This window comes from Paenibacillus sp. fava2 (genome assembly GCF_058313675.1).
Genome location: NZ_CM177755.1, coordinates 5,960,514 through 6,075,856, shown reverse-complemented (window position 1 = coordinate 6,075,856; position 115,343 = coordinate 5,960,514). Strand labels below are relative to the sequence as shown.

At 53.3% G+C, this 115,343-nt stretch carries 104 protein-coding genes and 1 riboswitch (2 of these 105 cut by a window edge); of the genes, 79 read left to right on the top strand and 25 right to left on the bottom strand.

The genetic code is table 11. The features are described 5' to 3' along the window. Both uvrC and AC4G46_RS26665 read left to right on the top strand, forming a co-directional pair. Positions 1 to 906, top strand: the final stretch of a protein-coding gene (gene uvrC, locus AC4G46_RS26670; RefSeq protein ID WP_491125366.1) for an excinuclease ABC subunit UvrC. Its footprint begins 1,131 nt before the window's first position; 906 of the gene's 2,037 nt are visible here — the last part of the coding sequence; its start codon lies beyond the left edge, outside the window; the stop codon is at positions 904 to 906. 42 nt (positions 907 to 948) lie between these two features. Next, complete coding sequence (locus tag AC4G46_RS26665; protein ID WP_491125365.1) at positions 949 to 1,560, top strand: hypothetical protein; 612 nt, start codon at positions 949 to 951, stop codon at positions 1,558 to 1,560. Between the two features lie 354 nt (positions 1,561 to 1,914). Here AC4G46_RS26665 and AC4G46_RS26660 read toward each other — a convergent pair whose 3' ends face one another. From AC4G46_RS26660 to AC4G46_RS26645, 4 genes are all read right to left on the bottom strand, one after another. Beyond that, a complete protein-coding gene (locus tag AC4G46_RS26660; protein WP_491125364.1) occupies positions 1,915 to 3,642 on the bottom strand; it encodes a CPBP family intramembrane glutamic endopeptidase in 1,728 nt (575 codons plus the stop codon). 138 nt (positions 3,643 to 3,780) lie between these two features. Further along, positions 3,781 to 5,346, bottom strand: a complete 1,566-nt coding sequence (locus AC4G46_RS26655; protein ID WP_491125363.1) for a hypothetical protein — start codon at positions 5,344 to 5,346, stop codon at positions 3,781 to 3,783. Next, a complete protein-coding gene (locus AC4G46_RS26650) occupies positions 5,343 to 6,074 on the bottom strand; it encodes an ABC transporter ATP-binding protein (RefSeq protein ID WP_491125362.1) in 732 nt (243 codons plus the stop codon). The genes AC4G46_RS26655 and AC4G46_RS26650 overlap by 4 nt, the downstream gene beginning before the upstream one ends. Beyond that, positions 6,061 to 6,456 carry a GntR family transcriptional regulator gene (locus AC4G46_RS26645; protein ID WP_491125361.1) on the bottom strand — a complete coding sequence of 132 codons (396 nt, stop codon included), beginning with the start codon at positions 6,454 to 6,456 and terminating at the stop codon, positions 6,061 to 6,063. Before AC4G46_RS26645 ends, AC4G46_RS26650 begins: the two co-directional genes overlap by 14 nt. Before the next feature lie 220 nt (positions 6,457 to 6,676). Between AC4G46_RS26645 and AC4G46_RS26640 the strand changes: the two genes are divergently transcribed. Both AC4G46_RS26640 and AC4G46_RS26635 read left to right on the top strand, forming a co-directional pair. Then, positions 6,677 to 8,044: a TrkH family potassium uptake protein gene (locus AC4G46_RS26640; protein ID WP_491125360.1), complete on the top strand. Its 1,368-nt coding sequence runs from the start codon at positions 6,677 to 6,679 to the stop codon at positions 8,042 to 8,044. Between the two features lie 12 nt (positions 8,045 to 8,056). After that, the gene (locus tag AC4G46_RS26635; RefSeq protein WP_068726465.1) at positions 8,057 to 8,728 is read left to right on the top strand and encodes a potassium channel family protein; all 672 of its coding nucleotides are present in this window, start codon (positions 8,057 to 8,059) and stop codon (positions 8,726 to 8,728) included. A 122-nt stretch (positions 8,729 to 8,850) separates the two neighbouring features. Here AC4G46_RS26635 and AC4G46_RS26630 read toward each other — a convergent pair whose 3' ends face one another. Further along, positions 8,851 to 9,228, bottom strand: a complete 378-nt coding sequence (locus AC4G46_RS26630; protein ID WP_491125359.1) for a hypothetical protein — start codon at positions 9,226 to 9,228, stop codon at positions 8,851 to 8,853. Positions 9,229 to 9,539: 311 nt separating this feature from the next. On the opposite strand from AC4G46_RS26630, the gene AC4G46_RS26625 reads away from it, so the two are divergent. The 5 genes from AC4G46_RS26625 to AC4G46_RS26605 all read left to right on the top strand — a co-directional run bounded on the left by AC4G46_RS26625 (position 9,540) and on the right by AC4G46_RS26605 (position 16,780). Then, positions 9,540 to 10,640, top strand: a complete 1,101-nt coding sequence (locus AC4G46_RS26625; RefSeq protein WP_491125358.1) for a rhamnogalacturonan acetylesterase — start codon at positions 9,540 to 9,542, stop codon at positions 10,638 to 10,640. A gap of 45 nt (positions 10,641 to 10,685) precedes the next feature. Further along, entirely contained in the window at positions 10,686 to 12,953 is a 2,268-nt protein-coding gene (locus tag AC4G46_RS26620; RefSeq protein ID WP_491125357.1) for a helix-turn-helix domain-containing protein, read from the top strand. A gap of 249 nt (positions 12,954 to 13,202) precedes the next feature. Further along, complete coding sequence (locus AC4G46_RS26615) at positions 13,203 to 14,159, top strand: ABC transporter permease (protein ID WP_491125356.1); 957 nt, start codon at positions 13,203 to 13,205, stop codon at positions 14,157 to 14,159. Positions 14,160 to 14,173: 14 nt separating this feature from the next. After that, positions 14,174 to 15,073 carry a carbohydrate ABC transporter permease gene (locus AC4G46_RS26610; RefSeq protein ID WP_491125355.1) on the top strand — a complete coding sequence of 300 codons (900 nt, stop codon included), beginning with the start codon at positions 14,174 to 14,176 and terminating at the stop codon, positions 15,071 to 15,073. Positions 15,074 to 15,130: 57 nt separating this feature from the next. Continuing rightward, the gene (locus tag AC4G46_RS26605; RefSeq protein WP_491125354.1) at positions 15,131 to 16,780 is read left to right on the top strand and encodes a type 2 periplasmic-binding domain-containing protein; all 1,650 of its coding nucleotides are present in this window, start codon (positions 15,131 to 15,133) and stop codon (positions 16,778 to 16,780) included. A gap of 97 nt (positions 16,781 to 16,877) precedes the next feature. On the opposite strand, the gene AC4G46_RS26600 is transcribed toward AC4G46_RS26605, so the two are convergent. Then, positions 16,878 to 17,777 carry a LysR family transcriptional regulator gene (locus AC4G46_RS26600; protein ID WP_491125353.1) on the bottom strand — a complete coding sequence of 300 codons (900 nt, stop codon included), beginning with the start codon at positions 17,775 to 17,777 and terminating at the stop codon, positions 16,878 to 16,880. Positions 17,778 to 18,211: 434 nt separating this feature from the next. Between AC4G46_RS26600 and AC4G46_RS26595 the strand changes: the two genes are divergently transcribed. The 8 genes from AC4G46_RS26595 (at position 18,212) to AC4G46_RS26560 (ending at position 26,251) form a co-directional block, all read left to right on the top strand. After that, positions 18,212 to 18,877, top strand: coding sequence for a succinate dehydrogenase cytochrome b558 subunit (locus AC4G46_RS26595; RefSeq protein WP_491125352.1), 666 nt, complete (start codon positions 18,212 to 18,214; stop codon positions 18,875 to 18,877). 81 nt (positions 18,878 to 18,958) lie between these two features. Further along, entirely contained in the window at positions 18,959 to 20,701 is a 1,743-nt protein-coding gene (gene sdhA, locus AC4G46_RS26590; protein WP_491125351.1) for a succinate dehydrogenase flavoprotein subunit, read from the top strand. A 175-nt stretch (positions 20,702 to 20,876) separates the two neighbouring features. After that, on the top strand, positions 20,877 to 21,641 hold the full coding sequence (sdhB, locus tag AC4G46_RS26585; RefSeq protein WP_491125350.1) for a succinate dehydrogenase iron-sulfur subunit: 765 nt from the start codon (positions 20,877 to 20,879) through the stop codon (positions 21,639 to 21,641). 359 nt (positions 21,642 to 22,000) lie between these two features. Continuing rightward, positions 22,001 to 22,849 carry a DUF3891 family protein gene (locus AC4G46_RS26580; protein ID WP_491125349.1) on the top strand — a complete coding sequence of 283 codons (849 nt, stop codon included), beginning with the start codon at positions 22,001 to 22,003 and terminating at the stop codon, positions 22,847 to 22,849. A gap of 125 nt (positions 22,850 to 22,974) precedes the next feature. Then, a complete protein-coding gene (locus tag AC4G46_RS26575) occupies positions 22,975 to 23,709 on the top strand; it encodes an ion channel (RefSeq protein WP_491125348.1) in 735 nt (244 codons plus the stop codon). A gap of 20 nt (positions 23,710 to 23,729) precedes the next feature. After that, positions 23,730 to 24,665 carry a metallophosphoesterase gene (locus AC4G46_RS26570; RefSeq protein ID WP_491125347.1) on the top strand — a complete coding sequence of 312 codons (936 nt, stop codon included), beginning with the start codon at positions 23,730 to 23,732 and terminating at the stop codon, positions 24,663 to 24,665. Between the two features lie 62 nt (positions 24,666 to 24,727). Next, on the top strand, positions 24,728 to 25,276 hold the full coding sequence (locus AC4G46_RS26565; RefSeq protein WP_491125346.1) for a GNAT family N-acetyltransferase: 549 nt from the start codon (positions 24,728 to 24,730) through the stop codon (positions 25,274 to 25,276). Positions 25,277 to 25,504: 228 nt separating this feature from the next. Beyond that, complete coding sequence (locus AC4G46_RS26560; protein WP_491125345.1) at positions 25,505 to 26,251, top strand: NADPH-dependent oxidoreductase; 747 nt, start codon at positions 25,505 to 25,507, stop codon at positions 26,249 to 26,251. A gap of 54 nt (positions 26,252 to 26,305) precedes the next feature. Here AC4G46_RS26560 and AC4G46_RS26555 read toward each other — a convergent pair whose 3' ends face one another. Both AC4G46_RS26555 and AC4G46_RS26550 read right to left on the bottom strand, forming a co-directional pair. After that, on the bottom strand, positions 26,306 to 27,118 hold the full coding sequence (locus AC4G46_RS26555) for a histidinol-phosphatase (RefSeq protein ID WP_491125344.1): 813 nt from the start codon (positions 27,116 to 27,118) through the stop codon (positions 26,306 to 26,308). Between the two features lie 58 nt (positions 27,119 to 27,176). After that, positions 27,177 to 28,079 (bottom strand): LysR family transcriptional regulator, encoded by a 903-nt coding sequence (locus AC4G46_RS26550; RefSeq protein ID WP_068726435.1) that lies wholly within the window; start codon positions 28,077 to 28,079, stop codon positions 27,177 to 27,179. 338 nt (positions 28,080 to 28,417) lie between these two features. Here AC4G46_RS26550 and AC4G46_RS26545 point away from each other — a divergent pair, with 338 nt between their 5' ends. From AC4G46_RS26545 to AC4G46_RS26525, 5 genes are all read left to right on the top strand, one after another. Further along, a complete protein-coding gene (locus tag AC4G46_RS26545) occupies positions 28,418 to 28,873 on the top strand; it encodes a chemotaxis protein CheX (RefSeq protein ID WP_068726433.1) in 456 nt (151 codons plus the stop codon). A 27-nt stretch (positions 28,874 to 28,900) separates the two neighbouring features. Further along, a complete protein-coding gene (locus AC4G46_RS26540) occupies positions 28,901 to 29,680 on the top strand; it encodes an SDR family NAD(P)-dependent oxidoreductase (RefSeq protein ID WP_491125343.1) in 780 nt (259 codons plus the stop codon). Between the two features lie 93 nt (positions 29,681 to 29,773). Continuing rightward, entirely contained in the window at positions 29,774 to 31,261 is a 1,488-nt protein-coding gene (locus AC4G46_RS26535; RefSeq protein ID WP_491125342.1) for a DEAD/DEAH box helicase, read from the top strand. Further along, entirely contained in the window at positions 31,258 to 32,004 is a 747-nt protein-coding gene (locus tag AC4G46_RS26530; RefSeq protein WP_491125341.1) for an ABC transporter ATP-binding protein, read from the top strand. The genes AC4G46_RS26535 and AC4G46_RS26530 overlap by 4 nt, the downstream gene beginning before the upstream one ends. Position 32,005: 1 nt before the next feature. Beyond that, positions 32,006 to 33,226 carry an ABC transporter permease gene (locus AC4G46_RS26525; protein ID WP_491125340.1) on the top strand — a complete coding sequence of 407 codons (1,221 nt, stop codon included), beginning with the start codon at positions 32,006 to 32,008 and terminating at the stop codon, positions 33,224 to 33,226. An 87-nt stretch (positions 33,227 to 33,313) separates the two neighbouring features. Here AC4G46_RS26525 and AC4G46_RS26520 read toward each other — a convergent pair whose 3' ends face one another. From AC4G46_RS26520 to AC4G46_RS26510, 3 genes are all read right to left on the bottom strand, one after another. Beyond that, positions 33,314 to 33,424, bottom strand: coding sequence for a hypothetical protein (locus AC4G46_RS26520; RefSeq protein ID WP_020429695.1), 111 nt, complete (start codon positions 33,422 to 33,424; stop codon positions 33,314 to 33,316). A gap of 220 nt (positions 33,425 to 33,644) precedes the next feature. Beyond that, complete coding sequence (locus AC4G46_RS26515; RefSeq protein WP_491125339.1) at positions 33,645 to 34,952, bottom strand: aminotransferase class I/II-fold pyridoxal phosphate-dependent enzyme; 1,308 nt, start codon at positions 34,950 to 34,952, stop codon at positions 33,645 to 33,647. Between the two features lie 124 nt (positions 34,953 to 35,076). After that, positions 35,077 to 35,691, bottom strand: coding sequence for a pyridoxamine 5'-phosphate oxidase family protein (locus AC4G46_RS26510; protein WP_491125338.1), 615 nt, complete (start codon positions 35,689 to 35,691; stop codon positions 35,077 to 35,079). Between the two features lie 149 nt (positions 35,692 to 35,840). Here AC4G46_RS26510 and AC4G46_RS26505 point away from each other — a divergent pair, with 149 nt between their 5' ends. Next, the gene (locus AC4G46_RS26505; RefSeq protein ID WP_491125337.1) at positions 35,841 to 37,688 is read left to right on the top strand and encodes an aminotransferase-like domain-containing protein; all 1,848 of its coding nucleotides are present in this window, start codon (positions 35,841 to 35,843) and stop codon (positions 37,686 to 37,688) included. A 493-nt stretch (positions 37,689 to 38,181) separates the two neighbouring features. Here the strand turns inward: AC4G46_RS26505 and AC4G46_RS26500 are convergent, their stop codons facing one another. Further along, entirely contained in the window at positions 38,182 to 39,042 is an 861-nt protein-coding gene (locus AC4G46_RS26500; RefSeq protein WP_491128983.1) for an IS3 family transposase, read from the bottom strand. Positions 39,043 to 39,053: 11 nt separating this feature from the next. Further along, positions 39,054 to 39,371, bottom strand: a complete 318-nt coding sequence (locus AC4G46_RS26495) for a transposase (RefSeq protein ID WP_060818741.1) — start codon at positions 39,369 to 39,371, stop codon at positions 39,054 to 39,056. Between the two features lie 462 nt (positions 39,372 to 39,833). Between AC4G46_RS26495 and AC4G46_RS26490 the strand changes: the two genes are divergently transcribed. Continuing rightward, a complete protein-coding gene (locus tag AC4G46_RS26490; RefSeq protein WP_491125336.1) occupies positions 39,834 to 40,619 on the top strand; it encodes a helix-turn-helix domain-containing protein in 786 nt (261 codons plus the stop codon). A gap of 509 nt (positions 40,620 to 41,128) precedes the next feature. After that, positions 41,129 to 41,878 carry a 2,3-diphosphoglycerate-dependent phosphoglycerate mutase gene (gpmA, locus tag AC4G46_RS26485; RefSeq protein ID WP_491125335.1) on the top strand — a complete coding sequence of 250 codons (750 nt, stop codon included), beginning with the start codon at positions 41,129 to 41,131 and terminating at the stop codon, positions 41,876 to 41,878. A gap of 86 nt (positions 41,879 to 41,964) precedes the next feature. Here the strand turns inward: gpmA and asd are convergent, their stop codons facing one another. Together asd and AC4G46_RS26475 are read right to left on the bottom strand one after the other, a co-directional pair. Then, on the bottom strand, positions 41,965 to 42,753 hold the full coding sequence (asd, locus tag AC4G46_RS26480) for an archaetidylserine decarboxylase (protein ID WP_491125334.1): 789 nt from the start codon (positions 42,751 to 42,753) through the stop codon (positions 41,965 to 41,967). A 90-nt stretch (positions 42,754 to 42,843) separates the two neighbouring features. Next, entirely contained in the window at positions 42,844 to 43,941 is a 1,098-nt protein-coding gene (locus AC4G46_RS26475; protein WP_491125333.1) for a YheC/YheD family endospore coat-associated protein, read from the bottom strand. Between the two features lie 366 nt (positions 43,942 to 44,307). Here AC4G46_RS26475 and AC4G46_RS26470 point away from each other — a divergent pair, with 366 nt between their 5' ends. The 7 genes from AC4G46_RS26470 to AC4G46_RS26440 all read left to right on the top strand — a co-directional run bounded on the left by AC4G46_RS26470 (position 44,308) and on the right by AC4G46_RS26440 (position 56,637). Next, the gene (locus AC4G46_RS26470; protein ID WP_491125332.1) at positions 44,308 to 49,863 is read left to right on the top strand and encodes a WIAG-tail domain; all 5,556 of its coding nucleotides are present in this window, start codon (positions 44,308 to 44,310) and stop codon (positions 49,861 to 49,863) included. 692 nt (positions 49,864 to 50,555) lie between these two features. Further along, a complete protein-coding gene (locus AC4G46_RS26465) occupies positions 50,556 to 51,410 on the top strand; it encodes a glycosyltransferase family 2 protein (RefSeq protein ID WP_491125331.1) in 855 nt (284 codons plus the stop codon). Further along, a complete protein-coding gene (locus tag AC4G46_RS26460; protein WP_491125330.1) occupies positions 51,407 to 52,507 on the top strand; it encodes a glycosyltransferase family 2 protein in 1,101 nt (366 codons plus the stop codon). The genes AC4G46_RS26465 and AC4G46_RS26460 overlap by 4 nt, the downstream gene beginning before the upstream one ends. Beyond that, complete coding sequence (locus AC4G46_RS26455; RefSeq protein WP_491125329.1) at positions 52,504 to 53,241, top strand: glycosyltransferase family 2 protein; 738 nt, start codon at positions 52,504 to 52,506, stop codon at positions 53,239 to 53,241. Before AC4G46_RS26460 ends, AC4G46_RS26455 begins: the two co-directional genes overlap by 4 nt. A gap of 47 nt (positions 53,242 to 53,288) precedes the next feature. Continuing rightward, on the top strand, positions 53,289 to 54,020 hold the full coding sequence (locus AC4G46_RS26450) for a sugar phosphate nucleotidyltransferase (RefSeq protein ID WP_491125328.1): 732 nt from the start codon (positions 53,289 to 53,291) through the stop codon (positions 54,018 to 54,020). A gap of 208 nt (positions 54,021 to 54,228) precedes the next feature. Continuing rightward, positions 54,229 to 55,080, top strand: coding sequence for a DNA polymerase III subunit gamma/tau (locus tag AC4G46_RS26445; RefSeq protein ID WP_491125327.1), 852 nt, complete (start codon positions 54,229 to 54,231; stop codon positions 55,078 to 55,080). A 33-nt stretch (positions 55,081 to 55,113) separates the two neighbouring features. After that, positions 55,114 to 56,637, top strand: a complete 1,524-nt coding sequence (locus AC4G46_RS26440; protein ID WP_491125326.1) for a hypothetical protein — start codon at positions 55,114 to 55,116, stop codon at positions 56,635 to 56,637. A 6-nt stretch (positions 56,638 to 56,643) separates the two neighbouring features. Here AC4G46_RS26440 and AC4G46_RS26435 read toward each other — a convergent pair whose 3' ends face one another. Beyond that, positions 56,644 to 57,195, bottom strand: a complete 552-nt coding sequence (locus AC4G46_RS26435; protein ID WP_491125325.1) for a GNAT family N-acetyltransferase — start codon at positions 57,193 to 57,195, stop codon at positions 56,644 to 56,646. Positions 57,196 to 57,410: 215 nt separating this feature from the next. On the opposite strand from AC4G46_RS26435, the gene AC4G46_RS26430 reads away from it, so the two are divergent. From AC4G46_RS26430 to AC4G46_RS26275, 32 genes are all read left to right on the top strand, one after another. Then, positions 57,411 to 57,698 (top strand): nucleoside-diphosphate sugar epimerase, encoded by a 288-nt coding sequence (locus tag AC4G46_RS26430; RefSeq protein WP_491125324.1) that lies wholly within the window; start codon positions 57,411 to 57,413, stop codon positions 57,696 to 57,698. Between the two features lie 24 nt (positions 57,699 to 57,722). Continuing rightward, a complete protein-coding gene (locus tag AC4G46_RS26425) occupies positions 57,723 to 58,064 on the top strand; it encodes an alpha-helical endospore appendage domain-containing protein (protein ID WP_491125323.1) in 342 nt (113 codons plus the stop codon). Further along, positions 58,061 to 58,363 carry a hypothetical protein gene (locus AC4G46_RS26420; protein WP_244157795.1) on the top strand — a complete coding sequence of 101 codons (303 nt, stop codon included), beginning with the start codon at positions 58,061 to 58,063 and terminating at the stop codon, positions 58,361 to 58,363. Before AC4G46_RS26425 ends, AC4G46_RS26420 begins: the two co-directional genes overlap by 4 nt. A 4-nt stretch (positions 58,364 to 58,367) precedes the next feature. Continuing rightward, entirely contained in the window at positions 58,368 to 58,757 is a 390-nt protein-coding gene (locus AC4G46_RS26415) for a hypothetical protein (RefSeq protein WP_039876756.1), read from the top strand. Positions 58,758 to 58,915: 158 nt separating this feature from the next. Further along, positions 58,916 to 59,440, top strand: a complete 525-nt coding sequence (locus AC4G46_RS26410) for a GNAT family N-acetyltransferase (protein WP_491125322.1) — start codon at positions 58,916 to 58,918, stop codon at positions 59,438 to 59,440. Between the two features lie 163 nt (positions 59,441 to 59,603). Beyond that, positions 59,604 to 59,702: riboswitch (purine riboswitch) on the top strand. Between the two features lie 78 nt (positions 59,703 to 59,780). Then, entirely contained in the window at positions 59,781 to 61,118 is a 1,338-nt protein-coding gene (locus tag AC4G46_RS26405) for a 5'-deoxyadenosine deaminase (protein WP_491125321.1), read from the top strand. 131 nt (positions 61,119 to 61,249) lie between these two features. After that, a complete protein-coding gene (locus AC4G46_RS26400) occupies positions 61,250 to 61,660 on the top strand; it encodes an epimerase (RefSeq protein WP_491125320.1) in 411 nt (136 codons plus the stop codon). A 145-nt stretch (positions 61,661 to 61,805) separates the two neighbouring features. Beyond that, positions 61,806 to 62,201, top strand: a complete 396-nt coding sequence (locus AC4G46_RS26395; protein ID WP_491125319.1) for a hypothetical protein — start codon at positions 61,806 to 61,808, stop codon at positions 62,199 to 62,201. A gap of 168 nt (positions 62,202 to 62,369) precedes the next feature. Then, positions 62,370 to 62,846, top strand: coding sequence for a hypothetical protein (locus AC4G46_RS26390; protein ID WP_491125318.1), 477 nt, complete (start codon positions 62,370 to 62,372; stop codon positions 62,844 to 62,846). Positions 62,847 to 62,854: 8 nt separating this feature from the next. Further along, entirely contained in the window at positions 62,855 to 63,367 is a 513-nt protein-coding gene (locus tag AC4G46_RS26385) for a hypothetical protein (protein WP_491125317.1), read from the top strand. 247 nt (positions 63,368 to 63,614) lie between these two features. Continuing rightward, on the top strand, positions 63,615 to 65,036 hold the full coding sequence (locus tag AC4G46_RS26380; protein ID WP_491125316.1) for a hypothetical protein: 1,422 nt from the start codon (positions 63,615 to 63,617) through the stop codon (positions 65,034 to 65,036). Positions 65,037 to 65,457: 421 nt separating this feature from the next. Continuing rightward, positions 65,458 to 65,922, top strand: coding sequence for a hypothetical protein (locus tag AC4G46_RS26375; RefSeq protein ID WP_491125315.1), 465 nt, complete (start codon positions 65,458 to 65,460; stop codon positions 65,920 to 65,922). Between the two features lie 4 nt (positions 65,923 to 65,926). After that, complete coding sequence (locus AC4G46_RS26370) at positions 65,927 to 66,277, top strand: hypothetical protein (RefSeq protein WP_491125314.1); 351 nt, start codon at positions 65,927 to 65,929, stop codon at positions 66,275 to 66,277. A gap of 135 nt (positions 66,278 to 66,412) precedes the next feature. After that, the gene (locus AC4G46_RS26365) at positions 66,413 to 66,793 is read left to right on the top strand and encodes a GntR family transcriptional regulator (RefSeq protein ID WP_068722010.1); all 381 of its coding nucleotides are present in this window, start codon (positions 66,413 to 66,415) and stop codon (positions 66,791 to 66,793) included. Next, the gene (locus AC4G46_RS26360) at positions 66,790 to 67,659 is read left to right on the top strand and encodes an ABC transporter ATP-binding protein (protein ID WP_491125313.1); all 870 of its coding nucleotides are present in this window, start codon (positions 66,790 to 66,792) and stop codon (positions 67,657 to 67,659) included. The genes AC4G46_RS26365 and AC4G46_RS26360 overlap by 4 nt, the downstream gene beginning before the upstream one ends. Further along, the gene (locus AC4G46_RS26355; RefSeq protein WP_491125312.1) at positions 67,652 to 68,290 is read left to right on the top strand and encodes an ABC-2 transporter permease; all 639 of its coding nucleotides are present in this window, start codon (positions 67,652 to 67,654) and stop codon (positions 68,288 to 68,290) included. Before AC4G46_RS26360 ends, AC4G46_RS26355 begins: the two co-directional genes overlap by 8 nt. A gap of 427 nt (positions 68,291 to 68,717) precedes the next feature. Next, positions 68,718 to 69,386 carry an RNA polymerase sigma factor gene (locus AC4G46_RS26350; protein WP_491125311.1) on the top strand — a complete coding sequence of 223 codons (669 nt, stop codon included), beginning with the start codon at positions 68,718 to 68,720 and terminating at the stop codon, positions 69,384 to 69,386. Next, positions 69,383 to 70,585: a hypothetical protein gene (locus tag AC4G46_RS26345; RefSeq protein ID WP_491125310.1), complete on the top strand. Its 1,203-nt coding sequence runs from the start codon at positions 69,383 to 69,385 to the stop codon at positions 70,583 to 70,585. The genes AC4G46_RS26350 and AC4G46_RS26345 overlap by 4 nt, the downstream gene beginning before the upstream one ends. A 198-nt stretch (positions 70,586 to 70,783) precedes the next feature. Then, positions 70,784 to 72,691, top strand: coding sequence for an LTA synthase family protein (locus AC4G46_RS26340; protein ID WP_491125309.1), 1,908 nt, complete (start codon positions 70,784 to 70,786; stop codon positions 72,689 to 72,691). Between the two features lie 8 nt (positions 72,692 to 72,699). After that, positions 72,700 to 74,136, top strand: a complete 1,437-nt coding sequence (wsfD, locus tag AC4G46_RS26335) for a glycan biosynthesis hexose transferase WsfD (RefSeq protein WP_491125308.1) — start codon at positions 72,700 to 72,702, stop codon at positions 74,134 to 74,136. Between the two features lie 89 nt (positions 74,137 to 74,225). Further along, positions 74,226 to 74,399, top strand: coding sequence for an aspartyl-phosphate phosphatase Spo0E family protein (locus AC4G46_RS26330; protein ID WP_082707708.1), 174 nt, complete (start codon positions 74,226 to 74,228; stop codon positions 74,397 to 74,399). A gap of 717 nt (positions 74,400 to 75,116) precedes the next feature. Then, positions 75,117 to 76,205, top strand: coding sequence for a CgeB family protein (locus tag AC4G46_RS26325; RefSeq protein WP_491125307.1), 1,089 nt, complete (start codon positions 75,117 to 75,119; stop codon positions 76,203 to 76,205). A 29-nt stretch (positions 76,206 to 76,234) separates the two neighbouring features. Further along, on the top strand, positions 76,235 to 77,368 hold the full coding sequence (locus tag AC4G46_RS26320; protein WP_491125306.1) for a CgeB family protein: 1,134 nt from the start codon (positions 76,235 to 76,237) through the stop codon (positions 77,366 to 77,368). A 210-nt stretch (positions 77,369 to 77,578) separates the two neighbouring features. Next, positions 77,579 to 79,054 carry a glycosyltransferase family 4 protein gene (locus tag AC4G46_RS26315; protein ID WP_491125305.1) on the top strand — a complete coding sequence of 492 codons (1,476 nt, stop codon included), beginning with the start codon at positions 77,579 to 77,581 and terminating at the stop codon, positions 79,052 to 79,054. A gap of 130 nt (positions 79,055 to 79,184) precedes the next feature. Beyond that, positions 79,185 to 80,276 carry a non-hydrolyzing UDP-N-acetylglucosamine 2-epimerase gene (gene wecB, locus AC4G46_RS26310; protein WP_491125304.1) on the top strand — a complete coding sequence of 364 codons (1,092 nt, stop codon included), beginning with the start codon at positions 79,185 to 79,187 and terminating at the stop codon, positions 80,274 to 80,276. After that, positions 80,269 to 81,255: a polysaccharide biosynthesis protein gene (locus AC4G46_RS26305; protein WP_491125303.1), complete on the top strand. Its 987-nt coding sequence runs from the start codon at positions 80,269 to 80,271 to the stop codon at positions 81,253 to 81,255. The genes wecB and AC4G46_RS26305 overlap by 8 nt, the downstream gene beginning before the upstream one ends. Then, positions 81,252 to 82,091: a dTDP-4-dehydrorhamnose reductase family protein gene (locus AC4G46_RS26300; RefSeq protein ID WP_491125302.1), complete on the top strand. Its 840-nt coding sequence runs from the start codon at positions 81,252 to 81,254 to the stop codon at positions 82,089 to 82,091. Before AC4G46_RS26305 ends, AC4G46_RS26300 begins: the two co-directional genes overlap by 4 nt. Beyond that, positions 82,088 to 83,050: an NAD-dependent epimerase/dehydratase family protein gene (locus AC4G46_RS26295; RefSeq protein ID WP_491125301.1), complete on the top strand. Its 963-nt coding sequence runs from the start codon at positions 82,088 to 82,090 to the stop codon at positions 83,048 to 83,050. The genes AC4G46_RS26300 and AC4G46_RS26295 overlap by 4 nt, the downstream gene beginning before the upstream one ends. Then, positions 83,047 to 83,766, top strand: coding sequence for a glycosyltransferase (locus tag AC4G46_RS26290; RefSeq protein WP_491125300.1), 720 nt, complete (start codon positions 83,047 to 83,049; stop codon positions 83,764 to 83,766). Before AC4G46_RS26295 ends, AC4G46_RS26290 begins: the two co-directional genes overlap by 4 nt. A 42-nt stretch (positions 83,767 to 83,808) precedes the next feature. Next, positions 83,809 to 84,384, top strand: coding sequence for a class I SAM-dependent methyltransferase (locus tag AC4G46_RS26285; protein WP_491125299.1), 576 nt, complete (start codon positions 83,809 to 83,811; stop codon positions 84,382 to 84,384). 26 nt (positions 84,385 to 84,410) lie between these two features. Further along, on the top strand, positions 84,411 to 85,133 hold the full coding sequence (locus AC4G46_RS26280; RefSeq protein WP_491125298.1) for a glycosyltransferase family 2 protein: 723 nt from the start codon (positions 84,411 to 84,413) through the stop codon (positions 85,131 to 85,133). Then, positions 85,130 to 86,167, top strand: a complete 1,038-nt coding sequence (locus AC4G46_RS26275; protein WP_491125297.1) for a glycosyltransferase family 4 protein — start codon at positions 85,130 to 85,132, stop codon at positions 86,165 to 86,167. Before AC4G46_RS26280 ends, AC4G46_RS26275 begins: the two co-directional genes overlap by 4 nt. Positions 86,168 to 86,232: 65 nt before the next feature. Here the strand turns inward: AC4G46_RS26275 and AC4G46_RS26270 are convergent, their stop codons facing one another. Next, complete coding sequence (locus tag AC4G46_RS26270; protein WP_491125296.1) at positions 86,233 to 87,303, bottom strand: glycosyltransferase family 4 protein; 1,071 nt, start codon at positions 87,301 to 87,303, stop codon at positions 86,233 to 86,235. A gap of 185 nt (positions 87,304 to 87,488) precedes the next feature. Between AC4G46_RS26270 and AC4G46_RS26265 the strand changes: the two genes are divergently transcribed. Next, complete coding sequence (locus AC4G46_RS26265; protein WP_491125295.1) at positions 87,489 to 88,457, top strand: YhcN/YlaJ family sporulation lipoprotein; 969 nt, start codon at positions 87,489 to 87,491, stop codon at positions 88,455 to 88,457. Positions 88,458 to 89,611: 1,154 nt separating this feature from the next. Here the strand turns inward: AC4G46_RS26265 and nagA are convergent. Genes nagA through AC4G46_RS26250 form a run of 3 tightly spaced genes read right to left on the bottom strand, consistent with a single transcriptional unit; the run spans position 89,612 to position 92,405 of the window. Continuing rightward, complete coding sequence (gene nagA, locus AC4G46_RS26260; RefSeq protein ID WP_491125294.1) at positions 89,612 to 90,811, bottom strand: N-acetylglucosamine-6-phosphate deacetylase; 1,200 nt, start codon at positions 90,809 to 90,811, stop codon at positions 89,612 to 89,614. Continuing rightward, complete coding sequence (nagB, locus tag AC4G46_RS26255; RefSeq protein WP_491125293.1) at positions 90,796 to 91,527, bottom strand: glucosamine-6-phosphate deaminase; 732 nt, start codon at positions 91,525 to 91,527, stop codon at positions 90,796 to 90,798. Before nagB ends, nagA begins: the two co-directional genes overlap by 16 nt. Then, on the bottom strand, positions 91,527 to 92,405 hold the full coding sequence (locus AC4G46_RS26250; RefSeq protein WP_491125292.1) for a MurR/RpiR family transcriptional regulator: 879 nt from the start codon (positions 92,403 to 92,405) through the stop codon (positions 91,527 to 91,529). Before AC4G46_RS26250 ends, nagB begins: the two co-directional genes overlap by 1 nt. Before the next feature lie 514 nt (positions 92,406 to 92,919). Between AC4G46_RS26250 and AC4G46_RS26245 the strand changes: the two genes are divergently transcribed. After that, a complete protein-coding gene (locus tag AC4G46_RS26245; protein WP_491125291.1) occupies positions 92,920 to 94,110 on the top strand; it encodes an IS256 family transposase in 1,191 nt (396 codons plus the stop codon). Positions 94,111 to 94,419: 309 nt separating this feature from the next. Here the strand turns inward: AC4G46_RS26245 and AC4G46_RS26240 are convergent, their stop codons facing one another. The 3 genes from AC4G46_RS26240 to efeO form a co-directional block, all read right to left on the bottom strand. Next, a complete protein-coding gene (locus AC4G46_RS26240; RefSeq protein ID WP_491125290.1) occupies positions 94,420 to 96,222 on the bottom strand; it encodes an FTR1 family iron permease in 1,803 nt (600 codons plus the stop codon). 235 nt (positions 96,223 to 96,457) lie between these two features. Beyond that, on the bottom strand, positions 96,458 to 97,762 hold the full coding sequence (gene efeB, locus AC4G46_RS26235; protein ID WP_491128982.1) for an iron uptake transporter deferrochelatase/peroxidase subunit: 1,305 nt from the start codon (positions 97,760 to 97,762) through the stop codon (positions 96,458 to 96,460). Positions 97,763 to 97,779: 17 nt separating this feature from the next. Continuing rightward, entirely contained in the window at positions 97,780 to 98,682 is a 903-nt protein-coding gene (efeO, locus tag AC4G46_RS26230) for an iron uptake system protein EfeO (protein WP_491125289.1), read from the bottom strand. A gap of 489 nt (positions 98,683 to 99,171) precedes the next feature. Here efeO and AC4G46_RS26225 point away from each other — a divergent pair, with 489 nt between their 5' ends. Beyond that, entirely contained in the window at positions 99,172 to 99,357 is a 186-nt protein-coding gene (locus AC4G46_RS26225; protein WP_491125288.1) for a hypothetical protein, read from the top strand. A 103-nt stretch (positions 99,358 to 99,460) separates the two neighbouring features. On the opposite strand, the gene AC4G46_RS26220 is transcribed toward AC4G46_RS26225, so the two are convergent. Both AC4G46_RS26220 and AC4G46_RS26215 read right to left on the bottom strand, forming a co-directional pair. Next, positions 99,461 to 99,679, bottom strand: coding sequence for a helix-turn-helix domain-containing protein (locus tag AC4G46_RS26220; RefSeq protein ID WP_277472802.1), 219 nt, complete (start codon positions 99,677 to 99,679; stop codon positions 99,461 to 99,463). A 10-nt stretch (positions 99,680 to 99,689) separates the two neighbouring features. Further along, a complete protein-coding gene (locus tag AC4G46_RS26215; protein ID WP_491125287.1) occupies positions 99,690 to 100,172 on the bottom strand; it encodes a DUF2975 domain-containing protein in 483 nt (160 codons plus the stop codon). Positions 100,173 to 100,476: 304 nt separating this feature from the next. On the opposite strand from AC4G46_RS26215, the gene AC4G46_RS26210 reads away from it, so the two are divergent. The 12 genes from AC4G46_RS26210 to AC4G46_RS26155 form a co-directional block, all read left to right on the top strand. Next, complete coding sequence (locus tag AC4G46_RS26210) at positions 100,477 to 100,701, top strand: helix-turn-helix domain-containing protein (RefSeq protein ID WP_039876697.1); 225 nt, start codon at positions 100,477 to 100,479, stop codon at positions 100,699 to 100,701. 172 nt (positions 100,702 to 100,873) lie between these two features. Then, positions 100,874 to 102,127, top strand: a complete 1,254-nt coding sequence (locus AC4G46_RS26205; RefSeq protein ID WP_491125286.1) for a copper amine oxidase N-terminal domain-containing protein — start codon at positions 100,874 to 100,876, stop codon at positions 102,125 to 102,127. Between the two features lie 138 nt (positions 102,128 to 102,265). Beyond that, positions 102,266 to 103,027, top strand: a complete 762-nt coding sequence (locus AC4G46_RS26200; RefSeq protein ID WP_221803079.1) for a SagB/ThcOx family dehydrogenase — start codon at positions 102,266 to 102,268, stop codon at positions 103,025 to 103,027. 305 nt (positions 103,028 to 103,332) lie between these two features. Next, positions 103,333 to 104,310 carry a LacI family DNA-binding transcriptional regulator gene (locus AC4G46_RS26195; protein ID WP_491125285.1) on the top strand — a complete coding sequence of 326 codons (978 nt, stop codon included), beginning with the start codon at positions 103,333 to 103,335 and terminating at the stop codon, positions 104,308 to 104,310. Positions 104,311 to 105,186: 876 nt separating this feature from the next. Further along, a complete protein-coding gene (locus AC4G46_RS26190) occupies positions 105,187 to 106,911 on the top strand; it encodes a cellulase family glycosylhydrolase (protein ID WP_491125284.1) in 1,725 nt (574 codons plus the stop codon). A gap of 344 nt (positions 106,912 to 107,255) precedes the next feature. After that, the gene (locus AC4G46_RS26185) at positions 107,256 to 108,260 is read left to right on the top strand and encodes an ABC transporter substrate-binding protein (RefSeq protein ID WP_491125283.1); all 1,005 of its coding nucleotides are present in this window, start codon (positions 107,256 to 107,258) and stop codon (positions 108,258 to 108,260) included. Further along, on the top strand, positions 108,241 to 109,023 hold the full coding sequence (locus tag AC4G46_RS26180; RefSeq protein WP_491125282.1) for an ABC transporter ATP-binding protein: 783 nt from the start codon (positions 108,241 to 108,243) through the stop codon (positions 109,021 to 109,023). Before AC4G46_RS26185 ends, AC4G46_RS26180 begins: the two co-directional genes overlap by 20 nt. Continuing rightward, the gene (locus tag AC4G46_RS26175) at positions 109,023 to 109,769 is read left to right on the top strand and encodes an ABC transporter permease (protein ID WP_039876672.1); all 747 of its coding nucleotides are present in this window, start codon (positions 109,023 to 109,025) and stop codon (positions 109,767 to 109,769) included. Before AC4G46_RS26180 ends, AC4G46_RS26175 begins: the two co-directional genes overlap by 1 nt. 96 nt (positions 109,770 to 109,865) lie before the next feature. After that, entirely contained in the window at positions 109,866 to 110,300 is a 435-nt protein-coding gene (locus AC4G46_RS26170; protein ID WP_491125281.1) for a hypothetical protein, read from the top strand. A 439-nt stretch (positions 110,301 to 110,739) separates the two neighbouring features. Beyond that, on the top strand, positions 110,740 to 113,115 hold the full coding sequence (locus AC4G46_RS26165) for a YcdB/YcdC domain-containing protein (protein WP_491125280.1): 2,376 nt from the start codon (positions 110,740 to 110,742) through the stop codon (positions 113,113 to 113,115). 262 nt (positions 113,116 to 113,377) lie between these two features. After that, the gene (locus tag AC4G46_RS26160; protein WP_491125279.1) at positions 113,378 to 115,045 is read left to right on the top strand and encodes an extracellular solute-binding protein; all 1,668 of its coding nucleotides are present in this window, start codon (positions 113,378 to 113,380) and stop codon (positions 115,043 to 115,045) included. Between the two features lie 167 nt (positions 115,046 to 115,212). Continuing rightward, a protein-coding gene (locus AC4G46_RS26155; protein ID WP_491125278.1) for an ABC transporter permease crosses the window boundary here: on the top strand, positions 115,213 to 115,343 show its start. The gene runs 775 nt beyond the window's last position; only the first 131 of its 906 coding nucleotides appear in the window; it begins with the start codon at positions 115,213 to 115,215; the stop codon falls past the right edge of the window.

Here is a 115,343-nt window from a genome sequence, read left to right as displayed (position 1 = left end):
GTCGGCCTGGTTGACCCGGCCGGCGGGGCGGCTGCCCTGCAGGAATGGCTGGGCCTGAAGGTGCTGGTGCCGCAGCGCGGGCTGAAGAAGCAGATGGTCGGCATGGCCTGCCAGAACAGCCGGGTCGCGCTGGATGAGAAATTCCGGCTGATCGAGCGGGACGAGGAACGGACCTCCGGGGCGTCATTCAGCCTGGGCCAGAGCCTGGGACTGGAATCGCTGAACCGGATCGAAGCGTTCGATAACTCGAACATCCAGGGTACCAATCCGGTCTCGGCGATGGTCGTGTTCATTGACGGCAAGCCTGCGCGCAAGGAATACCGCAAGTACAAGGTCCGCACCGTACAGGGACCGGATGACTACGAAACGATGCGCGAGGTTATCCGCCGGCGGTATGAGCGGGTGCTGAAGGAAGACCTGCCGCAGCCGGACCTGATCGTGGTCGACGGCGGCAAAGGGCAGATTTCCTCGGCGATTGATATTCTGCAGAATGAGCTGGGGCTGTACATTCCGGTCTGCGGTCTGGTCAAGGATGATAAGCATAAGACGGCGCAGCTCCTGATCGGCGACTCCGCCGAGCCGGTTCCGCTGGCGCGGGACAGCCAGGAATTCTACCTGCTGCAGCGCATCCAGGATGAGGTTCACCGCTTCGCGATTACCTTCCACCGCGAGCAGCGCGGCAAATCGATGGTGACCTCGAAGCTGGATTCGATCCCGGGCATCGGAGAGAAGCGCCGGAAAGCGCTGCTGAAGCATTTCGGCTCGCTGAAGAAGATCAAGGAGGCCTCCGTCGAGGACTTCCGCGTACTCTCCATAGGCGAGAAGCTGGCCGGGCAGATCCTGGCTGCGCTTAATGATGAGGAACCGGCCGTGGAGGCTGTTTCGCTCGGTGAGGATGAGCAATAATATGTATTTATTGGGCTGGCCCTATGGGGCCGGCCTTTTTTTATGCTGCGGCTGGCGGAAGAGCTGAGCGGCTATAGGAGTGGCAAAAATGCCCTTGATTTCGCTCCAAGTGGTGAAATGGGCGAAATGAAAGGCAAAAATGCCCTTGATTTCGCTCCAAGTGGTGAAATGGGCGAAATGAAAGGCAAAAATGCCCTTGATTTCGCTCCAAGTGGTGAAATGGGCGAAATGAAAGGCAAAAATGCCCTTGATTTCAGCCCGGAGGGTGAAATGGGCGAAATGAGAGGCAAAAATGCCCTTAATTTCGCTCCAAGTGGTGAAACGAGCGAAATGAAAGGCAAAAATGCCTTTGATTTCGCTCCAAGTGGTGAAATGGGCGAAATGAAAGGCAAAAATGCCCTTGATTTCAGCCCGGAGGGTGAAACGGGCGAAATGAAGGGCAAAAATGCCCTTAATTTCGCTCCAAGTGGTGAAACGAGCGAAATGAAAGGCAAAAATGCCTTTGATTTCGCTCCAAGTGGTGAAATGGGCGAAATGAAAGGCAAAAATGCCCTTGATTTCAGCCCGGAGGGTGAAACGGGAAAGGAAGGGCAAAAATGCAGAAGCCGGCCTGAGTGGCAAACTTACAGGAAAATAAAGGGTATTGTAAATTGAGCGGAAATATTTATATATACAAACAATAATCAAATCAGGAGGTTACTTATGGACTACATATTGCTGCTTCCAAACTTTTTGATGGAGGTATTTACGATAGTGGTAGCGCTGGTGATTTATGACCGGTTTTTCAAGAGCAGATAAACGGAGGCCCCGCAAGCCAAGAGTATCCCGCAAGCCAAGAGTATCCCGCAAGCTAAGAGTATCCCGCAAGCCAAGAGTATCTCGCAAGCCAAGAGTATCCCGCAAACAAAGAGTATCTCGCAAGCTAAGAGTATCCCGCAAGCCAAGTGTACCCCGCAAAAAAAAGATGCTCCCGGCTGCTATATCAGCAGCCTCAGGAGCCCCTTTTTATTAACGGAAATCTAGCCCTGCGGGCTGGAGCGGCTCGTCTGGGCCTTGCGGGTCCTTGCGGCCGTTCCGGTCCGGCGGATTGAACCGGTAGACGATATAGCCGACAATGAGCGGCAGGAGGATGGTGACAGTACCAGCGGCTACATTTACACTCTCCCGCATGAAGATCAGGGTCATGCCGATCAGGATGCTGTCAAATACGACGTGGGCGAACATGACGGCGATAAAGCCGTATCGCAGGAAAATATAGCTGAACAGCAGCCCGATGACGGTCAGCTCAATCGGCCTTGAGATAACCGGATAGATCGGGTACAGGGTATGCCCGAAAGCCCAGATCAGTGTGGTGATCAGGGAGGCGACCAATGTGTTTTTGACGAGCTTTTTGAGCATCCGGATGCCGAACAGGCGGTAGACCGCTTCCTCGGACAAGCCGGCAAGCCAGGCAACAATTGGCATCAGCAGGGCGTACCTCATATTATAAGGTGACTGGCTGGCGTCTGTTGTGGACCAGTTATCCAGGGTGAACGTCAAAATAATAAACATAATGGTCTGCACACCAAGCAGGATAAGGGCCCAAACATAACCGGCGGACATGCTGTCCAGCACATATTTGCCGTACCCCGGCTCTTTGGCGCGCGGCCACGGGTTCAGCCCTTCCTCCTTGCGCCACAGCCCGTTGCCCCCGACGAGGGAGAAATAGAGCAGCGACGACATCAGCAGGCTGTAAAGGGCATAGATAATAAACATAATTACAGAGGTTATTCGGGCCTCAGCGGTGTCGGAAACCGGCTCAGGCAGCATATTATAGGTGCTGATCATCATAATGGTAAAATGGATCGAGCTTAAAGTGATGCCGCGTACAAAAGAAGTGTGACTGCGCCGCAGAATGCTGAAGATCAGCGCCAGCAGGCCGAGCGCCAGCGTCGGCAGGGCATAGCCGAACAGGGTCAGCTTCGTAGCCAGCGATTTCTGGTCCTCCACGTAGGAGTCATGCCAGGACGGGGCGGAGAATCCGGCGCGGAAATAAGACAGCTCCCCGTCCAGAAAATGAAACTGGTAGCGCAGAGCAGCTTCTCCTACATTGACGGAGCTGTCGGAATAGACAAGACCGTAGCCATCGGAATCTGCTTCAATCTGCAGCTTGGCGGGGTTTGCTCCCCATAACTGCAGCCAGGGTCTGGCGAGGGTTTCCTTTTGCTGCAGGCTGAGTCCGCCGTTCACGCTGCTGTCCAGATAGACGCCTTTCGAATTCCCGGGTGACGGAGGATCGCCATAGTCCCTTCCGTCACTTGCATGGGCATATCCGCCCAGGGCAAAGGCGGTAACCTCGCCTGTATACATATTGAGGTCAACGGCAAGAACGGGATCGGCTTCACCGTCAGTATAAAGAACCGCATGATAGACGTCGAACGGATACCGCTGATCCAGTTTATTGTCACTGTAGCTCTGCAAGAGCTTTTCCTGCGACATATAGCCGTAAAAGGAGGAGTCGGTCTGGTAGCTTACTGTCCAGTGATCCTGGTCTGTCTCCGGATGGCCGAGCTGCTGTGCTGCGAATGCGGCCGCTTTGTCGCGGGCTTCAGTCTTGCTGATCGTGGATGCCGATCCCCCGCTGTAAAGCTGGGGTATAACCTGGAACATAAGGAAAACGATAAGACCGATTATACCGGCGAAAATAAGTCTTTTGGTAAGGGGCCGCTGCTGTAAAGGCTGGCCGACGGAATTCATGAAACGCCTCCTTGCATGGATTCATTTGTAGTATGCATATTCTGTTTCATTATACGGGACAGGCCTGGCAGTTACAAAAAATACCTGTTAGAAGATGCCGGCTTATCTAACTTTACTTTTACGTAAACGAGCCCGGGCTTATGCCTGCTTTTTCCCGGCAGGCCGGCTGAGGCTGAGGTGATAATATCTGGCGCCTGCCGGAATACAGCAAAATGCTGCAGGCAATCCGATCAGGGCGATCCAGCCAAGCAGACTCCAGTCGGGCAGAATCCCGGTGTGCAGCTCAGCAGGCAGAAAAATGAATTTATTCAGGAAAACACCGCCCATAAGCCCTAATAAAGATACCGGGAACATCAGAATACCCAGCACCGGTGCTTTCAAAGTATAGTATTCCAGCTGCAGCAGACACAGTATGACAGTTAACGCCAATACATAAAACAGGAAGAAATATAACAGCCAGATCAAGGTTTGAGACCAGTCCTGCAGCCCGGTATTGCCGGCAATCAGGGCGGCGACGCTGCCGGCAACGGCCGAGAGCAGCAGGATACCCATAATCCGCATCGCAGTAGTCCATACCACAGCCGCACGGCTTAGCAGCAGAGCCAGCCGGCTCTGCGGAAAGCTCAGCAGCCAAGGTAATTGTTTGCGTTCGCTGCTGCTGCGCAGGAGAACCCAGACGCTGCTGAAGGTAATCACCAGCCCAAACAGTGATCTCATGAGAGACAGAACTACGGATTCCACGTTTGAGGCAATGCCGAAGTAAACAAGAGCTGCTACCATGGGCGGAACAGCGAACTTCAGGCTGAGTACAGCCGGATGCTTCTCTGTCCGGCGTGTCCGGCCGGCATAGAGCCGGTACAGCATCATGAATGCGGAGGTACCCTTCTGCAGGCCGGCATTCCGGCTAATCCGGAGCGTCCCCGATCTGAAACGGCGTGAAGCTCCGGAAGGACTGGAAGCACGGACTTCCTGCCCTTCCGCTCCCAGGCCCCTGGCGGCAACCAGCAGCATCAGCAGGTGGCCAAGCGGCCAGCCGGCAGCGGCTGCTGCAAGTGAAGCATACAGCATAAAACCGGGTGAGCCGGGGCCTGCTGCCTGCACACCGGAGTACCCGGTGCCATAAATGCCGTCAGCTATAAACGGTGACATCCATAATGCAGTGTACGGAATGAAGAGCAGGAGCGCTAATTTGGCCGGCTGCAGAAACAGGCTGATTGCGAGTCCGAATATCACGGCAAGCGGCAGAAAAATCAGAATGAACAGCGTATATGCCGCAACCAAATAGAGAAGTTCAGGCATGGATAACGGCGGATACCAGCCGCTGCGGACAGAATAGAGATATAGCATAACGGCGGCCAGGAGAACCGCAAGCGTCAGCTGAAGGCTATGTCCGAGCAGACTGATCATTTTGGCATACAGCAGCTTCAATCTGGAATGGGGAAAGGAGAGCATCCAGTCGCGGGAGCCGGCATTCATAAAGCTTACCATACTGATTGCCGAAAGGGCTGTCACGGCTGACCATACCAGCAAAGCGGCGTAGATGAAGGGGGTTCGTTCCGATGATCTGGAGCCGGGAAGGTAGATGCCAATTAACACCGTGCCGATGACCAGAATCAGGGCTGTCAGCAGCCTGTAATGTTTACCAAGTCTTGAAAGGTTATAACGGCTGTACTCCAGCCGGACCAGCGTCTTCATCGCGCTCATGCGAACACTTCCCTGTAATGAGATTCGACCGATTTGCCGGAGCGGCGCAGCCTATCTACCTCTTCGATGCTGCGGATCGTTCCTTCGCCGATCAGAATCAGCCGGTCGAACAGCAGCTCCATTTCCCGGATGTCGTGAGTGGCAATCAGAAAGGTGCGCCGGCCGTCGGCAAGCTCGCCGACTACAGCGGAAGCAATCCGTTCGCGGGAGAGGAGATCAACACCGGTGAACGGTTCGTCGAGGATAATCAGGGGTGCTTGGCGGGACAGGCAGGTCAGCAGCTGCAGCCTTGCCTCCTCGCCGCGTGACAGGGAAGAGATGGCCGGCTCCAGAGAAACATTGAGCTCTGCCTGCAGCTCCAGCGCCTTGACCGGGTCCCAGTCCGGGTAGATTCCGGCGGCAAAATCCAGCCATTCCCTGACGCTCAGCCAGCCGGGCAGATTGCTGCGGTCCGGCAGGAGTGACAGCTTGCCGAGCTGTTCTATACCCGCCGGCTGGCCAAAAATCCGTACCGAGCCGGTGTCCGGGGCGGCCAGTCCGGCGATAATCCGCAGCAGGGAGGATTTGCCGGCCCCGTTAGGGCCAAGCAGGCCGGTCAGGCTGCCCTGGGGAATATCGAAGCTGATGCCATGGAGAATGCTCTTCTTTTTTCGCGTAAGCCCGAGTCCCCGGCACTCTACCGCCGCCGGCCCTGCAGGCGCCTCCATACTATAATCATAGACTGTCATGTGAATCCTCCTTATCAAATTCCAGCAATTGTGCGGCTGTGAGGCCGAGCTTTTCGGCAGCCGCCTTAAATTCCTTGATTGCCTTGCGCATAATATCTTTACGTGCCTCGCCAATCACAGCTGCATCCCTGGTGACAAAGGTTCCCTGCCCGCGGTAGGTAACAATCAGGCCCATGCGCTCCAGCTCCTGATAGGTTCTGGCTGCGGTGGTAGGGTTGACGCCCCTGCCTGCTGCAAGCTCTCTTACGGAGGGCAGCCGCGAGCCGGGCGGTATATGTCCGCTGACAATTCTTCCTTGTATAGCCCAGGCAAACTGTTCGTAGATTGGCAGTGAGGGGTTGATCTGAAACGGTTCCGGCAAAAGCTCAAAGGACTGATCCATGGAATACCCCTTCCTTCCCTGACTGATTCCTGAGGTCATGTGTATGGAGGATAACCATACACTTTGTAATTGGAGTGTACCACTACACACCATACAATTTCAAGCGGAATTAATCACATTGAAAAATCAGGCTTTGTGATGTTGGACAATAACGTTTATAATTTGTATGTTTATCGGATCGCAAATCCATTATTATTGCTGTCATGAAGCAAGTGAAAGGATGAGCCGTTTGGCCCCGCCGTTTCCGGAATTACCTAAATTTAAATTTTTTAAGCTGTCACCGCCCCAGATTCTGGTGGGTGGCTTTGCCTCAGTCATCCTGATTGGAACACTGCTCCTGATGCTGCCCTTTGCCAGTGCATCCGGCCATTCCCTGAGATTTATAGATGCGCTGTTTACGGCAACCTCGGCAACCTGCGTAACCGGGCTGGTTGTAGTGGATACGGGCACCCATTTCAGCGTCTTCGGCCAGATTGTTATTCTGCTGCTGATACAGATCGGCGGCCTCGGCTTTATGACGATGGCTACTCTGTTCGCGCTGCTGCTCAGGCGCAAAATCTCGCTGCGCGACCGGCTGATTCTCCAGGAGGCGATGAACCAGAGCTCGATGGAGGGGATTGTTCGGCTGATCCGCAGAGTGCTTGTCTATTCACTGGTTATTGAGACAGGCGGTGCGGTTCTGCTCACGCTCCGCTGGGCGGCGGACATGCCGCTGGGCCGTGCGTTGTATTACGGTGTGTTTCATGCCGTTTCCATGTTCAATAATGCCGGATTCGATCTGTTTGGGGATTACCGCAGCCTGACCGCTTATGCCGGTGATTCTGTAGTGAATCTGGTTGTCATGCTGCTGATTGTGTCAGGCGGTATCGGGTTCATAGTGATGGCCGATCTGATTCAATACCGCAAAAGCCGCCGGCTGCAGCTGCACAGCAAGGTCGTTCTGTCGATGACAGGGGCGCTGATCCTTATCGGTGCAGTAGTAATTTTTGTGTTCGAGTTCACCAATACCCGTACACTCGGTCCTCTTAACTTCGGCGGCAAAATCTGGGCCTCATTCTTTCAGGCGGTAACACCGCGCACAGCCGGGCCCAATACGGTAGACATCGCCGGCATGCGTCAGGCCACACAGTTTTTTATCATTATCCTGATGTTTATCGGCGCCTCCCCGGGCTCCACCGGCGGGGGAATCAAGACGACCACCTTTACGCTGATGATCGGGGCGGTTGTCTCCATGCTGCGCGGACGGGAGGATATTGTGCTGTTCCGTTACCGGCTGGCCCAGGAGCGGGTGTTTAAGGCGTTGACGATTACGCTGCTAGCCCTGCTGCTGATTGTCACTGTGTCGATGGTCCTCTCAACTACAGAAGGGCGCCCGTTCCTGATGATTCTGTTCGAGACCACATCGGCGTTCGCGACCGTCGGGCTGACGATGGGGCTGACGCCGGAGCTGTCTGATGCCGGGAAAATTCTGCTCTGCCTGACGATGTTTGCCGGAAGGCTTGGTCTTTTGACACTGGCCTATGCACTCGGTCCGAAACAGGGTAAACCATTGTATAAGTACCCGGAAGGTAAAATGATCATTGGATAAGGGGTTAAAGTGATGTTAAAAGCACAGCAGTTTGTTGTGATCGGCCTCGGCCGTTTCGGCTCCAGTCTGGCGCTTGAGCTGATGGCTATGGGCTATGAGGTGCTCGGAATCGACCATCTGGAAGATCGTGTGGAGGAAATGAACGGGCAGCTGACCCATGCGGTCATGGCGGATGCGACGGATGAAGGCATCATGCGTTCTTTGGGTGTTCGCAATTTCGACTGCGGGATTGTTGCCATCGGGGACAATATGGAGCGGAGTATTTTGACGGCGATTCTGCTGAAGGAATTGGGCGTAAAGCAAGTGGTTGCGAAGGCGATTACGATCCTCCACGGGCGTGCGCTATCCAAGCTCGGCGTGGACCGGGTTATTTTTCCGGAGAGGGATATGGGCATCCGTGTAGCGCATCAGCTGGTTACTCCCCATCTGCTGGATTACATCGAGATTTCCAAGGACTACAAGATCGTCGAGCTGACCGTTCCCTCCTGTATGGACGGAAAAAGCCTCTCTGAGCTGAACACCCGTGCCAAATACGGCTGCAGCATTATCGCCCTCAACCGCAAAGACGGAATTATCGTTGCCCCTACGGCCCATGATTATGTAAGCCAGGGAGATATTATGGTTGTCATCGGCTCCAACGAGAGCATCGAGGAGTTTGAAGATGGGGCGGTTAACGCGGATTAAAAGAAGAATAGAACAATAACAAGGTTATTGAATACTGTAAGCCCGGACTCCCGTCCTGGCTTTTTCATTTTACCGGCCAATTATTAACGGCTTCGAATACCGACGAATAGGCAGATTTGATATTAGCTGTAAGCAACATCCTCAAGAATAAACGGCACATAGGATTTCTCCGACTCGATAAAAAAGAACGGAATACCCGCGCTCTGATACACCTCCGTATACCGGGCATCCGCAGCTTCAGATAAATGCTCCTTCATAATGAATACAGCGTCATATTCGGCTGACAGTGACCGGCTGTTATCGTATATCTCATCCAAGGTAACAGCAGAGAACACTACCTGCCGTTCTCTGACGGACGGGGCTTCTCCTATGACGGCTACATTCAAGGCCTTGCCTGCATAAAGAGGGGTGTCTACGGAATCGGACGTGGTGTCCAGAACCAGGGTACAGCCTGCCAGCATAAGTGCAGCCATAAGCATCAGGGGATATATAAATTTCACGTTACAAGCTCCTTTCTGCTAGTCAATTGTTATTAAATAATAGAGGACTTCTACCGGCATAAAAAATAAAAATGTCACAAATGGATAATATTAATTGTTTCTAGAAGATGTCCGTTTCCAACATTTGAATGATTTTATAATTGGTATTTATTTGTTTTCAAAAAATTATTTCGAGAAATTTCACTGAAGATATATATTAACTGATTCTTGTAATGTTAAAATAACTGTAAGCTTGCCAATGTTTAACGGTTTCCACAATATAACTTGTAAGCGTTTAAAATTTCATCTAAATTAAAGTAGGGGGAAGTAACATGAGCTTGCGTTTTGATTTTGGACCTGCCGGAGCAGCAGAAGGATATACCAAAGTGTCCGCTGCAGACAGCTACGATGCCGGAAAAGGGTATGGCTTTACAGATGTGTCACAAGTAACGGAGCATGTCCGGGGGGAAGAGCCGCTTGCCGGAGATTTTGTTATACCTTTTAATACGGCGTTTGTGGCGGACGTGGAAGACGGGAACTATATTGTCTCTATTCTTACAGGGGATGAGGCGGCGCCGTCCTGCACGACATTGAAGACTAACGGTGAAAGGCTGATTCTTAACAATTACCGCACAGTCACCGGTCAGGTCTCCCGTGAGCTGTTCGGTGTTAACGTGCGCGGAGGCCAGCTGAAGCTGAGATTCGGCGGGGTTGCCCCAAGGATCAACGCACTGGAAATCACGAAGACAAGTGAGCAGATTACGGTATATCTGGCCGGTGATTCAACAGTGACGGATGTCGGCGATGAAAAAGGCTTTCCATTCTCCGGCTGGGGGCAGATGCTCCAATACTTTTTCAAGCATGATGTTGCGGTTGCCAATCATGCTGTGGGAGGCCGCAGCTCCAAAAGCTTTATCGGGGAAAACCGGCTTCAGCCGATTCTGGATGAGATTAAGGAAGGCGATTATTTGTTCATCCAGTTCGGGCATAACGACCAGAAATGGGATGAGGCCCGCCATACTGATCCGCTCACAACCTATCCGGAGCACCTGCGCCAGTATATCGAAGGTGCGCGGGCCAGGCAGGCGATCCCTGTGCTGGTCACTTCTGTGCACCGCCGGTATTTCGATGCTGCAGGCAAGCTGACGGACACACACGGAGCCTATCTGGAAGCCGTAAGAAAGCTGGCTGAGGAGGCAGAGGTTCCGCTGATTGACCTGGCCGAGAAGAGCAGACGCCTGTTTGAAGAGGCTGGACCGGAAGCAACCAAGTCGATTTTTCTGTGGGGAGCGCCCGGAGAATGGATGAATCATCCCGGCGGTACCGTTGACAATACACATTTTCAGGAGCGCGGCAGCCTGCGCATAGCTGAACTGGTGGTTCAGGGAATAAGGGAGCTTGGACTGCAAAAGCTCATTATGTTCCTCAGATAGCTGCTGTGGTTATCTGCAGGGATTAGAGATTAAGGGGGGCACACTATGAAAAAAATACCGATGATGCTGCAGCTAGCGTTAATTCTGTTCTGTATCATGGCCATTCCGACGGCCATCCTTACCTGGTACAGCGGGTCGCAGATTATTGAAAACTCAGAGGCAGCCATCGGGGAATCAACGCTTGCCGGACTTAATGCCAACCGCAAGCTGAATGAGAATGCACTGGCCAGTATGGCACAGGACACGTCTCGTCTCGCGGCAACAAGTGTTTTTGACGGGATACGCAGCTTCGAGACGTACGACGAGATTAATTCCAGCTTTAATAATTACAGCCTGGGCAAGACTGTAACGAACGAACTGCTCAATCTGAACCGCCGGGTAGACGGTGTATCCTCTTCCTACTTTTATCTGGAGGGTTCCGATTATGTAGTCTCTACGGACAAGAGTGTGACCAAGCTTGAACGCTATGAGGCGATGGACTGGGCGAAGGAGGCCCTTGAGGATCAGAGGGGAATAAGCGGTGTATGGGTTCCCCGCAAGCTGGAGTCGGGCGAGAATGTCGTTTCCTATGTGTATCCGCTTAACCGGCTGTCCTCCAACACACACGGAATGATTGTAGTCAATATGAAGGAAAGCCAGATCGGCAAATACCTGAATGCCACAGAGGTCGGTAACAGCAGCAATCTGCTTCTGGATGCAGACGGCAAGGTGATCTCCTTCAATGATAAATCTCTGCTGCTGTCAGACGGCTTTGAGCTGCCGTATCTCCGGGAATTGCTGGATCAGAATATTAGCGAAGGCTACACGTTCCGGGAGCTGGACGGCAAGCGGATGGTCTATGCCTGGAGCCGCTCAGATGTATCCGGATGGTGGAATGTCAGCTGGAGCTCCCTGGACGAGATGATGGCTGACTCCCGGGATATGCAGGGGAATATTATTCTGCTTACCGGCGCCATTATTTTGCTTGGAACCTTACTGGCTATCTTTTTTGCCACCTGGCTGTCCAGACCCCTCCGGCAGCTGGTGCGGACCATACGCTCCAAGAGCGATTTGAACGTGGCAGGCAAAAATGAGCTGGCCTTCCTGGACATGGCCTTCAAGCGGATGCAGGAGGAGGAGGAGAGCCTGTTCCAGCTGCTGCAGGAGCGGGAGCAGGATACCCGCAGCCTTGCGGTTCACCGTCTGCTGCGCGGAGAAATTCCGCCGCGGATTACCGAGGTGTTCCCTGAAGCCTATTACCGGGTAGCCGTAGTCTCGATCGACCGGTACAGGGTTTATGTCGGCAATACCAATGTGGAGACCCGCAGCTACCACCGTTACCTGCTTAATACCAAGTTCGAGAGCCTGTTTCCTGAGGGGATTCTGGCAAGCTCTGTTTATCATAATGACGGCTGTATTGTCATTGTGCTGAATTTTGCGCCTGACGTGGATGAGACGGGCAGAGAGCAGCTGCATCAAGTGCTGCAAATGATCCGGGATGAAGCGCTTGCACTACTGGAGCATACCGTTACAATCGGAGTAAGCGATGTGGCGGATGCGCCGGAAGTAGTGGCCGAGCGGCTGTTTGAAGCAATGGAGCTGATCAAGCAGCGGATGATCAACGGGGCCGGAAGCATTATGTACTGGGAGGATGAAGAGGAGCACAGCCGCAAATATATCGACTTTGACTGCAGCGAGCGGCGGATTCTCAATTTCCTGGATGCCGGCAACCTGGAAGGGATTTTTAAGGAGCTGCAGAATATCCGCAGCCAGATCAGTGCGGAAGAGAATATTTCGTATGATAATATTATGTTCATCTATCACCAGCTGATGGGTGCCACGATCAAGCATCTGCGTGAGAATCATATCGGTACCGGAAGAATGATTGTGGGGAAGGGCAATATCTACAGTATTCTGGCTGCTATGGATACGCTGGATGAGCTGGAGGAATACCTGCATGAAATGTTCCGGGAAATTGTCCAGAGCCTCGATCACAGTCCCGGCGAAACCAATCACGGGGAGCGGATCGTTCAGTATTTGAAGGAGCATTACCGTGAAGAAATTGTATTCGAGGATATGGCAAAAGAAATCGGGATCAGCTACTCCTATATGCGCAAAATTGTGTATGAGCAGACCGGCAAAAGCATGATCGACTTCCTGAACCAGCTCCGCATCGAGAAGGCCAAGGAGCTGCTGCTGGATACCGACCTGACCATTAAACAGATTGCCGCAGAGGTAGGATACTATAATCTGCAGAGCTTTAACCGCTTTTTCCGCAAATATGAAGGTATGCCGCCGAGCAGCTACAAGTCGGCCAAGAGCAAGGGCTCCTAAGAGCCCTCTCGGGGCCGGCAGCCGGCGGTTTTTATTTGTTTACCTGTTAATGAAAGCGTTTTATTTTTGGGAATGCCTATCATATTTGATTATGAACAAGCTGTAAAAGCCGATAATACCGCGCTCTAATCAATTTTGATGGGGATCATCAATACTCATGATTTTCAAAATCTGATAATCGGGATACATTGGATTCACGCCGGATCACACAGCCGGCCACAAGATAAAAATGGTGCAGGGGGTGAGACTTTGAAAGCTGCAAGCGCTTCACAAACCAATCAGGCCCTTTTATTAAGAAAAAAATACGGGCCGCTCTATTACTTGCGCCGTGACTGGCAGCTGTATCTGCTCGTATTATTTCCGCTAGCTTTTGTAATCGTTTTCAAATACATGCCGATGACCGGGCTTGTAATCGCTTTTAAAGACTACAAAATTGCCAGAGGCTTCTGGGGGAGTGAATGGGTAGGCTTCGAAATCTTCCAGCAGATCTTCTCCAAGCCTGATTTCACAAGAGCTGTCCGCAATACGCTACTGCTCAATGTGCTTGACCTTATCTTCAGCTTCACGATGCCGATCATTCTGGCGCTGATGCTGAATGAAGTGAAGAGCGTCAAGTTCAAACGCGTCAACCAGACGCTGCTGTATCTGCCGCACTTTCTGTCCTGGGTCATTATCGGGGCGATCGCCTACCAGCTGCTTAGCGAAGGAAACGGTGCCGTCAATAATCTCATTGAACTGATGGGCGGAACAAGAATCCCGTTCCTTCAGGAGGATACGAACTGGCTGATCAGCTATCTGGCCATCGGCGTATGGCACAGTATGGGCTGGGGCACGATCATCTATCTGGCTGCAATCAGCGGGATTAATCCCGAAATGTATGAAGCGGCAACCGTCGATGGAGCAGGACGCTGGAGAAAGGTCTGGAATATCACCCTTCCTTCGATCCGGGCAACCATCGTAACGCTGCTGATCATGAGTCTGGGGAAGGTCATGGACGGCTCATTTGAGCGGATCTGGTCCATCCAGAATAAAGCGACCACTGAGTTCACGACCACCATACCGGTGCTGGTATACCGCTGGGGGATTGAATCCGGTAACTTTAGCCGGGCAACAGCAATCGGGCTGTTCCAGTCCGTAATCGGCATTATCCTGGTAATATCGGCTGACCGGATAGCCAAGAAGCTTGGCGAGGACGGAATCCTATAGAAAGGAGAGGAACCATGAAAGCATCAACCGTAAATCCTGCCGCACCCGGCAAGGGGCGCATAGATATTTATGATCTGCTGATCAAATTCGGCCTGATTGTTGCTTCGCTGATATGCCTCCTGCCGTTTGTGCATGTGGTTTCCAAATCCCTCAGCGCAGACTCATTCGTCATTGCCAATAAGGTGTTCCTATGGCCGAGGGGCTTCACTCTCGGAGCGTACGCTAAAATTTTTGCCGATGCCAGTATTCTCCGGTCCTTGTACATCTCAGTAATTGTAACCGTACTATTCACCATTCTGGGGATGTTCCTGACAATCTGTGCAGCTTATCCGCTGTCCAGAGCCCAGTTTAAAGGCCGCAGGGTGATTACCTTCATCTTCCTGTTCACAATGTATTTCAGCGGGGGCATTATCCCGGATTATATGAACATCAACAATCTGGGTCTGATGGATACAATCTGGTCGCTGGTTCTGCCGCTCTCCTTCAGTGTCTTTAACCTGCTGATCATGAAGACCTCTCTTTCGAGCAGTATTCCTGTCAGCCTGGAAGAATCTGCGCGGATTGACGGCGCCGGACACTTCCGGATTCTCTGGAATATAGTGATTCCGCTCTCCAAGCCGATTATCGCGACGCTGTCCCTTTTCTTCGCGGTTGGACGCTGGAATGCCTATCAGGATGCGTTGTTCTATATCAAGCATGCGACCGATCTGCGGCCGCTGCAGCTCAAGCTGTACTATCTGGTCATTCAGGCCAGTGAAAGCTTCCAGCTGGAAGCAACCACGGTAACACTCAGTAATCCTGAGGTTCTGAAGGCATCAGTCGTTGTGTTTGCTACTTTGCCTATTCTGTGTGTATATCCCTTCGTCCAGAAATACTTTGTACAGGGTGTTATGCTCGGAGCAGTCAAAGAGTAATTATATGTTCCACAGCAGTACTACTTCAATACGAAAACTATAATTGGGGGAATTGCGATGAACAAAAAAGGGTACGTATCATTATTGATGGCCTCGGTCATGACGGCCGGCATGCTGGCCGGATGCTCCGGCAACAACAATAAACAGAATGCCGCGGCCACTAACAGCCCTGCAGAGACAGCGGCAGCTACAAACGCTGCTGCCGAAGGGAAATACCCGGATTATTCACAAGGCTTCAAAGACAAGGTTACCCTTGATATCCCTGTCTATGAGCGTGCATTTGAAGGCTGGAATGTAACAGACAACTACTACACCCGCTGGGTTCAAAAGGAATTCGGCGACAAGTACAACATCGACGTTAACTTCATTCCGATTACCCGCAAGAGCGAAGTTATCGACTTTGAACAGCTGCTGGCGTCGCACAAAGCTCCGGATATCATTTTCCACTACGATATGCCGCAAGCGCTTACTTACTACGGTGAAGATGTTATGCAGCCGCTGGACTGGGCCGAAATTGAAAATTATGCACCAACGTACTGGTCCAGCATGGGTGAGACCATCAAGCAGTATGGTATTGTTGACGACAAGAACATTTTCTTCTACGCAGCGCGTCCTGAAGCTGACAACTTCACTACTATCATCCGTAAGGACTGGGTAGAGAAGGTGGGGATGAAGGTTGAGGATCTGACATCCCTTGAGAAGTACAATGAAATGCTCGTGAAATGGAAAGAAGCCGGACTCGGTGTGACCGGCGGCAGCTTGACTGCCAACAGCTTCAACTATAACTATGCATTCCGTGACTGGCCGATTGATGCCAACTACCGTGCACTGTATTCCGACCTGAGCGTTGCCGACTTCACTACTGCTGATACTGAGCGCTGGCTGCGCAACCTGAACTATCAGTACAATAACGGCCTCATCGATAAAGAATTCTATCTGCGCACCGACGAGCAGAAGATTAAATCGGAATTTGTTTCCGGCAAAACAGGTACCTTTGGCCTTTATCTGACCAATAATACGGATGTTATTTCCGCAACACTGGCCAATGATCCTAACGCTGAATTCGCTGTTGTGCCTCCATTCGCAGGTGTTCCTGAAGGCCGTCAGCCGCAAGGCCGCGCATACTGGCCGTTCGGCTTCATCATGGGGATCAACTATGAAACCAGTGACGAAGAGCGCGCTGCAGTGTGGATGTACCTGGAATGGCTGAGCCAGCCGGAGAACCTGTTCAAGTTCCAGAACGGTGTTGAAGGCGAAAACTATACGCTTGATGCTGAAGGCATTGCTGTTAAGAATCCGGATTTCAAAGGTGAATCTGTACTGTCCCAGAACAACAACAAAGACTACTGGGGTCTTGTAACAGAAATCGCCCAATACCCAGAGCCTGAAAAGACACTCAAAGCGAACCTGCGCAACTGGGCACCTGCCGGCTATGAATATCTGGCTGATGATCTGGTGAAATACTATAACGAAGTAGCTGAATTCCGTACACCGGATGCTATGTTCACTACTGTACTTGAGAAAGTTAACGAATACAAAGCAGACCTTAATACCCTCTTCCAGGAGCTGTATGTGAAGATTGTACTGGCACCGGAAGCTGACTTTGACGCCAACTATGAAGCAGCGAAGAAGACTTACCTGGATGCAGGCTATCAGGAAATCCTCGACGAGAAGCAAAAAGCAATTGATGCAGGCCAGTTCCGTTAATCCGGGAGTACCCCTGTATAATTAAACAGCGCCACAGTTAAACCGTCCCCGGCGGGCCGATCCATAGTGATATGGAAGGCTGCCGGGGATTTGTATTTTATTCGCGGCCTGCGAGGAAGACTTCCTCCGTAACCTGTACCAGGCAGCGGGCAGCCGTGCTCAGTCCGCCGCTGCTCGGATAGATCAGGCAGGTGGTGCGCTGGGTCTGCTCCAGCTCCTTGATGTGCAGGGAGACCAGCCCGCCTCCGTTCAGCAGCTCCGGACGCAGGTATGATTTCGGCAGCAGTGCGGCGGCCTTGATTGTCGGCAGGAGCCGGACGATCGCCTCGAAGGAGTCGATCTCCATCCGCACGTCGGGATCGGTGCCGCAGCGCTGGAACAGCTCATCGGTCATGCGGCGGTACCAGGTGCCCTTGGAGAACAGGATCATCGGCAGACGGTTGAGATCCTCCATCGTCAGCTTCGCATTCAGGGTCAGCGGATGCTGCTCGGAGACGACGAGACGGAGCTGGTCCTCAAACAGCGGAATACAGCGCAGGCCCGGCTCCTGAATGGAGGAGGCGACGATACCGACATCGCTCCGGCCTTCGCTGACCGAGGAGACAATCTCATGCGTCCGTCCGGTAACCAGCTTCAGCTCGGCAGCCGGATATTTCTCCATGTAGGCGTTCACAAGCGGCGGCAGCGTCGTCTGCAGGGTGGTAAGGCTGGCCCCCAGGGTAACGAGCTGCGGCTCGCCTTCCTTGAATTTGGACAGCGCTTCAAGGAACTTGGAACGCTGCTGACGCTGTTCAAGCGCATAAGTATAAGTAAGGCGTCCGACCTCAGTCAGCTCCAGCCGTTTGCCGAACCGGTTGAACAGGGTAACGCCAAGGCGTTCCTCCAGCTTGGAGATTTTACGGGAAAGGGCAGGCTGGGACAGATTGAGCTGGCGCGAGGCCCGGTTGAGGCTGGAATGCTCTACAACCGCGGCAAAAATGTCCAAATCATCGAACATAAGGGGGTCTCCTTTGACCAATCTAGGGTAATGCTGATACTGTACGCTCATTGTCTATGGATGAAAGTGATAATACTCATAGCATAGCCGCCATTAAAAGCTTGTCCTGTATAGTAAAAAGCCAGTATAGCCGGGAAATCCCTGCTCTAAATGAGAATTATTATCATATTAAAAATATTCTTATGCAAATATAGTATAACGATTAATAATTAGATTGCAATTCCCTTATAAGACAAAAAAGAGTAACATAAAAAGTGACACAAGATATTCACATATTGTGAATGAAAGAGCAAAGTCCGGGAAAACAATGGATAGCGGTGAAAATAGATGTCTGGTGAGCTGACGAGGCCTTTCTTCCCCTGTTTCAACTGTACTCCCGGCGGTGTATGCTCATTAATGAAAACGCTGTTTTAATCGGAAAGGGGACACTTTGCATGAGAGGATTTTATTCCAGAAAGATTCATTCCTTGCTCGGCGTTATCCCGCTCGGATTCTTCTTCATCGAACACATGATGACGAATTTCGCAGCAGTAGAGGGTGGCGCTTCTGGCTTCACCGACAGTGTGCTATGGCTGAACAGCCTGCCGCTTGTCTTCTTCCTGGAATTGTTCGGGATATGGCTTCCGCTGCTGTATCACGGTGTTTACGGGCTGTATATCGCATACCAGTCCAAGCCGAACCTGAGCCGCTTCAACCTGGAAAGAAACTGGCGCTATACCCTGCAGCGGATCAGCGGCGTCATTACCTTTGTCTTCATTGTCTGGCATATGTTCGAGACGCGTTTTCAGGTTGCCGTTGGCAATGTTGAACATGAGGAGCTCGGCGGCGTCATGCATGAAATTGCGACCCAGCCGCTGATGCTGGCGATTTATGTGATCGCTATCATTGCAGCCTGCTTCCACTTCTCCAACGGCCTGTGGTCCTTCCTCATCAGCTGGGGAATTACCGTCGGCCCGCGCTCGCAAAGAGTGTCCTCTATACTCTGTCTCGGTCTTTTTGTCATCGTAACCTTTATGTTCCTGATCTCGCTGTTCACCTTCCGTGACAGTGAATTCCAGACCGCGGCCAGTGCCGCACAGCATCTCCGTACACTGCTTTAAGCGGGGGAGGTCTGTTACAAGAGACGGTTTTGTATGAACCTATATTAAATGTATCCCTACAAAACTTTAGGAGGAACTCTCATGGCATCAGCCGATATCATTATCGTGGGCGGCGGGCTGGCTGGCCTGATGGCTACCATCAAGGCAGCGGAAGCCGGCGCACATGTTCATCTATTCTCTCTCGTTCCGGTCAAAAGATCGCATTCGGTCTGCGCACAAGGCGGCATCAACGGAGCCGTCAATACAAAGGGCGAGGGCGACTCGCCCTGGGAGCATTTTGACGATACCGTCTACGGCGGGGACTTCCTGGCGAATCAGCCTCCGGTCAAGGCGATGTGTGAGGCGGCGCCGGGAATCATCCACCTGATGGACCGGATGGGCGTTATGTTCAACCGCACGCCGGAGGGGCTGCTCGACTTCCGCCGCTTCGGGGGTACAAAGCGTCACCGGACGGCTTTTGCCGGGGCGACCACCGGCCAGCAGCTGCTGTACGCGCTTGATGAGCAGGTGCGCCGCTGGGAGGCGGAAGGCCTTGTGACCAAGAGCGAGAACTGGGAGTTCCTCTCGGTTATTCTCGACGATGCGGGCGTCTGCCGCGGCATTAGCGCACAGAATCTGAAGACGATGGAGATTCAGACCTTCCCGTCCGATGCGGTTATTCTGGCCAGCGGCGGGCCGGGGATTATTTTTGGCAAAACAACCAACTCGGTTATCAATACAGGAACTGCGGCCAGCGCGGTCTATCAGCAGGGTGTGCATTATGCCAACGGGGAATTCATCCAGATCCACCCTACGGCAATTCCAGGCGACGACAAGCTGCGTCTGATGTCGGAATCGGCGCGCGGTGAAGGCGGACGCATCTGGACCTACAAGGACGGCAAGCCGTGGTACTTCCTGGAGGAGAAATATCCGTCCTACGGAAACCTGGTGCCGCGCGATATTGCCACCCGTGAGATTTTCAACGTGTGTGTGGATCAGGGCCTGGGCATTAACGGGGAGAACATGGTCTACCTCGACCTGTCGCACAAGGACCCGAAGGAGCTTGATGTCAAGCTCGGCGGCATTATTGAAATCTATGAGAAGTTCATGGGTGATGACCCGCGCAAGATTCCGATGAAAATTTTCCCGGCGGTCCATTATTCTATGGGCGGCATGTGGGTTGACTACAACCAGATGACTAACATTCCGGGACTGTTCGCCGCGGGCGAATGTGAATACCAGTATCACGGAGCGAACCGTCTCGGAGCGAACTCGCTCGTCTCGGCGATTTACGGCGGTATGGTGTCGGGGCCGAAGGCCGTGGAATATATTAAAGGGCTTAAGAAGTCCGTCCAGGATATTCCGTCCAGTGTATTCGACAGCTTCCATAAGCAGCAGGTTGGCAAATACGAGTCCCTGCTGAGCATGTCCGGCACAGAAAACGCCTATGTGATCCATAAAGAGCTGGGCGAATGGATGACCGCCAACATGACCGTGGTGCGCGAGAACAAACGCCTTGAAGCGACCATCGGTAAAATCAAAGAGCTCAAAGAACGTTACGGCCGCATTAACATGAGTGATACTTCGCGCTGGAACAACCAGGGTGTAGCCTTCACCCGCCAGTTGTGGAACATGCTGGAGCTGGCCGAGGCGATGACGCTGGGGGCGCTGCTGCGCAATGAGAGCCGCGGAGCCCACTACAAGCCGGAATTCCCGAGCCGCAACGATGAGGAGTTCCTCAAGACGACCAAAGCAACCTGGACACCGGACGGCCCGAAGATTTCCTACGAGGAAGTGGATGTCTCGCTGATCCCACCGCGGGTGCGTGACTATTCCAAGGACTAAGCATAAATCAGAGGAGTAACGCTCACAAAACTAAGCGTATGCTTCCGAAGCAAGTTTTGTACGAAGGATACCAGAGGAGTAACGCTCACAAAACTAAGCGTATGCTTCCGAAGCCAGTTTTGTACGAAGGATACCAGAGGAGTAACGCTCACAAAACTTTTAGGAGGTAACCGATATGGCGGAAACAGCTGCAGCTCCCAAAAACGTGAAATTTATCATTACCCGCCAGGACCAGCCGGAAAGCTCGCCCTACACAGAGGAATTTGAGCTGGCTTACCGGCCGGGGATGAATGTAATCAGCGCTTTAATGGAAATACAGCGTAACCCGGTTAATGCAAGCGGCGACAGCACGGTGCCGGTCTGCTGGGACTCCAACTGTCTTGAGGAGGTGTGCGGGGCCTGCTCGATGGTGATTAACGGCAAGCCGCGCCAGGCCTGTGCCGCCCTGATCGATAATCTGGAGCAGCCGGTGCGGATTGAGCCGATGAAGACCTTCCCGGTAGTGCGCGACCTCGTCATCGACCGCAGCCGGATGTTTAATGCCCTCAAACGGGTCAAGGCGTGGATTCCGATTGACGGTACGTATGATCTGGGTCCGGGACCGCGGATGGCCGAGAAAAAACGCCAGTGGGCTTATGAGCTGTCCAAGTGCATGACCTGCGGCGTCTGCCTGGAAGCCTGCCCGAACGTGAACGAAAAGACGAATTTCATCGGGCCGGCCGCTATTTCCCAGGTACGGCTGTTCAACGCCCACCCTACGGGCGAGATGAACGCCGACGACCGCCTGGAAGCTCTGATGGAGGATGGCGGGATCGACGGCTGCGGCAACTCGCAGAACTGCGTACGCGCTTGTCCTAAGGGCATTCCGCTGACCACCTCGATCGCCGAGATCAACAAACAGACCACCAAGCATATGTTCAAGCGCTGGCTGGGTGTATAACGCCATATTCCTGATCATATGCGGCTGATACTAAGGCGAATGTTCAGACAGCTATACGCTGCACATTTTAAGGCTGTTCCTTAAGGCGAATTCCGCCTCGGGGAACGGCTTTTTTATATATTTCCGGGACATGAACAGGCTCCGCTTTACGCGGGAATTTTGCCGGGAACGCCTGGATAAAGTACGATTGGTACAGTTCTGTGAATTATCGGCTCTGACATCATGCTGGTAAATGTTTGTATGTTTCTTTTTGCTGCCATAACGGGTACATGATATACATTCCGCAGATACATAAGCAGTACAGGAAATAAGGGAAACTTAAACAAAATTAGGTCCATATGTTATAATCTCCTTAGTTAATGCGCTTTCAAGCCAAGGAGTACCGGGGAGGAATGACGTTGATTTGTAGAGAGCAGGATGGATTCATTGTAATGGTTAAACAGCATGATCACGGACGGCTGGCCGGGGAGCTTGCGGCATGGTTCAAGGAGGAGCAGGTGCCGGAATCCGTACGCCGGGATGAGGTGCTCTGGGCCATCGCCAACCACGACCGGGGCTGGATTGATCTGGATGAAACCCCCTTCTGGAATGATGCGGAGAATGCGCCTTACAGCTTTATTGATTTTCCTGTTGTGCCCAAGCTGACCTTTTACCGGCGCGGGCTTAATGAGATTGAAGCTGTGTCAGCCTATGGTGCGCTGCTGTGCAGCCTGCATTTTGAACGGCTGATTGAAGTGTCCGGCGAGGAGAATCCGGAGCTGGCAGAATATCAAAAGGATGAAGCAGAGCGCAGAGCCGGTATTCACCGGGAGCTGGAGCAGCGTAATGTGCCGATCGGTGAGGATGAGCTGTTCTATGACGCCAGGCTGCTGCAGTTCTGCGACGATCTGTCGCTGTATATGGTGCTCAACAGGCCGGGAAGCCCCAAATCCGAGGAGCATCCCTGGTGGGCAGACGGCTTTTCCGGGAGCGAGGATTTCAAGTTTACTTCAGGCCGGACCATTACTGCAGAATGGAAGGATGAGTCTGCACTGATGCTTGAGCCGTTCCCGTTCACCCATGAGGTAGAGGCGGTCTTCAAGCTGCGCCGGGTCAGCCGGCAGGAGATTGAAGCCAAGGGCATTGCCCGCGCCTACCGTGAGACACCTGAGGAAGAATGCCGGATTAGGCTGACCGGGCGTCCGGAGGAAGAGCCGGCTGATGCATAGGTCAGCGCGGGGAGCATAACTTGCCCGCAGTGCTTTGATGTATTTTACGGCACCGTGAGAAGCCAAGCGGATTTCGTCTGCCTAATCTGAAGCTTTGCTTTCCAATGAACAGGAGTGTGATAGCGGTGACCGGATGGATATGGACCTTTAACGCGGGGGTAATAATCCTGCTGTCGCTGCTGTTTTACCGGCTCAGAAGGAAATGGGTGGGAAAGGCGGTGCTGCTCATTCCGGTGCTGATTTATGCGCTGGTCTCGGCGGAGGATCTGCTGAACTGGATTGACTTGGGTTCGATTGTTCCGGGTCACCGCGGGCTGCGGGCACTGATTCTGCTGTTTGTGCTGGCTTCAGTGCTGTTCTACATCCTGTTCATCTTTCATGAAATCAAGTTATCCAATGACAAGGAGGTCAAGCTGCAGCAGACGCTGGTCCGCATCAGCATCGCCGCCTTTACCTGCATTCTTTTCTTTACCATCGTATATACATCTATTTATAAGCTGTTTGGACAGTCCTCCTTTCAGGGAAAGGGGCTGGGAGAAGATTTGCTCAGCCAGCTGATCACCTTTCTTTATTTTAGCGTTGCTACGTTTACGACTGTGGGTTACGGGGATGTGGCACCGAGTGACAATACTTCGCGGCTTGCTGTCATTATGCAGATCAGCTTCAGCTTCATCACTGTGGCTTATGCCCTGTCCATGCTGGGACTGTTCCGCAAAATCCTCGGTCCGGGTACGGAGGAAGAAGTTGAAGCTGAAATTGATGTGAAAATTGACGATGCAGTCGAAGACTATGAGGACGAGAAAAGTGAAAAGGAATCAGGGCGGGCTGCTGCAACTGAAGATACACCGTCAACCAAATAGTACGAAAGGAGAATCTCCCTATGAATAGAGACTCGTCCGGGGCTTCTCCCAATATAATAAAAGATCATTCGGGAGCCGGCCGCTGCTCAGGTGCACCGGAACCCGGCAAGGCCGGGAGCCGCAAAATCACCCGCCGCCAGTTCCTGGCCCGGGGAACCGCGACCCTGTTCGGGGCAGGGCTGCTTACAGGCGGATATGTCTGGCAGGGGGAGCCTAACTGGCTCGAGGTTACGGAGCTGGAGCTGCCGCTGGGCAAGCTTCCTTCCGCTTTTTCCGGTACCCGGCTTGTTCACTTCAGCGATGTCCATCTGGGCTTCAATAAAGATGCCGGCGATGTGAAACGGCTGGTGAAGCATATTAAGGAGGCCCGGCCGGATATGATCTGCTTTACCGGGGATATTGTGGACAGTGAAGCCGAGGATCTGACCGATTCGGTAGCCCTGCTGGCTGAATTAACCGCTCCCCTGGGTAAATACGCGATTTTTGGCAATCATGACTATAAAAATACAGAGCTGCTTACCCGTCTGCTCCAGGCTGCCGGTTTTGTTGTCCTCCGTAACCAGTCCTACGTGGTCAGCCTGGGCGGCGCGCGGATTGCGGTGGCCGGACTGGAGGACATGCTTAAGGGCACTCCCGATCCTGCAGCTGCGCTGAAGGACGTTCCGGAGGATATGTTCACGGTGCTGCTTATGCATGAGCCGGATTATGCCGATACGGCGGAGGGTTATCCCTTTCATCTCCAGTTATCGGGACACAGCCATGGCGGCCAGATCCGCATGCCGTTCATTGGTGCACCTTATACGCCTTACGGTTCACTTAAATACATAAGCGGTTTATATTACACCGCAGCAAAAGCCATGCCGGTCTATGTGAACAGGGGCTTCGGCGAAACCTATATGCCTTTTCGGCTGCTGTGCAGGCCGGAGCTGACGGTGCTCACCCTGCGCCAAGCTTAGGCGGCGGATGTATCAGGCCGAAGCTGCTGAACCGCCATTAACTGCAGAGGAGAGGGAATTATATGATTACTTATGAAACGGTATCATTCAGCGCCCGGCAAGGAGCAGCAGTTGAACTGAGGCCGATGCAGCCTGCTGAAGCCGGCAGGCTGAGGGCTCTTCTCTCGCATCCGGAGGTTCAGCCGCATATTGTGATGCGCTGCGGAGCCGGATCGCAGCAGGCGGTTCTGGACAAACTGGCCCAGCGGATGATTCATGCCCATGATCCCTGTGCCCTGCATGCCGGCATTTATGCCCGAGGCGGGCAGGAGCTGATCGGAACAGTGTCCCTGCAGAACTGGAACCGGCATGAAGGCAAAGCTGTGTTAGGTTACATGCTGCATCCGGACTGGTGGGGGGCAGGCTTCACCACTGAGGCTGTCGGGCTGATGCTGGGCTATGCAGTTCAGGAGCTGGGCCTGCTGAAGGCGGAGGGGCGCTGCCGCGGCAGCAACCTGAGAAGCGAGCGGGTCATGCTCAAAAACGGACTTGTCCTGGACCGTATTCTGCCGGTGGCAGACGGCTCGGGCGATGTCATAAAAGTGTTCAGCATTGTTACACAATTGAAATAAAGCCGTTATCAAACTCTAACAGTGTCCGGTTAAACTAAGTACATGACCCCCTTTTGAAAATATAACTGCTGTTGGGACCCGGTGCTCCGGGTCCATTTTTTTTGTGTGTACAGCTGTGGCAGGGCTCAGCTGCAGCTTTATGCCCGGAAAACTGGCGGCTGCCGATATAGCCGGGTTATGATAAGGAACAAGAATAATGTTCATTACAGCCTTAGGAGGAATCAACCATTGAATGAAGTGCTGAACACCCTAAAGAATCATCGTTCGTTCCGGAAATATGCGGATAAGCCTGTGGAGCCCGACAAGCTGCGGATGATTATCGAAGCTGCGCAGGCAGCCCCTTCCTGGGTTAACGGACAACAGGTTACTATCATTGCCGTGCAGAACAAGGAGCGCAGGGAGAAGTTTGCAGCGCTGAGCGGCAATCAGAAGCATGTGGCGGAGGCACCGGTCTTCCTGGTATTCTGTATGGATTTTTACCGCACCAAGCTGGCCGCCGGGCTGGAGGGCCAGCCGTTTGAGGCAGCGGCGGATGCCGATGCCCTGCTTGTCGGGGCCGTCGATGCAGGAATTGCGCTGGAAAGTGCAGTGGCTGCTGCCGAATCAATGGGGCTTGGCATTATTCCGATCGGGGGCATCCGCCGTAATACCGCGGAGGTTATTGAGCTGCTGGAGCTGCCGGAGTATGTATTCCCGGTAGTCGGCCTGTGTATAGGCTACCCGGGTGAGGAGCTGCCCAAGAAACCGCGTCTGCCCCTGGAGGCTGTGTACCATGAAGAACGTTATAACCGCGGGCTTGAAGGCAGCATCCGGCAGTACAATGCGGAATTCCGGGAGTATCTGAAGTCGGCCGGCCAGACGGAGCGGGACTGGAGCTCGGTTATCGCCCACTTCTACGCGTTGAATCCGCAGTACGGGGATGCCGGAAAGACCCTTCCTAAGCAGGGCTTTACCTGCAGCAATCTGCAGAAATAAAAAGAGCACCGCAGCATTTGTTGCTGCGGTGCTTTTTGGATCAGGTGCGGTCAATTATTCAATAGGTACGGCGATCTGTTCACGCCGCTTGTAATACACCCACTCTTTAAAGCCGATTTCCTTCAGCCGTGCTTCCACCGCACCTCTCTGGTCGGCAACCCGGGAAGGCTTATGCGCATCAGAGCCGAAGCTGACCTTTACGCCGTAGTGCAGGGCACGCTCCAGAATGTCATCCGAAGGATACCAGCCGCCGCACAGCTTCGTGCCTCCGGAGGTATTGATCTCGATAGCGGTTCCGCATTCCCCGATAACCTTCAGGGCTTCATCAATCTCTGCAGCTGCAGGAATTTCACAGAACTCAGGATAGTTGCCCTTCATCGCATCGATATGGCCGAGAATCTGGAACATGCCGCTGCGGGCGGAATCAGCGATCAGCCGGTAATATTCCGCTTTGACGGCCTGCCTCTGCTGCTGGCCGAGCTTTTTCCAGCGGCTCTTGTTAAAGATGCTGACGCCGTGAACACTATGTACGGAGCCAATTACATAGTCAAAAGGGTAGGCGGCCAGTGTAGCCCTGTACAATTCTGCATGCTCAGGGAAATAATCCGATTCAATGCCTAGCAGGACGTCAATTTTGCCGGCGTATTCTTTTTGCAGAGACAGCACTTCTTCTATATAGTTTACAATCTCCGATTTAGCCATGGCGATATGGGGAAAGGCCTGCTCCTCCTTGTGGCCGAAGTAAGGGGTATGGTCGGAAATTCCGATAACGCTAAGACCGGCGGCGATTCCGGCCTCTACATAATCCCTGATGGTTCCGTCTGCATGGCCGCAGCGGAAATGATGGGTGTGCAGGTCGAACTTCATATGTGTGGACATCTCCTTTTGGCCATAGTGTGTGTACGTCAGCAGGACATCATACCGGTTATTCCGAACCGATGAACTGGGTTTCCGGCATGCCCTTCAGATCGCTTAGAAACTGGCGCATGGCGGAATTGACATATTTGCCTGATTTGGTTATGACACCTACGGGATGGGTAACCTCCAGCTCGATAATCGGGACGATCTTGAGTGTTCCATTGCGGACCTCAGCCGTTACAGACTGCTTGGAAATAACGGCTGCGCCAAGATCAAGCTCGACCATCCGCTTCACTTCCTCGCTGCTCGTCAGCTCCATGATAACTTGAGGCTGAATACCGTGCCTGGCCAGTACATCATCGACAAATCTGCGGCCGACCGTATCAGGAGAGAGCAGAATAAGCGGTGTGGTGCCGAGCGCTTCAATGCCCGCTGTTTTCATCTGGGCCAGAGGATGCCTTGGTGATACAACCAGCTCAAAGGTGTCGTAATACAGCACCGAAGTTGTCATTCCCGGATTTTGCCCGATCAGGTAGCCGATGCCGACATCGACAATCCCGTTCTCCACCTGCTGATAGATCTGCGATGAGGACATGGAGGAAATCGAGGTTTTGATATGCGGGAACTGGTCCTGAAAATAGGACAGGATGCGCGGCAGAATCTGTATCGCAATGGAGGTGGTCGTTCCGAGAATAATATGCCCCTGGGGATTCTCGTCCAGATCGGCAAGCCGCTGCTTCAGCTCCTCCACAATGCCCACAATCTTTTCTGCATGCGTAAGGAATACTTTGCCCCTGTCCGTCAGGGTAACCGGCTGGTTACGGTCTACAAGCTGTGTTTTGAACTCTTCCTCCAGACTTTTGATCTGTGCCGAAACTGCCGGCTGGGTCAGGTTAAGCAGTTCGCCTGCCTTGCGAAAGCTCATCGTCTTGGAGATTGTGATCAGTGTCTCCAGCTGGCTAATGTTCATAGATGTGCCCCCTTTTGCCTACCGAATCGTTCGCCGAATAGCTGAATTGTTATATAGTGTGGAAACCGGGCGTTCTCGCAGGATCATTAATCTGAAATGCTGTACAGGGAAATAGATGGTTTAAACAGGCTTATCTTACGCGGAGTGTTGGCATTTGATTAAATTATAGGAGATTACATCCGGCAGGGCAATGCGGGGCATAAAACTATCTTTTGAATTCCTTCGACAAGAGCATTAATTTTTGGTGAATAATGCCGATATATGAAGTATAATTAATCATTATCGCTTAGGACTTTTGGTATATGACTAAAGCCAGGTAGAGGGGGGACAGCACTTTCATGAAAGCAGAAGTAATCAATCCATTTCTAGAGTCTGCACGCATTGTAATTGAGCAGGTGGTTCAGGTCTCGCCATCCACCGGAAATCTGGGCATCAAGGAAATTGAACTGATCGATAATCATATATGGATTCAGGTGGGAATGACAGGGCAGCTCAGCGGGGATATTATTTTCGGGCTTGAGGAGCATGTGGCGCTGAAGATGGTATCCGCAATGATGGGCGGCTATCCGATCGCAGAAATGGATGAAATGGGGCAGAGTGCTATTTCGGAGCTGGGCAATATGATCAGCGGAAATGCCAGCACGATTCTTTCCAATCAGGGGGTATCCGTTGATATTACGCCGCCAAAGCTGATGAAGCTGGAGAGCATGGCTATTGTTCCGCGCAGAGCACTCAGCATCCCGCTGCTGATGGAAGGCATTGGAGAACTCGATATTCAAGTGATGATTTCTTAGGCGGACTTTAGGAGCTGAAAGATATTCATGCAACAGCTTAAAGACAAGATTGTTGTAATTACAGGAGCTTCAAGCGGGATCGGAGCCATTACTGCCCGGATGCTCAGCGCCAAGGGAGCGGTTCCCGTTCTGCTGGCCCGTTCGGAGAAGAAGCTGAAAGAAACGGCGGCCGGGATTCCGGGCGTTTTTGGACTGTATACCTGCGATGTTACTGATGAATCTGAAGTGGCAAGGGTGTTCACTGAAATCCTGGCGGCTTACGGCAGAATTGATATTCTGCTGAACAACGCCGGCTACGGCAAATTCGCGGGATTCACCGAGATGGAGCCGCAGGAGTTCGATGATATGATGGACGTCAACTACATGGGCATCGTCCGTTGTACCAAGGCGGTTGTTCCTCATATGCTGCAGCGGGGCAGCGGACAGATTGTCAATGTAGCCTCAATGGCCGGCAAAATCGGCACAGCCCGGTCGGTTGCCTACACGGCGACCAAGCATGCCGTGCTGGGCTTCACGAATGCCCTGCGCCAGGAGCTGAGGGGGAGCGGAATCACCGTATCTGCGGTCAATCCGGGACCGATTGCCACCGATTTCTTCAAGACGGCAGATCCCTCCGGCAATTACCAGAAGAATGTGGCCCGGATGATGATGACCCCCGAGTATGTCTCCGCCAGAATCGTCAGGCTGATGGAGAAGCGCAAGGAAGAAATCGATCTTCCCGGAATTGCCGGCTTCGGTATCCGGCTGTATGGTTTGTTCCCACGCTTGGCAGACAAGCTGACTTATAATGCAATGAACCGTAAATAGAAGTATTCACAAGAAAATGGCCTTCCATTTGGTGGAGAGGCCTTTTTGGCATATAATGAAGATATTACTTAGCGAAAAGGATGAAACATACTTATGACTAACGCTTCTTTTGCGGCCATCGGCATCCAGGAGGACCTTGTTGCCCGATTGTCGGAATTCGGCATTACCGCCCCGTCTCCCGTCCAGGAGCAGACGATCCCGCTGCTGCTGGAGGGTAGGGACGTGCTTGCCGCTTCCCAGACCGGAACAGGCAAGACGCTGGCTTACCTGCTGCCGCTGCTTCAAGGGATTAACCCGGAGCAGAGAGTGGTGCAAAAGCTGGTGCTGGCCCCGACCCAGGAGCTGGCCATGCAGATTCTCCGCGAGGCAGAGCGGTACGGCGATCACCGCGGCATCAAGGTGATGGGACTGATCGGCGGAGCGGCGATCAAACGCCAGATTGACAAGCTGCGCGAGCATCCCCAGCTTGTCGTCGGCACACCGGGACGCATCCGCGAGCTGATCGGCCTGCGCAAGCTCAAGATGCACGAGGTCAGCACGATTGTCATTGACGAGGCCGACCAGATGTTCCAGCTCAGCGGAGCCGGCGAGGTAGCCAAGATTGTCAGCAGCGCGCTGCGTACCCGCCAGCTGGTCATGCTGTCTGCGACCATTGGCCCGGAGACAAAAGCACTGGCCGCGCGGGAGATGAAGAACCCGGCCGAGATCGGCATTGACCCGGGTGTAATGACCGCCCAGACGCTGGAGCATCATTATGTAGTGACAGAGGAACGGAACAAGGTGGATGTGCTGCGCCGGATTATCCGCCACTACAATCCGAAACGGGCGATTGTGTTTGTTAATGCAACGGAGGACATAGCCGAGGTGGAGGCGAAGCTGAACCATCTTGGCCTTACGGCGGCGGCATTGTACGGCGATGCCGACAAGGTTACGCGAAGCAACGTGCTGGCCAAATTCCGGGACGGCAAGTTCCGCGTGCTGGTCGCCAGCGACGTGGCGGCAAGGGGGCTCGACATCGAAGATCTGACGCTTGTCGTCAGCTTCGATCCGGCCTTTGACGCCGAGCACTATGTGCACCGTGCCGGCCGTACCGGGCGCATGGGCAAACGCGGGCTGTCGGTGACGATCGTCACCGAGCAGCAGACGTTTATCATGCGCAAGTTCGCCCGCGAGCTGGATATTCAGCTCGAGGAACGGGCCCTGTCCGCCGGCAAAGTGCTGCCGGCGGATGAAGCCCGCAGACCGGCGCCCAGCCAAGGCAGCGGGGGTTCGGGCGGCCAGCGCGGGGAGAGCGCGGCGCCGCGCGGCGGCAAGCCGGTGCGGACGGCAGCGGCGCAGCCGGATGCGGCAGGCGCAAGGCCGGCGGCAGCGCGGCCGGACGGCGCGGGCTCCGGCGCGGCTGTGCGGCGTGAGCCGCAGCACGGGGCCGGCCGGGCCCCAGGCGGGCGCAGCGGGGGAGCGGCCCCTGCTGCGGGCGGCGGCAAAGCCCGCAGCAGCAGTGCGGAACGCGAGAAGAACCGCAAGAACAAAGGAGCGCCAAAGTGGCTCAAGAACAAAACCACGGGAGGTGACGGTCAATGAATAGTGCCCCCGTACTGCAAATTACGGGATTGAGCGGAGGATACAGCCTGAACAAGCCGGTGCTGCATGATATCGGCCTGGAGGTGAAGCCCGGTGAAATGGTCGGGCTGATCGGACTGAACGGAGCAGGCAAGAGCACAACGATGAAGCATATCCTGGGGCTGATGTCGCCGCACAAAGGCGAAATCACCGTCCGGGGCAAGACCCGGAGCAGCGACCCGGAAGGGTATCACAGCGCGCTGACGTTCGTACCGGAATCGCCTCTCCTGTATGAGGAAATGACGGTCCGTGAGCATGTTGAATTTACGGCCAGGGCTTACGGCGTGGAGCGCAGTGATTATGAGACCCGCAGCCTGCAGCTGGCGACACTCTTTAATATGGAGGACAAGATGGATACGCTGTCCTCCCATTTATCAAAGGGGATGAAGCAGAAGGTCATGATTATGTGTGCCTTTGTGGCAAGGCCGGCACTCTATGTAATCGACGAGCCGTTCCTGGGGCTTGATCCGCTCGGTATCCGGTCCCTGCTTGATTTCATGCTGGAGCTGAAACAATCTGGCGCTTCCATTCTGCTCAGCTCCCACATCCTGTCCACGATTGAGAATTATTGCGACCGCTTCATCGTGCTGCACCGCGGCAAGGTTATCGCCCAGGGCACGCTTGCCGAGATGACTGAAGCTGCTGGCCTGCGCGGCCTGAACCTGGAGCAGCTGTTCTACGAACTGGTGCAGGGAGGGAAATGATATGGATTTGAAAGAGCTGCGCCGGCAGCGGCGCAGCCGGTTCATGGGCAGCATGATCCCCTATGCGGGATATGTAATCAGAAGCGGTGTAGCCATGGTGCTCCTGCTTGTGCTGATCGCGTTCTCTGCCTGGTATACCGCGCTGCTGCGCGATACGCCGGCCGATCTGCCGATCCGCTGGATTATGCTGGTGCTCCTGCTGCCTGCAGCGGTGCACAGCAGCTTCCGGACTTATCTGCGGAGCCCGGATACGATCTTTCTCCTGCCGCAGGGCCACCGGATGAAGGAGTATTTTGCGCCGGCCTGGGTGAGCGGAAACGTCTGGAAAATTCTTCGGCTGGCCTTCATTCTCATTACATTATGGCCGCTGTACATACGCACGGATGCTGCGCCCGGGTCCTTGCTGCTTACAGCTGTGGTGCTGATTGCAGTGAAGCTGCTGTCCAGCTACGGGCTGTGGCGGGAGATCGCGATGCTCTCCCGCCCTGCAGCTGCCGGATACCAGCTGCTGCGCTGGGCAGTAGGCGGGCTGATGATTGCGGCATGGCTATGGCAGCCTCCGCTGCGGGCATTGATCTTCATCGTTATTCTGGCTGCAGCCTATTTCGCGGCGCTCCGTGTTCCTAACCGGCATGCGGTTCCCTGGGAGCGGCTGATTGCCACCGAGAAGAACCAGGGCACAAGGGCCCTGATGATGCTCGGCTGGTTCGTGGACGTGCCGGGACGCGAGCAGCGGGTCTACGCCCGGCGTTATCTGTCCCGCTGGGGCGGCGGCATCGCCTGGAAGCGGGACAGCGCCTACCGCTTCCTGCTGACCAAAAGCTTCGCCCGCGGCGATGTCTTCGGCATTGTGCTGCGGATTGCCGTTCTGGGTATGCTGCTGGTCCTGTGGAACCGCAGCAGCTATGCCGGAACCGGCATCTACCTGTTTTTCCTGTTCATCACCGGCATCCAGCTGTCGGCACTGCGCAAGCTGCACAGTGAGTCGTTCTGGCTCACGGTGTATCCGCTGCCCGCAGGCAGCAGGGCAGACAGCACAACACAATTCATCTTCCGCACTTTGCTGGTGCTAGTGCTGATCCTTGGCTGGCCTTTTCTGCTCACCCTGGGGGAACGGCCGCTTCCGGCCGCCGTCAGCCTGCTGTGCGGTGCGCTGCTGGCCTTCTTTTTCAAAATGTATATGCAGCGCAAAGCGGCTGACCCGGATGATGACGATCTGTAACGGATAAGCGGGCGCAACAGCAAGAAGCCTTGAAGGGAGCATAGGCTCCGCATCAAGGCTTCTTTGCTGTATATCAAAAGATATCAGTTAGACAAAGAGTGAACGGCTGATGATAACCAGCAGGATGAAGAGAACCAGAATAGCGCCAGTGCTTGTGAATCCAGGGTATCCGTATCCGCCTCTTACTTCTTCGCTCATGTTCATTCCCCTTTCGAATGTGTTGTTGTACTTGAGTACACCGTATTGTATGTGCACAGGGAAGAACGTGTATAGGCCATTGCCATGAGGCTGCAAAATAACCCCGCAGGATTGAGCGTTGGCCTGTACGCTGACTCAGGTACTTAACGGCGGCACCTTATGATTGCAAAAAAAAAACAGCCCCGGTGATTCCGGGACTGTCTGCTTGTGTTAGCTAAGTTTATTTGCCGGCCTGCTCCAGATCACGGATGCCTGCGTATACCATGTCGAACAGATCCTCAAGCTGATCTTCTTCGATACAGGAGAAGGCAACGCGCAGATCCGTCTCGCCCAGGGCGATGGTACCCAGCCCGTACTGGTGGATCAGGTGGAGACGCAGTGCTTCGGCAGGTACCGTGTGCAGCTTCAGACACATAAAGTAGCCGGAGTTGAACGGATAATAGGTCCAGACGTCGTCACCATATTTGCCGCTGTCCAGCAGTGCCTTCACTTTGTTGGCACGGCCTTTCATGATCTGGAACTTATCTTCCTTCTGCTGCGGGAATTGCGGCGATTTCAGGGCATCCAGCACAAAGGTCTGTGATGGATGGGCACCGCTGGAAATCGTGGCGCGGATGATGCCGAGCGTCTTCTGCTCCAGGGCAGCCAGCAGCTCTTTGTCTTCCGAAGCATAAGTGATAAATCCGACACGGAAGCCCCAGACGAACTCTTCCTTGGTGGCTCCGTCAACCTTGACGGCCAGCACGCGCGGATGCAGGTTAGCCAGACGGCCGAACAGTGATTCCTTGAGTGAATCCTCAAAGAAGAGCCCGAAATAGGCGTCATCGCTGACCACGACAACATTGATGCCTTCCTCGGCAGCACGGAGAATGGCGGCGACAATCGCTTCGCCTTCTTCAAGACCCGGTGTATAGCCGGTAGGATTATTAGGGAAGTTCAGCAGCACGATGGCTTTGCCGTGGTCCTTCTGGGCGAGCAGTGCTTCGAGCAGGCCTTCGCTGTTGAACTTCATATCTTCAGTGAACAGGGGATAATTGACGATGCGGCTGAGCCGGCGGATCCCGAAGGTCAGCTCGTAGTTCTCCCAGTTCTTGTCCGGATAGATGATGGCATCGCCTTCCCCGGCGAACAGATCGGCAACAATACTAAGCCCGTGGGTAAGGGCGTTGGTTACAATGGGATTGCCGAAGGACTTGCCTTCGAGCGAAGGGTTTTCGCGCAGCATCTTTTCCCGCCATACGGTACGCAGCTCCGGTTTGCCGGCAGGCGGCGCATAGCTGTACAGGTCTTTGGGACTGTAAGCGGACAGCTTATCCTGAATGACGGCAAGATGCATAGGGACACCGTTCTCGGTTGCGATACCGATGGTAGCATTGTACTTCTTGGCGTGAGCCGCCGCCTCGGCAGATTGGCTCAGAATGCCCTCTTTGGGAAAATAGATCGCTTTGCCAAGATTGGAAAGCATGTCGTACACATGTTCATTGCCTGCCTTGATATTGTCGTTCAATTGTCCAGCCAGTGGATTCATCCGTTTCATCCTTCCGGTATTCTTCTGGGATATATACGTTAACATTGCCTAACATTATATCACCGTGGCCTGCCTGCGTCACTGAAGAAAGCCGCGTTTTTTGAATACTTTTCGAAAAATTCCGTCAGGAATGGTAGGGGCAGTATTTCTTCATCATTTCCAGTGTTTCGGCATCGCGGGCTCCGCCGCGTTCTGTGAGGCCGCGCGTAATGCCTGCCCGCCCCTCCTCCTTCAGATTCTGGCCGAATTTGAATTTGGCGGTCAGCTCATCGGGGGTGATCCGGACAACGGCTACGGCTTTCAGCCCTGGCCGGTACCTGGGGTCATCAGCAGTGATAGGAATATATCCGCCTTCAGGCTGAAGCTTTTGCATAAAAAGTGACATTACAGCTGCTTTTTCGTTGAGGTCCTCAACAAGCTCGGCCTGCCCGAAGGCCGTCACGCTTTTGAAATAGGCAGTGGCCGGGCAGGCCAGCTCAGGGTTGCTGAAATAGGACGGGATCAGCGCATATTCATCTGCTACGGTGAAGCAGACCTGCTGCTGGCGGCGGATGTGATCCATTTTGTCTCCGGCATGGCTGCCGTGAAAATAAAAATGGCCTTCCGAATATACGAAGTTTAGCGGTGTCACCCTGGGGTGCCCCTGCTCATCAACGGTTCCCAGAAAGCCGAAACTCATCCCCTGGAGAAAAGCTGTGATTTCCTCTTCCTGTTCGATCTTGAACTCTTTTCTGCGCATGGCGGGTCATCCTCTCTTTTTTTGAGTAGCAGATGCATGTTGGTGCAGGTGCCCATCAAATTCCAATCAGCATAGTGCAAGAATTGACATAAAAAAAGGACCGGTTTACATTAATTTTAATGGTCCACTTTGGAGGGAGAAGGAGATGTATGATTTTTACGCTGCCTTATGAACAGTATCTCGACATCTACCGTTACAAATATCTTGCACTGTATCATGCACTCCGCACAGCGATCCTGGGCGGCACGCTGCCGGAAGGGACGCGGCTGCCCTCAACAAGGAAGCTGGCCGAGCTATACCAGCTGTCCCGCGGTTCAGCATCGCAGGTATACGATATGCTGCTTGCCGACGGCTATATCCAAACCGAACGGGGACGCGGCACCTTTGTCTCGGAGGCCGGCGTGTTTGGCGTGTTTGGGGAGGCCGGCGAAAAGAAAGACGCCGGAGAACCGCCGGCAAGCCGGGCGGGATTTGAACGTGAGCGGCACGGGGAGACGGCCAGTTCCGTGCCGGGAGGCGGGGGCTGGAAGGAGCCTGGTGCTGGTGCGGGTGCGTATGAGCAGAGCAGTGCATCCCGGGGGTTACCCGGAGAAGCTGAGTGTGCTGAGCTGAGAGGCGGTGGCGGTGCTGGTGCGGGTGCTGGTGCGTATGAGGGGAGCGGTGCATCCCGGGGGTTGCCCGGAGAAGCTGAGTGTGCTGAGCTGAGAGGCGGTGACGGGGTTGGGGCGGGTGCAGGGTCAGGTGCTGGTGCGATTGTGGCCGCGGCTGTCAGCGGAGAAGCACCTGTAGAGGGCGTTCCGGGTTACGGGAACAGGACGGCGGGTTCAACTGCGCCGGTTAAGCTCAGTGTCTGGGGAGAGCGGCTGATGGAGCGGCAGCTCTCTGTCTATGAACGGGCCGGTGACGGCTTCATCAGCTTCCGCAGCAGCGGTATGGAGCGGGGGCAGTTCCCGTATGCCGAGTGGCGGAGTGCGCTGAATTATGCCGGGGGCAAGCAGGGCGGCCTGCTGGACAGCTACTGCCCGCCCCAGGGTGACGAAGGGCTGCGGCGGGCGATCGCTGCTCATCTGAGGATTACCCGCGGAATCCGCGCAGAGGCCGGACAGATCGTGCTGTTCAGCGGCTCCATGCAGGGCATCGTCATCCTGACTCAGCTCCTGCTGGAGCAGGGCAGCAGCGCTGTGGTTGAGGATCCGGGCTATCACGGCATCCGCCGGGCAGTGGAAATTGGCGGCGGTAAGCTGCTGCCGGGCAGAGTGGACGATAGCGGGCTTGTCCCCGAAGACTGGGAAGCTGGCCTGCTGTTTGTTACGCCAAGCCGGCAGTTCCCCACAGGAGCTGTGCTGCCTCTGGAGCGGCGGCGCAGACTGCTGGAGTGGGCCCGGCGTCATCAGGCTGTCATCATCGAAGATGATTATGACAGCGAGTTCCGCTGGGGCGGACGGCCGATTGAGCCGCTGAAGGCACTTGACCGGGAGGAGCGGGTCGTTTATGTCGGCTCCTTCTCCAACAGCATGTTCTTCGGGCTGCGGGTAGGCTTCGCTGTGCTGCCTTCATCACTGGTGGCGCCGGTGACCGCCGCCAAGGCGCTATATGAGCCGCTGCCGGCGGGCCAGCTGGAACAGCGCGCCCTGGCTCGGTTCATGGGTACCGGCGGGTACAGCCGGCACTTGCGGCGCATGACGCGCGTTTACGGTGAACGTGCGCGTCTTCTCCGGACGCTGCTGGCAGCGCGTCTCGGAACGGTTTTTGAAGTGCTGCCGGGTGACGCCGGCCTGCATCTTTATGCGCGATGGCTGCGCACAGACGCGGAATTCGCCGCCTTCCGGGCGGCGGCTCTCCGGCGTGGTGCAGATTTCCGCGACGCCGCGCTGTACCGGATCAGGCCCTCCGGTGCGGCGGCCTGCTTTTCGTTCTCCCACCTGGATGCTGCAGCACTGGAGGAGGGTGTGAGCCGCCTGCAGCTGGCCTGGAATGATGTGCAAAACCGTGCGTGACAAGGTATTATTAAAGATAAGAAAAGGGTGCTAAATAGATTTGGCCTTGATGTACGAGCTAATTGTGCCGGAATCGTAGCCAAGAGCTAAATGAGTATAAAGTCTTTTGGAAAAGCCATCTCTGTGCTCCATTAAAGGGAAAAATCCCTTTAATGGCACCGATAGCGGCCCGAAAGTGCTCCATTAAAGGGAAAAATCCTCTTAATGGCACCAATAGCGGGCTGAAGGTGCTCAATTAAAGGGAAAAATCCTCTTAATGGCACCAATAGCGGGCTGAAGGTGCTCAATTAAAGGGAAAAATCCCCTTAACGGCACAAATAGCGGCCCGAAAGTGCTCCATTAAAGGGAAAAATCCCCTTAATGCCACTAATAGCGGGCTGGAAGTGCCCAATTAAAGGGAAAAATCCCCTTAATGGCACCATAGCGGGTCGAAAGTGATCCATTAAAGGGAAAAATGGACCTCCGTCAAGAAAGTGGACACAAGAAAAAAAGATTATGCGGTTTTTCTCTTTTTAAACTTCGCCGCAAACTGGACAGGGGAAACATAGCCTAGCGCACTGTGGATTCGCTTGCGGTTATAAAAGAATTCAATGTACTGGAACATCTCGTCCTGCGCTTGTTGCTTCGTTTTGAACTTGGTGCAATAGACAAATTCTTTCTTTAGTACGCTATGAAAGGATTCGATGCAGGCATTGTCATAGCAATTTCCCTTGCGGCTCATGCTTGCCTTCATGTGGTACTTCTTAAGACGTTTACGGTAATCTGCTGAGGCATACTGCGATCCCCGATCAGAGTGATGGGTGAGTCCCTTCTTGGGCCGTTTCGCTTGGTAAGCATCGTCCAAGGCACCTAGTACCAGATCAGTCGTCATTCGCTCCTCTAGCCTCCAACCAACAATTTCTTTCGTGCAGAGGTCGAGCACACTGGCCAAGTACAGCCGGCCTTCCCGGCAGGGGATGTAGGTGATATCCGTAACCCAGACTTTGTTGGGTTCGGCGGTCTTGAAGTCTTGGTTCAGTAGGTTCGGGGCGATGGGCAAATCGTGATTGGAATCGGTCGTCTTCACGCGAAAGCGCTTGGCGACACATGAGCGTAAACCCAGCTCTTGCATGTATTTCCCTACCGTCCGCTCGCTAACGATGTAGCCTTCTTTCTGTAGAAGCTTGGTGATTTTTGGGCTGCCGTAACGTTTCTTGCTATCCTTGAAATGATAGGTGATTCGCTGGAGTAACCGTGCCTTACGCTCCGCTTGGGGGCTGGTAGCCACGCTTTGCCATTTGTAAAACCCGCTCCGGGAGACTTTGAGAACGCTGCACATCTTCTCCACTCGAAACTCAGAGCGATGGGTTTCGATGAACTGAAATCTCAGTTCTTTGGTTTGCTGAAGATGTGCACCGCTTTTTTTACGATGGCAAGCTCCTCTTCGACGTCTGCAATTCGTTGCGCTCTTGCCCGTAATTCTTTTTCTTGTTCGGCCAGCCGCTGCTCGAGTTCGCGAACCTTTTCCGCACTGTTTACAGGTTCATTGCCGAACTCCCGATACTTCGCCAGCCAGTTGTGCAGCACGCCAGGGGAGATCCCCAGCTCCTCACCAATCTCCACTACCGTCTTCGTCTGTTCCTGAATATACTTGACGGTTTCTCTTTTAAACTTTTCATTGTATCGTTGCCGTTGTTCACCCATGTGAACACCTCCTCGTTAAGTTCATTATTCATGCTCTCTTAACGGGTGTCCACTTTTTATTCTAGCTGCAAAATCCCCTTAATGGCACCAATAGCGAGTCGAAAGTACTCCATTAAAGGGGAAAATCCCTTTAACGGCACCAATAGCGGGCCGAAAGTACTCCATTAAAGGGAAAAATCCCCTTAATGGCACCAATAGCGGGCCCGAAAACACTCCATTTTCGGATCATGCCCTCTTAATCCGATAAGCTGACGCGTCGGCGGGAGCTTGTCCGGTAATGAGCTATTAGCAGGGGAGCTGCAGGAGCGGAAGCGTCCGCCCGAAAGCTTTTCGGCACAGATAAGCTCTCTCCGGAAGCCTAAGCAGTCAGCGGATTTTTACCGCGAACAGCAGACGGGGGTTCGAACATTGATCAGTTCAATTTTTATAGGAACCGTAAACAACCTTTAGGAGGGAAAAATTATGCTTCACGTATCGCCGTCCTCTTTTGTCATACTTCCGGCCCTGGCGAAGATCGTCTGTGAACCAGGCTGGAGATGGCAGAAAAGAGAGAAGCCGCTGCAAAATTATGATTTGTTCTATGTCTGGAGCGGGGAGGGGACGGTCGTGCGCAACGGTACGCCTTTTCAGGTGGGCAAGGGAAGCTGCTTCCTGTTCCGGCCGGGCGATTATACGTATGCGACACATAATCCGCAAAAGCCTCTGGTTCTTACATATATTCATTTTGATGTGACCGAAGCGGTGTCCGAGATCCCTGAGCCTTACCGGGAACTGAGTGAAACGGTGGAATTCGAGCATCTGCTGGCCCGTTATGTGCGGCTATTTCTGGTGAAGACCTTTGCCGCAGAGGAAGAGGGACGTCTGATTCTGAAGCAGCTGATGATCCATCTGCTGCGAGAGGACCGGATGATGCCGGTAGAACGGCATGTTAGCAATCATCTGACCGAAATTATCCATGAGGTGGCCAACTATGTAAGCCAGCATCCCGGGGCCTCTCACCGGGTCGAGGATCTGGCCGCCCGGGCGGGCCTGTCCCCGCGTTACTTCTCTATCAAATTCAAGGAGATCACCGGTTCTTCGGTGCAGTCGTATGTGATCCGGGCCCGGATTGAGCGGGCACAGCATCTGCTGCTGTATGCCGGGATGAATGTCACCGAGGTGGCGGATGCGCTGGGATACCGTGATATTTTCTTTTTCAGCCGCCAATTCAAGCAGCACACCGGTAAAAGTCCTTCCGAGATCCGCTGACCGCCTGTGGCCTTCCTGTACGTGCCGCTTTGTTTCAGTCTTTTCTGCTGAGGGTAAATACGTTGCAACCTGGTTTAGCAGAAGATGTATATGCAGCATGAAAGGGGAGAATACAGGCATGTTAAGAGGACGCCGGATTTCAAATAATGCTCTCAAGTGCGGGAGCGCCGGTTACTGCCGGAGCCGCTGGAGACGGATGAAACAGATAAGCGGCACAGCCACTGATCAGTGGTTCTAAAGCTTTTATATGAAATAACGGAAATAACGGAAATAATGTAAGTATAGAGCAGTTTCAGCAGAGAACCGGAGCCGGCAGGCGGCCGGTTTTTTGATTTCCGGGTTTGGCGGCCGTGAGACGTATTTGCGGCTATGCGTATCTGTCGCTTCCTGCCGGGGTATAAGGGTAAGGAGAGGCAACATTCCCGTATAGAAGCCGGATATAGAAGGCCGGAGCACGGTATAATCAGAACAGCAAGTAAATGAGCCAAAGGGTAAAGGAGAGAGAGAGTATGTACGAAATCGTGTTGATACGGCATGGGGAGAGCGAATACAACCGCCAGAACCTGTTTACGGGCTGGAGTGATCCGGATTTGACGGAAAAAGGGGTTCAGGAGGCCAAGGCTGCCGGCAAGCTGCTCCGGGAGGCGGGCTACTCTTTCGATCTTGCTTTTGCTTCTGTGTTGAAGCGCTCAATCAAGACGCTGAACTATGTGCTCGAGGAGATGGACCTGCTCTGGATTCCGGTGCAGAAATCATGGAAGCTGAACGAGCGGCATTACGGGGCGCTGCAGGGGCTGAGCAAAAGCGAAACCGCCGTAAAATACGGGGAAGAGCAGCTGCATATCTGGCGGCGCAGCCTGTCGGTCCGTCCGCCGCTGCTCACGCCGGATGATCCGCGGTATGCCCGCAACGATGTCCGCTACAAGGAGGTCCGCCCCGGCGATATCCCACGCGGCGAGAGTCTGCAGGATACCGTCGGGCGTGTCGGCGATTTCTGGAACAACCGGATTGTACCGCTGATCCGCAAGAAGGAGCGGGTGCTCATCTCGGCTCACGGCAACACGCTGCGGGCACTGATTAAATTCATGGAGGATCTGGATGAGCCGACCCTGCTGAATCTGAATGTGCCCACCGGAGTCCCGCTTGTCTACAAGCTGGATGATGATGTGAAGCCGGTCAGCCGCTTTTATCTCGGGGTTCCTGAAGAGGTACAGGAGAAGGCCCGGGATGTAGCCAATCCGGGCAAAGTAATGGAATAACGGAGCCTGAGGATCAAACCACAATAAAGGGTACTCCCTGCCTGAACCGGCAATGGAGTACCCTTTTTGGTGTATGCATCTTACAATTAAGGCCTGCTTTGCGTTCCGAGCAGTTCACCCATCCTGACCTTTGTTCCTTCCGCAAGTCCGGGACGCGGGGTAAAGGTACCGTTCTCAAGCAGCAGTACTACTGTGGAGCCGAATTCAAAATAGGCGAGATCATCGCCGATCAGCCACTGATCAGCCTGCTCATCCGAATAGCGGATACTGCTGACATTCATCGCGCCCACCTTCACAACGGCGGCTTCACCGTTTGCTCCGGCAATATAAGTAATGAGCCGTTCGTTGCGGCTCAGCACGCTTTTCATATGTCTCATGCCGAATTCGTTGACTGGATATGCCCGTCCGCGGATATAATCGCTCTCAATCCGGCGTCCGGTAAGCGGCGAGTGAATACGGTGGTAATCGGTTGGACTGAGGTACAGGACGAAAAAGAAGCCTTTTTTGTAAAGCTCCTGATGCGGCGAGTGGTTGAGCAGCTCCTCCAGCAGGTAATCCTGACCTTTGACATTCATGATGGTTCCGGAATGAATCTCACCCATCGCGGTGATTAGAGCGTCTACGGGGCTTGCCACGGCGTTCGCGCCTTCTGCGATCTGGCGCATGCCCGGCTTCAGCCTGCGGCTGAAAAATTCATTCAGCGTGTGGTACTCTCCGGAGGGCTTCTCCGCTTCGGCGGCAGGAATACGATAAGTCCGAATAAATGTTGGGATCAAAAAACGGCTGAGTCTGCTATGGGAAAAAGCACCCATTAACCGGGAAAGCCACCTATGCGAAGACAGCTCGGTCATCAGCCGCAGCAATTGTTTAACCATGATTATCTCCCTTCCGTCTTGCAGAGTAACGGTCCCGTCAGCCGGGGCCGTTACTGCTCTGCATTATATTGACATAGAATAGGAGACAAATCAATAACGGATATACCTGGAGGGGTCATCCAGCAGGTAGCGGGCATAGCCCATAGGCCTGCGGTAGCTGTCCTTCCAGGTGTCGCTGAGTCCGGCTTTTTGAAAGCCGTACCGCTGGTCGCGGCCGTTGCACTCAATAAAGTACAGCCGCCGGTCCTTGGTGATGCCGATATCCAGCCCGATATCGGCCAGCCCTGGCAGGCTTCTCTCCAGCTGGCGTGCGATGGAGAGGCTGAGTGTATGAACGGACATACGGATGCTTGCAGCCCCCTCGCCGCCAAAAACCTGCTCCAGCACAGCGGAGGTACTGAACGCTTCGCCGCCCCTGGCGATATTGGAGACGAAGCCGCCCGGTGCCGCAAGCTTGGCGAACATGCCGGTCACCTGCCAGTTTCCGCCCCAGCCGCGCTGTACCGTGACACGCAGATCAAAGGGGCGGCCGTTCATTTCAGCCAGCGGAATGCGCTCCTGCACCAGATACGGCATGGCAGCGAAGCGTGCCCGCAGCACCCGGTGCAGATTCTCCTGGCTGACGCTTCTGCTGACATAGCGGCGGGACCCGGAAGGAAGATAAGTCCAGATCCAGCGCCGGGTACCGCTTTTTCGCGACAGGCGCATAACGCCCTTCCCGACACTCCCGCGGCACGGCTTGAGAATGAGATCATGATGGCGGTTGACCATGTCCCTGAGTCCGGCCAGTCCGGCTGCAGAGTCAGGCAAGAATCCCCGCAAAGCCACATTCTGCTGCAGCAGACGATGAATCTGATCTTTTCCATAACGGTTGCATGTATTAAAAATCAGGAGGCCCTGCCCCAGCAGCCGTTCAACCCCGGTACTGTATGGGCTGTAAATGGCCCTGTTATGAATGACGGACGGCGTCGGGACGACGGTCCGCTGGTATCCCTGAAGGCCTTTCACGTAAGCCACGCTGAATCCGGGTTCAAGATTGATGTCGGACAGCTGCAGGAAGCAGGGGACCATTCCATATCCGGCAGCAGCCTCCTCGTAGACCTCCAGCGACTCCTGTCCCGTTTTTAACCGGGGAACGCCCCGGTGCATAGCGGCATTTAGCAGTATCCCCACGAGCTTTTGCCCCATGTTCGTTCCTCCTGTTAGCTTCTGTAATGACTCCCTGTGACGGCGGTTCCGCTTCTCTAGCATTGTATGTTTGTACGGGGGCTTGAGGATGGACGAATGCGCGGCGGCAGATGCCCTTTTTTAAAATATAAGAATTTATAAGTTTTACACTATACCTCATCCTTATATTTCCCGCAGAAACGGATACCGTCCTGTTGAGGACGGCATAGCCGTTTCTACTTGTATAGAAGATGGGGATATCCGGCTAAAAAAAGATGAATGTTGTAATGCTAAACCATGCCGGGCCCGGTGCAAAAGGGTGTCATCCGCCTATTCCACTGCATATGATGCCAAGGAGAAACAATCGATGGAAGGAGGAGACTGCTTGTGAAGGGCTCCAGAAAGAACCGGCATAACCAATCCAAACGGCGTCTTTATTATGTGGATAATCCCAATAAAACAGAACTGAGCATGCTGCGTAGCGGTCAAAGAGTACAGGGGGATCTATCAACCGGGGAAACGGATACGTCGGAGGATATGACGGCAGCGACCCTGCTGGTCAGCGGGGTAGATACGGCGGAGCTTCCGGCTCCGGCAGAAGCTGTTACCGTTGAACCGGCTCCCCAGCTACAGCCAGGGCCGCAGCAACAGCCGGCGGCCGAGGCTCCGCTCCTGAGTGAGACGGATGTCCGGGTAAGCATCCCTGCTGAACCGCTGCTGACAGAAAAGGAACGGCTGCAGAAGGTCTATACCGACGACATCTCCGAAGCGGCGGTTACCGGCTCCAAAATCGCCCCCCGCACGATTGACGGGTCCAAGCTGAAATTCGGCATTATCGGTACACCTTGGCTGCAGGATTACGCGGTACAGAGCATCAACATTGCTGAAAAGGCGGTTACCTCCTCTAAAATCGCCCACGAATCCATTTCAGGCGAGCATTTGGCGGAAGGCAGCATCAGCGGCGGTAAGCTGCTGGATCATTCGATCGGCGGAGAAAAGCTGAAAAACGGCAGCATCGGCCCTGAAAAGCTGGCTGACCGGACAATCGGCGGGGAGCAGATTGCGGACCGCTCGATTTCCGGACGGCATCTCAGCGAGCTGCTGATTACCTCCGAGCTGCTGGAGGACGGCGCCGTAAGCGGCGAGAAAATTCTCAGCAGCAGCATCGTCAGCCGTCATTTGGCCAACGGGATTATAGACCGCTCCAAGCTGGCGGATGATGCGGTATCCGGCGACAAAATCGCCGACGGCGAAATCAGCGGCGACAAAATCGCCGAAGGTGCCATTGACAGCCGTCATCTCAAGGAAGGGACCGTATCGGCGAAGCACCTGGCTCCGGGGGCGATCGGGCGTGAACAGCTGGCCAGCCGTCTGATCGGCAAAGAGCAGCTGGGTTCCGCCGTTATCGAGAGCACACACCTGGCCGATGGCGCAGTCGGAGCGCGGCAGCTTGGAGAAAAGGTGGTGCGCAGCCAGCATTTAAGCCCGGAGAGCGTAAACGGGTCGCATATCGGCGACGGGGAGATTAACGGGCATCATCTGGCAGACCGGAGTATTACATTTGTAAAGCTGGCAGAGGGAGCGGTAGGGACGGCCCAGATAGTAGAGCAGGCAGTCACCTCCTCCAAAATCGCTGATCAGAGCATTCTGACGCATAAGCTGGCTGATGAGGCAGTAACCACCCGCCATCTGGCCAAATCAGCCGTCCGCGGTCCGCAGATCGCCATGCAGTCCGTCTCCTCCGCTCATTTACAGCGTGAGGCGGTGGACCAGTCCCATCTGGCGGCGGAATCTGTCGGTTCAGAGCAGCTGCAGACCGGTGCCGTACTGGGAAGCCATCTGGCTGCCGGCTCGGTAGGCGGCAAAGTGCTTGCACATGACTCTGTCAATGCTGAGCACCTGCTTCCGCATAGCGTAACTACAGCCAAACTCGCGGACGGAGCGGTGACCGGTGCGAAGCTGGCTGGCGGTGCAGTGAACGCAAATGCAATCGCCAGGGAAAGTGTGAGCGGGGAGCATATTGCCTTCTGTGCCGTTGAAGAAAAGCATCTGGCGGATGCCAGTGTGGGCGGCCGCGTGCTGCAGGGCGGAGTAGTAGATACGGAGCACCTGGCTTCCGGAGCTGTTGAGCGCAGACATCTGGCTGAGCACAGTGTAAGCAATACCGCACTGCAGGCCGGGGCGGTGACAGGCGATAAGCTGGCATCCGGAGCAGTGAAGGAGGTCCATCTGGCGGCGGGTGCGGTACAGCCGCATCATCTGGCAGATCATGCCGTTACTTCATTAAAAATATCACCGGAGAGTATCTCTACTGACAAAATCAGCGATCTGGCTGTTACTTCCATTAAACTTGCCGACGGCAGTGTGACTTCTTCCAAGCTGGCGACTGCTGCAGTAACCGCCGAGCATCTGGCTCCGGGAGCTGTTGCTCCCGCTTCGATCAGCGATACCGCTGTACAGGGCAGACATCTGGCTCCGGGAAGCGTCGGCGGTGCCCATATCCGGCCGATGTCTGTCGGAAACGGGCATATTCTCCCCGGCTCGGTATCCTCCATCCAGATACAGGATGGCAGTATCAGCACCTCCAAGCTGACCGATGAAGCGGTGAGCTCCCGCCATCTGTCGCCGGAGAGTGTGGAAGGCCGTCATCTGGCGGATGATGCGGTAGCAAGCCGCCATATCGGCGAGGGTGAGATCACCCTGGAGCATCTGGCCGCAGAAGTACGCAGCGCGCAGTGGCTGCCTGAGCGCAGCATAGACGGCGATAAGCTGGCCGAAGGCTCCATTGATGCTTCCCATCTGGTTTCCGGCAGTGTATACGGTGACCACCTGATTCAAGAAGCGGTGGACAGCCGCCATATCCGCAGCGGCAGTATTACGCTGGATCATCTGTCTGAGGAGGTCTTCACCTCCGGGCTGCTGCCCGAGCACAGTGTCGGCGGCTCCAAGCTGGCGGATGAGGCGGTAACCTCCCGCCATCTGTCGCCCGGAAGTGTGGACGGCAGCCATCTGACGGATGATGCGGTAAGCAGCCGTCATATCGGCGGAGGCGAAATAACACCGGACCATCTGTCTGAGGAGGTTATCAGCGCGCAATGGCTTCCCGACGGCAGCATCAGTGCCGAAAAACTGGCAGATGGCACTATCGGCCCGCTGAAGCTGGCTCCCGGCAGTGTGTATGGCGACCATCTGGTCAAAGAAGCCGTAGACAGCCGCCATATTAAGAACGGCAGCATTACGCTGAAGCATCTGTCACAGGAGACGCGTACCTCGGAGCTGCTGCCTGACGGCAGTATCGGCGGCTCCAAGCTCGCCGAGGATTCCGTCAGCTTCCGCCATTTGGCGGCAGACAGTGTGTATGGCAGTCATTTGGTGAACGATGCAGTAACCGGCCGTCATATCGGTGCAGGCGAGATTACGCTGGAGCATCTGGCCGCCGAAGTACTTGGCGCAGAGTGGCTGCCTGAAGGCAGCATCGGTGCAGGCAAACTGGCGGACGATACAGTAGCAGGTCGCCATATCGGCGAAGGTGAGATCACGCTGGCGCATCTGGCCGGCGAAGTCCGAAGTGCCGATCTGCTGCCTGACGGCAGTATCGGTGCAGATAAGCTGGCGGAGAATGCGGTAGCAGGCCGTCATATCGGCGAAGGTGAAATTACGCTGGCGCATCTGTCGGGCGAAGTGCGCGGAGTTGAGCTGCTGGCTGACGGCAGTATCGGTGCAGATAAGCTGGCGGAGAATGCGGTGGAAGGCCGTCACATCGGTGAAGGTGAAATTACGCTGGCGCATCTGTCGGGCGAAGTCCGCAGTGCGGAGCTGCTGGCTGACGGCAGTATCAGCGGCGATAAGCTGGCAGACGTTGCGGTGGAATCCCGTCATATCGGTGCAGGTGAGATCACGCTGGAGCATCTAGCGGCCGAAGTCCACAGCGCAGAGTGGCTGCCTGACGGCAGTATCAGCGGCGATAAGCTGGCAGACGATGCGGTGGAATCCCGTCATATCGGCGAAGGTGAGATTACGCTGGAGCATCTGGCCGGCGAAGTCCGCAGTGCAGAGTGGCTGCCTGACGGCAGCATCGGTGCAGGTAAGCTGGCAGAAGATGCGGTGGAATCCCGTCACATCGGTGAGGGTGAGATCACGCTGGACCATCTAGCGGCCGAAGTCCACAGCGCAGAGTGGCTGCCTGAAGGCAGCATCGGTGCAGGTAAGCTGGCAGACAATGCAGTGGAATCCCGTCATATCGGCGAAGGTGAGATCACGCTGGACCATCTAGCGGCCGAAGTCCGCAGCGCAGAGTGGCTGCCTGAAGGCAGCATCGGTGCCGATAAGCTGGCGGACGATGCGGTGGAATCCCGTCATATCGGTGAAGGTGAGATTACGCTGAAGCATCTGTCCAGCGAAGTGCGCGGAGCAGAGCTGCTGGCTGACGGCAGTATCGGTGCCGATAAGCTGGCAGACGATGCGGTGGAATCCCGTCATATCGGCGAAGGTGAGATCACGCTGGACCATCTAGCGGCCGAAGTCCGCAGCGCAGAGTGGTTGCCTGAAGGCAGTATCGGTGCCGATAAGTTGGCGGACGATGCAGTGGAAGGCCGTCATATCGGTGAAGGTGAGATTAAGCTGGCCCATCTGTCCAGCGAAGTGCGCGGAGGAGAACTGCTGGCTGACGGCAGCATCAGCGGCAATAAGCTGTCTGACGGCAGCATCGGTTCGCGTAAACTGGCTGCCGGCAGTGTATACGGAGGCCATCTGGCCCCTGAAGCTGTAGACAGCCGCCATATCCGCAGCGGCAGCATTACACTGAAGCATCTGGCCGAGGGGACACTGACGCCTGATCTGCTGCCTGACGGCAGCATCAGTGCAGCGAAGCTGGCCGAAGGCTCAATCAGCTCCTTCCAGCTGGCTCCAGGCAGCATCTATGGCGGCCACCTGGCTTCAGAAGCAGTGGATAGCCGGCACATCCGCAGCGGCAGCATCGCACTGAAGCATCTGGCCGAGGAAGTGCAGACAGCAGATCTGCTTCCTGACGGCAGTATCGTCGCAGCGAAGCTGGCAGAAGGCTCGGTGGGTTCCTTCCAGCTGGCTCCGGACAGTGTATACGGAGGCCATCTGGCTCCTGAAGCGGTAGACAGCCGCCATATCCGCAGCGGCAGCATCACGGCCGAACATCTGGCAGAAGGGACGCTGAACAACGACATGCTGTCTGCCGGCAGCATTGACGCTGAGAAGCTGGCAGATGGAGCCGTGCATTCACACCATCTGCAGCCGGAAAGTGTGTACGGCGAGCATTTGGCCGACGGCATTCTGGAGGAGCGGCACCTGCTGCCGGAAACGATCAAGCTGACGCATCTGGCGGAAGAAGTCCGTTCGGCTGACCTGCTGCCGGATGGCAGCATCACCGGCATCAAGCTGGCTTCCGGCATTATCGGGAAGGAGCATCTGGCTGAGCAGGCCGTTGGTACTTCCGCAATTGCAGACGAAGCAGTAGATGCAGCTAAGCTGGCCTCCCTTGCCGTTCAATCCCGGCACCTTGAGGAAGAAAGTGTGCAGAGCTACCACATTGCAGCCGGCGCCGTTACCGGTGATCATCTGGCTCAAGGTGCAGTCTCAGCAGAGCACCTGTCCTTCAGTCCGGTGCAGAGCTCAGGAAACCGGCAGGTGCTGCAGCAGTTTGGCATGACGGCGTTCATGTTTAACGGCAATGCGGAGAGCGTGGAAGTCACAGTAACCTTTGATGAGGGCTTCGGCCATACCGGCTATGTGTTCGTGGCTATGACCAACCAGCCGTATTTCCTTGCTTCACTGAAGAGCAGAAGCGCTGGGGAAGCGGTTGTGAACATTCACAGGCTGCGCGAGACTCCGCATTTCTATGGTGTGTTATCCTGGATTGCCCTTGGCACTCCGCTGGCCAAACCGCAGGTCGAGCACCGGGCGTTTGACTGACCGCTGCACAACAGTCTGCGGGTGTTATAGCCTGCAGGCTGCTGTGGAATTTGTTTCTATTGATCAGGCGCAGCCGTGAGGCTGCGCTTTTTGCTGCGGGCTTGGACTTGGAGGAGAGAGGAAGGCAGCAAAGTGCTGGCGGTTTCGAAAAATGGCATGAGTAGATGGTAATGAGAGACGGAAGCGTATCAGATTTCGGATTCCGGCGATGGCGGGAGGCGGGCAAAATGAGAGGAGAGTAAATAAAGGGGAATTTCCCCTTAATGGAGCTCGATTGGCATGCCCGCAATCAAAATAAAGGGAAATATCCCCTTAAATGGCCTCGATCCGCGTGCCCGCAGGCGAAATAAAGGGAAATATCCCTTTAAGGGGCCTCGATCCACGTGCCCGCAGCTGAAATATAGAGCGGTTTTGGCTGTGTAAAAGTAACATTGTTAGTGACTGAGGTAGTTTAACAAGTGTTTGCGGTACGGCGAAGAAGCTGGTGAAGTGTACATATTAGTGTGACTATGTTGAAATGTAACACTTGGATCTGGCGAAGAAGCTTCTGTTAATGTGGCGGCAGTGTCCGCACCGCGGCATTTGTCCGATTTTCTGTACAAAGGGAGACATCTGCCGTTGCAGGAGACAGCGGTTTACATAGACTGTGGTGTAACCCTCAGCCCGGGAGTATGCCCTCCGAAGGAAGGTGGATGAGCTTGAAACAGCGTAAACGAACATCTGCCCGCCGCTCGGGGCGGCGGGCTTCCCAAGCAGTGCGGAGAACCCCCCGGACGCAGCGGCGGCCGGCAGAAGCACTGCCTGCAGTGAACCACTCCGAACCCGTTGTGTCGGTCATTATCCCCGCTATGAATGAGGCGCGGACGATCGCTGCAGTCATTGCCGGAGCCAGAGGCGTTCATCCGCGCTGTGAGGTTATTGTAGTAGTCAACGGTTCAGCTGACAATACAGCAGAAATTGCGCACCGGATGGGTGCGAAGGTTATCACGTTTGCCCAGCCGCTCGGACATGATGTTGGGCGGAGTGTCGGAGCGGACGCAGCCAGGGGAGACATCCTGCTGTTTACTGACGGGGATCTGGTCATTTCGGCCGCAGAGCTGCGTCCGTTTGTGGAAGCAGTCGGCGGCGGTGCTGATGTAGCGCTGAATGATTATTCCGGTCCGGTCCGCGGCCGGATACCGCATCCGGTGATACTCTCCAAGTACACACTCAATGTTATGCTTGGCCGGCCGGACCTGAACGGATATTCGCTCACAGCGGTGCCCCATGCGCTCAGCCGGAAGGCGCTGACAGCACTGGGCAGCGCTATCCTGTCCAGGCCGCCGCTTGCAAATGCCCGTGCAGTGCTGGATGGACTACAGGTGAAGGCCGTGCATAAAGTGCCGGTTGGCCGGATGAATGCAGTCCGCCGCAAGGAGGGGGGCAGAGACCTTTTGCAGGAGGTCATTCTCAGTGACCATCTGGAGGCAATAGGCCTGCTGCTGGAGCGCAGAGGCGAAAGAGCAGGTTACGGCGATGCAGGCCGGCGAAGGGAGATGGTGAGATGAACGCTGTAAAATCGAAGAAACAGGGAAACCAGCATAAGCAGAAACGGCAGGCTTCTGCCTCCGGCGCTTTAGCCAATCGCCCGGCCTCCGCTGCACCAGAAGTCTCAGCCACCCTCTCTGCCGATACTGCACCGCGGGAATCCGCCAACCGCCCGGCATCCGCGGAGCTGCAAGTCTCCGCCGTCCGCCCGGCATCCCGGGCCGCCGGTGGCCGCCGCTCTGCAAACGCAGCGCAGCGTACCGCTGCCAGCCGCTCCGGCGCTGCGCGGAAACCCCGCCGCAAAACCGCAGCCAAGCGCCCGGCGGCCGGCGCGAAGCAGACACAGATGCTCCCCCGCAAGCTGCGGGGGACGCTGTCTGTCATTATCTCGGCAAGGAATGAGGCGAAGACCTTACCGCTGCTGTTAAAACAGGTGCAGCGGCTGGCACCTGCCGAGATTATCGTTGTGCTCAACGGCTGCACGGACAACAGCTTTAAGCAGGCCCGGCTATGCAGGCAGGCAACGGTCGTGCATGTTCCCGAGCCGGCCGGCCATGATGTGGGCCGATCGCTCGGCGCCAAGCTCAGCAGGGGCGATATCCTGCTGTTCCTGGACGGCGATATGGTTATCCCGGCGCCGCAGCTGGCCGGCTTTGCCGCAGCGGTAGACGGCGGGGTTGATGTGGCACTGAATGATCTGGACGGCCTGCTGCCGCCTTTTGGACTCAGTGACAATGTTACCCGCTGCAAGCTGTATCTCAACATGGTGCTCGGCCGGAGTGATCTCGGAGCCTGCTCGATGACCGCAGTACCCCATGCCCTGTCCCGGCGTGCGCTGGAAGTGATCGGTTACCGGGAGCTGATGGTGCCGCCTAAAGCGCAGGCACTCTCGCTGCTGAAGCAGCTGCGGGTGGAAAAGGCAGGCACAGTCAATGTCTTCAAGCAAAACCGTCTGCGGCAGGACAACACAGGCGCCGGAAACAGGGTAGAGCAGCTGATTGCCGGTGATCATGCGGAAGCGCTCAAGGCGGTTCTGATGCTGAGCGGAGCAGACGCCGGCGCCGGCAGCCTGCAGGAGCAGCGCAGCCAGCTGGCGGCCTGGAGGAACGCCCTATGACCAAGACCAGCATCATTATTCCAACCTATAACGGGCAGAAGCTGCTTGAGGCCTGTGTCGAATCGATCAGGCAGCACACTCCTTCACCTTACGAAATCATCGTGGTTGATAACGCCTCGACTGACGATACGGTAGCTTATTGCCGCAAAAACAAACTAACCTTCATTTCACTCCCGGAGAACCGCGGTTTTCCGGCCGCCTGCAACCTGGGGCTGCAGCTGGCTTCGGGGGATGAGCTGCTGCTGCTGAACAATGATGTTATTGTCTCGCATAACTGGCTGGCCAACCTGAGGGCGGCTCTGTATAGCGCAGCGGACATTGGCATTGTCGGGCCGGTGACGAATTATGCCAGCGGCCGGCAGCAGGTGAGAACGTCTTACACCGATATATCCGGCTTTCACAGTGAGGCTGAAACGGCTAACGTGCCTGATCCCCTAAAATGGAAAGAGACGGTGCGGCTTGTAGGCTTATGCTTTTTGTTCAAAAGAGCGGTACTCGACCGTGTCGGCCTGCTGGATGAGCGGTATTCACCGGGACATTACGAGGACGATGATTATTGCTACCGTGCCCGGCTGAAGGGCTTCCGGCTGCTGATCGGCGGGGACTGCCTGGTGCATCATGAGGGGAGCGCGAGCTTCAAGCAGGTCTATTCCGCGGAGCTTAATGAGCTGGTGGAGCGTAACCGCAGGCTTTTTATAGAGAAATGGCATTTGGATCCGGCACAATTCATCTGAGTTGCCAGCCCGAAGGCTAAAGACACAGATAAAAAGGAGGAAAGTAAGTGAAAGGAGTCATACTGGCGGGCGGAAAAGGAACAAGGCTACATCCGCTGACCCGGCTGATGAACAAACATTTGCTTCCGGTCGGCAAATATCCTATGGTGTGTTACGGTATTGACCGGCTGCGCCGGGGCGGGATAACCGATATTCTCCTGATCATCAGCAAGCAGTCTGCGGGGCAGTATACGGATTTTTTAGGCAGCGGTGCGGAATTCGGCGTAAACTTGACCTACAAAATCCAGGAGGCTGCAGGAGGCATCGCAGAAGCGCTGGAGCTGGCGGAAGGGTTCATTCTCCCGGGCGAACGGTTTGTCGTGCTGCTGGGCGACAATCTTTTTATGGAGGATCTGACGCCTTATATGGAGAAATACGCAGAGCAGCCGCAAGGGACGGCCAAGGTGCTGCTGAAGCCGGTAGAGGATGCCCGCAGGTACGGGGTTCCTGTATTTGACGACAAGGATGCGTCCCTGATCGCTTATATTGAAGAAAAGCCGGAGCAGCCGAAGACGAATTTTTGCGTGACCGGCATTTATATGTACGATGAGGCAGTGTTCGACATTATTAAGCGGATTGCTCCTTCAGGGCGCGGCGAGCTGGAGATTACCGACGTGAACAACATTTATGCCGGGGAGGGTAAACTCAGCTACGATGTGCTTAAGGAATGGTGGAGCGACGCGGGAACGTTCCAGTCTCTGCAGGAGGCCGGGGAAAAGCTGAAGAACACGCTGCCTTAGGCTATTCTTTGAAAAAGATGATCGGGATTTGCAAGAGACATTCTTCTCACTAGGGGGAGGGTGTCTCTTTTTACGATAGACATATTGAAAGATTGCTTTACTGGAGTGATAGTACCCAAGTATCCAAAATTTAGATATACTGTACATGCGGATCAATGGTCCTGCGTCTTTTGAACTACATACTTAGAGTACTGAAAGGGGCGTACATATGTTTAACAAGGATTTACGCGAAACGGCTATCCGTAATATGAAGGCAGAACAATCCAGATATGAATCGGAGAACAAGCAGCTTGTGGGAGATGCAGAGCAGCTGCTGGGCAAACGGAGATTACTCAAGTCCGCAGTCGATGAATCCTGGGAGTTTATAAATAGTATGCGCAATATACCGACGGCTCTGGATACCGAGCTCAAGATCATAAAGATTGAGTCCAAGAGGTTCTCCGGTTTGCTGGATACCCTTGAAAGGGAGATCAGCAAGGCTAACTTCACCTCCGGAGGGACGGCGGCAACAGGTGTGGCGGCTGGTATCGGTGTGGCTGCTTTTGGGCCGACCGCTGCGCTGGCTATTGCTACTACATTTGGCACCGCTTCGACTGGTACAGCTATCGCTACGCTTAGCGGTGCAGCAGCAACGAATGCTGCCCTTGCCTGGCTGGGAGGCGGGGCGCTGGTTGCCGGCGGCGGCGGAACAGCAGCAGGAACCGCACTGCTTGGACTGGCGGGTCCGGTCGGCTGGGCGATAGGCGGAGGCGCGCTTGTGACCGCCGGTTTACTGAAAAGCGGCAAAAACAAGAAGATTGCCGAACAGGCCAGCGTGGAGGCTGCGAAGATCCGTAAGCATGTCAAGGCCATAGAGGCGACCCGTAAAGAAATCCAGGAAATTACGGCACTGAGCACCGCGGCCTCGGACGGGCTGCGCGGCATGCTTCTGCAGTGCCGTACATTGACTACAGACTATACCCAGCTTACACCGGAAGCCAAGCAGCGGCTGGGGGCGCTTGTCAATAATACTAAAGCCGGGGCGCAGCTGTTGAACCGGGCCGTTGGAGCAAACGCATAACAATGGATGCGGCGGGTGTAAAGGGGGATGGCCATGTCCGGAAATGTTCTGGAAATGACTTCATTATTAGAGGTAGAGCTTAAGGAGATTACTTTAAGTAAACGTACTTTGGAGATCAATCATGTGCTGGAGCTTCTGGCAAAGTATAAGGAAACAACGCTGACTACACTAATCAGCCAGTTTGGGCTCGGGCCTGTCTTTGACAGCTACAGGAACGGCGGGAATGTAACGACACTTCATAACGCCGGGAAGGGAATCTTTGCGGATGAGGCCACCTCAGAGCGGTACACGGAAGCTTTTGACCGAAAGAATTACGAAAAGGATTTCCCTAAGAAGCGGAAGCTTACATTTCAAACCAGCAGCCAAATTACGGACGACTATACCGGAAAAATACTAAGAAAAGACGGGACAACCCATCTGGATCACATTGTATCTGCCAAGGCGGTTCACGACAATAACGGGGCGCGCCTGTATATGTCTGCTGAGCGGCGTAATGAAATGGCGACCTCCGACAAGAATCTGGCCTGGACAGACTCCAGCCTGAATCAGTCGAAAAGCGATAAGGACCTGGAGCAGTGGATGGCCCGCCAGAACAGGCGGAATCCGGGCGAGACCAACGCCAAGCATTATGAAATCAATCCGGAGGCTGCTGCCCGGAAGAATAAGGAGGCGAAGCAGCATGTCCAGTCCACAGTCAGGCGGGCCAGAAACAAATATTATGCATCCGGTGTGCTGTCAAGCGGTGTGGATCAGGGCTTGCGGATGGGGAAGAAGCAGGCACTCGGGATGTTTCTTTATGAGCTCCAGGCGGCGCTGATCCCGGAAATGACCGAATATTTCAGACAGTTTAAGAGCTATGGGACTTTATCAAGAAGAATAGAAGAGTTCAGTAATCTCTGCATGCGGCTGCAGGCAAGGATGGCGGCAAAGGCAAAGGATATCGCCAGAGCTTTTGGCGAGGGGCTGGCCGGCGGCTTCACCGCGAACCTGATAACGATCCTGATTAATACGTTCGCGACCACCTCCAGGAACATGGCCCAGATGCTGAATGACAGCATACATGCCCTGGTCAGAGCCTTCAAATTACTGATCAATCCTCCGTCCGGAATGGGGAGGAGCCAGGCGCTGCTGGAAGCCTCCAAAATATTGACTGCAGCCGTTACAGCTTCAGCCGGAGTAATATTGACCGAAAGCTTTGCCGCCTATCTCAAAACAACCCCGGCTGCTCCTTTTGCGGATCTGATTGCCGGTGTGCTTGGCGGGATTCTGACCGGGATTGTCTCCGTAACGCTGGTATATATGATCGACAATTTCGTTGCAGTCATAAAAAGCGTAGGAGCAGCCTTCAGCCTGATCAAATATCAGCTGATTCTGGGACGGATCTACCTGGAATATGAAGAGCTGAACAAGCTGACAAGCCTCGCATATGATTGCGGCAGACTGGCAGGACTGCAGTTAAAGGCCAGCCGCGAGCTGGCCAGGGCGAACGGGGTACAGGAAAACGAAATCCTTATGGGACTGGATGATATTGACGATTTTTTTATGAATGGAATGTGATTGCTGTTAAACCTGACTTCCGTCCATTTGGAAGTCAGGTTTTTTATCCGGCCGGCCAACCCTCCACCAGATCAGATCATCGGTCTCGCGGTAGGGTTCAGCACCCAGATGCTGCAGCAGCCTGTGGGAGGCGGTATTGTCCGGCTCTGTATCAGCAATGACCCACTGTGCCTCCGGATGGCTGAAAATCCACTCATTAAGACACCGTACCGCCTCCGTTCCGTACCCCTTACCCCAATGCTGCTCGTCAATGATATAGCCGATTATAACCTCGCCCTGTCCGTTCGGCCGGCCTTTCAGAATCAGGAAGCCGATGATTTGCTGCTCCTCCCGGTGAATGACAGCCCAGCACGTATACCACAAATAATGCTCTGCGTTCTGCAGTACCTTGGAATGGCGTACCTTGAGCGCATACAGCATTTCATCGTCCAGAATGGCCGGGGCCAGCCTGAAGCCAAGAGCCTGCTCCATTAAGGCGGCAGTGCAGCTGAGAGTGCTGACAGACAGCTCTGCGGCAGTCATAGCCTGTAAATCCAGACGAGTACTTGTAATTTTCATAGCGCTCCCCCAATCCATTTATACATGCTGCTATAAGACCTTTATGTGAAAAAAGACCATTCATTCCAGCATTCAGCATATGCCCGGGCATTCCGTCTGTCAATATCCTCCAAATGTTCATATCTTCCGTTCCTCAGCATTCCGGGTTCCTCCGCACCGACAGGGCTTCAGCCGCATATGCTGTAGCAGGGCGTTTGAGCAAAGGAGACATGAAGGTGCAGAATAAAATAACCAAAGTGCTGCAGCACATGGCCCATACGCACGAACAGATGGCGCGGATTCTTGACGCCGAACGCCACGTTGCCGTCCGTATGTCGCAAATAGTCCATGATCTGCCGAATGCGGAGCCTGATTTCGGCGGTTTCAGCGGACTGGTCGAAAGCCACGGCCAGGTCAACAAAAATATCATCGCTTATTTGAACGCACTTGCTGATCTGGAAGAGGCGATGGCCGAAGGAGTAGGCCGTGTAATCAAGGAACTGGGCGGCCAGGATGAAGAGTAGCGCTTAAAGAGCAGGAGGCGGAACATGAGCAGGGAAAAAGCTTATCTGCAAATGCTGGAGTCGACCGCTACTATCCAGTGGAACATCGCGATGATTCTCGAGGCCAAAGCGGTAGAGGCGGAAAAGGTAAAGCAGTGGACGCAGCATCATATCCATGCCAGAGCCTTCGACAACCATGAGGAGCAGCTGAAGGAAACTCTCTCCATCCATGAGGTGATTGTGGAGATGGTCGAGGGGCTGACCAAGCTGGAAAACGGGCTGTACAGTAACCTGAAGGCGGTGCTGGGCAGCGGCGAGGATGAAGGCGGCGAAGGCTTCGGCAGCATGTCGGGAGACGGCTTCGACTTCGGGGACGACAGCAAATGAGCGGCGGGCTTCTCTCCGAACACGCCGTCAAGCTGGAGATGATCCGCTCCATTGCCCGCAGCCAGGCCGCACTGGCTGCGATTCTGGAGAGTATCGCCGAAATTACGGGGCAATCGGAGCTGACGGCCCGCAAGCTGAGTGACAATATCAGAATCCTAAGCCAATATCAAAGCGCCATGTGCCGGATGATGTCCGGTATTTCGCTGCATCAGCCCAAGCAGGGGAAGCCTGCGGCACCATGGCTTAACAAGCATGCGCAAGGGACGCCGCGAAGAGCACATGGAGTACAGGAGGAGTAGAAGGATGAAGAGAAAGAAAGCAATCAAGCGTTCAGGCCGGGCAGCCAAGAGACGCACCCTGCTGGTGACGCGCAAGGCGAAGATCCGCAGAGGAGCCGGCCGCAAACTCCGCAAGCTGCGCTCAGGCAAGACCAAGAGAGGACTGCTGCTGCGCAAGAAAAGAAGACTCCGCCGCCGGATTGCGGCCCGGAGAGTTCAGGTGGTTGTTCAGCCTCCGGTGCAGGTAACGCCGGCTGCCCCGCTGGTCGTTCCGCTCCCCCCGGATCTGGGCGTCCCTCCGGAAACCCCGCCGGGAGACGCCTATCAGCAGGGCTACACCGAAGCATACAACGTGGGGTTCGACGCCGGTTTCGCCAAGGGCTTCGAGGACGGGCATAAGCTGGAGCTCGGCTAACCAAACATGGGCTTGCCCGGATCGTGCGGGCAGGCCCTGCTGCACTTTACAGACCGCTGGCCGGCCTATTGAATTTGTCTCCTGATGTGATAAACTTCACTAATGAGTTATCATAGACAGGATCTACTCAAATCATCAGGCAGGAAAGCAGGGATACCATGGGCAGTAATGAAATCCGTAAAGCGCGGACAGAGGAAATCGGAGAGATTATGGAGCTGATCGCCGGATGTGTACAGGTGATGCAGGCGGGAGGCAGTGATCAGTGGGATGACAGCTATCCTAACCGCGAGATCATTGGACAGGATATCGAACACGGGACTCTCTACGCTTACATAGATAATGGCGCTATTGCCGGGATTCTTGTGCTGGACGAGCACCAGAATGAGCTGTACCAGAGCATCAAGTGGTCACAGGAGCAGGGCAAGGCGCTGATTATGCACCGGCTGGCTGTTCATCCCGAGGCTCAGGGCAAGGGCATTGCCCGGAAGCTGATCGCTTACGCCGAGGAATATGCCCGGGAGACAGGGTACAGCAGCATCCGGCTGGACACTTATACGAAGAACACTCCTGCGCTTGCTTTGTATCCGGGGCTTGGATATGAACGCAGAGGCGAGATTTTTTTCCCGGGGCGTACCGCGAGCTTTCCGGTATTTGAAAAGGTGCTGGATGGCGTTAAGGAGTAATCCGGCTGCACGGGGTTAAGATACATGTAGTTATGTTATATAAAATAACATATTATCACTATTTTTATTAAGATAAACTTGAATTTCGCCTTTATTTCTAATTTACGTGTTAATTTAGTTGACATTAACTTTGTCCTTCGTTTATTATGGGGTTATTCAAAACCAATTGAATAATCCTTTTTTTCGTATATCCTTAATAATTGGTTTAAGGGTCTCTACCGGGAACCGTAAATTTCTGGCTACGAAAATATGCTGCGGCATATTTTTGTGGCCTTTTTGTGTTATTTGGCTGTACAGACTGAGTGAGCAATCTGTGAATTGAACGAGGGGGAAACGGGACATGGCCAACATACTGATCAAAAACGCGGAGATTATTACAATGAACAAGCAGGAAGAAATCTTCCATGGGGATATCCGGATCAAAGACAATCTGATTACAGAAATCGGCAGCGGGCTTACAGCGAAGGGGGATGAGCGGGTTATTGATGCAACGAACCGGACGGTAATCCCCGGCTTTGTGCAGACACATATTCATCTCTGCCAGACGCTGTTCCGCGGCAAAGGCGATGACCTGGAGCTCATGGACTGGCTGCGCAAACGGATCTGGCCGCTGGAAGCTGCCCACGATGAGGAATCGTTGTATTACTCCGCCATGCTTGGGATCGGGGAGCTGATCTCCAGCGGTACGACGACGATTGTTGATATGGAGACGGTCAACCATACGGATTACGCGTTCCAGGCGATTGCCAAAAGCGGCATCCGTGCCCTCTCCGGCAAAGTGATGATGGATCAGAAGGGCGGCGACGTCCCGGCAGCACTGCAGGAGGAAACGGCGGCTTCGCTGCAGGAAAGCGTGGATCTGCTGGAAAAATGGAACGGCTACGGAAACGGGCGGATCCAGTACGCTTTTTCACCGAGATTCGTGATCTCCTGTACAGAGCCGTTGCTCAAGGAAGTTCGTGACCTGTCGGCCCGCTATAATGTAAAAGTGCACACCCATGCCTCGGAAAATCAGGGTGAGATCGAAATCGTCCAGGCGATGACTGGCATGCGCAATGTTGTGTACCTCGATCACCTGGGGCTGGCGAACGAACGCCTGATTCTGGCCCACTGTGTCTGGCTGGATGCCGAGGAGAAGCGGATTCTGCGCGACCGCGGGGTGCATGTCAGCCACTGTCCGGGCTCCAACCTGAAGCTGGCTTCCGGTATTGCCGATACGCCGGGGATGCTGCACGATCATATCCATCTCAGTCTGGGTGCCGACGGCGCGCCATGCAACAACAACCTCGACATGTTCAACGAAATGCGTCTGGCCGCAGTCATCCAGAAGCCCCACCACGGCCCGACCACGATGGATGCGCGCAGTGTCTTCCGCATGGCAACCATCGGCGGCGCCAAGGCAGTCGGCATGGAAGACCAGATCGGCAGCATCGAGGTAGGCAAAAAAGCCGACCTGGCCATCCTCAACCTCTACAACTTCCACACCTTCCCGTCCTATGACGTCGATCCGATCTCCCGGATTGTCTACTCCGCCACCCGCGCCGATGTCGAGACGACGATTGTCGACGGGGAGATCCTGATGGATAAGGGACTGCTGAAGACGGTGGATAAGGACATTGTGCTGCAGGAAGCGAACCGGTCGATTAAAAGATTGCTGGGGTATACGCAGGTTAGCTAAGCTGAATATTATCGACACATTCGACAAAATACCACCGTTTCGCAAGTTGGATTTTTGACATATGATTGATTTGTGTGAAGGCTGCCCACGGTTGTGGGCTGTTTTTTTGTGCGGACATTGTACGGTGTATTTTGCTGAAAGGAATGGATAGTATGGATGGAAGCGAGAACTTGAATACATTTGGAGAACTGTTGATAAGTCAAGTTAGAGACAGATCTATTGAGCAATGGGAAAAGATGTTAACCGGACAATTAAAAAGTAAGCGTGCTGTGAACGTTTATGAGGAAGCTCAATTGAAATTAGACTGCCCGGCTTTGGAAATGGTTACTGGTCTCGTTAGTCAAATCGTTGATTCTACATTACATAATTTTCTAAGCTTATGTGAGCAGGAAGACAAGATTAAAATCCTGTTTAAGACCAATGACATTGAACAGGTGGAAGAAACAGATATTGTGGAGATTAGCGATGGGTTGGCTGGTGAACTTTACACAGAAGATGGTTGGATATTGAAATACTCCCAAAAGCCGTATATTGAGCCTTGACGGAAATAATATTACCAATGAAGGGGCTAATATAAAATGTTTAAGATGAAGCTGAAATGTGAAAAACCGTTAAAAAGTATACCTGAAACAGAATACCTCCCCCCCGGATATCGAAACCGATGATGCGCTTGGAGTTCTAACTTGTATGTGCGATGCCTTTGAAATTTCAAAAGCAGTATCGTTCGATGTCGGCGGTTTTGGGCAAGACAATTGGCCTGTTGATTGCAGAACAGACTTGTGTACTGTTATTGAACAGGTTCCTGATATTTTAGAAAAAACCAGATCGGGCATATACTCCTTTGAGTTAGATTTTTTCGAACAGGGAATTGAAAGACTGCTTCTATTCGAAGAAGAGGATAACCTTGTTAAGATTACTTGCAGTAGCCGCACAGATTGGGTACCTGATCCAAGTCCTGTATATATGGAGAAGGCTGTAGTATCAAAAATGTTCGAGGAAATATACTGTGATTTTCTGGATTTTAGCAGCGTTATTTGTGAAGGGCTGGCCGATCATGCTTTGTTACGGGAATGGAAAAAATAAATCTATTATATTTTGATAGGTGGCATAGAGCGCATGGGGAGAAAACAGCGGTGTCATAAGGCCATTTTTGCCCGAGGATGCAGTCTAGTAATTGGAGAATTATTTGCTGGGAAGTTGACCCAAGTAAATTGTTCAAGAAGGTAAAGCGATAGCTCAGGAGGAAGTTCATTGTCTGTATTAGATACGGAGGCGCGGAAACTGAAATTTTCAAAAAGAAAAAAGCGGATTCTTGTTGCTATTGCTCTTTTACTTATTGCGGCCTTAGGCTTCACTTTAAATTCACCAACCAAACACGAGACTAAGTATAGCACAGACATTGAACCTATTAGTAATCGGTTTCCGAATCTGAAAAACATTCAAAGAGTCTATTGGAGCGGCAAAATAATTAGCGATGGTTTTGGACCCACTTCATATTGGATGAGGGGATATGTGTTTTTGGATCATGCTTCGATAATGAATCTTAAAGCCACCTATACTTGGGAAATAGTGAGTTTGAAGCCTAAACTAGATTATGATTTTCATGGTAAGACTCAAAAATGGAGTTACAGTAGTGAATTTGATTTCTTTATTATGAGTACAAATTATGTTGGTAAATTTTATCTTGATGTAAATAGCGACACACTTTATTTTGAAATAGAACAGTAGGGTATAGAGTGGAACAGCCGCATGTGATGAACTCCATGTGGTTTTTTGGATGTCTGGGGGATGAAGATACTATGGTGGAATTTTCAATTGCAGTTTTTCAAAGTACTAAAACCGGGGCTGTTTTATTATTCCCGATGGGCTTCAACAAGGATGGTATTAGAACCGCAGTTGATAAAACAATCTTTCTCAGCCCCCCATATACCAATGAACTACTTGGCGAATCTGTAAGAAAATGTTTTTCGATAACAGTCAATGGAGACTACGGAATAGAGGATTTAAATAAGCCTGTGCTTGAACATGGTACGGGTATAAAAAGCTATTCGCGATTTCTTAAAGAGTACTTAAAATTATCAATCGGATATTATCCTGATGAGGGCTTCACTATTGCACCTCTAGCTCGCGAAAAGAATGGTTATACGGCGGGTTTTAGAGGAGAAGTTGCACCAATTAAATTAAGCTTTAATGTATCTAATTCTGATTTGGCCGACGTGATATTGGACGTTTTTAAATTGTGTAAGTAATTTTTAGTAAATAAATTATTCTCTTTGATAAATTCCCGCGACCGCTATACCTGCTGTAAACGTACGTCGTTGTTGTTTTGGCATCTTCACGCACTACACCAAGTTGTGTCTTAAAAAAATACAATTTTGAGTAAATATTATGTGTAAATACATCTCATTTTTTCTAAATTTTTTAAGTTGTTGTGTCGACACTAATATTGAGAACCTTAAACTCGTTCAACCGATACATATAAGATGAGGTGGCATTATGCAGCTAAACATGTTTGCTTATGGCTTTGCACTACGTAACGACTCTTATATCTTTGAACAAAGACCTGAACGTCTTCCATCCGCCTCGTCCCCGGCCGCTGGTTCGTTTTTCACGAATTCTTTATTGCAGCCGTGGAAGCCAGGCATTATTTTAACAAATCAAATGAACGCGATCGGGATCGAAGATTACCGGGCGAATGCGAACAGCCTGCGGGAACAGGCGATTTACCGGGCCGCAACATCTTCAATTCGCATCGGAAGAAATGAAGATGGCCCGATCTGGACGGAAAGCTTATCTGATCCACAAGCAGCGCTGGCCAATAAAAGAGCAACAGGCGGCGATTCGGCCATTTCCTGGAAGCATGTAGACTTCAACTTGTATTCGCATGGGATGATGATCGGAGAAACAACGTTAGACGAGGTTGGACAACAAATCGATTATTTTGCTTCGGAATATGCCCAATACAAAAGTCGGATTGCACGCCAATTTACCGGAGAAGAGCAAGCGGCCGAATTAGCAAAGCTGGATGATGTGTTTGCTCAACGGATAGGCGAATCTGCCGATCACTTTGCCAAATCGGTCGGTGGATTCTTGGAAGCAGCCGGTGTGCCAGATGAAGAAGAAGCTATACGAAACAGCTTCCTGGATATTTACGAACAGCGAAAAACAACCTACATACAATTTATCCAGGAGAACCCCGACTACGCCAGCGTTGAAGGGACACAGGACGAATGGCTGCTGACAGCAGGCGATTTCATGGGAGAACAGCTTCGATATGCACTAAATTCGCAGCAATCGGAAATGTCAATTAAGAGTGAGCATGGATATAGTATCGACGATTTGCAAGCGGCCGGCACGATGGTCAAAGCTCTAACTCAATTGCAAGATCGTTCTCAAACATCTAACCGCTCTGAAGAAGAACTGGGCTTCAAACTGGGGCTTGCCGCCATGAAGTATGAAATGATCTCCGGTCATTTTCAAGTAAGCGATCGCATGAAATCCAAACTTGGTCAAGCGTTCGGCGGATTTATTCAGGGAGAGATCGATCGAACTGCTGCCTATATTGAACAGCAACTGAAAGATCCATTTGTGCGGAATAAAGAAGCGTATGCAGCGGATTTTGACAAAAAAGCTGTTTTGAACCTGATTAAGCAAATGGTGGACAACATTCAGTCCGAAGACGTCAATGCAGCATTTCGATCCGATTTGAACACGTTTGTCGCTTTATATAAAAACAAAATGAATGACATGCAGAGTGGTCAATTAGCTCGCTATAACGCATACACTAGCTCTTGGGTGAATCAAAACTATGCAAGCGACTGGAATCGTTTTATCCAATCCTTATCGTCAACCAACCAAAACGATTTAAACCGCTTTTTGTTAAAAGATCAAATGAAATGGATGGATGTCTCCGTTTAATTCGTGGAGTTTCGTGCCAGGAATCCAAATTTACATTTGTTAAGTGTTCCGGTACGTCACAGTCGAAGACCGCACCATCCCCTGTTGACCTTTCCATATTGACGGTTATCGATCCGAATTATGACTATTTGGAAAGCGGCCATGCGTACATATTTGCAGATGGTGACGAAAAGTTAAGAATAGCGGGGAAGCATTCAGACCAATATCATCGGTGTACAACCAAATGTAATTTAATAGTCTTCCCCACTTGCAAATCGAACTATACGAAGACTTTCTTTGGCCTTGGGCGATAATCCTCAAGGTCTTTCTTTTTAGCCTGCCTAATGTTGAATGGACTGAGCATTATGATTAAGGTAACGCAATTGGACTATCCCGAAAATAGAGAAGGAAGAGGCTAATATATACAAAGGCGGTGAAAGGATTGGGAGCCGAAAGTTTTTATATTAAATTATTTGTTTCAGATGCTGAAGGCATCAATAACTCCATACCTCATTTTCTAAGCAAGCTCGCTGATCTGAACATAAAATATAAATCCAGAGGAACGAATGAGTTTGAATTGGATAATTTTCTGATTATGACGCTTCATTTAAATAACGATGGAATTTTGGAAATATCAATTGAGGGCTGCTTTTCCTGGTTCGATGATTGTGTAGATGAAATCTATAAGATATTCCAAATAATCCATAATCAAATTTTTCACTTGAAGTTAATTAATAGCAATGGGCAAGATATCCCGTATCATAATCAGGTCGGCTTCCATAATGCAATTCAGGAAATTTATCTTGAGAAGTACAATGATTATATAATGAGGTTTGGTGTATCTATTGTAAAATGTTTGCCGAGAGATGAATTTTATAGATACATCAATATAAGGAGAAGGACATAGCCGTGTGAGATCTTTTGATGACATCAGAGTGTTTAAACTTTGGTACTATCACATTAGTCACGGGGAATTATTAATAAGAAGCATTAAAAACGCTGATCACGCCAGGAATATTGATATTATTTTTATCGATGTTACCTACGTAGACTTACCGCGTAACCTTACTAATTTAAGGATTGAAGAAGCTGTAGAGGAAGACGTTCTTTATATCAAGGAGAAAACCGGTAAGGATGTAGAGCGTGAAAAAATCATTGTCCTATCATCAAATGATAAGCGTTATTTTGTAGTGGCGTTTAGAGTGAAGGTGGATGAGAATGATTTGGATATGTTTGAACTGCCTTTCAGCCAACAATATTAAGGTAACGTGCATTTAAAAGATCTTGGGGAGATTCATCTTCAAGCTCTTTTTTATGTTTGACACCCCTCCTTATATAGTGTATATATTAAATATATACATTAAACACATTTTACCAAAGGATGATGGTGCCGCAGCATGAACATTTTGATATCAAGTACATCAGGAGAGCCGATTTATGCCCAGATAGTGACGCAGGTCCGGCAGCTGATTCTGCAGGGGGAGCTGGGAGCCGGGACACCTCTGCCGTCCATCCGCCAGCTGGCCAAGGAGCTGCAGATCAGTGTGATTACGACCAAACGGGCTTATGAGGAGCTGGAGCGGGAGGGTCTGATTAACTCGATCGTCGGGAAGGGCTCTTTTGTATCCGGGGCGGATCAGGAATTCATCAAAGAGCAGCGGCTGCGGATACTGGAGCTGAAGCTGAAGGAAGTCAGTGAGGAGAGCAGGCAGCTGGGGCTGTCTTATGCTGAACTGGCAGAGATGCTGAAACTTATCTACGAGGAGGAGCAGGAATGAGCGATTGTATCAGGCTGGAGCATGTACATAAGAGCTATGGTTCTTTTGCGGTGCAGGACATTTCGCTGGGTATCAAGGAAGGCTACATTACCGGATTGATTGGCCCCAACGGTGCAGGCAAAACCACGCTGATCCAGATGATCATGGGCATGGTCCGCCCGGACCGGGGTGACATTCAGTTGTTCGGCGGGCAGAATAAAGAGCAGGAGTCCGCGGTTAAGGAACGAATCGGGTACGTGTCGGACGAAAATATTTATTATGAGCAGCTGACAATCAAGCAGATGAAAAAGGTGATCGCCCCCTTCTACAGCCGCTGGAATGAAGATACATATGTGAAGTACCAGGAGCTGTTCAGGCTGTCTCCGGGCAAGAAGATCAGGGATCTGTCCAAGGGGATGAAAATCAAATTTTCACTCGCCATCGCTTTATCCCACGGCGCTGATCTGCTTATTATGGACGAACCTACGTCCGGGCTTGATCCGGTGTTCCGGCGGGAGCTGCTTGATCTGTTAACCGAACACATCCAGGACGAGAAAAAATCCATTCTGTTCTCCACCCATAACACGACCGACCTCGACCGGATCGCCGATTATATTGTGTTTGTGAATGACGGACGGGTTGTGTTTAGTGAGATGAAGGAGGCGCTGGCGGAGAAATATCTGCTCGTCAAAGGCGGTAAAGAGCTGCTGGACCGCGACACCCGCCGTCTGTTCCTGGGAATCCGCGAGAGCGCACACGGCTTTGAAGGGCTGATGGGCAACCGGGCGGAGGGCGAGCGTTACTTTAAGGATACGGCTATCTGCGAGATGCCAACGCTGGAGGAAATTATGTATTTTTCGGTAAAAGGGAGCGATCTGCGTGTATAATTCCTTTCATCTCATCCGCAAAGACTTCATTATTGTGCAAAAGTTCATCTTGCTGCTGATTCCATACTATATGGTCATGGGCTTTACGAACTTTGATAACTACACTGTGTTCGCCCTGCTTCCGGCCATGCTGCTGTTGATCAATACCTGCACATTGGATGTGCAGCATAACAACCAGAAGTTCCTGGTCAGTCTGCCTGTTCCAAGACAGCAAATTGTGCTGGCCAAATATTTGGCGATGCTCCCTTACTCGATCCTTAGCTACGCCTGTACTGTACTGCTGTATCTGGTCGCCTTCTCGGCCGGCCGGACTACTGATCCGCTTGCCTGGAGAGAGCTGCTGCTCTGCATCGCCGGTTTTCCGCTCTTGGCCTCCTTCTATCTTCCGCTTCATTACTGGCTGGGCCGCAAAGGAACCCAGGTGGTCAATATGGTGTTTATCATGCTGATTATGCTTAATTTCGCTGCGATAAAACAGCTGATGGAATGGTTTCCCGGACTGGCAGAATGGGTGAGCAACGGCAGTACAAACAGTCCGCTGGTGCCGGTTATTGCCGGCCTCGGTTATGTGCTGATTCTATTCTGCTCTTATCTTATCTCGTTGCGGGTGTTTACTGCCAAGGATATTTAATGTAAAAAAGCCCGCATTACTTGCAAAAGTAGTGCTATATAAACAAAGAGATGACCTCTGGGGATACCGGGGGTCTTTTTGGCTTCAGTAAATATAACTAGACTGGCTAAACTCGCTGAAACGCTCCTCTGCAAAGCCTGCCTTCCCCTCCGCCGGACAGAATAACTGCACGTTGTACAATTAAAACCAGCAGGAATATGCCCCTTCGCCATATAACTGTAGTTTGTGCAACTAAAATTGCCCGAATCGGCCGAAAAAGCGTTTTTCGCCTGTTTTTGTTGCACGGAATACACTTAAACGGGCTTTGGGCTGAAAAAGTGGCGTTTTAAGTGTACAAAGTGCAATTAAGTAAAGATGAGGTAATTTACTAGAAAATAAATGGAACCTTTCCCGTATTAACAGGGTCGTATGAAGTGAGGTGAAGCGCTTGGAACTGGATAAGCTGAAGTATGAACTCAGGGGTGAGCTGAGGGCTGGTTTGAATGATGAGCAGAGGGCTGAGCATAAGAGTGGGCTGGAGGATAGGCTGAAGCTTGCCGAAGCTATGGATGAAGAACAGCTGCGGCAGATTATGAGCCTGTACGGCAATGACATCTGGAATTATATCTATTATCTGACCAAAAATACCGAACAGGCGGATGATCTCGCGCAGGAGGTATTTGTGAAATGTTTTTACCGGATCGGTACGTACAAAGGAACGGCAAGCCTGAAGGCCTGGCTGTTAACGATTGCGCGGAACACCGTGTTCTCTTACCGCAAGTCGCGGTTTTTCCGCACCGGACTCTGGGGCGGCGGGGTACAGAGTCTGACGCCGGCAGACCCGGAGCGGCAGGGAGCACTAGCGGAAGCCGGACAGCTGCTCGGCACAACACGCTCAGCGGAGATGGAATACATGGGCAACCAGCAGACGAAGGACATCTGGAGCATTATTATGAAGCTGCCGGATAAGCTGCGTGAGGTGCTGGTGCTGGATCTCAAGGCTGAGCTATCGATTAATGAAATTGCCGGGTTGACCGGTCTGCCACCGGGAACCGTCAAATCGCGGCTGCACCGGGCACGCCGCAAAGTCCAGGATAAACTAAGGGGGTTACAATGATGGATGAACGTGAGCCGAAGTGGTATGAGCAGGCCCGTAAAGGGCCGTTCCAGGAGGCGAAATTTACGGATTCCTCTGCCGAGCAGGTGATGCGGAGGCTGCGTTCAGAAGCAGAACCGGCTCGTCCCCGCTCCCGGCGCATGCCAAGGCTGGCGGTTATGGCTGTCGTCATCCTTCTGCTGCTGGCTGGAGCTGGAACTCTTTACTTGAAGCTTGGGCCATCTGCAGCAGAGACTCCCGCAGGTGTTACCCTGCCTGTAGAGAACAAGGCTGAGTTAACAGAGGAAGCACTAAAAAAGATTGCAGAGCAGCTGATCATAAAGCAGCTTGGCCGGGAAATCCCTTTCGAGAAGCTGGAGTATGAGCAGCATACTGGACGCGTACAACTTGTATACAGTGAGTACAGCAAAGCTTATGCAATGCTCAGGCTTAATGCAGAGACAGGGGAAGCGGACGCGTACACGATGAATGCAGCATTTGGAGCGGAAGCAACCGACAGCAAGCTTATCAGTGATGCGAAAGAGAAGCTGCGGGAGCTGGGCTACACAGGAGAATTCTCCGTTACCGGGTCTACGCGTTATGTGGACTACGGGCGCTCACCGGATCATAGCGTACAGGTTCAAAACGTCATTACCGCTGCGGATGCTGCCATTAATTTTGCGAACGGGAATTACGAGCGTGCTTATTTCGAGATGGATCAGAACGAGGTCAGTGAGGAGCTTAAACAAGCCGGACTGGAAGCACTCGGAATGCTTAGATTTAGCAGCTTGGCAGACCAGCTGACCAGAGTTATCCGTTCCACCGCAGAAGGTGCAGGCGATGAAATATCTTTATATTATGGAGACGGCCGGGGCGGAGATACCTTTGTGACCTTCGATTATGCAACCTTGGCTGTTCTGGATGTAGCCGACTATGCACTGAACCTTGTGGATCTGGGCGACTCCCGGACTGACGAGGAACGGAATGAGCTGTTGCTCAGCAAGGACAACGCCATCCTCCAGAGCACAGCTGCAGTCATCGCAGACAAACTGTACGGAATTAATCTGAAGGAGGATTACACGCTGGTTAAAAACGGACCAAGGCCGGGAGTGGTCACCTTTGAGAGCCATAGCGGTGGGCCGGCCATTGAAGCTACTTATAACCTGGATGGCGTCATGTACAGCTTCAGTATAAAGAGAGCAAGCAACACGCTATATTAATGAAGAAATACATTCTGGCAATAGAAGAGACGCAGGCCTGCAGCAGGCTGTGTCTCTTTTTGCTATCCAAGAAATGATAAGTTTGCGGGCGTGTTTTGCGTAACAAAACAACAATTGCTATACTAGATAAATCTGAACTTTTACAAAAAAGTGGAATTTAGTTAACAGAAATATAGTATGGAAGTAAGAGGGATCTCTATGAACAAACAAAACAACAGGCTGCTGCCTGTGCAGTTCTATATGGTAGCAGGATTGGTCTGGCTGAAGCTGCTGCTGCTGCGGGTGCTGTTTTTTGAACGGATTGCCTGGGAATGGATTGCCATGGACCTTGCTCCGGTGCTGCTGATTTTGGGGGTTCTGACTGTGCTGCTGCCGCGGCGGATCAAGTCAGGTGCCTACTGGAGCTTCAATGTCATCCTGTCACTGCTGCTGTTTGCGGCCAGTGTGTATTTTAACCATTTCGGCTCGGTCCCGACCTATCTGGCTTTTTATGAGCTAAACCAGGTATTCCAGGTTAAAGAAAGTGTGGAATCGACGATCCAGCCGGCGGATTACCTGTTCTTCGCTGATCTTGTAATAATGGCCGTCTATGCGGGAATACGCAGATGGCAGCGGGGGCCGGCTTATCAGAGCCGGAGCTACAGCGGCGGTACACGCCCGGCCTCCTCAAGAATTCAGCTTGTTGTCGTTCTGGTGGCCATTATCGGCGGGGGGTTACTGTCTGCATACTCGGTACATGCCGCACGCAGCATCACCAACGAGCTGGTGCAGGCGGAAAGTGCCGGGTTCCTGAACTATGAGGTGGTAGCAGCACTCAAAGCGCAGGAGGATAACGGGCTGATCGGCACGGGCGATATCAATGAAACGGTTGCCAAAATAAACAATCTTGAAGCGTCTTATCCCTACAGCAGCAAGCCAGCCGGAACGGTTCCGGACCATTTTGGCTCGCAAAAAGGTAAAAACGTCATCGTTATCCAGCTGGAGGCATTCCAGGCCTTTCCGCTGCTTCAGACACTGGACGGGCAGGAGTTGACGCCGGTTCTGAACAAGCTGGCAGGTGAGGGCTTTTATTTTCCGCGTGTGTTCCAGCAGATCGGCCCGGGCAATACCTCGGACGCCGAGTTTATGAGCAACACCTCAATCTACCCGATCGGTACGCTGGCGATGTCCACCGGCTTTGCTGACCGTGAGCTGCCAAGTCTGCCGCGGCTGCTTCGTGAAAAAGGCTACGAGGCCTATACCTTCCACGTGAATAAGGTCGGCTTCTGGAACCGTAATGAGCTGTATCCGGCACTGGGCTTTAACGGGTACTATGACAAAGGCGATTTCGTCAACGACCACTTCAATTCGTTTGGCGCCTCGGACGAACAGCTGTATGTTACCGCTGTGGATAAGCTGGCAGAGCTGCAGCAGCGGGGAACCCCTTTTTATGCCCAGCTGGTGACGGCTTCGAGCCATCATCCATTCAAGATTCCGGACAGCTTTAAGAAGATTGCCATGCCCGATTCGCTGGAAGGCACCATGCTGGGCGATTATTTGACAGCGATCAACTATACCGACTATGCAGTAGGCACTTTAATTGAAGGGCTGAAGGAGCGGGGGCTGTGGGACAATACGGTGCTTGTGCTGTACGGCGACCATTTCGGCCTGCAGCCGCAGGATGTACAGCCGGAGCAGGTGGGGGAAGCGCTGGGTATTTCGTATCACCCGCGGATCAGCCGGTTCAATATTCCGCTGATTGTGCATGTGCCGGGAATGACTGAGGGCAGGACAGTAACGCGTGTCGGAGGGCAGCTGGATATTCTACCGACCGTAGCCAATCTGCTGGGTCTGGACTTGAAAGCAGAAGGCTTTTCGGCCTTCGGGCACGACCTGCTCAATATAGAGCGCAATGTAATCGGGATGCGTTATTATCTGCCCTCAGGCTCTTTTTTTAACGATGAGATTATGTTTGTGCCGGGTAAAAGCTTTGCTGACGGTGAAGCTGTGTCACTTCAAACATTTCAGCCTGTGGAAGACTACAGCAAGTATGAGGGAGATTATAACTATATTCTGCAGCTGATGAAGCTGTCTGATGAATATGTGAAGCTGCTGCCGCAGCGCTAGGAGGAGCTATGAAAAGAGTACTAAAGCCGCAGGTTCTGATTACACTGGCCGGCGTAGGACTTATACTGTATCTGCTGTTTTTGCAGCCGTTTGTCGGGGTGGCCGATAATGGCGATTTTTTGCGCATGATGAATACAATCGGACTGAATTATTATGATGCCGCGGAGAGTTATGCGGACCGCTTTTTCAGCTATAGCCACTCGCAGTTCGCTTACGACAACTTGTTCAGGGGCTTTTATCCATCCTCGCAGATCCTGCTGGTGCTAGTCCCCCGGCTTCTGGCCGGACTGGTTCATAACAGCTATTTTGATATCCGGGTGCTCGGGGCGGTCTATGCCGTGCTGCTGCTTGCCGCGACCTGGCTGACTGTGAAGCTCGGGGCCAAGCACTCCGCTGTTATGGGACTGTTGCTCGGGGCCGGGATGCTGTTTGTTTTTTACGATATCGGGTATCTGGCCTATTTCAACTCGCTGTTCGGCGAACCGGTGTCGATGGTGTTCATGCTGCTGACCTTTGTCCTCGGGCTGAGGCTGACGATGCAGGACCATCCGACCCGCAGGGGGCTAACGCTGTTCTTCATTGCTGTGCTGTTTCTCGTCTGCTCCAAAACCCAGAACGCGCCGGTGGGCCTTGCGTTTATGCTGATTTTTTGGCGTCTCGGTTCCCTTCAGAGGGAAGGGGGCTTCGGGAAGCTGGCCAGGCGGTTTGCTGTAGCGGTAGCGGTTATATCGGTCATTCTGTACGTGACGGCTCCCAAGGAGCTGAAGCATATTAACCTGTACCAGACGGTATTCTTCGGGATTCTGAACGAGTCTCCGGATGTGCGCGGCGATCTTCGCGATCTCGGGCTGCCGGAACGGCTTGAGGTGCTGGCGGGAACGAACTATTTTCAGGGGGACACGGCAATCAAGCAGGATGATCCTTCGCTGACGCCGGATTTTTATGACCGGATCTCGCATAAGGATGTCCTTTTCTTCTATCTAAAACATACCTCGCGGCTGATAGATAATATGGAGTATGCGGCACAGAACAGCATGTCCATCCGCCCCTATTATCTCGGAAGCTATGAGAAAAGCCTGGGTAAGCCCGCAGGGGCAGTGGCCTATACATACAGCGGGTGGAGTGAGTTCAAAAACAGGCATCTGCCTGATTCGCTCTGGTTCCTTGGACTCTTTTATCTGGTCTATTACGCAGGAGTATTGTTCTATTATTTCCGTGCCCGGAAGCTCCGGGAACGGGTTGCCGGAGAGCTGCTCATGCTGCTGGGTCTGATCGGGCTGTTCTCTTTCCTGGTGCCGATTCTCGGTGACGGCCGGGCGGATATCGGCAAGCATCTGTTCCTGTTCAATGTGAGCTTTGATATGATGGCCGTCGTAATGCTGGGCGGCATTGTGCGTATTGCTGCAGGATTTTTGGGGCGCAAGAATGGGACTTTGGGCAATTGACCCTTGGTGCATAATCGAATACAATGTGTTTGGAACTTTAGTAAAAGATTAACAATGGCTTACAGCCTCAACTGAGTAAGGGGGCCGCTATGGGAAATGACGAACACAGGGACCGAATCGAGCAGGCAAGACAGGAGCTGAACCGGCTGGCTCTTGAGTATGGAGTGCAGGATATCAGAGTCCTCCGCCAATCTGTTAAGCTGGATGCGCTGCTGAATGAGTATACGGACTGTCTCACCGACAAGGATGACATGCCCTATTAGCATAAGACAAAAGCATTGTATATCTTGGACATTTGGACGGTGTGGCCGTCTGGGTGTCCTTTTTTTATGGGAGCTGGGGATGAAATATGCTTGTCTGCGCGGGGGGGAGAGGGGGATGGGCATATGGGCGGCATGAAGGGCAAAAATGCCTTTGATTTGGCGGAAAGCAGGCTGGTGGAAGAAACTAATTGGATTTTAGTTACTTAAATTCCTGTTTTAGAGGACTTTACGGTAACTAAGTGGAATAATGCTGCTTAAATTGATGCGTATCGGCCGTGTGGAGTGAATTGGGAGCATTTAAGTAGCGTTTTTCCAACTAATTTTCCAAAAAAGCAGCATAGATGAAAAATAGATGGCAAAAATCCACTTAGTCGCATGACATGAACGTACCGATGAGCGCACGTTTACACATATGGATGAACGTCCCTATAAGCAAGCTGATCTTGCACATCCAACAAAAGTTAGTTTTATAGAGGTTATGAGTAACAACTTAATAAGAGTGCTCCGGCGGCTGTTTGCTGCCTGGGGCACTCTTTTTTGTGTTGGCAGCAACGGTGGCTGGAGTGGAAGGAATCAGCAAAGGTGCGGGCAACCCGGGGTGATTGACAGCGGGCATCTGCCAATTTATCGACGGGCATGGCAGATGTCCATGAGGCGGATGCTGACTCCGCATATAGTACTACTGTCTTGAGAATATGACGGGGCAGGGTGAAAGCCGTGAAAGTAAAAACGAGAAGAACGCGTCCGCGGGATTACCGGGACGGCTATCAGGAGGGATACCGTCTCGGCTTATGTGAAGCTGTGAAACGCCTGAATTCTCCGGAGGTGGAAGCATGCCGGCCTTTTAAGCTGATGTATGTCCCCCAGGGGTTTGAAGCGATAGATACAGGAATCACAGAAGCGCTCCGGCAGCTTGTCAGTGAACTGATTCTCGCGAGTCCTGATACGATGCTGGAGGTTGCAGCGCGCGAGAAGCCGGGAGCTGTACTGGTCATGAACGGGCTGCATGTCTTTCCCGAGAACCATCTGGATCAGATTGATGAAATCCGGAAACTGGGCATCGCTACAGCCATCTGGTTTGCGGATGACCCCTATTTTACCGAGGATACCTCCGTCATCTGTCTGCATTATGACCATGTATTTACACATGAGCTGGGGTGTGTGGAATTTTACCGTTCACTGGGGGCGGGCTCTGTCCACTACCTTCCCCTCTGTGTCAATCCGCAAATGTTCTATCCGCGCAGGACCGGGCCGCAGCACCAGTTCGACATTGTGTTCATCGGCAACGCGTTCCGTAACCGCACCGCGCTGTTTGATGAGCTGGCGCCTTACCTGAAGGGGAAAAAGGTGCTGATCGCCGGCGGCTTCTGGGAACGGCTGAGCCAGTTCGAGGAGCTGTCGCCTTTTATCAAAAGCGGCTTTATTCCTCCGGAGGAAACGGCCAATTATTACAGCGGGGCGAAGCTGGTCATCAACATTCACCGGCCTTGGGAAGGTGGACTGGATAACCGCAATACCTTTCAGCTGCCGTCGCGTTCCATTAATCCCCGTACCTATGAAATCAGCGCCTGCGGAACGATGCAGCTGACGGATATCCGTGAGGATCTGGATAGCTATTACCGTCCGGGCTACGATCTGGAGACCTTTGCCTCGGCGGAAGAGCTGAAGCGCAAAATCGATTACTACCTGAAGCATGAGCATGAGCGGCGGAAATTTGCGCTGCGGGGGCTGCAGACGACCTTGCGCCGCCATACCTTTACGGCAAGGCTGCCGAAGCTGCTGAATGTTCTTACTTCACAAATGTGAAATCCAAAGGGATGAAGGAGCGATTATTCATGAATAACGAATTTATCATACCCGCGCCGCCGCTGCCACGTACACCGGCGGAGGAAGAAAAACTGCGCGGACGCCTGACCGGCTTCAAGACCGGCTATGACGAGGGTTATCTGCGGGGACGGCTCGCCATCCTGGACGGCCGGCCGGAGGAGCCGATTCCGGTGAGAAACCTGCATGTAATGTATGTAGCCTCCGGCAAGGGCTACCCTTACTCCCCGCTGGATGACGCCGTTCTTTACGCCCTTCAGAAGCTGACCACCCAGGTTACGGTAACGGATGTGCGGCAGAACCTGGCAGAGCTTGCAGCAGCGCAGCGTCCGGATCTGGTGCTGGTGCTGGACGGAATGGAGCTGCCGCTGGATCAGATTTCCATGCTGCGGGGCAGAGGCATCAAGACGGCAATCTGGCTTACCGATGACCCGTACTATACCGATTTTACGATGAAAATTGTTGCCCACTACGATTACGTATTCACGCTGGAGCGCAATTGTGTGGAGGTATACCGCGGCCTGGGCTGCCCTGAGGTGCATTACCTGCCGTTCGCCGCTCACCGGGAGCACTACCGTCCGACGACCGGCCGTTCACCGATTCAGCGGGATGTCAGCTTCATTGGTTCGGCTTACTGGAACCGGATCAATTTTTTCCGGGATATCATGCCTGAGCTGATGAGCTATAACACCGTCATTAACGGAATCTGGTGGGACCGTCTTCCGGAAGCCCCTCTCTACGGGGAACGGATTGAAATCGGGAAGTGGATGACTCCGCAGGAAACGGCAGTTACCTACAGCGGCTCCAAAATAGTCATTAATTTGCACCGTGCCCATGTGGATGAAAAGGATAACAACAATGCGCTGCTGATTCCGGCCGCCTCTCCAAACCCTCGCACCTTTGAAATTGCCGCCAGCGGTACCCTGCAGCTGAGCGATGCCAGAGATGATATGGGTACCTTCTACAAGGTTGGTGAGGAGATTGATACCTTCTCCAGTCCGCAGGAGATGATGGATAAAATCCGTTATTACCTGACGCATGAGGAGGAGCGCCGGGACATGGCACTGCGCGCTTTCGAGCGGACGCTGAAGGATCACACCTATACCCGACGCCTCCATCAGCTGTTGACTGTCATCTACGGGTAAACGGTCTCCTCTTTGGAGAGTGTTTTATAAAAATGTGCGCTTACCGGGGGACAGGTGTCGTGCCGGCATCTGTTCCCCCTCAATATACTGAGTACTGGACCTTGGCACCCGCCCTGAGGCGGACGGCATGTGAAGTGCGAAGAAAAGCTTAACACTTTGAAGGAGGTGAATGGCTGCTCGAGGCCCCTTGCCAGGGAGCGCCGAAACACCATGGCCGACAAAGCTACAATCGTCCTCTTTTCCCACGTTTCCAATACCCGCAGCATCACGGGTGCAGAGAAGCTGCTGCTGTTCTTCGCCCGCGAGCTGTCCTGTTACTTCCATTGTATTCTCGTAGCACCTCAAGACGGCAAGCTGACCCAGCAGGCCCGCAGATCCGGCTTGAATGTGCAGATCATCCCGATCCCGCTGGTCTACGGAATGTATACCCCGTATGCGGGACTTGAGGCGGACATCTGCAAATTCCAGGAGGGCCGGGAATACCTGGAGCTGAAAGACTGGCTTGCCGCGCTCCGGCCGGCGTTCATTATTTCGAGCACCTGTGTGCATGCCCTGCCGGCGCTGGCGGCAAAGTCGCTGGGCATTCCGGTAGTATGGAAGATTTCCGAGACAATCACGGATAACGAATACACCGGAATCAGTGTGGAGCTGATTAACAGAAACAGCGATGAAATTCTGGCTATTTCCCATACGGCTGCGTCGTGCTTCCCGCAGGAGATCCGCGAGAGCAAGGTGACGCAGCTTCCGCCCTCCTGGAATGACCAGGAGCTGATGATGGCGGCCTGGAGCACACTGCGGGGCGAACGGCGGCGGGAGCTGCGGATTGCTCCGGGGGAGCTGCTGATCGGTTATATCTCTTCCTTCATTAATAAAGAAAAAGGTCTTGAGCATTTTGTGAAAATGGCGGTTCTGGTCAGCGAACAGCATCCGGAAGCGAAATACTTGGTCATCGGCACTCCCGGGGACAAAAGCTACTATGAGCGCTGTGTACGAAAGGTAAAGCTGGAAGGGCTGACCTCCCGCTTCAAATTCTACGGCTATGAGGATTCGCTGCCCTCTGCTTACTGCGCCATGGATCTGCTGGTGGTTCCCAGCCTGATCCGTGAGGGCTTTGGGATGACGGCGCTTGAAGGCATGGCTTTTGGCAAGCCGGTCGTCGCCTATGACTCCGGCGGCCTGTGCGAAGTGCTGCAGGCCGCAGGCTGCGGCGGCCTGCTCGCCCCGGCGGCGGACATCGGCGCGCTCGCTGCGCGCGTGAACGGCCTGCTGGCGGATCCGGGCCTTGCCGCCGCCACCGGCAGCCAGGCGCGCGAGCGCATCGACGCCGCCTACGGGCCGGCGGCTTACCGCACGCGCCTGCTCGGCCTCGCGGAGCGCTGGCAGCTCCGCTACTGCCTGGCTCCGCCTAAGCCCGGCGGCGCCGAACCCGCCCCGCCCGCAGCGCTGCCTGCGGGCGGGGGCGAACCGGCGGCGGCTCCAGCACCGCCGCCGGCCAAGGCGCGCCGCGCAGCACGGCTGCGGCGCGCGAAGCTCCGGCGCGGCAGGCTGAGCCGCGCCAGGACCCGGGCGCGCCGCAGGAAGCGCCCGGGCCGTAAGCGGCGCGCGGGCGGCAGCGCGCGCCGGAAGAGCCGCCGCGGGCAGCGGCACCGCGGCAGGAAGGTCCGGCGGCGGGGGCGCAGCCGCTAGGGCTGTGCCCTTGCGCGGGGCGCACCGCGCGCGCCGGGCCTTGCCTTTCGCGAGGCGCCTCACGCCGGCATCAATACCACCCTGCCTGAGTACAGCATCAGGCAGGGCCAACATCAAAGGGAGTGAACCCATGAAGATCATGACGATTTTGGGCACACGGCCCGAAATTATCCGGCTCAGCGTGATCATACCGCTGCTGGATAAGCATGCAGAGCGGCATGTGCTGGTGCATACCGGCCAGAATTTCACGGCCAGCCTCAGCGGAGTGTTCTTCGCAGAGCTTGGACTGCGGGCACCGGACTATGTGCTGCAGGATAAGCAGGCGGGACTGGGCGGCCAGCTGGCTGCCATGTTCGGCAGTCTGGAAGGCATTCTGCTGAAGGAGCAGCCTGACCGGGTGCTCCTGCTTGGCGATACGAACAGTGCGCTGTGCGCTATTCTCGCCGAGCGGATGGGCATTCCGGTAGTCCACATGGAAGCGGGCAACCGCTGTTATGACCTGAAAGTGCCCGAAGAGAAAAACCGCCGTGTCATCGACGCGGTTTCCACCATTAATATGCCATATACGCAGCAGAGCAAACGCCATCTGGTCAGCGAAGGCTTCCCGAGCCAGCGTATCGTGCTCACCGGCAACCCGATTCATGAAGTGATTACGCACTATCAGGAGCAGATCGGCAGCAGTGATATTTTATCCCGGCTTACACTGACCTCCGGCCAGTACTTCCTCGTTACAGCCCACCGGGCGGAGAATGTGGATGATCCTGAGTCGCTGGTTCAGATCATGTCAGGACTTAATCTGGTCGCTGAACAGTTCGGCCTCCGCCTGATCTGCAGCATTCATCCCCGTACCCGTTCCAAGCTGACGGAGAAGTTCCCGCTGACCATGAACCCGCTGGTGGAATTCCATGAACCTTTCGGATTTTTTGATTTCGTCCATCTGGAGCAGCATGCCCTCTGTGCGATCACCGACAGCGGAACCGTCCAGGAGGAATGCTGTCTGATGGGAGTGCCAACCGTAACGATCCGCCGGACGACAGAACGTCCGGAGACGGTGGATTGCGGAAGCAATGTAGTGTCGGGAGTTACGCAGAACAGCATTCTGCGCAGTGTCCGGCTGATGACGTCGCTGAGTCCGAAATGGGAGGCACCGGAAGGCTATTTGACCCCGGATGTCTCGGCCAAGGTAGTCAAATTTTTGCTTGGAGGGAACCTGCATGTTTAATAATAAACGGATTCTGGTCACCGGCGGCACCGGTTCCTGGGGGCATGAGCTTATCCGGCAGCTGCTGCCGCAAAATCCCAACGAGATCATCGTCTTCTCCCGCAGTGAATCTGCACAGGTGGCAATGAGCCGCGAATTTGAAGATAACCGCCTCAGCTTCGTAATCGGGGATATCCGTGACAAGGAGGCGCTGGTCGCTGCCTGCCGCGGCGTGGATTATGTGTTCCATCTGGCGGCGCTGAAGCATGTTCCGGTCTGTGAGGATCAGCCGTATGAAGCGCTGAAGACCAACGTGGTCGGTACCCAGAATGTTATCGAAGCGGCCATCGCCAATAATGTGGAAAAAGCGATCTATATCTCCACCGACAAAGCGGCCAATCCATCCAACTTCTACGGCATGACCAAGGCCATCGGCGAAAAGCTGTTCGTCTACGCCAATCTGCTCGGCTCCCGTACCCGGTTCGTAACCGTGCGCGGAGGCAATGTGCTGGGAACGAACGGCAGTGTCGTTCATCTCTTCATGAAGCAGATCAAGGATAAGGGCCAGGTCCGCATTACCGATATGAAAATGACCCGCTTCTTCTTTACCCTGCGCGATGCGATCACTCTGTTGTTCAAAGCATCGGAAGTCAGCCTCGGCGGCGAAATCTTCGTCATGACCATGCCGACCTGCAAGATCGTCGATCTGGCGGAGGTGCTGATCGAAGCCTCCGGAAGAACCGATGTCAGCATCATCGAGGCAGGCATCCGGCCGGGAGAGAAAATCCACGAAATTCTGATGAGTGATTTCGAGAGCCTGACGACCGTTGTCTACGATGAGCAGTACCTGGTCATTCTCCCGACACTGGATATGCCTGAGCTGAAAGCCCACTACAAGAGCTATCCGCATGTCTCCTTCAACAGCTTCAGCTCGGAGAATAACCTGATGGATCAGGAGGAGATCAAGGATATTCTGATCCGGGGAGGGTTTCTGCAATGAAGCTGCTTATCCTCGGCGGAAACGGTATGGCGGGTCATATGCTGGCGGCGTATTTTCGCCGCCAGGGCACACATCATGTCTTCCATACAACCCGGGATAAGAGTGATCTTGGCGGGCTGTATGTCGATGCCGACGATATTGCCGGCGTTGAGAAGCTGATTGAAATGGTATCACCCCATTGCATGATTAATGCAATGGGTGTCCTTAATCATTTTGCCGAGCGTGACCGGGTTACGGCTTATCATGTGAACGGCTTTCTGCCGCACCGGCTGCGCCGGGCTGCAGATGCCGCGGGAGCCCGGCTGATCCATATCAGCACCGACTGCGTGTTCGAAGGAACACGCGGCGGTTACACGGAAGAGGACGCTGCCGACGGCACCTCGGTCTATGCCATCACCAAAAGCCTCGGTGAAGTCCGCGCTCCCGGTCATCTGACCATCCGCACCTCGATCATCGGCCCGGAAATCCGCGCCGGCGGTATCGGGCTGATGGAATGGTTTATGGCCCAGAAGGGGCCGGTCTCCGGCTATGAACGGGTAATGTGGAACGGGGTTACGACGCTGGAGCTGGCCAAAGCGGTAGAGCAGATGCTGGATTCGCCGGTTTCCGGCCTGATTCATCTGGCCCATCCGCAGCCGCTCAGCAAATATGAGCTGCTGCGCCATATGCAGCAGGCCTTCGGCAAAAATGATGTTGAGATTATTCCCGAATCCGCGCATGTCCAGGACCGGACTCTGGTGAGTACAAGAGCTGATGTTCATTTTGAATTGCCGGCATATTCTGTAATGCTCAGAGAACTGGCTGACTGGATGAAACAGTCAGCGATGTACACATGAAGGCGCGCAGGCTGCTGATTACCGGAGCTGCAGGCTTTACCGGAGCGCATGCTGTCCGTTACTTCCATGCCGCCGGAGCAGAGGTTACTGCTGTGGTGCGCCGCCCCCCGGCAGGCCTCATCTGGCCGGAAGGGGTAAAGCAGCAGGTATGTGATCTGAGCGACCGCAGTGCTGTAGCGGCTATGGTTGCCGAGGCGGAGCCGGATGAGGTGCTGCATCTGGCCGGCCGCAATTCCGTCCCGGAATCGTGGCGGGACCCGCTGCTCTATATGGAGACCAATGTGATGGCGACGCTGTATCTGCTGGAAGCGCTCCGCGCCCGGCCGGCCGGCCGGATTCTGGTTGCAGGCTCCCGGCTGAAGTACCGGCCGGGAACCGCTGCCGGCCCGCCCCATCCCTACAGCCTCAGCAAAACGCTGGAGGAGCTGGTGTCCCTTGCCTGGGGAACCCTGTTCAAACAGCCGGTTCTGCTGGCAGAGCCCTGCAACCTGATCGGCCCCGGCCCCTCCACCGGCTTCTGCACCCTGCTGGCGCAGCATATTGTGCGCAGCGAGACTGCAGCGGCCGGCGGGGCTGATGCGCCGCCGGCCTTCCGGCTGTCTTCACGGCAGGCGCTGCGCGACTTTCTGGATGTGCGTGATGCTGTGCGGGCTTACGATTATATTCTCCGCAGCGGTGCAGAAGGCACCGTCTACCGGATCGACTCGGGAACACAGCGGACGCTGGGCGATATTTCCGTTAAGCTTCTGGCGCACGCCAAAGCTCCGGTTCCGATGGACTGGGGACCGGATGCCCCCGGGCAAGCGCCGGAGCCGGCTGGGGGAGCGGGAGCGGATACTCTGGACGAAGCAGTGGAGAATGCTGCTACACTCGGCTGGAAGCCTGAAATCAGCCTTGAGCACTCGCTGAAAGAGATTGTGGATTATTGCCGCTCCGGCAGGGAAGGAAGGTTGTCATGAATCGTCCGAAGGTTTCGGTCATTATCCCGTTCTATAATTGTCCTTATATCGAGCAGGCGCTGCAAAGCGCCTTATCCCAATCCTGGCAGCCCTATGAGATTATCGTAGTCGATGACGGCTCTTATGTTCACACGGACCGGATTGTCCCTTATCTGCACAAAATTCACTATCTGGGCAAAGCCAACGGAGGAACTGCCTCCGCCCTGAATCACGCGATTCTGCATGCTACCGGTGATTATGTGGCCTGGCTCAGCTCAGACGATATGTTTTACCATGACAAAATAAACAATCAGGTACTCTTCATGGAGCAGAACCGGCTGCTGATCACCTATACCAACTTCCATTTTATTAACGGGGAATCGCAATTGACGGAGATGAACGGTTCGCCCGTCTTTCCGAATCATCTGGAATACCTGCGGTGCTTCCTGCAGGGAAATCCCATCAATGGCTGTACGGTTATGTTCAAACGTGAGCTGTTCGGTGCAATCGGCATGTTCAATGAGTCTCTGCCTTACACACATGATTACGATTTGTGGTTCCGGGCGATTCTGAACGGCTACCCCCCGGTCATGCTGAACCAGCCCTTAACAGCCTACCGGCGCCACAGCGGGATGGGTACCCTGAAGCATTACGATGTCATTATGGCAGAGGCTGCAGCGACCAATGCCCGCTATAACGGCATGCTGCGCGGACTGATTGCCTCGATGGGCGGCTGACCGCGCAGCCGCCGCCAAGAACCTAATGGGGGAGGGAAGCCTATGTACCGGGAAATTCAAGTGAAGGACTTCCTGCCGGTTCTGCTGGAGCAGCTGAAATTTTCCGACAGCATTCTGGATGTCGGCAGCGGGACCGGGGCGCTGCTGGAACGCTATGAAGCTGCTGTAGTAATCGGCCTGGATATTCACCGGCCCTATCTGCTGCACCGCAAATATACTTCGCCCTGTATTATCCCGATCCATGCCAATGCCAGCCATATCGACAAGCTGTTTCTGCCGGGAACGTTCTCGGCAGTGACGCTGATTGATTCGCTGGAGCATTTTACAATGGACGAAGGAAAAGAGCTGCTCCGCAAAGCGGAGATTATCGCCTCGAACCGTGTAGTGGTATTTACGCCGCGCGGATTTTTTCCGCAGGAAGGGACGGATCATTTTCATCTGCAGGGCGAGTATTACCAGCGGCACTGGAGCGGCTGGGAGCCTGAGGACTTCATGAAGCTCGGCTACTCGGTGACTGTGCTGAAAGGATACCATCATGCGGAGAATCCGGCCTTCCGGGAAGCGTTCGGGGAAGATCACGCGCCGCTGGATGCCCTGCTGGCCTGCAAAACGGTCTAACCATACTTCGGGAAGGAGGTGAGCGTATGAACCATAGCTCTAAGGTATCGGTGGTAATCCCTTTTTACAATTGTCCTTATATTGATGAGGCGGTAGAAAGCGTGCTGGCCCAGAGCTACTCTGATATTGAGCTGATTGTGGTTGACGACGGTTCTTCCCTGTACACCGAGAGGCTTAATCCCTACAGGGACAAAATCATCTATATCCGCAAAGGAAACGGAGGTACCGGATCGGCGCTCAATATGGGGATTAAGGCAGCCAGCGGAGCTTATTTTGCCTGGTTAAGCGCGGATGACCGGTTTCACCCGCACAAGATTGAGCGGCAGCTGCAGGAGATGCGCAGCACAGGGACTCTTTTTAACCATACTGCCTATTACTACATCAATGAACAGAGCGAACGGGTATCCGAAGTTATCAGTGTCCCTTTTCCCGACAGGCGTGAGCTGATCAAGACGATGATGACGGGCTGTCCGGTTAATGGCAGCTCTGTTCTGCTCCATATGGACATTTTTCGGGCAGTTGGGCTATTTAATGAAAAATTCCTTTATACCCAGGACTATGATCTGTGGCTGCGGATTCTGCCGCATTACAGCTGGTCCTATATAGAAGAGCCCCTGCTGGATTACCGGGTACACCAGGCGATGGGCTCCGTTATTCACAATGAAGCGCAGAGCAGGGAAATTAAGATGGTACAGGCCAAGCATAACAGTGCTCTTGCCAAGCTGCTTAAAAAGGAGGGATGGCCATGAGGCTGATATTTCCGGTTCTGACCCTGTCCAGGGGAGGCGCACAGCGGATGCTGGCCGAACTGACCAACCGCCTCAGCGGTACAGGGCATGATGTAATCGTACTTATGCCTGCCGGAGGCACCGTAGAATACGAGATGCATTGCCAGGTGATCCACTCGTCTGCCGTCAACTTGACCGAGCATGATTTTCCTTACGGGGACGTTATTATCTCCAACTACTATACCACTGTGCAGGCGGCCCAGCGGGCGAGTGAGCAGGGAAAAGGCATACATGTCAGGCTTGCACTTTGCTATGAACCTACCTTCCTGCCCGACAATAACCAGTCGTTTGCTTCCTACAGCATTACCCGTAACCTCATGGTGCTGTCGCGCTGGCAGCAGGAGATTGTAAGGATCAACCATGGCATTAAAGGGAGAATTGTACCGGTTGGCGTGAACGGGGATTTTCACAATATGCAGATGCGTGACGTACCGGGAAGGCCTCTCGTGGTATCAGCGATCCTGCGTAAGCCGGAAGGGGGATTCTCCGGTCACCGGGAGCAGGAGTATCTTATGCAAGAGCTTTATACGGTAAAGGAGATGCATCCCGAGGTGCAGATCTATCTGATTACACCGCCGGGAGAATATGCCGATTCTGCTGCACTGAAGGCCATTCTGGCCGATACCCGCTACCATACGCGTACACCTTCCAATGATATAGAGCTGTGCTACCATTATAATGAGAGCGATATTTTTGTCAGCTCCAGCACCTTTGATACCGGCTCGCTGCCCGGTCTAGAGGCGATGCGCTGCGGGGCGGCACTGGCTACAGTCTACTCCGGAGGCAATCTGGAGTACGGCATGCACGGGCATAACTGCCTGATGTCCTACCGTTTTGAGAACAGGCTGGCTCAGGATATCGTCACTTTAATAAGGGATAAGAAGCTGCGCGAACGAATGGCCAGCCGGGGGGAACAGGATTCCCGGCGGTTCACCTGGGAGCGGAGCATGCAGATTTTTCAGGCGGAGCTGTACGATATCGTTGCCCGCAACTAAAAAGAACCTTCAGGCCCGGTGGCGGCACCGGGATCCTGAAGGTTCTTTTGCCTGGCTTCATGCACCTAGAAAATCGAAAAGGAGTTCAGCATCTCACGGAACGAGTGGGCATAACGCTCAGAGCCGAACCGGACCTCCATATGGTTTCTGCCTTGGGAGCGGATGTTGTCCCGCAGCTCCAGATTGTTCATCAGCTCCAGGCCTTCCTGTACCGCAATTCCTACATTGCCCAGCGGATAGAACTTGCCGGAGTAATTATGGACGATAAAAGAACGGACACCGTCAGAATCGGTGCTAAGTACGGGACAGGTACAGCAGATGGCTTCAGCCACGGCATAACCGAAGCCCTCCGTAATCGAGGTAGACAGCAGAAACCCTCCGGAAGCGGCTATGGACGAATAGTATACAGGCATCACGTGATTAGGAATATTCGTGAAGACCACCAGCCGGTCATTTAATCCCAGCCGATACAGTTCTTCATTAAAAAGCTGCTTCTGCTCCTCACTGGCAAGCTGCGGATCATGAAACATCCAGAGGTGCAGATTGGGCTTGCTGCTGCGGATGTCCTTGGCAATCTGCAGATATTCGCGCCAGTTCTTGTTGCTCTCCAGCCTGCCGACCCAGGCAATAACCGGGTCGGCAGGCTTCTCGCCCGGGATGTAATGGAAAGACTTTACATCTACAATGTTGGGAATGATATAGCGGTGCAGCCAGGGGCAAATGGAAATGAAATATTCCACCAGATGATCAGTAGGCGGAATCAGCACGGCATTACAATGGGAACGTAAATAAGGAACCGCTTCTATAATCATATTCTTCGCATCTTCACGTTTCCCGAGCCCTTGGGATTCATAGATCAGAATGCCGCCGTATCCAAGCCGTCGCAGGCGTTCCAGCAGCAGGTAGTCAGAGGTTACAATAATCGCATCGTAGTGCTCGGATTCGAGCAATGTGCGGATTTCTTCATCTCCGGAAGCGATAAATACCGGGAATTTGTTCTGATTCTGCTGCGAAGAACCCGGCATGAGATATAGAACATGGCATTCGATGCCTTCGCCCTGCAGACTTTCGCACCGCAGTTTGTTCAGGGTCTCGACCCCGCCGCTGGGTACATAAAACGTAAATAATACCTTCATGCTCAACCCTCCTGAGTTCACCTTGCGGAGCCCTACTGTCTATAGGATACGCGAAGGTTCCCCGGCATGTGACAGTATGCGGGCAGCCAATGCCAAATCCTTTCAGGATAGCACGCCCTGCTGCGGGTCAAGCTAAGCCTTGTTATGCTGCATTCATTATATTGTAGAGGCGGAGGCTGGAGTTTATGATACGGTCAAAAGTCAGCGCATCAGTAGTATCAACGGCTTTGCTGCTGGGGATGATCAGTCTTACCGGCTGCGGTGTTAATCATTCCGCAGACAGTAACAATGTGCATACAAACAGCGTAAAAGGAAATAACGGCGGCCGGATTCAGACAAATGCGGTGCGGGGCAATACCTATGACAAAATGGAGATGAGCCAGGAGCTTGCCGAGCATGTCTCGGCCATGCCGGAGGTAAGCTCAGCCAATGTCATGCTGGCCGGAAGAAGCGCCTATGTTGCCGTCAAGCTTGACGATACCAACGGCAAACCGCGTAACATCGGTACCCAGGGTAACATCGGCACCCGCAGTTATCGTTCTTACAGCTATGACGCCGGCAATGCTTCCGGTATACTGCCGCTGCCGCGCACCGGCGGTATGGGCGGCTTGGATAACGGGCATACGGCAGGCGGAGCAGGCAGCATGAATAACGGATATAGAACCGGCGGCCGTGGCAGTGTAACCGGTACACCGGGTGTAACAGGTATGGGAGGCTCCATGGATGGAGTTCCCAAGAGCCTGACGGGCACTGGAACGGTCGGGGGAACCGGCATGACGGCTCCGCAGGCTTATCCGGGTAACGGAGGAAACGGTATCCTGTCCGGCAGCAATTACACGGACGGAACCCGGATGAAGCGGGATATTGACGACAGCATGGGCAGCGGAATCGGAATCCGCAGCGTTGCGCCTAATAACAATTACCGGATGAACACTAGCGATGATGTGACCAGCGACATGAAGGACCGGATTGCCGCCGAAGTCAAAAAGGTTAATCCGTCTATCCGGAACGTCTACGTGTCAGCTAACCCCGACTTCGTGGAGCGGGCTGACTATTATGCCCGGGAAGCCCGTGCAGGCCACCCGCTGAAGGGGTTTGCGAAAGAATTCGGCACAATGGTGGAGCGTATCTTCCCGATGCGCAGCGGGTATTAAGGCCGCTGCAATAGCGGAGAGTGACTGTTTAGCAGAAAGTAACTGCAAAGCGAATCGTAACGTGACTGCACTGGCTAAACGTAACCGGCTGTACTCGGACAAGATTGAGGTCCGCTGCACAGCCGGTTCATTCCTATGTTCAGCTGTCCGCCGGACAGGCGTAGAAGGAACCTGGTTATGAGTTATCTCAGGGCAAAGGATAAGTACATGTTCTGTTGTATTCTATACAGTAGTAGGGAGCTTAATCCGGTGAGACTGTATCCATTCTATTTTCTTGCTAAATAAGCGTAATGAAGGGCAGAAATGCCTTTGATTTCAGCCGGTGAGGCTAAATGAGCGAAATGAAGGGCATAAATGCCTTTGATTTCGGCCGGTGAGGCTAAATGAGCGAAATGAAGGGCATAAATGCCTTTGATTTCGGCCGGTGAGGCTAAATGAGCGAAATGAAGGGCATAAATGCCTTTGATTTTAGCCGGTGAGGCTAAATGAGCGAAATGAAGGGCATAAATGCCTTTGATTTTAGCCGGTGAGGCTAAATTAGCGAAATGAAGGGCATAAATGCCTTTGATTTCGGCCGGTGAGGCTAAATGAGCGGATTTAGAGGTATCCCCTAACTAAGGAATGTTCTACAGACATAGTCTGCGGGCATTCCTTTTTTTGCATGGTAATTGCTGAAATTGCTCAAAAAGGGTTATAACTCTTGTTTCAGTGTACAGAATACAGCTATATGGGGATTGATAAGTAAAAAAGCATTTTAGTTGTGTCAAAGAGACTGTCGATTAATGATCTTGAGCGTGCATTGTCACCAAAACATGTCTTTCAGATCGATTTAGAGCCATTTAAGTAATTCGTTCCTTGAACTCTTAAAAGAAAATTGGTCTGAGACAAGGAGTAGTGGAATTAATCGACAGTCTCTTAAATGCAGTTAAAGTTACCTGTGTTGCGGTGTGATGTGTTGCGGTGTGATGTAGTGCGGTGTATGTAGTGCGGTATGACGTGGTGCTGTGTGATGTGGCGCATGTGGATGCCGTGTGATGTGATATGGAGTAGTATGGTGCTGTACTGGTTGAGCTTAGGCCTGGGGTTAGGTATACCGTATGCCGCATAACAAACAGAATAGCGGTCCCCGGAAAAGACCGGGGACCGCTGCGTATTTAATCTATAGCTGTAATTTCACGGCCGTTAATCCATACCCCGTGCAGATTAAGCTGGTCATCGAGCCGCAGGATGTCGCCGCGTTTGCCGGCCTCCAGCGTACCGATGGTGCGCTGCAGCCCCAGCGATATAGCCGGCGTAAAGCTGGCTGCCTGTGAGGCCTCCTGCAGACTGAGCCCGACTTCCTGAATCAGATAGCGGAAGCCGCGGATCATGGTCAGGGTGCTTCCGGCCAGCGACTCGGGATGCTCCTTCAGAGTAGCTACGCCGCCGCTGACCATGACGGGCAGGTCGCCGATCGTATATTCACCGTCGTCCAGCCCGGTTGCGGACATCGCGTCGGTAATCAGCAGCAGATTGGCTTTGTTTTTAAGCCGGGTTACGATCCGGATCGCTGCGGGATGGACATGGATGCCGTCGGCAATGATCTCCGCCCGGATCCGGTCGTCGAACATTACCGCTCCGGCTGCGCCGGGCTTGCGGTGATGCAGCGGCGTCATCGCGTTGTACATATGCACTGCCTGGTTCAGCCCGGCATCTGCAGCAGCGATAACCTCCTCGAAGGTGGCATTGGTATGTCCCAAGGCAGCCGTTATACCATGCTTGCGCAGCCAGGAGATGGCTTCCAGCGCTCCTTCGCGTTCCGGCGCAAGCGTCACCTGACGGATCAGCCCGGGATATTGCTGCTCCCATGCCTCCAGCCATCCGATATTGGCTGGTACGATGTGCCCGGGATTCTGCGCCCCCGGCCATTTCTGGCTGATGAACGGCCCCTCCAGATGGACACCGGCTAACTGGGCGTAAGGCATCCCGGCTGTGCGGTAGGCGTCCACCTCGGCCAGCACCCGGTCGATCTCCGGCTTGGCCGCGGTCATCGTAGTCGCCAGCATTGTAGTGGTTCCCTGCGAGGCATGGAAGCGGGTGATCGTATCCAGCGCACGGCTGTCGCTGTACATGAAGTCGTATCCGGCTCCGCCGTGCACATGCACATCGACAAATCCGGGAATCAGCAAGCCGCCCTGCCCTTGACCGTTAGCCGGCCATTCAGCATAGGCGTCAGGCAGCCAGGCGGCTTCACCTGCGTAATGGATCTGTTCTTCTGAGACGGCAACGGCGCCATCTGCTATCAGACCGGCCGGGGTGAGTACCTTGCCATAGAGCAGCTGTCCGGAGACCGTTTCTGTCATGATTTCAGCCATTTGGCAGCTCCTTCGTCCAGCAGAACGACAACATTCGGATGGCTCTGCAGGAGTGAGGCCGGACACTGGGTCGTGATCGGACCCTCCAGTGCGTTACGGACCGCTTCTGCCTTCTCTTCGCCGCGCACCAGCAGAACAATCTGCCGGGCTTTGAGAATGCCGCCGATCCCCATGGTTACCGCCTGGCGGGGCACATCATCCAGCTTGTCGAAGAAGCGGGCATTGGCTTCCCGCGTTTCTTCCAGCAGATCCACTACATGTGTGCCGCTGCTGAGGCTGGCATCCGGCTCATTGAAGCCGATGTGGCCGTTGCTCCCGATGCCGAGAATCTGCAGGTCAACCGGGCCGTTATCCTCCAGCATCCGGTCATATGCCAGACATTCGGCTGCAAGATCCGGCGCATTGCCGTTAGGCACATGAGTACGGGCCAGGTCGATATCGACATGGTTGAACAGATGCTCGTTCATGAAGCTGCGGTAGCTCTGCGGATGGTCTTCAGGCAAGCCCACATATTCATCGAGATTATAAGAGGATGCTTTGGCAAAGCTGACCAGCCCTTTGCAGTGCATCTCGACCAGTCTGGCATAGACAGTGACCGGAGAGCTGCCGGTAGCAAGGCCGAGTACGGCTCTGGGATTGCTCTGCAGCAGACTGACGATCAGATTAGCACCGGTTTCCGCGAAATCTTCCTGGTTCTTGAATGTAAGGATGTTCATTAGGATTGACCTCCCCGTTTATGTCGGTAGTGTTGGACGTTCAGATAAGACTGCTCCAGCTTGGGGATGAAGTCCCCGAACCGGGTGCTGACCATGCCGGTGAACAGAATATCAATGATATGCAGCTGTGCGATCCGTGAAGCCATATCCCCCCGGCGCATGCCCTGCTCCAGTGAGGAGGAGAACAACGGGATGTCGGCCAGTGCAGCCAGAGTGCTGCTGCCGTACGAAGTAAGCGAAATGGTGGAAGCGCCGCTGGACTTGGCACAGCTTAAGGCATCAATCGTCTCCGGTGTCTCTCCGGAATAGGAGACGGCAAAAGCCACATCACCCTTGGCGAGTGAGGAAGCGGAAGTAATCTGCATATGCGAATCGGCAAAAGCAGTACAATTGACCCCTATGCGCACCAGCTTCTGATAAAAATCCTGCGCGACAATCGACGAGGTGGCCATCCCGTACAGATCGACCCGGCGGGCATTGCAGAGCAGATCAACCGCGCTTTGCAGCCGCTCCAGATCAAGCAGCGCCGTTGTATCCCTGATCGAGGTCAGGTGATTGGCCTGCATGGCTTCAACAATGACGGACAGCGGGTTCCCGGCAACAATGTCCTGATAGGAGGAGCTTCCGTCCTGCGGCAAAGCATCACCATGGGCAATCTCTGCCGCCAGCTTAACTTTGAAATCGGGAAAACCCTTGAAATGCAGCACCTTGCAAAAACGCGTAATCGTAGCGGGACTAACCCCGCATTGCTCCGCCAGCTCTGTAATTCCCATATGGACGATCTCACCGGGGGATGACAAAATACGTTCCGCCAGCTTGCGCTCCATTTGAGAGAAGCTTGCCTGCTCATGCTCCAGGGCATGCAGTATAGGAGACAATGGCTCCACCTTCTTTTCTGTATCATGATCTCAAATTGAATTAACAACTGAAATTATTTTTATTAATACAATAATTTTGAGGAAAATTATTTTCATAATCAGAATAAAACATATTGTCTCAGGATGCAAGCAGTAGTTTAAGCAGGAGTGTTGATGAGGCGGGTTAAAGTCAGAACGGGGAGAGGAGGAATTCAGCTATCGAACAGCAGGGAGAAAATCGAAAAATTCACAAACGGACATCAGCCGCCCGGAAATGCAGTAATTCCCTTTAACTACGGCTATTCTAAACTGGAAAAACACAATTCGAATTCATTTAAGTGGAAAATTGCTACCTAATTCTCCGATAAATTCCGCAATGGGCAGACTAGTTGGAAAAAAGCTACTTAATTACGTTGAAATTTCCTCAAAAGGATGGCGTAAAGTAAGTTGTGTACCAGGATTTGGAGCCTAGTCAGGCAACAAAAAAGTAGGGTATTCTCGGGATTACGACACCACCAAGAAGGGACCCTACTCGATGACTATTCTACCCGAAAACATGTTAAATAATCTATTTGAAAATCTTGTCACCCAATTTGTAAAAGACAATCTGGAGTCCATTATGAAGGCGGAAATCCAGCAATTCATGACCAGTGAGGAAGCCGGGAACCACAACAGTCGCAACGGATACTACACACGAAACCTGCACACCAAGTACGGCAATGTGGAGGAGTTAGAGGTCCCCCGCGACCGTCAGGGTCTGTTCCAAACGCAATTATTTGAGCCCTACCAAAGACGGGATGGATGGCTTGAGGAAGCTGTCATCCAGATGTACAAAAGTGGCATGGGAACGCGAGATGTGGCCCGGTTCATTGAAAGTATGTTCGGCAGCCACTACTCTCCCACGACCGTTAGCAACATTACAGCTACGGTACTTGACGACATTCATCAGTGGCAGAAACGCCCGTTAAACAAACGCTACTCCGTCATCTACCTGGACGGCTTATATGTGAAGCTCAAGCGCAGCACCGTGAGCGGAGAAGTCGTTTATTTCGCCATGGGGATCGACGAAGACGGTCACCGCCAGATCCTTGGCTTTTACGTAGGCGGCCAAGAGAGCGCAAACGGCTGGCGCGAGGTGCTCAAAGACCTCTACGACCGTGGTGTCCAGGAAGTCTTGCTGGGTGTGTTTGATGGACTGCCGGGACTGGGTGCAGCGTTCCGTGAAACCTATCCGAAGGCGGATGTGCAGCATTGTATCGTCCACAAAGTGCGTTCGACCTTTCCGAAAATTCGGGTTCAGCACAAAACGGAAGTCATTGAAGATCTGAAGACGATCTACACGGCTGCAGACCACGATCTGGCCCGGGCTGCGTTTGACACGGTGAAGGCCAAATGGGGCAAGCTCTACCCGAAAGAAATGCGGTCTTGGGAAGAACAGTTGCCCACGCTGTTGACCTTTTATAAGTATCCCGCGCTCATAAAAGAAGCCATCTACACGTCCAATCCAATTGAACGAATGAACAAGGAAATCCGAAAACGCCTGAAGCCGATGAACAGTCTCACCAATATGGATGCGGCAGAGAAAATTGTCTACCTGGATGTAATAGACTACAATGAACGTTTTGCCGAACGGGTCATTCGCGGCTTCGGTGATCTGGAGGTAAAGAAGAAACTGAACGAGATGTTTGAAGTGCGATACCCGGTGCGGGAAGGGCAAGAGAAGTAGTCCAATTCCCCTTGTTCTTTGGGGCGGGGTTCCCCCGCCCCAAAGAACACTTGCACTCACTAACGGACACCCGAGAAGTTACTTTCTACTCTCTTACACAAACTTCTTGACGCTACCCTCAAAAGTGGTAAACAGCCTGAATTAGATGTCTTTTTTCCAACTAATAGATGTGAATGCCTCTAAACACTGAAATTAAGTGGCGAAAATCAAACTAATTAGTGCAAAAAAGCGGAGAATCTCCGGGACTACCCGGTAATGATTCTCCGCTCCTGCAACCCTTGCGTCATCCAAGACGCGGGCATGAAGTAATTAGCTGACGGTACGTGTATTCTGTTTGTTTTTGCCGCGCAGGATCCCCCAGACAATAAACACCAGGATCAGGATCTGGGGCAGCAGCGTTTCCCAGGTCGGGAACAGCCCGAGCCAGCTGACGGCCGGGAGACTATTTTCCACATGTGCCGGCAGTTTACCTGCGACCTGCAGGGAGTGGATGCTCTCGCCAAGGAACCGGAACACGAGGTAGTATATCAGCAGACTGGCTACGCGGAAGAAGGCGGCCAGCGGAAGTCTGGCGCTCAGCACAATAATGGCATAGCCGATGACAATAAGTATGGCTAAAGCAGCCCCGATCCCCAGCAGCAGCTGGGAGACTGCAATAGAAGAAGCCATCCCGGCATAAAAAATCGTCGTCTCCGCGCCTTCACGCAGCACCGCCAGCAGGGCCACAGCGAACAAAGACCATAGGCTGCCTTTGGCCAAAGCGCCGTTAACCTGGCGGCCGACGTATTGATTCCAGGCTGCAGTATTCGATTTGCTGTGCAGCCAGCGCCCGATGGTGAGCATCATTACTACCGCAACGAGGCCGGTGATTCCTTCAATCAGCTCGCGGGCGCTTCCTGAGGCAGCCTGTGAAATCGTATAGCTAAGCAGAACAGCCAGACCAATACTGAGGATCAGACCTGATGCCGCGCCTGACCAGATCCAGCGCTGCGTTCCAGGGCCGCCTTCTCTTTTGAGATAGGACAGCAGGGCAGAGAGCACAAGAATGGCCTCAAGGCCTTCGCGCAGCAGAATCAGGCCGGCATCCCAGGCGGTATAGCTTGTCTCTCCGGCCAGCGGAGTCAGCTCGCTCAGCATGTTATCCATTACAGCCAGCGCATTTTCAAGCTTGGGCGGGACTGAGAGCAGATTGCCTGTGACTTCTGCGCTTTCGTTCTCAATGTTGGTATATACCTTGGGCGAGGCAATCTGTACCTGGCCTTCGGCTGAAGGCCAGGCGGCAATGAACTGCTCCATGATTGCGGCCGCACCGGAGCTGTCTCCGGCCTTTGCCTTAGCTGTGGCCTGATTCAGGTAGCTGACCAGTCCTGCAATCGAGGCAGGTTCTGTTGAAGCTGCTCCTGTGCTCACAGCTTTGCCTTCACTGTAATCGGACAGCACCGTGTACAAGGCCTCCGATTCCGCGGCCGCTGCCTCCGTGCGCAGCGGCTCAGCCTGCAGCGCGATCCGCAGCAGGCTGATTTTGGTCTCCAGCAGCGCGTAGACAGCTGGATTGTCCACCCGGATGCCGCGCTCCGCCGGCGCCCAGCTGTTCACGACGGTACGGTAGGCTTCTGCCGCCGCCGTCCAGTCGCCGCTGTGCGCTGCGTCCCGCGTGGCCCGGGCCGCGGGCAGCAGCTTCGCCGCGGCTGCGCGCCCCGCGGCGCTTACGTCACTGCCGCCGGAAGCGGCAGTGACGTAGCTGTCCACGCTTTTGGCCAGCGTGGACAATGCTTCTGATGCGGGCGCGTCCCCGCCCGCATCAAGGGCAGACGCCGCCGCTTCAAGCGCGGCGTCAACGGCAGCAGCCGGACCGGCGAGTGCCGGGTCCGGCGTGCCTTCGTTCGCGGTGCGCCACAGCGCCGCGAACGCTTCTACATCGGCGGCGGCCGCGTCCCAGCGGCCCTGGCCTGCTCGGGCGAGCGCGCTGCCGACCGGCGGCAGCAGCTCGTCGAGCGGCGGGTCCGCCGCCGCAGCAAAGGCTGCCGGTCTCCCCGGCAGCAGCAGAAGCAGGCCGCCTAAAAGAGCGGCGGCCAGCATAAGGGCCAACTTCCTCTGTATATTCCATCCCACTCCGGAGTCCCCCTGTCATCATTTATCCGTGCCGGGCGCAGCGCCGGGATGGATGCATCCTCAGCCTTACTAGCCGCATTCAGCACTTGGTCTCACTCGCCTTCTCCGGCACCCAGCCGTACTAGCCGCACTCAGCACTTGGTCTCACCCGCCGTCTCCGGCACCCAGCCATACTAGTCGCACTCAGCTCTTGTTCTCACCTGCCGCCTCCGGCACTTGTCCTCACCTGCCGCACTCAGCCCAGCAATGTCTCGCCGATATACCCGCCCTCCCGGACGCCCGGGAAGCAGGCGAAGACGGCGCTGCCGGTATGGAGAATATATTCGTTCAGCTTGTCGCTTTTGGCCAGGCGCTGCTGGATGCTGACGAACTGCTTGACCAGATCCTTCTGGAAGCTGATGAACAGCAGCCCGGCATCCAGCTGGCCTGTCTTGAGATTCATGCCGCTGGAATAAGAATAGGAGCGGCGGAGGATTTTGACCGAGCCGTCGCCGTGGGACAGCGCGCTGTGTGAGTTGGCAGGCACAACCGGCTGGCCGCTGCGGTCCTTGGCTTCAAGGTCCAGCTCATCGAATTCATCCTTGGATCCGATCGGAGCTCCGCTTTGCCGGTAGCGGCCAAACGTCGTCTCCTGGTCGCTAAGCGTCGAGCGGTCCCATACCTCGATGCGCAGCTGCACACGGCGGACGGCCATATAAGTGCCGCCGTTCATCCACGCGGGACCGTCACCGCTGCCGCTCCATACAATCTCCTGCATGGCAGCCGCATCAGTGACATCGGGATTGCCGGTTCCGTCTTTGAAGCCGAGCAGATTGCGCGGCGTTCCGCCTTTGGGATCAGCGCTGCCGGTCCGCTGAAAGCCCTCCTGGGTCCAGCGCAGCACCGCTGTGCCCCGGGCGATGCGGGCCAAATTGCGGATGGCGTGAAAGGCTACCTGCAGATCATCGGCACAGGCCTGAATGCATAGATCGCCGCCGCACCATTGCGGTTCCAGCGCATCTCCGGCAAAAGCCGGGAGATCGGCAAATGTGGCCGGACGTCTTGAAGCCAGTCCGAACCGTCCGTCAAATAAGGCAGGCCCGGCCCCAAAGGTAATGGTGCATTTGGAAGGCGACAAGCCGTCAGCCTCTCCCGTATCCGACGGGGGCAGATTGGGATTATCATTGACGCTGCCGATCAGTCCGCCTGAGGTCAGGGCAGCAGCGGCAGCGGTCCAGTCCTGCATCAGTTTTTTTACATCGGCAAGCTTGGCAGTTGTCAGATCAAAGGCCGCAAAGCAGATAAAATTTTGTGCCGGGGTCAGAATGCCGCTCTGATGGCTTCCGTAGAAAGGGACGGCATCGCCGGAGGCCTGCGCAGCAGCAGGTCCGGGAACGGCCGGTTTGCGGGCGGCCATGAGGCTGCCTGCGCCGGTTCCGCCGAGCAGCAGCCCCAAGCCGCCGACACCGGTAAGCCGCAGCATATCGCGGCGGCTCAGTTTCTGTTCCAATAAAGGTTCACTCTGTTGTTCCTGTTCAGGCGAAGGTGTTACAGACTTCATTTTTTTCTTCATGCCGGTCACACTCCCAGAATAGTACCCATATTGGACAGCGGCTCAGCCAAGGCATCGAGGCTCTGGCTCAGCTTGCGGATTTCATCTTCCTTCAGAGTTTCATAGGAGACATAGCCGTCCCCTGATTTGAACGGGGCGAGCTCGTCCAGCAGGGAGGTGAACCGTTCGCCGATTGTCTGCTCCAGGGCAGGATCTTTTTTGGCCAGCTCCGGCTTCAGCAGCTCGTAGATCTTCTGTGCGCCCTCAACATTGGCTACAAAATCATACAGGTCTGTGTGCGAATAACGTTCTTCCTCACCTGTCACCTTGGAGGAGGAGACTTCGTTCAGCAGGCCGACAGCACCGGTAACGAGCAGGGTAGCATCGATATCCGTGGTTTCTACCTTGGCACGCAGCAGCTGGGCATCCTTCAGCAGCCGGTCGGCAGTATCGTTCATACCGTCGGTGGTCCCGTTTTGCCAGAGCGCCTGTTCAAGCTTATGAAAGCCGCGCCAGTCGGCAGGGTCGACATCACCTTCCCGGGCATCGATATTCGGATCAAGGTCGCCCAGTGCTTCAGCAATCGGTTCGATCCGTTCATAGTACATGCGGGCAGGAGCGTACAGCGCCTTAGCTTCCTCCAGCTGCCCGGCTTTGACCGCCGTAGTGAAGCCTTCAGTCTGCTTGACGAACTCGTCGCATTGCTCTATCACGTAATTCCGGTACTGCTCCAGGGCAGAAGTTAAGTCTACAGCGTCAGCCGCTGCGGAGGTTTCAGTAGTGGAGGCGGGGACATTAGTTGCCGTGCTGCTACTCTCAGTTGCCTCATTTCCCGGATTGCTGCCGGCATTGTTGTCATTGCTTGAACATCCGGCGAACAGGATGGAGGCCGCGAGCAGCCCGGCGGGAACAGCATAACTAAATTTCAATCAGAACACCCCTTATTATTAAATATAAGAATTTATATGTTGCACGTGATAAATAATCCTTCTATTTCGCGCAGAACGGATACCGTCCCTTAAAGGACGGCAAAGCCGTTTCTTCTTGCATAGATGAGAACCGTTATCAATTGAGCTGGACTTATCATAAATCTGGACATGGGGACTGTCAATAAAAAAAATATGACGTTTCTCACAACTGTAAACCGGCAGGCTCTGATTAAAGTGCATTACCTGTTAGAAATGCATGGTATATTCTCAGACAGGAAGGGAAACTTTTAATAAAAATAAAGTGTCTCCTGTACAGAAACATTGGTCCTCTTAAAGTACACATTTCCCTTTTAAAATGTTATATTCTCGAATAAAACCCGTTAAATAATGTCTTTTACCGGTGGACAGAGACGTAAAATATGTTATAATGAAAGCGTAACCAAAAAGGGATTCAAATTATGATTTCATCGCTCGAGGAGGATGAACGCAATGCTGGAAGTATTGAAGGAACTTAAGAACCGGGTCATTGGATTTTGGCAGCCGGAGGTAACATCCGGGGAGGATGACTATCTGAACATGGAGTATACCGTGCAGCGTCATTTGCATACACCAGAGCCCGTTAGCCCGCTCACTTATGAGGAACAATCCCGGATCAAGTCTATTATTTACCACTGATACCGGCTTCAGCAGATAGATAAATATTACGCAAGTATCCTAACACAGCCAAAGACCACTAACCCGGAAAGCCTCCGGAGCTGCGGTCTTTTATTTGTGTGTATCACAGGGTCTTATCGTCACTTCTGTACTCAAGCAAATCTCCGGGCTGGCAGTCAAGGGCCTTGCATATCGCCTCCAGGGTGGAGAGCCTCACCGCCTTGGCTTTGCCATTCTTGAGAATGGACAGGTTGGCCATCGTAATGCCCACCCGCTCCGACAGCTCGGTTACACTCATTTTCCGCTTAGCCAGCATCACATCAATGTTTACGATTATCGCCATTGTCGTCACCTCAGACCGTCAGGTCAATCTCTGATTTTAGTTCAATCGCATCTTTAAGCAGCTTCTGGAGAACGGCAGCAAAGACGGCTATCACCATCCCGGCAAAAATCAGCACCATCCCGATGACGATAATGCCCGGGGCATCATCCTTCTCCGCCAGCAGATAAAAGAGAGGCATTCCCAGCACATACACGCCGCTGAAGACCAGGGCACAGTACTTGATCAGTTTTAAGGCCCGTACGGACAGCTCCGAAAACGCCTTGTTCCGGTCGATGTAGCTTAACAGCTTAAACGCTTGATACAGCGCGAAGTAGAAGGGCAGTACCGATGCATATAAATCGAGCAGGACAAGAACCTTCAGATAAGCTTGATCCGGATACAATTCCGCTGCAAACTCCGCAATCTCCGGCACCGCAAAGATACACAAGGCCAGCACCGGAATACTGATAAGAATAAGCGCCGCCTTCAAAAAAAGTGTTGATCCACGTTCCATAACAAGCCCCTCACTTATGAGTAATTTTGATAATAACTTACCACAATATTTATTGAATTACAATAAAAATATAGTGATAATGAATACTTTATTATTGTTTAATAAGTATTTTGGGATGGTGCGACGGGAGGCACCGGCCATTTGCTGCATCATTTAGACTCAGCCTGTCCCTGACGGGACATTTGCCTCCGCCCAATTTGGGTCAGTAACAGCACCATTGACATTGCGCATACATAGTATGTTTTGACTGTATCCCTTTACCTTGTTATACCAAACAAACCCAGGGCAAGGAGGGGTGACACCATTGAAGGGGAACGATCATCACAGCAAATTTCTGTTAACGCATCGTGAGCGCGAAGTATTCGAGCTCCTCGTGCAAGACAAAACTACACGGGATATTGCCGGATTGTTATTTATTAGTGAAAAAACGGTCCGCAACCACATCTCCAACGTCATGCAAAAATTAAACGTCAAAGGCCGTTCGCAAGCGGTTGTCGAGCTGATCAAGCTTGGGGAGCTGAAAATATAGCTGGCCTGGCTGCGCTGCAGTGACACGTTTATGCCTCCTTTTATCCTGCGGGATGGGGAGGTTTTTTGTTGCCCGGACGGGTCTGGAAAATAATGCATTTACAAGGAATGTGTCTATCAGTACTATGAAATGGGTATTGCTAGCAGGGATATTCAATTGGGAGGAAATAATATTGAAACGCTTCGTATCCTTTGTATTGGTTATGAGTATTGTATCTGCGATCGCCGCGAGTGCAGGAGCTGCGCCCGGCGCCAAAGAGATTACGGTTATTGTTGATGGGGTCAAGCAGAATTACAGTGCAAAGCCGGTAAATGTGAAGGGCTCCGTGCTTGTGCCGATGCGGGCTATCTTCGAAACACTGCAAGCCAAGGTCTTCTGGAATCAGGCGAAACAACAGATAACAGCGGCTAGGGGCGTCTCCCTTATCACGCTCACAGTTAATTCAACAGATGCAGCTATCGACGGAAAGGTGACCAGGCTCAATGCGCCTCCGCAGACCATAGACGGCAACACCATGATTCCGCTGCGTTTTGTCGCGGATGCGTTGCGTGCGGATGTTAAATGGGACACGGCCAGCCAGACTGTTAGGATTGACTCTAAAGGGCATTCCACAGTGGTATCAAATGCAGCATCTCCGGCAGCCAATCCGGAAGACGATAAAGCACAAATTATTAAGGTTCTCACCCAAAATATGAATGCTTTAAGCAATGGCGATGGACAAGGGTACCTGGATACCTGGGACAAAACGTCCGAAACGCTGCAGAGTCTGGAAAACTACTTCAGCACTCAATCTTACCGGTACCAGATAGAAGGCACGCCACAGGTGCAATTAAACGGCTCAAGAGCATCTGCCAAGCTGATACAGATCGTATCCCGGGTGGTAGATAAAGGTTTGCCGGGCGAGCGTCCCGAGTCCACTAACCGCGGTTATTATGCTGCGAACCTGATTAAGCGGACAGGCGGATGGAAAATACAAAGCTTAACCTCCTACCGCACGACTGAGGAGGTCCCGGTTGCAGACTTCAAAGTAGACACGGGAGTATATGGCCTGATCCGCAACATGACTGTTACGGAATATAACCGTGATGTTCAGGCGTATATGAATCTCTTTACAGGCCAATCCGCGTCGGCTAAGGAGATCCAGAATTGGTCTGATAAGGTCCACTTGAACGAATTTGCCTCCGGCTTCAAATTAACGTCAGCGGAAGGAACAGCCTTTAACGGACCGGCGGCCAGCCTGGAAATCACAATGAACGTGTTCCCCATTGATGCCAATGGGGATTTACTGGATAATCAGGCACCGTTCGTCGCCATTTACGCAATTGATGCAGCCAAGAAAAACGGCAGCTGGACAATCACCAGCATCAGGCTGACTAACAAGCTTGAACCTGAACAAGTTAAGCTGTTAAGCCCTTATGTACGGTAATAATGAAGCACATCTAAACCACTCCTTTTATCCTGCGGGATAATGGGAGTTTTTTTGAGTGAAGATTGTGATTACCGTCACAAACTAATTTTTATAACATGATAAATTTAAGTCACCAAGTCATCAGGAGGGTCCATTATGGCAAGATACGAGCAGCAAAGGCAATTTCTTAAATCCAATTTTCATGAGTTCAAGCATATAAAAACAGACAAGATCAAGGGAGTGGCCCAGCCGCCGGTTGTTAAGCCGTTTGATCCAGACTCGCAAATCATTGATTTGCCGAAAGTCAGCAGAGAGGTTTTACGTAACGGAAATATGTTTGATTGCATAGATCAGAGAAGAAGTACGAGATTTTATTCTGCGGAAACGCTAAGCCTTGAGGAGCTGTCCTATTTATTATGGGCGACCCAGGGGATTACGGGGATGAACAAGAATGGGCTTACCTTGCGGACAGTACCCTGCAGCGGGGCGACGCACACTTTTGAAACCTATTTACTGATTATGAGGGTGGAGGGTGTTCAAGAGGGGATTTACAGGTACCTGCCTTCCGAGCATAAGCTCTTATTTATGTTTGAACTGGAACAGATGGAACAGAAGGTTGACGCTATTACGTTAGACCAGCCGTTTGTCCCTAATTTCGCCAAGAAAGCCGCTGTATTGTTTGCGTGGAGCACAACGCCCTACCGCTCCGAATGGAAGTATGATATTTCAGCCCACAAAAAAATCCTCATCGATGTGGGGCATGTGTGCCAGAATCTTTATTTATCCAGTGAATCTATCGGTGCGGGGGCTTGCGCAATCGGAATCTACGATCAAAAGCTGATTGATGAGATTCTGGGATTAGACGGCGAGGAAGAGTTCGTAATCTATCTTGGTGCAGTCGGGAAGAAACGGGAATAGCTGCCTGCGTCATACAAAAATGAAACATTTAAGCCTTCTGTCATCCCGCTGGATGAGGGGAGGTTTCTTTGTTGTACTTCAGAATTTGCTGTAATAAAAAAAACCGCCTCTTTCGGCGGAAATTCGTAACTTATCCGGTCCGTCACGCCCTTGCGGTCACGCCGGTTTAGTCCGGTAAGCTGTTACAGTTTCAGTGTAGAGTATGAAATGCGTTCCATAGCAAGCTTTTTACAATACAAAATTTCGGGGAGCGGTGTGGTAAAATAAAACCACTAGACGCCTAATTTCAGGAGGAAGCTGCGCTGATGGCCAATATCAAGGAAATTGCCCGGATTGCCGGCGTTTCCGTAACCACTGTGTCCCGGGTGCTGAACAATCATCCCTATGTGAGCGAGTCCAAGAGAGCCGCTGTGCTCCAGACGATAGAGCAGCTGAACTATGCGCGGAATATGAATGCGGTGCATCTGAGCACCGGGCGGACGGGGACGGTCGCGGTTATTCTGCCGTATATCAATTTATTTTATTTCTCGGTGGTAATGGACGGGCTGGCCCATGAGGCGCTGCTCGCGCAGTACCGGCTAATCCTCTGCCAGAGCAATTATGCTCCCGATGAGGAGCTGAAGGTACTTGAGATGCTGCGCAACAAAGAAATTGACGGTGTGGTCATTGTATCTACGGCACTGCAGCCGGAGGTCATTGAGGAGTATACGGAGTACGGGCCGGTTGTAACCTGCCAGGACAGCGGAGAACGGCGGTTTTCATCTGTGTATATTGAGCATTATGCCGCTTTTTGGCATGGCCTGGAGTATTTAATGAATAAGGGTTACCGCAAAATCGGCTACTGCGAGGGGAGGCGGAACGGCAGCAGCGCCTCCATCCGGCAGACGGCGTTTCACGCTTTTTTGGCTGAACATGATCTGCCCTTCCGGCAGGAATGGATGGTGTTCGACAACATGACGGAGGAGAACGGGGCGGCGGTTGCCCGCTCGCTGCTTCAGATGGAGGAAAGGCCCGAGGTGTTCATTGTTACCGGCGACCATGTCGCAGCGGGGCTTATTATTGAAGCGCGCAGGCACGGGCTGCGTATTCCTGAGGATATCGCTGTGATGGGCTTTGACAACCAGCCGATCGGCCGGCTGCTCGACATCTCCACGATCGACAACCATCTCTACGACATGGGCGCCGCCGCCTTCTGCATCATCCACGAGCAGATCCGCACAGGGAACAGACAGCCTGTATACCGCAAGCTGGATTATGAGATTATTGAGCGGGGGACGGTGTAGGGGCTTGAGCCGCCCAATATACTCAATATAATCCGCAGCGCTCTGCGCCATCTCGTCATCGCCCGCCTGAAATGACGCGCCGAAGACAGCGAAATACGGTAATGCGGTTGCGCCGGCATGGATTGTGCTGGTTGTCATTCACAATCCGCCAGCCTGACCAGCTCTGATTTAGGAAAACCAATCTGTCTGCTCTTTCGGCAGCACCAGTAGCAGGAGCAGTGAATTTTTCCTTTACTGAAGCTTCCTTCATGCCCGAAGCTCCATCCTGTCGTGCTGGCTAAACGTTTTTTTCGTTGAATAACCCTGTTTCTGTGATGCCGGATCAAGGCCCGGTTCCGGTTGGTCCGGTAAGGCTTCATGCACTTCACGCTCCCTTAGGCAAAGGCTCGGCCCGCAGCATATTCTAAGGGTAAAGTGCTACAGGCTGAGCGTGATAGCAGGCATTACGGGATTTCTGGGCAAGCTGATTCCCTCTTCCAATATATAGTTGTAAAAAAGACTGCTAATTCGGCTGTTTTATCCTATTAGATTGCGCACGAGCCAGAGTTTGCGGAATTTTGGTATGCAAAAATCCACTTAGCTTCTGCCTAAGTCAGGACCCAGCCGATCCTCGTATGCCAATAGTTTTGAGTAACAGCGTGCAGTTATTATACTACAGCTTCGGCTCTCAACAGCAAAATCAATAATTTGTCCGGGATTTTTCCACTAATTATTGGGATATTTGCCGGCGGGGAAAGATGCTATATTCTTTTGGGTAAGCGTTTACAATATGGCGCTTGCATTGGGGTGTTTACATAAAAAGTGGAGGTGACAGGTGTACCAGGCTCCGGGGGGATCGCAAGACAATGATCATTCATAAGGGAGGATTACGTATTCATGCCTAAGAATAAATCATCGCTGCCACAAGCATTGCCCAAGCTATTATTACTTGCACTATCCGCATTTCTGCTGCTTGCACTGGTAACGCCTAACGTATCCGCGGCAGCCTCCAAGAAACCTAAACCAACCGCCATGCAGACCTATGTGGATGCCATGCAGCCGGGCTGGAATCTCGGCAATACGCTCGATGCCACAGGCCCCGACGAAACCTCCTGGGGCAATCCGAAGGTGACCAGAGAGCTGATCAAGAAAATTGCCGACCAGGGCTATAAAAGCATCCGTATCCCTGTAACCTGGGATGTACACATCGGAGCAGCTCCGAACTACACGATCGAACCCGCTTATCTCGCCAGAGTCCGGCAGGTGGTGGACTGGGCGCTTGCTGAGAAGCTGTATGTCATGATCAATGTCCACCATGATTCCTGGATGTGGGTCAGCGGGATGGAGCAGAAGCATGACGAAGTACTGGCCCGCTATAACGCAGTCTGGAAACAGGTGGCTGCAGTATTCAAGAACTATCCGAACAAGCTGATGTTCGAGAGCATTAACGAACCGCGGTTCACCGACGGCGGCACGACGGATGAAGCAAAAGCCACCGCTATGCTGAACGAGCTGAACAAGTCCTTCCACAGCATCGTCAGAAGCTCAGGCGGCAAAAATACAGCCCGGCCGCTGGTCCTTCCGTCACTTGAATCCTCACCTACCCAGGAGCGGATGGATGTGCTGTACCAGACGATTACCGGACTGAAGGATCCTAATCTGATCGCCACTGTGCATTACTACGGCTTCTGGCCGTTCAGCGTCAATATTGCAGGCTATACCAAGTTCGATGCCGATACGCAAAATGACATCATCCAGACCTTTGACAAGGTACATGCTACCTTTACCGCCAAGGGAATTCCGGTCATCCTCGGCGAATACGGGCTGCTTGGCTTTGATCAGAGTACGGCTGCAATTGAGCAGGGGGAGAAGCTGAAATTTTTTGAATTCCTCGGCTATTACCTGAAAGAGAAGCGGATTACTTCGATGCTGTGGGACAACGGGCAGCATTTTGGCCGTACGACCTATAAGTGGTCTGATCCGCAGCTGTTCACGATGATCAAGACCAGCTGGAGCATACGCTCAGCCACTGCTGAAAGCGATCTCATCCATCTTGAAAAGGGTGCTGCGGTCAAGGATACGGACGTTCTGCTCAACCTGAACGGCAATAAGCTGACCTCGCTCAGCGTAGCAGGCAGCAAGCTCAAGCAAGGAAGCGACTATGTTCTCAGCGGCAATAAGCTGACAATTAAGGCGGCCAAGCTGGAGAGCCTAACCAAATCAGGCAAGCTGGGTGTGAACGCCATCATTACGGCGAAATTCAATAAAGGTGCTGCCTGGACCTTCAAGCTGACGGTCTATGCCCAGCCTAAGCTCAGCAGCGTCTCCGGTACAACAGCCTCCTTTAAAATTCCGGCTGTATTTAACGGAGACAGCCTGGCGACAATGGAAGCCGTGTATGCTGCAGGCGGCAACGCCGGGCCGCAGAACTGGACACCTTATAAGGAGTTTGCTTACACGTTCAGCCCTTCCTACAGTACAGGAGAGATCAGCCTGACGGAGAATTTCTTCAAGGAAGTCAATGACGGGGAAGTGATTCTGAAATTCCACTTCTGGAGCGGTAAAATTGTAAGCTACAAGCTTACGAAGAACGGAACCGCAGTTAGCGGTGAAGCGCTCTAGCGCGATCTAGATTAACAGCAGGAAGCCTCCCTTGCCCTTACCGGGTAAGCGGAGGTTTTTTTATGAGCTGGAGCCCTATCAAACACCGGGTGCACTTTATCCGGCTGCCGGAAGGGAGTCTTCCCGTAGGACCGTTCCGTCTACGATACTCTGCGAGTTTTCACGGGAGGTTTATTTCGTGATAGCAAGATGATAGTATTTAAATTTATAAATATACAAAATGAGACAATGGGTGTAAAATTGCAGTACTTACGCTTACGGGGGAGCATAGAAGCTTCTCTATGCCCCTATGTGAAAATATGCGCAAGCAAATATAATAGAGAGATTTGGAGGCAGGAAGATTCATGAAAAGAAAGAACTGGAAACACCTTACGATGCTGTTTACGCTAACCGCTGCGGTGGGCATGGTTGCGGCGGGCTGCGGCAATAACAATACAGCAAGCGGCAGCAATGCCGGGAATTCGGGCGGAGCTGCAGAAACGGCGGCACCGGCGGAAGCGGCGGTCGTAACACTGGGACTGCTGCCTTCGATCGACGCTATTCCGTTCATCATCGCGCATGAACAGGGCTTCGATAAAGAGCATAACGTTAACCTGGATATCCAGACCTTCAAAAGTGCCAAGGACCGCGATGTAGCGTTCCAGGCCGGCAAGGTAGACGGCATCAGCGCCGATCTGGTGGCGATTTCGATCTATAACGAAGCAGGACTGGATGTTAAAATCACCAGCACCACTACCGGTGAATTCGACCTGCTGACCGGTAATGACGACATCAAGGATGTGAAGGATCTGAAGGGCAAAACCGTTATTTTGTCCAAGAACACCTCCACTCAATATACGGTAGCGATGATGCTGAAGCAGGCAGGACTGACTGAAGCCGATATTACGGTCAGCGAGGTACCGCAGATTCCGACACGGCTTGAGCTGCTCAAGAACCAGAAGGCTGATGCAGCTGTACTGCCTGAGCCGTTTGTAACGATGGGCGAGTCCTCCGGCCTGCGCGTGCTGAGCTCCACTCACTCTGCCGGCGTGAACCCGTTCGTGTTCGCTTTTCCGCAAAGTGTAATTGATGCCAAACCGCAAGCCATCCGCGACATGTATGCCGCTTATGATGATGCTGTAGCCTATATGAAATCTCACGATCAATCGGAATATATCGATCTTATTATCAAAGAAGTGGGTTACCCGGAGACATTGAAGGATCAGATCACAGTGCCCGCTTATGAGCCGGCTGTTCAAGTGGATGTGAAGGAAGTAGAGGCGGCTTTTGCCTGGGCGCGGGAGACAGGCCTGCTGACCAAAGATATTGCCCCTGAAGATGTGATCTCCGATGTCCAGTTTGGAAAATAACGGACTCTGCATCCGGGAACTGCAGGTCGAGTACAAGGGAGGCCAGGTGGCGCTCGGCAAGGTTAACCTGACGCTGCCCGAGCACGGCATCTATACGATTATCGGGCCTTCCGGCAGCGGTAAATCGACGCTCCTGCGGGCGGTTGCCGGCCTGCTGCCGGGCTACAGCGGAGAGCTGCTGTACAACGGCAAGTCCGTGCATGACAAGGATACGCTGGTCGGACTTGTCCCGCAGAACTACGGCCTGCTGCCATGGAAGACGGTCCGGGACAACATCCGGATTGCCATGAAGATCACCGGAACGGCTGCTGCGGATAAGGCAGACCGGGAGATGCGGATCACCCGCTGGCTTGAGGCGATGGGAATCGCCGGGCTGGAGGGCCGCTATCCGCTGTCGCTTAGCGGCGGGCAGCAGCAGCGGGTGGCGATCGCGCGGGCCTTTGCGATTTTGCCGCAAATGATGCTGCTGGATGAGCCGTTCTCGGCGCTGGATGCCGTGACACGCGAGGCGCTGCAGCAGATTTTTCTGGATAACTGGCTGGCTCATCCGGCGACGGCGCTGTTTGTTACCCATGATGTGGACGAGGCGATTTTGCTGGGACAGAAGATTGTTATCCTCCCTGCAGGCACGGGGAAACAGACGGAGCTTGAGGTGCTCGATAACGCTGCTGTGTTCGGGATGAAGCATGAAGAGAAGCGGGACAGCGACGAGTTTTTTGAGCAGACAAAAGTGATCAGAAAGGTAATGCAGGAGAAATGGTGATGAACAAGCGGATTAACCACGTGCTGCGGCTGTTGTTTGTTTTTGCGGGTATGAATCTGGTCTGGTATATCGTCTACCTGCTGATGAACCATCCGATTCTGCCGTCTCCCGGCTCTGTGTATAAGGCGATGTTTCAGCTGGACGGCCATGAGGTGCTGCTGAATGTCGGGTACAGTCTGCTGCGGATTTTCGAGGGTGTGCTGCTGGCGCTTCTGATCGGCCTGATGATCGGACTGTTAATGGGGCGCTCGCCGCTATGGAACAAGCTGCTTGATCCGGTCGTCTATCTGACCTACCCGATTCCGAAGATTGCTCTGCTGCCGGTGGTGATGCTGTTCTTCGGTCTGGGCGAAACCTCCAAGGTGCTGATGATCATGCTGATTCTGCTGTTCCAGATCATCATCTCCGTGCGCGACGGGATCAAGGCAATCCCTGAGACTACATATGATGTGCTGACCAGCATCGGCGCAAGCTCCGTGCAGAAATTCTGGAATGTGACGCTGCCCGGAGCGCTGTCGGTTATCCTCAGCACGATCCGGGTGTCGCTCGGCACCGCCATTTCCGTGCTGTTCTTCACCGAAATTTACGGCACGGAGCATGGCATGGGCTTTTTCATTATGGATGCCTGGCTGCGGCTGGATTATCCGGAGATGTATGCGGGCATCATGCTGTTCAGCTTAGTCGGCTTCGTGCTGTTCCTGCTGGTCGATCTGCTGGATTACAGGTTCATGAGATGGCGGCGGTAAAAGTAAATATATCTTGTTGTGTGAGGCGGCCCGGTGAGGGGCCGTCTTTTTGAGTTGTGGGCGTTAGAAAAAAACAGGTTCCGCTTCAGGTGGCGATTGGGGAAAATCAAGGGCAAAAATGCCCTTGATTCCGGCGAAAGTGGCCGGATGTGCGAAATGAAGAGCAAAAATGCCCTTGATTTCGCCGGAAGTGGCCGGATGGGCGAAATGAAGAGCAAAAATGCCCTTGATTCCGGCGAAAGTAGCCGGATGGGCGAAATGAAGGTCAAAAATGCCCTTGATTCCGCCGGAAGTGGCCGGATGGGCGAAATGAAGGTCAAAAATGCCCTTGATTCCGGCGAAAGTGGCCGGATGGGCGAAATGAAGAGCAAAAATGCCCTTGATTCCGGCGAAAGTAGCCGGATGTGCGAAATGAAGAGCAAAAATGCCCTTGATTCCGCCGGAAGTGGCCGGATGGGCGAAATGAAGAGCAAAAATGCCCTTGATTCCTCCGGGAGCGAAGGAATGAAAGAAATGTGTTTACCAGGTTGAGTATAATCCGCATTCATTACGGAATGTACGGCACTTCAAACGGTGATATTGATCATTTTTAGCAAATGTACAGGAACCGGGTCGGCTTATGGTTGCTTCTGAAATTTCCTGTCATAAATAAAATATGGAAAAGTTATGTATTTGTATTTATAATTTAGGAGAGTGGATGCTGGCTAAAATAGTAAAAAGTAAGCGTTTGCTGATACTATTGCGTCTATGCTAGCAAAACTTAGGCCTATGCTTCCGAAGCGAGTTTTGTACGAAGAATGCCAGGAAGTCTATGCTAGCAAAACTTAGGCCTATGCTTCCGAAGCAAGTTTTGTACGAAGAGTGCCTAGGAAGCCTATGCTAACAAAACTTAGGCTTATGCTTCCGAAGCAAGTTTTGTACGAAGAATGCCAGGAAGTCTATGCTAACAAAACTTTTAGGAGGAGATATTTTGAGTAACGACAGGAAACCCTTTATCGGGCAGACCGCAAAAGCGGCTTTGATTACTTCGGTGGCGGTCGCTTTAATGCTGCCCGGGGGATTAGCTTCAGCAGCAGCTTCCACTTCCAATACTACCGTACAAGAAGCACCGGCAAAAGCTGCCCAGACAAATGCCGAGACACCTGATCCGGCAGAGGCCAAGGTTACCCAGGAGCAGGCTGTGGCGAAGCTGAAAGCATTGTTCCCTGTGCTGAAAGATGCTACTGTCTCGAACACACAGCTTGGCTCAGGCAACTCCTATCCGATGAATCCGGACCAGCTGGTCTGGAATATCCAGTGGGAATTCCGCACCGGCAGCACAACTTACGGTTTTTCGAGTGAAGTTGATGCCATGACAGGAGACTTGATCTCTACATATCTGTATTCCCCGTTTGTGGGACAGACGGACAACTTCTATCCGCCAAAGGTATCACGGTCAGACGCGCTGGTGAAGGCCAAGAGCTTCGTTTCCCAGGCAGCACCAACGCTGAAGAGCAGTGATCTGCAGCTCGATGAGAATATTATAATGAATGATTCGGCACTTTTTGGTCCTGTACAGTACTCCTTTTATTTCAATATCCTGGTGAACGGACTTCCTTCATCCAGTGACTCCGTACGGGTTACGGTTGACGGCAGCGGAAATGTCATACAGTTCAGCAAGTCAACCTCCGGCCTGAAATATCCCTCCGCCAAGCCGGCAGTGTCCAAGGAACAGGCGGAGAAGAAATTTAAAGAGAGCTTCGATGTTGCGCTATATTACACCCCTGTTTACAAAAAAAATGAGGTGGACAGCTGGGTGCTCAGCTGGAGGCCGCAGAATGAAGGGCTGTATCCGATCGATGCCCAGACCGGCAAACGGGTTGACTATGAAGGCAGCGATGCAGCTGCTGCTCCTGTCGTTTATGAGGCCGTTCCGGCCGGTAAGGAAGTTTTCCAGCCGGTAACCAGCGGCAAGGAGCTTACCGTCGATGAAGCGGTCAAGCAGGTGAAGAAGGTGGCAACCATCCCGGCGAACCGCAAGCTGGTCTGGCAGACGCTCAGTACCAATTACCAGAACAGCAAGCAGAAGGTATGGTCGCTGGCCTGGAGTAATACCTCCGAAACCAGTTATGCCGGAATGCCGCAACGCACTTATGCTGAGGTAAACGCAACGACTGGTGAGGTTCTCCAGTTCCAGATTGATCAATATACCTATCCATTGGAGAGCACTGTGCAGGCTACCGCAGCTGCTCCCGCCGGAAGCAAAAAGCTGAGCCAGGCGGAAGCCAAGCAGCAGGCCCTGTCGCTGATTAACCGTTTGTATGACCAGGCCAGCAGCAGCCTGAAGCTGGCCGAGCACGGGGGAACCTGGAGCGTTCTGCCGAATGACAAAGGCTTCCGTTTTGAATTCATCCGTTACTTCGACGGTATCCCGGTAAGTGAGAACACGATTACGCTGACGCTGGACCTTTATGGCAAGCTGCAGACGTATTCGAACTATGGTGCTGCCAACTTCAGTAAAATCACCAAACAGCCTGCGCCGGCAGTTACCAAAGCTGAGGCACTGCAGAAATACTTAAACCTGTACGCCTTGAAGCTGCAGTACAACACAACGGGAGGCTATTTCAGCACTTCCAGTGGCGGATATACCGATCCTAAGGTAAGACTGGTTTATTCCCCTGCACTGGTTGATACAACCAAGCCGTATGAAGCGCTCAACGCGCAGACAGGCAACTGGTTCACCATTTACGACTATAACCTGAGCGGACAACGCCCGGCTGCTGCTAGCGCGGTTGATATTAAAGGCCATGCTGCAGAACAACAGCTGACCGAGCTGCTGAAATACGGCATAATTACGCCGGATGCGGAAGGCAAGGTGGGTCCGGATCAGGTGATCACGGTAGGAGACTGGCTTAACTACATTGCCAAAGCCTCAACACCGTACTACACGCAATATTCCGCAAGTGCAGAAAATAAGGCAGTTGCCGGAGTCAGTCCTGACAGCGCGTATTTTGGAGCTGTGAACTATGCCGTCAGCCGCAGCTGGCTGGACAGGGATGCGGTAGTGAAGCCGGAGGACAGCCTTACCCGTGAACAGCTTGCGGTGCTGCTGGCTTCTTTCCTGAAATACAGCAAGCTTGCCGCCTTCCTGAATAATGACACTACAGTCAGCAGCTTCAGCGACAGTGCATCCATTACGAATAAAGGGGCTGTAGCCCTTGTTGTACGGCTGGGGCTGCTCCAGGGCGAAAATGGCAAATTCAATCCGCAGCAGCAAGTAACCAAAGCTCAGGCAGCCGCTGTTATCATGAAGCTGGTGGAACTGCAGGGCAAGACCGATACGGCCATCGGCCAGCAGTATATGTAGATACTGTAGCAGCCGGAAGTTACACTTACCCGCAGATAATATCTAACAAGCAAGACCGGAAACCTTCTCAGATAAGGTGGCGGTCTTGCTTTTTTGTTGTGTTTATCGGGTTACCTGAACGTACAGCCGATGCTCTTGTTATAATGTGAAATGGATTTCCCCTAAAAGGTAAAGAGAAGATACCGAATGTAAAGGCATACCACTCGAGCTGTTAACGCTTTCTTTATACAATAGGGATGTAGAATAAAAGGGAGGTTCTGAGATGACAAGCAAAAACAGAAAGTTTCCTGTAATGGCAGCAGCGCTGGTTTTGTCCATAGCATTTAGCGGCTGCTCAAACAGCAACGGAAATAACAGCGCGGCTGACAAAGAGGGTGACGCGGCCCCGGCTGCGGCTGCGGCCAATGCAGGGGTACAAGGAGGACCGCTTACCAAATACGACCCGCCGATTACGCTGACCTCGACCATGAATGAGACTGGCAAGGAGACGCTGGCAGAAGGGGATACACACGCCAATAACGTTTGGACCCGGGGATATGAGGACGAGCTGGGCATTAAAGTCTCTTATGACTGGATCGTAGCCGATGCCAACTATAACGATAAAATGAACGTTACCCTGGCCAGCGGCGATTTGCCGGATGTGCTGAAGGTAAATATGGTGCAGTTTGAACAGCTGTACAAGGCCGGCATGCTTCAGGATTTGACTGAGGTCTATGATCAATATGCTTCTGACCTGGTGAAAGAGTATTACAGTGAAGAGGATGGCGCTGCCCTAAAGCCTGTGACGAAGGACGGCAAGAAGTATGCAATGGTAAGCTACGGGGGCTCGCTCGATTCCTCGGATATGGTGTGGATCCGCAAGGACTGGCTGGATAAGCTGGGACTAGCTGAGCCAAAGTCAATGCAGGATATCATCAAAATCGCTGAAGCCTTTGCATTTAACGACCCGGACGGCAACGGCAAAAAGGATACTTATGGAATCTCCTTAAGTAAAGATCTGCCGATTAACGGCTTCCTGCTGGGTTACCATGCTTATCTGGAGACTTGGATCAAGAATGATCAGGGAGACATTGTGAACGGAACGATTCAGCCTGAGGTGAAGACGGGACTTGCTGAGCTGCAGCGCCTGTATAAAGAAGGGGTAATTGATCCGGAGTTTGGGGTAAAAGATTTCGCCAAGCAGATGGAGGATGTCAATGCAGGCAAAGCCGGGATGTTCTTCCTGCCGCAATGGGCACCTTTCCAGGTGAAGGATATGATCAAGAAGAACGTGGATGTGAACTGGGTTCCATATCCGGTACAGTCTATTGATGATCAGCCGGCCAAGACACAGAACCATCTGTCCCTCGGCGGTGTCTTCGCTGTACGGAAGGGCTACGAGCATCCTGAGGCATTGATCAAGCTGCTTAATTTCCAGGCGGAGAAAATGTTCGGCAAGTCGGCAGCTACAGAACGGGCTAAATACTTAAACGGCGATACAGGACTCGGGTTCCAGAATGCTGTAGTATCCAACCTTCCGCCAAACAAAAATGTGAAGGCGCAGGATGAAGTAGAACAGGCATTGAAGACAGGTGATACCTCCAAGATGGGACTGGAAGCCAAATTATTCTACGACGACATTCAGGCTTACCGCGGCGGCGATCTGGATAAATGGCACATGGAACGGATTTTTGGGCCGCTCAGCTCACAAGGAGTCATCAAGTATTACCGGGATAATGATCTGATTGTGATGAATGAATTCATTTATGCGCCTACCAAGACTATGAACAGCAAATCAGCTACACTGGATAAGCTCCGGTCGGAGACCTTTGTGAAGATCATTTACGGCAGTCTGCCGGTTGATGATTTCGATAAGTTCGTAGCCAACTGGAAAAAGCTTGGCGGAGATGAGATCACTAAGGAAGTAAACGAGGTTGTGAAGGGACAATAGAGCTTCAATCTGCAATAGGACTGTCCGGCGGTGTAATAATGACCGCTGGCGGTCCCTTTTTATATGCGGGTCAAAAGGTCAATAGAAGATACCCAAAGTCAACACGCTACACTATTTAGTCGGTTTAGGGCTGTCTTATAATCAAGGTAACAAGGAGGAGACAGCATATGCATTTTAATCCCAAGCAGTTTCTGCGTAATATTCCGCTGCACTTAATGATACTGCCGGCCTTATTGCTGATCATTATTTTCAGTTATATCCCGATGGCAGGACTTGTGATTGCCTTTCAGGACTTTTC

Excerpts from the sequence above, each read along its gene's own strand:
- AC4G46_RS26520 (WP_020429695.1), bottom strand. The coding sequence starts at position 33,424 with ATGAGCGAAGAAGTAAGAGGCGGATACGGATACCCTGGATTCACAAGC.
- AC4G46_RS26535 (WP_491125342.1), top strand. The coding sequence starts at position 29,774 with ATGACTAACGCTTCTTTTGCGGCCATCGGCATCCAGGAGGACCTTGTT.
- AC4G46_RS26225 (WP_491125288.1), top strand. The coding sequence starts at position 99,172 with ATGCTGGAAGTATTGAAGGAACTTAAGAACCGGGTCATTGGATTTTGG.
- AC4G46_RS26175 (WP_039876672.1), top strand. The coding sequence starts at position 109,023 with ATGAACAAGCGGATTAACCACGTGCTGCGGCTGTTGTTTGTTTTTGCG.
- AC4G46_RS26440 (WP_491125326.1), top strand. The coding sequence starts at position 55,114 with ATGTCCGGAAATGTTCTGGAAATGACTTCATTATTAGAGGTAGAGCTT.
- AC4G46_RS26340 (WP_491125309.1), top strand. The coding sequence starts at position 70,784 with ATGAACAAACAAAACAACAGGCTGCTGCCTGTGCAGTTCTATATGGTA.
- AC4G46_RS26565 (WP_491125346.1), top strand. The coding sequence starts at position 24,728 with ATGATTACTTATGAAACGGTATCATTCAGCGCCCGGCAAGGAGCAGCA.
- AC4G46_RS26270 (WP_491125296.1), bottom strand. The coding sequence starts at position 87,303 with ATGAAGGTATTATTTACGTTTTATGTACCCAGCGGCGGGGTCGAGACC.
- AC4G46_RS26660 (WP_491125364.1), bottom strand. The coding sequence starts at position 3,642 with ATGAATTCCGTCGGCCAGCCTTTACAGCAGCGGCCCCTTACCAAAAGA.
- AC4G46_RS26420 (WP_244157795.1), top strand. The coding sequence starts at position 58,061 with ATGAGCGGCGGGCTTCTCTCCGAACACGCCGTCAAGCTGGAGATGATC.
- AC4G46_RS26645 (WP_491125361.1), bottom strand. The coding sequence starts at position 6,456 with ATGGATCAGTCCTTTGAGCTTTTGCCGGAACCGTTTCAGATCAACCCC.
- AC4G46_RS26315 (WP_491125305.1), top strand. The coding sequence starts at position 77,579 with ATGGCCGACAAAGCTACAATCGTCCTCTTTTCCCACGTTTCCAATACC.
- AC4G46_RS26320 (WP_491125306.1), top strand. The coding sequence starts at position 76,235 with ATGAATAACGAATTTATCATACCCGCGCCGCCGCTGCCACGTACACCG.
- AC4G46_RS26605 (WP_491125354.1), top strand. The coding sequence starts at position 15,131 with ATGAACAAAAAAGGGTACGTATCATTATTGATGGCCTCGGTCATGACG.
- AC4G46_RS26530 (WP_491125341.1), top strand. The coding sequence starts at position 31,258 with ATGAATAGTGCCCCCGTACTGCAAATTACGGGATTGAGCGGAGGATAC.
- AC4G46_RS26295 (WP_491125301.1), top strand. The coding sequence starts at position 82,088 with ATGAAGGCGCGCAGGCTGCTGATTACCGGAGCTGCAGGCTTTACCGGA.
- AC4G46_RS26545 (WP_068726433.1), top strand. The coding sequence starts at position 28,418 with ATGAAAGCAGAAGTAATCAATCCATTTCTAGAGTCTGCACGCATTGTA.
- AC4G46_RS26525 (WP_491125340.1), top strand. The coding sequence starts at position 32,006 with ATGGATTTGAAAGAGCTGCGCCGGCAGCGGCGCAGCCGGTTCATGGGC.
- AC4G46_RS26180 (WP_491125282.1), top strand. The coding sequence starts at position 108,241 with ATGTCCAGTTTGGAAAATAACGGACTCTGCATCCGGGAACTGCAGGTC.
- AC4G46_RS26505 (WP_491125337.1), top strand. The coding sequence starts at position 35,841 with ATGATTTTTACGCTGCCTTATGAACAGTATCTCGACATCTACCGTTAC.
- AC4G46_RS26280 (WP_491125298.1), top strand. The coding sequence starts at position 84,411 with ATGAACCATAGCTCTAAGGTATCGGTGGTAATCCCTTTTTACAATTGT.
- AC4G46_RS26190 (WP_491125284.1), top strand. The coding sequence starts at position 105,187 with ATGCCTAAGAATAAATCATCGCTGCCACAAGCATTGCCCAAGCTATTA.
- AC4G46_RS26610 (WP_491125355.1), top strand. The coding sequence starts at position 14,174 with ATGAAAGCATCAACCGTAAATCCTGCCGCACCCGGCAAGGGGCGCATA.
- AC4G46_RS26360 (WP_491125313.1), top strand. The coding sequence starts at position 66,790 with ATGAGCGATTGTATCAGGCTGGAGCATGTACATAAGAGCTATGGTTCT.
- AC4G46_RS26185 (WP_491125283.1), top strand. The coding sequence starts at position 107,256 with ATGAAAAGAAAGAACTGGAAACACCTTACGATGCTGTTTACGCTAACC.
- AC4G46_RS26510 (WP_491125338.1), bottom strand. The coding sequence starts at position 35,691 with ATGCGCAGAAAAGAGTTCAAGATCGAACAGGAAGAGGAAATCACAGCT.
- AC4G46_RS26435 (WP_491125325.1), bottom strand. The coding sequence starts at position 57,195 with ATGAAAATTACAAGTACTCGTCTGGATTTACAGGCTATGACTGCCGCA.
- AC4G46_RS26200 (WP_221803079.1), top strand. The coding sequence starts at position 102,266 with ATGGCAAGATACGAGCAGCAAAGGCAATTTCTTAAATCCAATTTTCAT.
- efeB (WP_491128982.1), bottom strand. The coding sequence starts at position 97,762 with ATGAAGTCTGTAACACCTTCGCCTGAACAGGAACAACAGAGTGAACCT.
- AC4G46_RS26345 (WP_491125310.1), top strand. The coding sequence starts at position 69,383 with ATGATGGATGAACGTGAGCCGAAGTGGTATGAGCAGGCCCGTAAAGGG.
- AC4G46_RS26515 (WP_491125339.1), bottom strand. The coding sequence starts at position 34,952 with ATGAATCCACTGGCTGGACAATTGAACGACAATATCAAGGCAGGCAAT.
- AC4G46_RS26415 (WP_039876756.1), top strand. The coding sequence starts at position 58,368 with ATGAAGAGAAAGAAAGCAATCAAGCGTTCAGGCCGGGCAGCCAAGAGA.
- AC4G46_RS26460 (WP_491125330.1), top strand. The coding sequence starts at position 51,407 with ATGAACGCTGTAAAATCGAAGAAACAGGGAAACCAGCATAAGCAGAAA.
- AC4G46_RS26455 (WP_491125329.1), top strand. The coding sequence starts at position 52,504 with ATGACCAAGACCAGCATCATTATTCCAACCTATAACGGGCAGAAGCTG.
- sdhA (WP_491125351.1), top strand. The coding sequence starts at position 18,959 with ATGGCATCAGCCGATATCATTATCGTGGGCGGCGGGCTGGCTGGCCTG.
- AC4G46_RS26410 (WP_491125322.1), top strand. The coding sequence starts at position 58,916 with ATGGGCAGTAATGAAATCCGTAAAGCGCGGACAGAGGAAATCGGAGAG.
- AC4G46_RS26570 (WP_491125347.1), top strand. The coding sequence starts at position 23,730 with ATGAATAGAGACTCGTCCGGGGCTTCTCCCAATATAATAAAAGATCAT.
- wecB (WP_491125304.1), top strand. The coding sequence starts at position 79,185 with ATGAAGATCATGACGATTTTGGGCACACGGCCCGAAATTATCCGGCTC.
- AC4G46_RS26465 (WP_491125331.1), top strand. The coding sequence starts at position 50,556 with ATGAGCTTGAAACAGCGTAAACGAACATCTGCCCGCCGCTCGGGGCGG.
- AC4G46_RS26380 (WP_491125316.1), top strand. The coding sequence starts at position 63,615 with ATGCAGCTAAACATGTTTGCTTATGGCTTTGCACTACGTAACGACTCT.
- AC4G46_RS26625 (WP_491125358.1), top strand. The coding sequence starts at position 9,540 with ATGAGCTTGCGTTTTGATTTTGGACCTGCCGGAGCAGCAGAAGGATAT.
- AC4G46_RS26285 (WP_491125299.1), top strand. The coding sequence starts at position 83,809 with ATGTACCGGGAAATTCAAGTGAAGGACTTCCTGCCGGTTCTGCTGGAG.
- AC4G46_RS26650 (WP_491125362.1), bottom strand. The coding sequence starts at position 6,074 with ATGACAGTCTATGATTATAGTATGGAGGCGCCTGCAGGGCCGGCGGCG.
- AC4G46_RS26665 (WP_491125365.1), top strand. The coding sequence starts at position 949 with ATGCTGCGGCTGGCGGAAGAGCTGAGCGGCTATAGGAGTGGCAAAAAT.
- AC4G46_RS26595 (WP_491125352.1), top strand. The coding sequence starts at position 18,212 with ATGAGAGGATTTTATTCCAGAAAGATTCATTCCTTGCTCGGCGTTATC.
- AC4G46_RS26395 (WP_491125319.1), top strand. The coding sequence starts at position 61,806 with ATGTGCGATGCCTTTGAAATTTCAAAAGCAGTATCGTTCGATGTCGGC.
- AC4G46_RS26475 (WP_491125333.1), bottom strand. The coding sequence starts at position 43,941 with ATGGGGCAAAAGCTCGTGGGGATACTGCTAAATGCCGCTATGCACCGG.
- AC4G46_RS26655 (WP_491125363.1), bottom strand. The coding sequence starts at position 5,346 with ATGAGCGCGATGAAGACGCTGGTCCGGCTGGAGTACAGCCGTTATAAC.
- AC4G46_RS26215 (WP_491125287.1), bottom strand. The coding sequence starts at position 100,172 with ATGGAACGTGGATCAACACTTTTTTTGAAGGCGGCGCTTATTCTTATC.
- AC4G46_RS26330 (WP_082707708.1), top strand. The coding sequence starts at position 74,226 with ATGGGAAATGACGAACACAGGGACCGAATCGAGCAGGCAAGACAGGAG.
- AC4G46_RS26620 (WP_491125357.1), top strand. The coding sequence starts at position 10,686 with ATGAAAAAAATACCGATGATGCTGCAGCTAGCGTTAATTCTGTTCTGT.
- AC4G46_RS26495 (WP_060818741.1), bottom strand. The coding sequence starts at position 39,371 with ATGGGTGAACAACGGCAACGATACAATGAAAAGTTTAAAAGAGAAACC.
- nagB (WP_491125293.1), bottom strand. The coding sequence starts at position 91,527 with ATGAACATCCTTACATTCAAGAACCAGGAAGATTTCGCGGAAACCGGT.
- AC4G46_RS26635 (WP_068726465.1), top strand. The coding sequence starts at position 8,057 with ATGTTAAAAGCACAGCAGTTTGTTGTGATCGGCCTCGGCCGTTTCGGC.
- AC4G46_RS26365 (WP_068722010.1), top strand. The coding sequence starts at position 66,413 with ATGAACATTTTGATATCAAGTACATCAGGAGAGCCGATTTATGCCCAG.
- AC4G46_RS26490 (WP_491125336.1), top strand. The coding sequence starts at position 39,834 with ATGCTTCACGTATCGCCGTCCTCTTTTGTCATACTTCCGGCCCTGGCG.
- sdhB (WP_491125350.1), top strand. The coding sequence starts at position 20,877 with ATGGCGGAAACAGCTGCAGCTCCCAAAAACGTGAAATTTATCATTACC.
- AC4G46_RS26550 (WP_068726435.1), bottom strand. The coding sequence starts at position 28,079 with ATGAACATTAGCCAGCTGGAGACACTGATCACAATCTCCAAGACGATG.
- AC4G46_RS26580 (WP_491125349.1), top strand. The coding sequence starts at position 22,001 with ATGCGCTTTCAAGCCAAGGAGTACCGGGGAGGAATGACGTTGATTTGT.
- AC4G46_RS26425 (WP_491125323.1), top strand. The coding sequence starts at position 57,723 with ATGAGCAGGGAAAAAGCTTATCTGCAAATGCTGGAGTCGACCGCTACT.
- AC4G46_RS26220 (WP_277472802.1), bottom strand. The coding sequence starts at position 99,679 with ATGGCGATAATCGTAAACATTGATGTGATGCTGGCTAAGCGGAAAATG.
- AC4G46_RS26245 (WP_491125291.1), top strand. The coding sequence starts at position 92,920 with ATGACTATTCTACCCGAAAACATGTTAAATAATCTATTTGAAAATCTT.
- AC4G46_RS26265 (WP_491125295.1), top strand. The coding sequence starts at position 87,489 with ATGATACGGTCAAAAGTCAGCGCATCAGTAGTATCAACGGCTTTGCTG.
- AC4G46_RS26290 (WP_491125300.1), top strand. The coding sequence starts at position 83,047 with ATGAATCGTCCGAAGGTTTCGGTCATTATCCCGTTCTATAATTGTCCT.
- AC4G46_RS26540 (WP_491125343.1), top strand. The coding sequence starts at position 28,901 with ATGCAACAGCTTAAAGACAAGATTGTTGTAATTACAGGAGCTTCAAGC.
- AC4G46_RS26405 (WP_491125321.1), top strand. The coding sequence starts at position 59,781 with ATGGCCAACATACTGATCAAAAACGCGGAGATTATTACAATGAACAAG.
- AC4G46_RS26445 (WP_491125327.1), top strand. The coding sequence starts at position 54,229 with ATGTTTAACAAGGATTTACGCGAAACGGCTATCCGTAATATGAAGGCA.
- AC4G46_RS26300 (WP_491125302.1), top strand. The coding sequence starts at position 81,252 with ATGAAGCTGCTTATCCTCGGCGGAAACGGTATGGCGGGTCATATGCTG.
- AC4G46_RS26275 (WP_491125297.1), top strand. The coding sequence starts at position 85,130 with ATGAGGCTGATATTTCCGGTTCTGACCCTGTCCAGGGGAGGCGCACAG.
- nagA (WP_491125294.1), bottom strand. The coding sequence starts at position 90,811 with ATGGCTGAAATCATGACAGAAACGGTCTCCGGACAGCTGCTCTATGGC.
- gpmA (WP_491125335.1), top strand. The coding sequence starts at position 41,129 with ATGTACGAAATCGTGTTGATACGGCATGGGGAGAGCGAATACAACCGC.
- AC4G46_RS26305 (WP_491125303.1), top strand. The coding sequence starts at position 80,269 with ATGTTTAATAATAAACGGATTCTGGTCACCGGCGGCACCGGTTCCTGG.
- AC4G46_RS26600 (WP_491125353.1), bottom strand. The coding sequence starts at position 17,777 with ATGTTCGATGATTTGGACATTTTTGCCGCGGTTGTAGAGCATTCCAGC.
- asd (WP_491125334.1), bottom strand. The coding sequence starts at position 42,753 with ATGGTTAAACAATTGCTGCGGCTGATGACCGAGCTGTCTTCGCATAGG.
- AC4G46_RS26640 (WP_491125360.1), top strand. The coding sequence starts at position 6,677 with ATGAGCCGTTTGGCCCCGCCGTTTCCGGAATTACCTAAATTTAAATTT.
- AC4G46_RS26160 (WP_491125279.1), top strand. The coding sequence starts at position 113,378 with ATGACAAGCAAAAACAGAAAGTTTCCTGTAATGGCAGCAGCGCTGGTT.
- wsfD (WP_491125308.1), top strand. The coding sequence starts at position 72,700 with ATGAAAAGAGTACTAAAGCCGCAGGTTCTGATTACACTGGCCGGCGTA.
- AC4G46_RS26555 (WP_491125344.1), bottom strand. The coding sequence starts at position 27,118 with ATGAAGTTCGACCTGCACACCCATCATTTCCGCTGCGGCCATGCAGAC.
- AC4G46_RS26195 (WP_491125285.1), top strand. The coding sequence starts at position 103,333 with ATGGCCAATATCAAGGAAATTGCCCGGATTGCCGGCGTTTCCGTAACC.